The sequence below is a fragment of the Clostridium sp. NkU-1 genome, from assembly GCA_001312405.1.
The window spans coordinates 57672-160868 of sequence record BBDR01000011.1 but is presented as its reverse complement, the minus strand read 5'-3'; the positions used below and the strand labels follow the sequence as shown (position 1 = coordinate 160868).

Sequence of the window (103197 nt, the reverse complement as noted above, 5' to 3'; positions counted from 1 at the left end):
AAATTTTCATTTATTATGTGCAAGCACAACGAATTTATGTTCCGTTTCCCACTGCTCATTGCTTTCGTGAATGTTACATCATATCCATTCCGCCTGGGGCTGGCATTGCAGGTGTTTTTTTCTTTAATATTAGCAACAACGGACTCTGTTGTCAATAAGGTAGACGCAACACTTGTGGCATTTTGAAGCGCGCTTCTGGTAACCTTTGTTGGATCCAGGATGCCTGCTTCTACCATGTCTACGTATTCTTCCTTATATGCGTCAAAGCCGGTTCCTACCTTGGACTCTCTCACCTTATTGATGATTACGCTTCCTTCCAGGCCTGCATTGGCTACAATGTGGTATAACGGAGATTCAAGAGCCTTTAAGATGATCTTTCCTCCGGTCTTCTCATCGCCTTCCAGACCCTTCACAACATCCTCAATCTGATTGATGGCATGAACGTAAGCAGAACCGCCGCCTGCGATAACGCCTTCCTCAACTGCTGCTCTTGCTGCGGATAAAGCATCTTCCATACGAAGCTTTGCTTCCTTCATCTCGGTTTCTGTTGCAGCGCCTACGCGGATCACTGCTACGCCGCCGGATAATTTTGCAAGTCTTTCCTGTAATTTTTCTCTGTCAAAATCAGAAGTGGTTTCTTCGATCTGGCCTTTGATCTGGCCAATTCTTGCAGCGATTGCTTCCTTATCGCCGCAGCCGTCTACGATTACGGTATTTTCCTTCTGAACCTTAATGGATTTTGCACGTCCTAAAAGATCAAGGGTCGCATTCTTAAGCTCATAGCCCAGTTCGTCGGAGATTACGGTACCGCCTGTTAAAACTGCGATATCCTGTAACATCTCTTTTCTTCTGTCGCCATAGCCCGGAGCCTTCACAGCGATTACATTGAAGGTTCCTCTTAATTTATTAACGATTAAGGTTGTTAAAGCCTCACCTTCCACATCTTCTGCGATGATAAGAAGTCTTGCGCCAGACTGAACTACCTGCTCTAATAAAGGAAGGATCTCCTGAATGTTTGAAATCTTCTTATCGGTAATTAGAATGTATGGATCGTCTAAATTTGCTTCCATCTTTTCCATGTCGGTGCACATATAAGCAGAAATATAACCTCTGTCAAACTGCATACCTTCAACCAGATCCAGCTCTGTCTTCATGGTCTTGGATTCTTCAATGGTGATAACGCCATTATTGGAAACCTTCTCCATAGCGTCAGCTACCATCTCGCCGACCTCATCATCTGCTGCGGAAATAGCTGCAACTCTTGCGATGGATGCCTTGCCCTTGATCGGCTCGCTCATCTTTGCAATTGCTTCTACTGCTGCTTCTGTTGCTTTTCTCATACCTTTTCTTAAAACGATGGGGTTAGCGCCTGCTGCCAGGTTCTTCATTCCTTCGTTGATCATAGCCTGAGCTAAAACGGTAGCTGTGGTAGTACCGTCACCGGCTACGTCATTGGTCTTTGTAGCAACTTCTTTTACAAGCTGAGCGCCCATATTCTCAAATGCATCTTCCAGCTCGATTTCCTTTGCAATGGTAACACCATCATTTGTGATGAGCGGTGAGCCAAAAGATTTATCCAGTACAACGTTTCTGCCCTTGGGCCCTAATGTTACACGTACAGTATCTGCTAACTGATTCACTCCAGATTCAAGTGCTTTTCTGGCATCTACGCCATATTTGATCTGCTTTGCCATGATTCATTCCTCCAGTTTTCTGTTAAAATAAAGATACGTATTATCTAAAATCTGACCTTATGACTGCGATATCGCTTTCTTAATTATTCGATCACTGCTAATATGTCATTCTGCTTTACAATCACATATTTCTCGTTCTCTTCTCCGGTCTCTATTTCTGTTCCTGAATACTTGGAGAAGATTACTTTATCGCCCACTTTAACCTGCATGGTAACTTCCTTGCCGTCTACCAGACCGCCAGGACCCACTGCGATGACTTCCGCCTGCTGTGGCTTCTCTTTTGCCTGCCCCGGCAGAACAATACCGGACTTTGTTGTCTCCTCTGCAACCAATGGTTTTAACACAACTTTGTCAAATAATGGTACTAATTTCATTGCAATTCCTCCTCATAACTTTCTTCTAATTATTTCTTTCTTTGGCCTTCCGAAAGAAGTTTTATTTTATTCACATACTAAGTTATATCACTCATTATTAGCACTGTCAATAGTTGAGTGCTAACTTTATATTTTTTTTACATTTTTACCATATTTGTGCGTTTTTCTCCTTTACTTACATAGTTTATAGAAATTTTCTTATTATATACCTTTATTTTTTTCAATGAACGTATTACAATAACTAAGAGAATAAAGCGCCTTACAAGCGCACCATTATGCCCATAAAGCATAAGCCGTGAAAAGCAAGCGCCTTGCAGGCATACCTCTATGCTTAGAATACATGGACGGCAATAAGGAAAGGAGTGTTTCAAATGGCAAAAAAATGGTAATGGGTTTGGGAAATTCGTGGCACTCGCCACTGTGGCCGGTGTAATTGCTGCCGGTATCTCTTATTTTACAAAGTACAAATCCTTCCACAAAGAACTGGAGGAAAATTTCCATGATTTTGAGGATGAAGGAAATGACGACATTTCTAAAATTGACAGCACGATGAACCGCAACTATGTTTCTTTGCATGCCAATAAGGATGAATTTAAGGTCGCAGCTGACCATATGGCAGACGCTGCCAAGGATGCGGTGAGTGCGGCAAAAAACCTGGTAAAGGATGCGGCAAGCATTGTCTCTGACACGGCAAAGGAAGCGGCTTCTGCCGTTGCATATACGGCAAAAGACATGTTTGAAACCGCAAAAGAACAGACTGATACGTTTTTAGATGACGAAGATACTACAGAGGATGGCGGCCTGGATTATGCTGCCGGAGCCGCAGACCATCTGGCAGAAAAAGCCAAAGAAACGGCAGACTCTATAAAGGAAACAGCAGAAACAGCTGCCGATGCAGTAAAAGAAGCGGCAGAGGATGGGTTTGATGCAGCAAAGGAAGCGGTACAGGATGGGTTTGATGCGGCAAAAGAAGCAGCACAATCCACTGGGGCGGCTCTTAAGGAACTGGCCGATGAAACTACTACCATTGTGGAAGAAGAAATGGATTGATCATAATCTGGAAGCAGAAATTAAGCATAGCCACTGGAAAGCATACGCTCTCCAGTGGCTTTTTTCACAGGTTATTTATCATACAAAAATTCTTCCGGCAGGCTCACTTTAAAATCAACCGCCAGATCGCGGAAGTTCTGGGGCGTGATGGTCTGAAGCTTATCCGGTCGGATGGAAAGCACTTTAACAAGAATTTCCGCAGACTTTTCCACCGTATGCATAAGGCCAAAGGTCAGGTCAAAATCCTCTCCGGAAACAAATAAGCCGTGATGAGCCCAGACAGCTACATCGTACTTCTTCATCAGCTCACTGGTCGCCACTGCAATATCACGTCCGCCCGGCACCATCCAGCCGACCACACCAACACCGTCGGGGAAAACCACCGGACATTCTGTAGCCATCTCCCATAATTCCCTGGTGAAAACTTTATCCTCTAAAGGAAGAACAAAGGTAAGAGCAATCACATTGGCAGGATGGGCATGGTAAATCACCCTGTGCGTTCCGGCTGCAGCCTTCTTTTTCACTTCATGATTCATGAGATGGGAGGGAAGCTCACTGGTGGGACGGCCGCCGTTTACCAGGCCCCAGCGGATCCTGTAATTCTCACCGCTTTCATCCACCTCAATGATGCAGGTATTTGCTTCCGGATCCAGAATCACGTTGCGGAAAAATTTCCCGCTTCCGGTCACCATGAAATACTCTCCTGCCAGCCCTTTTACACAGGTCCCGATGGGCTGCCAGGGATTCTTATCCGTAAAGCCTTCTTTCACTGATTCCACCTCTGAGGCCTTGATGCGGTAGCTTAAATTACCGCCGTTTCTCTCATGCCAGTTCTGGCGGAAACCATCATCACACAAGCGGATAAAGCCTTTTACAAACTCAGTTTCTAAAATCTTCATATTTTTCTCCTCATTTCCGTTTAAGCAGCACTTCTTTTTCATAGCTGCGGATTTCTTCAAACCAGTCTTCCTTTGCCGGAACACCGTTTATCTTGCAAAAGTAATTCCATACATCACCCATGGGGTAAAGCTTAAGCTCCTCCTGAAGCATCATCTGTTCTGTGAAATTGCGTTCCTCCTGTAATTTTGAAAGCATTACATTAGGAAGAAGAAGGGCATTTAACAAAGCCTTCTGCATATTGCGCATTCCCACGATCCAGGCGCTTAAACGGTTGATACCGGCATCAAAGAAATCAAGGGCCAAAAGAACCCGGCCTGCTCCGCCCCGTATAATTTCCTTTGCGATCTCCTTTGTCTCGTCATCAAACAATACTACATGGTCACTGTCCCACCGAACCGGCCTTGTCACATGAAGGGCCACCTTGTCAAAGAACAGGAGCATGGAAGAAATCTTATCAGACACCATTTCCGTGGGATGATAATGGCCGCTGTCCAGCAGGCAGAGAATATCATTCTTGGAAGCGTAATTCATATAAAATTCATGGGAACCAACCGTACAACTTTCCATGCCGATCCCAAATACCTTGGATTCTACGGCCACATATACCTTGGTCTTATCGTAATCCGCGGAAAGGATCTGGTCAAGGGAATCCTTTAACCGCGCCCTTGGGGAGGTACGGTCCGCCGGAATATCCTTAAACCCGTCAGATCCAGATGTTCATGGTACAGGGAGTCCCCTGCTCTTTTGCAAAATATTCCGAGATGCGGATACATGCCTGTACGTGTCTGATCCAAAAGCTGCGGATTTCCTCGTTTTCACTGGATAGGGTGGCATTCTCCGCCTTTGGATGGGAAAACAGGGTAGGATTAAAATCAATGCCGATTCCTCTTTCCTTTGCAAATTCCACCCATTTCGCAAAGTGTCTGGGTTCCAGTTGATCACGGTCAGCCCATTCCCCCTCATCAAATATGGCGTAGCTTGCATGAAGGTTGATTCTGTGCTTTCCCGGAATCAGGCTCAGCGCCTTATCCATGTCACACATCAGCTCCTGAGGATTTCTTGCCCGGCCCGGATAATTGCCTGTGGTCTGTATACCGCCTGACAGCCCGCCTGCCCCGTCAAATCCAATTACGTCATCTCCCTGCCAGCAGTGCATGGAAATAGGAATCCTCTTCAAAGCCTCCACTGCCTCATCTGTGTTTACGCCAACAGCCCTGTATGCTTCCTTTGCTGCTTCATATCTTTCTTTTATTGTCATGGCTCTCTTCTTCCTTTCTTATGATCTCTTTCAGTCCAAATGAAATACTGGCTTTAAACCAACAGAAACCGGGCTGTTGTCCGGGTTGGTTTTCATGATGTCAGCCATGTAATCCCACCATTTCCGGTTGATTGGCGTGTCTGCCGATTTTTCCCATTTCTCTTCAACCTCGATTTCAATGTATCCGTAAAGGACATTGGTTTCCTCATCTAAGAAAATAGAGTAATTATGTCCCCCGTGCTGGCTGATCATATCCTTCATTTCATCACATTTTATTGCCTGGCTTATACTTCTTTATGGCAAAGGACCGGTATACTGCTTCCCTTGCTTGTTTTAAGCCTTCAAATTCTCCGGCAGCCAGCATCTGGGCCAAAAGGTTTCCAATGGCAGTGGCTTCTCCCGGCCCGGCATAAACGGTCCGGCCTGTGCGGTCTGCCGTCAGTTGGTTTAAGTACTCTGCATTTGAGCCTCCTCCTACCACATGGATGTCCGGATAAGCTTTTCCAGTAATAGATTCCAGTTCCTTTACCGTATTACCGTAGCAGGCTGCAAGGCTGTTGTATATGACTGCCGCAAACTGTCCCGGAGTCATTGGCACTTCCAGCCCTGACCTCCCGCAGAAATCCTGCACCTCCCGGATCATGCTGCCTGGAGCCAGGAACACAGGGTCATTGCAGTCCACAATGGAAGGAATCCCTTCTTCAGAGCCATCCGGCAAAGCTCTGCAAAAGAGTATATCTCTCCCTTTTCTTCCAGCTCCTTTTTCACAGACTGGATCATCCAAAGGCCCATGATGTTTTTTTAAATACCGGAAACGGTGGTCATAACCGCCCTCATTGGTGAAATTTGCTTCCATACTCTTAACGGAGCAATCCGCCTTGGGAAGCTCCGTTCCCATCAGGGACCAGGTTCCGGAGCTGATGTAAAGAAGATCGCCCATGGAGTCCTCTCCGTCTGGAACCAAGGGAACCGCCATAACGGCAGAACCGGTATCATGGGTTGCCGGAAGGATCACCTGGCAGGAAAACCCTACTTCCTCTTCAATGGCCTTTGTCAGTGGTCCCACCGGTGTTCCCGGCATGGACAGTTCTCCAAACAAACCTTCTGGCAGGCCCAGGTTCCGGATCACCTCATAATCCCAGGTTCCGGTTTTCCCATTGACCAGCTGGGTGGTGGTTGCATTGGTATATTCCTGTTTTTTTACCCCAGTCAGCAAATAGTGGAAATAATCGGGTATCATAAGGAAGGTTTCCCCTTTTTCCAGATATTCTGGAGTTTCCTCCCTGACAGCCATGAGCTGGTAAATGGTGTTAAAGATCTGCTTCTGGATGCCGGTTCTTCCATATAAATCTTTTAGGGAAATGATCTCATATAATTTTTTATCCATTCCCTTTGTTCTGTTATCCCGGTATCCTACCGCATTTCCCAGCATCCGGTTCTCTCCGTCCAAAAGGACAAAATCCACAGCCCAGGTATCGATTCCCATGGCTGCCGGGATCTTCCCCAGTTTGCTGCACTGCTTCATGCCCTCTTTGATTTCGGAAAATAAGGACTCCACATCCCAGCACAAATGGCCGCCCCTCCGTTTCATGCCATTGTCAAACCGGTAAATTTCCTGAAGGACCAGCTTTCCTTCCCTTACGGTCCCAAGAATATGGCGGCCGCTGGATGCGCCGATATCTACAGCAAGATAATACCTCTCCATGTAAACCACTCTCCCATTGTTTTCTTCTTTTCTGCCCATGCTTTCTGGGCATAAAGGTATGCCCGAAGGGTATTTCTTCTTTTCTGCCCACGCCTTTTGGGCAGAGCCCACCTCGCTTTACCGGGCGTAAAGGCATACCCGCAGGGTATTTCTTCATCTATCATAACGGATTTCTACAACAAAAATAAGGACGCTATTTAATTAAAACTGCGTCCTTATTTGCATTATTACTTAAATGTTTATCATCGCAATTATTCTATTTGACTTTCGCGTCTTTGGACTTTTGATAAATGACCGTCTAATTATCCTTTTTTTATTTTGCCGTCTTTAAATGAACCATCAACTTGATTATATTTTCTTACTCTGGCACCTTTTCTCAATATAGAGAAAACATTTACTTTTTTTACTCATGCCTCCCATGAAACAGTTGTTTCATTCTCCTTTTTACTGCTTCGGGAATTTCTCACATCTCTCCTCAACTAAATAACATGTTATTAAGGTGTCTTATTGGGGTAATGTCAGGCGGGAATATATCTTTTTAAAAGAATATAGCACCAAAGGAATTATATAAAACAAAGAATAGGAATAATTCAGTACTATATGATACAATTTGTTGATATTGGATGTATAAAAGGAACTATTGAAGCAGTTTAGCATCTTATCAAAATATATTATTCCTAAATATTGTACAATAATAAAAGTTCCTCCCAATGTAAGATATTTTTGATAGGTAATCTTCTCCCTGAATAAAGCAATTCCGCCAGCACATATGGTTCCATATATTAAGATTGGGAAAAAAAAGATCTATATAGGTGTTCCTCAACATTAATTGATTCATAATCCTTTCGGCTATATCCACCTTTTCAGAATATTGCATATCTTCCGCGAAAATGGTCCTTGTTATTATGGTTAGCACTTTACTCCTCACCCCTCAATAACATCTCTAAAGATATATAGATTTATACTTCGTAAAATAGTGGGCAATAACAACAGGAATAAAACCATTATATCAACCTTGGCTAAACCATTCTTTTTTTCTTATCATACTTCTTTCATAATTCATAAGCGCCCCCTCTATTAATATATGGTAGTGCATTGTTTTTACTATTCAAATCACCTTAAGTTACTGGAATTTTATCCCTGAAAAACCTGTACCCTCTTTTTCCCTCCTGATGACCAGTTCTTTTGCTTCCTTCTCTTTCAAGTTCAGTTGGAAACCCGATAATTTCAGGCTTTGCTATCGTTTACGAAGCATAAATATATATTCTACCTCCCTCCCCTACACAAAAAATATGCCAAACACCCGATGAGGATATTCGGCATATAAACTATTCTTTGTTGGTAAGCATATCTTTTAATTCTGATAACGACATGTCTCTCTTTTCGAGAATAGATGATATTTCCTTGAATTCTTCCAATTTAATTTCTTCCTGTATTTGTTTCACTCTTTCTTCCTGAGTCTTAATAGAAGTCTTATATTGCTCTATCGCATCTTGAATATTTTTTTTAGTTCTTCCCGTAGTTTTTCAAGCGATGATTTACGTACACCTCTTGGCATAATAGCGCCCTCCTTATTTGCAAATCCTTTCTCCAGTCATCTAAGCATGTTATTCTGCCTTTGATGAAATAAGCAACTCCTTTAAATCCATAATTGACATTTCATGCTCGTCCAATATTGTTGATACTTCCTTAAATTGTTCCAGCTTAATCTTCTCCTGAATCTCTTTCTCTTTTTCGCCCAAAGTTACCAGATTGTTCTTATATTGCTGAATTGTTTCCTGGACCTCTTGTAATTCTTGCTGAAGTTTTTCAAGTGGTGTCTTCCTTACTCCTCTTGGCATACTGGTTCTCTCCTTTACAGAAATATTTTTATCAACCATATATTACCAAGTATATGCCAAATTCCTTTTGTTTATTACTTTATAGTTTTCATTGTTGAAAATTTTCCGGGATTACTTTTGATAGAAACGTTCCGATTTTAAAGGTCCTTTTATGGCTTAATCAAAAGAAAAGGAAAGCAGATATGATCCGCTTTCCTTTCCCTGTTTCAAATAACTATTTTCACATTCTATAAAACCTTTGGGTACCGGTTCTTTACCCTTTTACTCCCGTATGGGCCACTCCTTCTATAAACTGTTTCTGGAAAACAAAAAACAAAACAATCATTGGAATGACAGCCAGAACAGCACCTGCCATCTGTGCCGGATAATCATTAAGATGCTGTCCCGACAGGGTGGAAAGAGCCGGAGCCAGGGTCATTTTTGTTGTGCTGGTATTGACGATCAAAGGCCACATAAAATCATTCCAGGCAAACTTTGCCGTGAAAATCATAAGGGCCACGACCCCTGATTTCACCAGAGGCATCATGATCTTAATTAAAATCTGGAATCTGCCGCACCCGTCAAGTATAGCTGCTTCCTCCAGCTCATCGGGAAGAGATAAGAAAAACTGCCTCATCATAAAGGTACCGAAGGCGCTGAATAAGTTGGGCAGAAAAAGGGCCGGCATGGTATCTAAAAGCCCCACCTTCTGTATAATAAGATACTGAGGCACCAGAAAGATCTGTCCCGGAACCATCAGAACGGAAAGTACCACCAAAAACAGGATATCTCTTCCCGGAAACTTAATCCTGGCAAAGGAATAAGCAGCCAGGGTGCAGATCATTACCTGCCCTGCAACCGTTATGACCGTGGAAAATACGGTGTTCATATAGATTCTTCCGAAAGGAAGTGCGGTCAGAACGTTATAATAGGCCTCTGTAACAAACCGTTCAGGCAGAATCGTGGGCGGAATCGCCATGGACTCTCCCTTTGTTTTAAATGAGGTGCATAGCATCCAAAGAAACGGAAACACGGTTATACCGATTCCTGCAATCAGAATCAGGTGGGTCAATAGCTTTTTATGACTGCTTGTTCTTTTCATCCTGCACCTCCTTTAGTCGTAATTGACCCATTTTCTCTGTCCTATCATCTGAATCACCGTTACCAGCATGATAATAGAAAAGATTAAAATGGATATGGCTGCTGCATAACCCTTGTGGCCATAATCAAACGCATTGCGGTAGAATATCATGACCAGGGTCTGGGTACTCCGATAGGCCGTATTTGCTTTACCAACCATCATATAAATGGTGTCAAACACCTGAAAGCCGCTGATAACAGAAGTAATCAAAACGAAAAATATGGTCGGGGACAGCATGGGAACTGTGATCTTGAAAAACTGGCGGATACCGCTTGCGCCATCCACAGCCGCCGCCTCATAATAGGACCTTGATATCCCCTGCATACCGGCTAAAAGAATGATCATGTTATAGCCTACGGTTCCCCATATCCCAACGATCATAACCATGAACAGAGCTGTCCCCGGATCCGTGATCCAGCCGTGGGGAGAAAAACCCAAAGCCTTTACAGCCGCATTTAAAAGGCCGTACTGCTCATTATAAATCCATCTCCAGACCATTGCCACTGCAGCCGACATGGTTACAGAAGGCAGAAAATAAATAGTCCGGTAAAAGGAAGTTCCCCTGATTTTAGTATTGAGCAGGGCCGCTACAAACAGGGATAGCGCAAGGCCTAAAGGCACGGTGATCCCCACGTAGAGAAGTGTATTGCCAAGAGCCCTCCACAGTTCTTTATCCTTACACATTTCTATATAGTTGTTAAGACCATAAAAGGTGGCTACATTGAATTTATTCACTTCATTAAAGCTGAACCAGAAATTCTGAATGAAGGGGAAAATGTAAAATATGAAGATTCCAAGCAACAGAGGTGTTATAAATAAATATCCCTCTCCCCATTCTTTCCATTGCCGCTTTGCTATTTTCTTTTTTTGTCGTACCCTGCATTCCATACACCTACTTCTTATTTTTTTGCCAGAATCGCATCTGCATCCGTCTTAAGCTGTGCGCATACATCTGCCAAAGGCTTCTCTCCGGAATAAGCTGCCTTTAATGCCTCTAATTCCACATCATAGATCTCTGCCACGGATTTGCACACAGGAAGAGGGTTTGCTTCACCGGAATGATTGGTGTAAGCAGCCAGGTTTAAATCCTTGTTGGAATCGGCAAAATACTTCTGGGCATCATTCCGTGCGGAAATGACAACACCGCTTTCGCCCTGGATCTTCATAGCCTCTTCACTTCCCAGCCACAATGCAAAATCTGCTGCAGCATCCTTATTTTTACTTCCTGCAAACACCGCATAGCCAAGTCCGTTGATGACATTTGGCTCTTTCCCGTTAAATTCCGGGAATTCTACCAGGTTGATCTTGGTGTTAATGGCATCATTTGAAGTATACTCCGGCGTCATATAGGAACCTGCCAGAACCATAGCCAGAGAGCCGCCCTCAAACATGGCATCAGGAAGAGTTTCCGATAATGCAGCTGCTGTCGGCGAATAGCCTTCCTCAAGCAAATCGATCCAGCACTGGATTCCTCCCTGGGTCTTGGGATCTGTATAACCGGTCTCAGTTTTATCGGCATTTAAAATCCAGCCGCCGTTCGCATATACGGTGGGGTAATACCATGTCTGGAAGTCAATGGGGCAGGCAAAAGGATACACTCCTTCGTCAAGTCCAGCAGCCTTTAAGTCCTTGCAGGCAGCTACAAGATCATCATAAGTCCAGTCGTCGGTAGGATATGCAACTCCTGCCTTATCAAAGATCTCCTTGTTATACCACAGGGCGTTGGTATCAAAATCCTTTGGTATAGCGATCTGCTTATCCTCAAAGTTATAAGATTTTACAAGAGCTTCCGGGAAATTCTTTTCTAAATCCAGATCTGATTTTTTCAAGTAATCGTTTAAATCAAGGAGAATTCCTCCGTCATAATAATCCTCTGCATGGAGTACATTGAGCCAGAACACATCCGGTGCTGTTCCACCTGTTGCCGCAGCCTCCAGCTTGGTCCAGTATTCTCCTCCCTTATAAGGTGTAAGCTGGATATCAATCTTTACATTTTCATGGGTTTTCTCGTATGCCTGAATCATGGCTTCCATGACCGGACGCTGCTTTTCATCCCAAATTCCGAAGCTTAAGTTCGTAGCTCCTCCCTTGGAAGCTCCGCCTCCTCCTCCACATGCGGTAAGGCTCATTGCCGCCATGCAAATGCCATTCCCATTGCCAGCACTTTGAATCCTCTCGTTTTCTTCATAAATTACTCTCTCCTTTTTTATTGATATTTTAAAAGGTATTTTTCTTTCAACCTTTCATTTAACGAATATCCTCTAAATGAATCAGCTTTCCTCCCGAAAGTCTGGACTGTTCCGCCGCCAGGGCAATATAATGGCTTTCCATGGATTTTTCCAATGTGGTCATGGAGCGGCTTGGCTCGGTTCCTTCCCTGACCATATCAAGAAACTGCTCCACCATCCGGTTGTCGCCACCGGCATGGCCGGAAAAGTCATCGGATAATTTGGAAATGTCTATGGTTTCCTTTTCTTTTCCAAAAGGCCTTACGAATATGAGATTGGAATGAAGGCTGGCCTCAATTTCTCCCTTTGTTCCCATAAATCTGGCGAACCGGGAATTTTGTTCCGTACAGCCTGTCATGGTAAAGCTGATGGTAGATCCGTCTGTCATATCCAGATTTACTACCTGATGGTCTACCACATTGTTGTCGCAATGGTACACACATCTTCCATAAGGTCCGGTCTTTATGGCTTCCATAACCGATTCTTCCGTAGGGTGAAGGGTAAGCACGTTGCATGGCCAGTCAGATTTGCCATGGGCGATGCCTGTCTTTTCATTGGTTATGTAAATCTTTTCTGCATCAAAGGGACATTCTGCCTTGGCAGCGCATCCATCAAGACAGCGTTTTGCCGCACCCTCCGGCGCTTTTTCCTCCTTGAATAAATAGGTGCTTCCAAAGGAGGTCACGGACTTACAGGTCTTTCCTGTGAGCCACAATAAAAGGTCCATATCATGACAGCATTTTTGAAGAATCATGGGGCTGGTTTCCTCTGAATTTCTCCAGTTTCCCCTGACAAAGCTGTGGGCCTGATGCCAGTAGCCTACATTTTCAATGCCCATAACAGTGACCACATCCCCGATCACACGGTCATCAATGAGCTCTTTTACCTTTGTGTAAAAAGGCGTATAGCGCAGAACATGGCAGACTACCACCTTCCGCCCTCTCTCACTGGCAGTTTTTAAAAGCTCCCTGCATTCGTCTAAATCCGGTGAAACAGGCTTTTCCAGCAAAAGATCATATCCCTTTTTAAGGGCCGGAATCGCATGGCCCACATGCTGTCTGTCCTGTGTGGCAATAAACATCACATCAGCAAGCCTTTCCTGTTTTAACATCTCCTCTGCACTGGAATAGCACCGTTCCTTTGGGACCCCGTATTCCTTGGAAACCTCTTCCACCTTTGCCTCATCAATATCCGCTATGGCAGTGATCTCCATTTTTTCAGGAAGCAGCTTTGCAACCGGTGCATAGGTATCCTTTCCTCTGCTTCCCAAGCCCGCAAGGGCAACTGTAATCCTTTTCATGTTATCTTCCCCTTCCTATATCATGAACCGGCGTTTCATGACCGGCATTTAACCTTTGCGCCGATGAGCAGGCTCATCTTCGCTCTCTTGCTCTCATTATCTATTGATTCTGCTTTCATTATATAATGAACCGGAATGATATGCTTATACTATTATCCAAACTCATTGCCAAATTCCTTATTTTTTCCGTTATTATGCACAAATCCCATCAGAAAGTATTCCCTCATTACAGTAATTTCAACAGAATCTTTCTAAAAATACAAAAAGAGGCATCCATACGAATCGATGAATGCCCCCATTGGCCGGATAAATATTTTTCTCTATTATACACTCATACTATAGTTTTGAATTACAGGATTGTCCTGTCTTGTTATCAAATTAACCAATCTTGCCAGCAGCAGCATTTCGTGCTACCATAAATGCCAAAGGAGGTATTTCAAATGGCATACTGCAGCACAGCGCTAACCATAGAATTTGAAATCCATGAGATCATAACCGTCCACTATTTTGAATACATGAAGGATTTTGTATTTTCAGGGGAATCCCACGATTTCTGGGAGTTTCTTTACGTGGACAAGGGCGAGATCACCGTACAGGCAAACCAGTCTATCTACCATTTAGAGGCTGGGGATGTGATTTTTCACAAGCCAAATGAATTCCACGCCTTAAATGCGTCCGGAAACAAGGCTCCCAATCTGGTAGCCATTTCCTTCCGCTGCTCCAGCGAAAGCATGAAGTTTTTTTGAAGAGAAATCCTGTTCCTTAAATCAGGAGGAACGTTTCCTTATTTCCATGATCATTGCAGAAGCAAGGCAGGCTTTTTCCACTCCGCTTCACATCCCTTCTGTGGAAAAGGTGGAACTGGCCCCTTCCCCGCCCTTTGGAGCTGCCCAGCTCATCCTTTTATATCTGCAGATTTTCCTGATCCATGTGAAACGGAATCATTTTGGAGAAGACAGCACGCCCATTCAAGGGGTTCCAACAGAGCCCATGGCCCTATCATCCAATTCCAGCCATTTGGATCAGATCATTCAGTATATGGAGTTTCACATTTGCGAACACCTTTCCATAAAAACCATTTGCGACGAATTCTGCATAAGCCGTTCCACCCTTCACTCCCTGTTTCACAAAGAAAAAAACTGCGGGGCAATCGATTATTTCAATTTTATGAAAATCGAGCGTTCCAAGGAGATCATGCGGGATGGCAACATGAATTTTACGGAAATCGCGTATTTCCTTTCCTACAGCTCCCTGCAGTATTTTTCCAAGCAGTTCAAAAAAACAACTGGAATGTCTCCTCTGGAATATTTTAAATCCGTCAAAAAATATTCCAATGAAGTCACAAACGCAAGTAAGAAACGAAGAGAGAATAATAGGATGATTTGACAAGCTTCCGTGATGATTCCGTAAGGTTTTTTTCCTGAAAAAGTGCTATATTAGAACCATCAATTCAGTGGAGGATCGACAATGCAGGATATTATATTCAATCAAACCGCTTTGAGCTTTGAGGAGAGCTCCCTCCTTTTTTCCATAAAGCATGGGATGGCACTTTGGAAATGGGATGCAGAATACAAACCACGCCTTATGGCCGGCGGACAGACCGTTTATTTTCACGATGCCGCTTCCATTACCCATAATAAATGGAAGACAGGAGTCGGAGAAGGGATCATCAGCCACTATCAGGGTTTCCTGTTAAACGGCATGGATTTAGGACTGGCCTTTGAAACGGTTTCATGGATCGAGTATGCCACGGAGGACGTTCATTTTGAATGGATCCCTCTGACAGAAAGCAGCATCCCGGTTTCAGAAATATACTGGCCGGGCTGCATGGAATTTGAAAAAGAAAGTGACCGCTGGTATACCCTTTTGAACATCCAGCAGGGGCTTCTCATCCCAAACACCTGGGAAACGGCTCTGGAAAAGCTGCCCTTTGACGGCATGATGTGTACAGCCGGCTCTTATATGCCCTGGTTTGGGCAGGTAAAGGAGCGAGAAGGTTACTTAGCCATCTGTGAACAGCCCTGGGATGCCGCTTATTATGCGGAGCATCCGGCAAATGGCCCTTATACCCGCACCGGCATCAAATGGCTTCCAAGCCTTGGCAGGATGAACAGCCGAAGAACCATGCGGTATTCCTTTCTGTCTGACTGTGATTACAATGACATCTGCAAGCATTACAGAAGCTACGTAAAGGAGCAGGGCACCTTCTGTTCCCTGAAAGAAAAAGCTGCCAGGGCACCTGTTCATAAGCTGGTTGGCGCTTCCTTCATCCATAAGGGGATCAAAACCCAGGTCATGCCGGATTCCCGCTTTTTGACCCGGAAAAACCGGACAAAACAACCATGTATACAGCTTTGAGAAAAGAACCGGTGAGATCCGTCACTTCCACAAGGATCTGGGCCTTAAAAAGCTGTATCTCCATCTGGATGGCTGGGCGGAGCCAGGCTATGATAACCAGCATCCCGACTATCTTCCTGCCTGCGAAGAAGCAGGAGGCTGGGAAAAGATGAAGGAGCTGGCAGATACCATGCACGAATATGGATATTCCTTTGGCATCCATGACCAGTACCGGGATTATTACCGCAGGGCCAAAACCTTTGACCAGAATTTTGCAGCCCTAAAGCCTGATGGGACCCTTACGGAGCATGCCAACTGGGCAGGCGGGCCCCAGACCTATCTGTGCGCCACCCAGGCTCCCTATTATGTTAAAAGGAATTTTACTGAAATCAAGAAAAACGGAGTGGAATTAGACTGTGCCTACTTAGATGTATTCACCTGCAACGAGCCTGACGAATGCGACCACCCCTGGCACCGGATCAACCGGAAGGAATGCCTGGACTACCGGAGCCTTTGCTTTGAATACCTGCTTTCCCAGGGGATCCTTCCAAGCTCTGAGGAAGTGACGGACTGGTCTGTAAAAAGCCTTGTGTTCTGCCACTATGCCCCCTATTCCTTTATGATGCACGAGCCGGGAGCTGAACGCCAGGGTATTGCCGTACCTCTCTTTAACCTGGTATACCATGACTGCCTGATCATCCCCTGGATGATGGAAAAATACGAAAAAGAAGATTTCATGCTTTACGCCCTTTTAAACGGCGGAGCGCCGTATTTTATCCGGGATGGGGCTTACGAGAACATTGACGGCTCCTTTGGCGGCCATCTAATCCTTTCAGAAGAAGAAATGGTGGCCCGCTGCAGAGTTGTTGCTTCTCTTCACGAAAGGGTCGCCATGTGTGAAATGCTTTCCCATGAATTGATTGACGGAGATCCGTTCCGGCAGCGCACCACCTTTGCAGACGGTACTTCCGTGGAAGCCGACCTCCTTCACGGAACCTATGAGATCAAAACAGGACAGGAAAGGGCCTAAGAATTTAACGCCCTGTATTCCTTTGGTGACATTCCGTAATAATTCCGGAAGATCCTGTGGAAATAGCTGGTATTATCATACCCTACCGCTATGGAAATGTCAGTCACGGAAAGCCTGGTATTTAAAAGAAGAACAGAAGCCTGATTCAGCCGCTTTACCTGCAAAAGCTCCTTATAGGTCCGCCCGGTCAATCTCTTTATGGCCCGGCTCAGCCAGTAAATGTTATAATTAAGGAGGGCCGCAAGCTCAGTCAGCTCTCCCTCCTTATAATTTTCATCAATGTAGGTAAGCACCTGAAATATAAGTTTCTGTTCAAAGCTCTCCAGGGTATGGCTGATCTTATCCGTATGATGCATGAGCTGAAGGAACAAAAGCCCCATGGTGATCTGATTGATGCTCTTTTTACCTCGCTGGCCGCTTAAAAGGGTCCACACCATGTTTTCCACCAGATTCTGTACGGTCAGCACATCTGCCACCTGAAAATGAAGGTAGCTGGCATAACGGGGATCAGAGCAGAGGCATCCTACCAGGAAATCCCGCAGCAGGTTTTCTTCTTCTCCCATCATTTCAAAGGCAGTATCAAAAAATTCCGGCAGGATGATAAAGTTTATTCCTATGTCCTCCTCTCCTGCCGGAAGGATCTCCTGGGTGGCATGCTGGTTTAAAAACAGCAGCTCCCCTGTCTTTAAAACCACCTTTTCCCCATCAATAAAATGGACTGTTTCTCCCTTACACATATAGATCACTTCAATGTAATTATGCTTGTGCCTGGGGAAATGGACGAACCGGGTGTGAGGCCTGATGCTGATCATTTTCCCGTGTTCCAGCATCTTTTTGCTGTCAATGACCAGCTCCTGCCCCTCGGTATACCGGTTACGGTCAATTTCCGTCCGTCCGTTCATGATTTCCCGTTCCTCGTCTGTAATAACTCCCAGACGGTCTAAGATTTCCTGATTCACCCGTCAAGGCCTCCTTTTTTTAAACATAGGGAAACAGGATCAGATTTTTCCACCTGACCTCTCCCATGGCGTTTTCTCCTAAGGTATAGGCATGAACATCATCATCTTTTGCCATCAGCTTGTAAATAACGGCCCCGGAGCTGTCCGTATTCTGAATCCATCGTTCATCCTTTACGATCACGCCATCAGAAACCTGAAACTGCCAGACAGAAGTTCCTCCTTCTGCATTGGTGCTGGTATAGGTAATCTCTCCCTGCATCAGATCATCCTTAAAAACAGCCCTTTTTACATTGAGCTTTGTAACGTCCTCTGCTACTCCGTCATAATAATTGTAACCGCACTCTCCATTTCCGTTCATCTTTCCGCTCTCCCATGTTCCATAGGAGTAATCGTAGCGTTTCCCCTCCTCCAGTTCAAGAATCTGCAGGGCCGCACATTCCCCCTCCGGTTTCCCGTATTCAAAATTTCCATAAAAACCGTGGAGGCCTTTACAAATACCAGGCCTTTGCCAGAGGATATCTTCCCCCTCATGGCCGCTCCATCATACATGCAGGGAAACTCCTTCCAGGGGATGTCATAACTGTTTAACAGCCTGGCCGCTCCTTCTAAGTCCCCCTGGTCAAATAACCAGGTGAGCTGGGTTAAAAACTCCTTATCCCCGGGAGAAAGGATTATCTCATCTGATAAGGTCTCATTTAAAGGCACAGCCATGGCCCTTGGTTCCGCCTTCTCTGCCTCTGTAATATCCCGGCTTGGTTCTTCCCCATTCCTTATGCTGCCTGCCACGCTAAGAAGAAGCAAAAGCACCGTAATAAGTCCGATCCAAAGGAGGATGTGAAGATTTTCCCTCTTTCCCTGATCCGTCCATTTCTCAAACACAAAATCCCTCCTTCCCGTCATATACGGACCACGCCTGGCAAAGAAGCGCAAGTCCTGTCCTTATCTCTTCTTCCGTAAGGCTTGCAAACCCAAGGACAATGGTGGACGGATAGGCACCAGGCTGTTCATGGATAAAGTATCCCGACATACCATAGACCTTAACCCCGTATTTTGCCGCCATGGTTATGAGCAGGCTTTCCGCCCGTCCCTTACGGTCCGTTAAAAGCAGATGGAGTCCGGCATGCTCACCTCTGATCTGGAACTGGCTTTCAAAAGGTTTAAGCCCTGCCGCCAGTGTATCGTGCTTTGCCTTATAGACCGCCCTCATCCGGTTCAAATGGCGTTCGTAATGCCTTCTGCCATGAACTGATAAAGGATGTTCTGGTCAATACGGGATACCGTGGAAGCATAGAAATTCATCCGGTCCCGGTAAACAGCCAAAAGAGGGCCGGGCAGGACCATATAGCTTACACGGATGGCCGGGGCAATGGATTTGGAAAAGGTTCCGTAATAAATCACCCGGTTTCTTCCGTCCATTCCCTGTAACGCAGGAATCGGCTTTCCCTTGTATCGGAATTCACTGTCATAATCATCTTCAATGAGATAACGTCCTTCCTTTTCATAAGCCCAGACAAGAAGCTCCTGTCTCCGTTTTACCGGCATAACGATGCCCGTGGGATACTGGTGGGAAGGCATGACATAGGCGATATCTGCACCGCTTTTTTTCCAAAAGCTCTACATCCATGCCGGAACGGTCCATGGCAACGGGAACCACCTGGTACTTTAAGCTGTCAAATACCCGGTATGCCTGCTTATATGTGGGGTTTTCCATGGCAATTACCCGGTCTGTTCCAAGGATCTGGGACAGCAGCATCAAAAGGTATTCGCTTCCGGCACCTACGATGATCTGCTCTGCCTGACAGTTTACCCCGCGGGCGGAATGGAGATAGGAACGGATGGCCTCCCTGAGGGCCGGTTCTCCCTGGGGATCTCCCGGCATGAACATCTCCCGGTTATCATCGACAAGGGTATTTTTTGATATCTTCCTCCATGTATTAAAAGGGAATGCACAAAGATCAATACCCCTTGGAGAAAAATCCACCTTCCAGTCCGGGACATTTTCCCTGCCAAAGGCAGAGGGGCCAAGAAGGGAGGGAATCTTATCCCTTTGCTCCTGCCCGGTATGCACCAGATTCTCGATCCTGCATACAAAATACCCCTTACAGGGAACAGCCTCAATATATCCTTCCGATAAAAGCTGTTCATAGGCCATCTGGGTGGTGCTGCGGCTGACCTTTAAATTCTCCGCCAGCCTCCTTGTGGACGGAAGGCGGATGGCCGGCCTTATATTCCCTTTTTTTATTTCCTCTTTGATGTAGCTGTAAATCTGGCTGTAATAAGGTGACCCCGACTGGTTTTTTAAGGGTATCATTAACTCCATGGAAAAACTCCCCCTTTCCTCTTTACCGGATATGAAGAAATGCCGCACGTCCCCTGTTCTCCCGGCCATGCAGCATTCTCCTCATTTAACCGGCCCTTCGGCCTGTCAAAGGTTATTTTGTTATTTTAAATGAACTCTTTAATGAAACGATACGGTTGAATACCAGATGGTCCGCCCCGCTGTCCTTGCAGTCAACGCAGAAAAATCCGTTTCTCACAAACTGGAAGCTGTCATAAGCTTTTGCACTTAAAAGGCCTGGTTCCACATAACAATTCTTTAAGATTGTCAAAGAATTTGGATTTAAGTTTAAGCTGCCGTCTTCATTAAGCTTTCCTTTTTCTTCATCCACGATGTTTTCATACAGTCGGACCTCCGCCTGTACTGCGGTGGAGGAAGCTACCCAATGAATCGTTCCCTTTACCTTTCTGCCTTCAAAGCCTGAGCCGCTCTTTGTTTCCGGGTCATAGGTACAGTGAACCACTGTGACATTGCCGTCTTCATCCTTTTCACAGCCTGTGCAGGTCACAAAATAGGCATTCATCAGGCGGACTTCATTGCCTGGGAAAAGGCGGAAATATTTTTTTAATGGGTTCTTCCATAAAATCTTCCCGTTCAATGTAAAGCTCTTTCCCAAAGGGAACCTTTCTCTCTCCTAATTCAGGATTTTCCATGTTATTTGCAACATCCAGATACTCTACGGTATCCTCAGGATAGTTGTCGATGACCAGCTTAATGGGATCCAGGATCGCCATCATTCTCGGTCTTTTCAGCTTTAAATCCTCACGGATACAGTATTCAAGCATGGCATAATCCACGGAGCTGTTGGCCTTTGATACGCCTACCAGATCCACGAACATGCGCAGGGCCTCCGGCGTATAGCCTCTTCTTCTTAAAGCTGCAATGGATACCAGGCGGGGATCATCCCAGCCGTCAACGATGCCGTCCTCGACCAGCTTCTTGATATAGCGTTTTCCCGTTATCACATTGGTAAGATACAGCTTTGCAAATTCAATCTGGCGGGGAGGAGCCACGAATTCACACTCCTTGACCACCCAGTCATAAAGCGGCCTATGATCCTCAAATTCCAGGGTACAGATGGAGTGGGTGATGTGCTCAATGGCGTCCTCAATGGGGTGGGCAAAATCATACATGGGATAAATGCACCACTGGTCGCCGGTGTTATGATGAGTCATGCGGGCCACCCGGTAAATGACCGGATCACGCATGTTGATGTTGGGAGATGCCATATCAATCTTGGCACGGAGAACCTTTTCCCCATCCTGAAACTTTCCTTCCTTCATCTCTTCAAACAGCTTTAAGTTCTCTTCCACGCTGCGGTTCCGGTAGGGGCTTTCTTTACCAGGGGTCTTAAAATCGCCACGGTATTCCCTGATCTCCTCCGCAGTCAAATCACAGACAAATGCCTTTCCCTTCTTTATTAAAAGGACAGCACAATCATACATCTCCTGAAAATAATTGGAAGCAAAGAAAAGGCGGTCCTCAAAATCAGCTCCCAGCCACTTCACATCTTCCATGATGGATTCTACAAATTCTGTCTTCTCTTTTGTCGGGTTTGTATCGTCAAAACGGAGGTTGAACTTTCCACCATACTTCTGAGCCAGGCCATAGTTAAGTAAAATTGATTTTGCATGTCCGATATGCAGATAACCGTTAGGCTCAGGTGGAAATCTGGTCTGGACGTGATCATAAACACCTTCTGCAAGATCCTTATCTATCTCCTGTTCAATAAAGTTTTTAGAAACCACTTCTTCTTTATTCTCTTCCATTTCTCTTCCTCCATGTCAGTAATCCCAATATTACACTATCATACCATACTTCATCCATTTAGAAAAGGGGGAAAATACAGCGAAAAGCCGGGCTTTTTGTAACGGTCCTGCCGCACCATTCATAATTTTCCGGATAGAAAACTCATTTTCCTGCGGCCTTTTCCCAGGCCGGCCGTTTTTCTTCATACTGCTCATTGATCCAGTCCACCACCTGCCCCCTTCCCTCTTCCGTAAAGGGAAAGACTGCTCTTATTTTCTGCTCCTCAGGAGTCGCTTCATAGCAATAGGGCTCCGGATATACCGCAGCAGAAAACTCCTCTTCCTCCTTTTTCACCCGGTAACGCATTCCCTTCATGCTCCCGGTGTAAGCCTCTTTTTTTTAAAAAACTGCATGGGTACGAAGGTATCTTTATTAAGCATTTTATTCTCCTCCTTACATATTGCCTGATCTATTGAAACCCTATACCAGTATGATGCCATTGTCAAGAAAATCCTTTGTTTCCATACTAAGAGTCTGCCTTTGCAGCCACTTTCCTATGATATAAAAACAAAAAGCCGCGGCACCGGCTCATATAAATAGCCGGTACCGCAGCCCAGGGGCTTTGCATTACTTATGCGCGCCAGGCCCTGTTTTCTTCTCTGAGCGGGTGGAAACTCCAGGCCCGACCTCGCCTTCTTTGGAAGGAGCGCTTGTTGAAATCTCTGTCTCCGGTTCCTTGGTTGCAGGAGGAGCCGCTGTTGTGGGCGCCGCTGTTGCAGGCGGAGCCGTTGTCGGTGCTTCCGTAGGCTTTGCTGCGGTGGTCGGCTCTGTGGCCGGCTTTGTCTCTCCTGGTTTGGAAGTTCCGTTAGAGGCTGTCTGGGATTCTGTTCCAGGCAAATGATAGCAAAGAACAGGAACCCCTGCTGCAATATTCTCAAATATGGTCTTTGCCACTGCCGGGGGCAGATTGACACAGCCGTGGGAACCGCCGTTCTTATAGATGGTGCCTCCAAAGGTACTGCGCCAGGTGGCATCATGGAGGCCGATATTTCCGTTAAATGGCATCCAGTAAGACACGGGAGTCCTGTAAGTTTCTCCCTTTAGCGTGGCATCCCTTTGCTTATAGGTAAGAGGGAACACACCGGCAGGAGTGGCCCACCCCTTTGCCTCATTGCCGGATACAAAATCCGATTCCACCAAAAGCTTTCCGTCTTTATAAAAAAACAGGTGCTGGGCCGTTAAGTTGATTTCCACATAAGTGTTTCCGAAATCGGTGTCCCCATGGCTGGCTGCCTTTTGTTTGTAGACAGGCTCTCTCACCAGGCTTTGACCGGAACGGATCAGCTCCGCCAGCTCATCCGCCTCGGCGCTTTGATCGATTTTCCAGCCATAGCTTCCTCCCGTGATCCTTACATTCTGTCCATAGGAGGTCTTTAAGTTTTTAGCCCTTGTGGACGTATCATACTTGGAAGCCAGTTCTTTCACATATGCGGTAACTGAGGAGCTGTTTAAATAAACCTTGCCATCCTCTCCGATCCCGATCCATTTGGAGATCGTATCACCGTTTAATACCTTTTTTTTCATTTCCAAAGCTGTATGTAATTGTGGCATTGGCATATTTGTTCAATGTCTGCACCTGAGCAATCAGCTGCGGATCGTCAGCCGGAATCTGAGGCTTCACATAAGCGTCAAGCTCTTCTAAGGAAATTTCCGGCTTTAAATTTATGATAGCCTCGGAAATTACCGACTTCACCTCTTCCGGGTCAAGCTGGTTTCCTTCCCTGGCAGGCACTATTGTGTAACCCTGTCCCGATGCATAATCGGACACATGTGCATTCTCCGGCTTTTCCACAAGCTCATCCTTTAAACAGGCCAGGCTGGAAACAGCCGATTCATATTTGTCCTGGTCATACTGTATCATAGTCCCTATATCAAATTCCTGGGGCGTCTTCCTATGTTTCAGCCATTCATAAGTCTTCTGGTCTGCCAGAAGCTTTTCAAGGCTTCCGTCAAAAACTGACTCAAGGCCGATATCCCTTCCCTTTATTTCTTCTGTGCTTCCTCCTCTTTCCCCGATTGACAACACATAGTTCTCTATACCGGAAGCAATTGACTTCTTTACTTCTTCTACGGATTTTTTTTGAAGCATCCACTCCATTGATCGTGGTGTTGGGGAAAAACACCTTCTCATACTGCCTGCCCATCTGAAGATAGGTCAGAGCGGCAATCAGCGCCGCTGCAGCTACCGTCCCGCTTCCAATTGCTGCCCAGCCCTTTAATCCAAGGGGCTTTTTCTTCCTGCTGCGCGGTTTTACATTTTCCATTAATTTCCTACCTCTTTACCAGCCTATTCGTTCAGAATCCATTATACCTTAAAACCGCGAAATTTGTCTAAATTTTATTGGTATATTTCTTGACATTTTTATTACGATTTCCTCTTTGGGAATCTGAAAATTCCAGCTTTCCATGGTGACAAAATATTTCATAATGCACCCGCGGTCTTCATAAGATAAAATTAAGAATGATAAAAAAGGATTCCTTTATGGCACGCTATACCCCTGTTTACGGATCAGTAATGTCCGTCAATCCTTTAAGGACCTCCTCTACCGATAAAAGCTGTACCATGATCATTTCCGTAATGAGCGAGAGCCTGGGACAGACCAACTTTATTGTCACTCCCCAAACCTATGTCGTTGACCAGCATACCTTTAACCCTGGTGATACCATTGTCGCCTTCTATGATACAAAAGCGCCTGTTCCCCTCATTTATCCGCCTCAGTACACGGCAGTCATCCTTGCGGAAAACATAGATGGGTATGAGGTTGTTTTTGATTATTTTGATGAAAACCTGTTAAATTCATCACAAACCCTGAAACTGAACTTAAACGACTTAAGCGAGACAACGATCCTCCTTTCCAACGGCCAGACCTTCTTTTACAATCCGGGCGGCCATTTTCTTCTTGTCTTTTATGCGTTTACCACCCGCAGCATTCCGGCACTCACCACTCCCCAGATGATTGTGGTCTTCTGTGCTCCAGAGAGGAAAATCCAGGAAAGCCCCTGATTCCGGTATAAAACAAAGAGTCTGCTAAAAAACACCTGGCTTCAAAGGAATTCCTCTGAGCCAGGCGTTTCTTGCCTTAACATATTAACGAAAAAGCCTGTAGGCTACCTGCCTGCAGCTTTCATATCTTCTGCCGTCATAAATGCACCCTCATAGCCCAGGAATTCACATAGCCTGGCCATATGGGGCTGCTCCAGCCGGGCCTTTACAAGGCTTTCTTTCTCATAAAAAACCTTTTCTCCAGGTCCGTCTGAAAGCACCTTTCCATGGGCCATAATAATGACCCGTTCAAAGTACTCCGCAACAAAGTCCATGTCATGAAGGATCGCCAGTACAAATTTTCCCTTTTCGCTTAAGGTACGGACAATCCTTCCAAGCATTGCCCGGCCGTTTGCATCCTGGGCAATGGTCGGTTCATCCAAAATAAGCACCTTGGGATCCATGGCCACCACCGATGCAATGGCTACCATTTTCCGTTCCGATAAATCCAGATCATAGGGATTTTCCTCTGCTGCCTCCATAAGCCCTACCATCTCAAGGGCCTCTGCTGCCAGCTTTTTTTTGCTTCTTCCCGGCTCTTCCCCAAGTTTAAGGGGCCCACCATGACCTCTTCCATTACCCGGTTTTTGAATATCTGGTCATCCGGATTCTGGAACACATATCCAACCTTTCCGGCAAGCTGTGCCACGGTTCTTATGGAAATATCCTCGCCTTCAAAGAAAATACTACCTGAATCCGGCTTTAAAAGTCCTTTTAACAGCTTGACCAGAGTGGTCTTTCCCGCACCGTTCTGGCCGATGATGGCGGTAGGCCTTTCATCAAGGCAGAGATCCAGGTGTTCGATCACCGGAGTGTCAGGCTGATAATGAAACACAAGATCCTGAATCCGGAACACTTCCTGACCATGCTTCTCCTCCTGGCCTTTTACAAAAGACCTGCCAAAAAGCTTTGGAGGAAACTGTTCCCTTAAACGCTCCATCTGCGCCAATGTGACCGGATAAAGCCTGTCCTCTCCCTCTTTCCTGCACACCCCAAGGGCTTTGCACACCTGGGTATAAACCGGAGTCTTAACGCCCAGTTCCTCCAGATCATCCCTGGAAAAAATCCGTTCCGGCGTATCATAGGCGATCTGCTTTCCTTTATGGAGAAGGAGGATCTTATCACAGTAGAAGGCCAGCTTTTCCATCTTCTGCTCCACCATGATAATGGTTATGCCTGTTTTGGCCAGCTTGTCAACCACCCGGAATACCTCTTCGCTTCCCTGAGGATCTAATTGGGAGGTAGGCTCATCAAGCACAATGACTTTAGGCTCCATGGCAAGGATGCTGGCAATGGCCACCCGCTGGGTCTGTCCTCCGGATAGATCAAAGGGATTCCTGTCCCTGTATTCCTCAATATCCAGAAGCTTTAAATTCTCTTCCACCCTCTTAAAAATCTCTTCCCTGGGAATCCCCAGATTCTGAAGCCCAAAGGCTATTTCCTCAAAGACCGTATCCTTTGCTCCGGAAAGCTGGTTAAAAGGATTCTGGAACACCAGACCAACCTTCTGGCACAGCTCGGCAATAGGCGTTTTTGCCGCTTCCACTCCGTCAATGAGGAGCTTGCCGCCATAAGCCCCGCGGAACATGGTGGGAACCAGACCGGCAAAGGCCTGGCACAACGTGCTCTTTCCTGCCTTGTTCTCACCGGCGATTCCGATAAACTGCCCCTTTTCCACCTGAAAATCAATCCCGTCAAGAGCCAGGCTTTCTGTATGGGGATACCGGTATTTTAAATTATTAACTTCAATCAAAGCCATGTAAGCACCCTCCATACAACAGATAACCCAATGAGCAGAGCCATCAATGCCATGAATGCCTTGTCCCTGCCCGTAAGCTTTCGTTCCCTTAAAAATGTCTTTTTACTTTTTGAATCAAATCCCCGCACTTCCAGGGCAATGGCCCTTTCCCTTGTGTTGATCAGGGAGCTGCTGACCACAGGAGAGATCAGCGGGATAAATGCCCTGGCTCTTACAAGGAGGCTGCCTTCTGTTTCCATGCCCCGGCTTCTCTGGGCATCCATGATGGTATTCATGGTTCCCATCATCTGGGAATGATCTGAAAAACAGAACTGATCATATACCCGAACCTGGGAGAAAAGCCTGCCTGCTCCAGATCGTCAACCAGATCTGCAGGCTTGGTGGTCAGTACAAAGGTGGCAAAGGCCAAAAGCATGTTTAAGATATTAAGCCCGATCCTGGCGGCATAGAGAAGTCCTTCCTGATAAAAGACAAGAGGCCCTAAATGAAACAGAACCTTCTCATTTTCCTGATTAAAAAGGCCGTGGATCAAAAAAATGGTGATTATGATGGTAAAAGAAAAAGCAATCAGGGGGAAAACCTTCCTTATAATTTTCCCGCTGATCAAAAGACATAGGCTGATGGCCAGAAACAGGCCGTATATCCACAGCGCACCCCCGATCAGGGGTGCGCTGACTGCTGCCAGAATATAAAACATCTTGGCAAATGGATGCAGCCTGGTTAAGCAGGTATCTTTATCCACGTAAAGACTGATACTTTTCATATGATTCTGCCTTTCCTGCTTTAATCCAGACTTGCCACTTCATCATCAAGTTCGTAAAGGGAAGTCAGTTTCTTTGGAAGACCCTTGATGATGGCGTACACGATCAAAGGGTGATGAGTTTATCCGGCACATCCACGATGACCTCATCAAGGAAGGAGCCAAAGGCAACGGGAAGCCCTGATGCCTGTGACCAGGCAAAAACAGCGTCTCCCCAGATATTGCCTGTGGTTCCGCCCCAGAAAATGATATTTAAGGGAGTGGAGATTACAACAGCCGTAAGGCTGCCACACAGGCGGTTAAAATGGCTCCGGAAAGCTTTTCCATACGGCCAAGCCTTGCCATGATTCCTACCGCCACACCGATTCCCAGGCTGGTTAAGGCATATACCAGGGTAATGGAATCACCGGTGGTAAAGCCGTAAATCAAGTTGTTTGCCGCACCGCAGATTCCCCCGATCACGGGTCCCCCAAGAATACCGCCGATGCAGGTACCGGTCGAATCCAGCCAAAGTGGAAGCTTTAAAACAGACGCAAAAAGCTTTCCTAAATAATTGATTCCAATACAGGCCGGAATCAGCACAAAGCAGGCCGCATTCAATTTGGTTTTAAATAAATTTTTCATCTCATATTCCTCCATTCATGTTTTCCTTCAACCCTGATCCATATGGACAAATGCCTCTAACGCCGTAAGGATCTCCAAATGCTCTCCCCTCATCATGGCGGACTCTCCGCCGGTGTAGCTGTTGATGTTGTCTTCTATGGACTCCTCACTCTCCACTACCACGTTTAAAATGGAGGCGGTTTTCACTCCCCGCAGTCCGCCCACCACAAATAATGCCGCGGTTTCCATATCAGAGCCCATTACGCCTTTTCCTGCCCAGTAAGCACAGACCTCTTTTTCCTCATCAATGTAAAAGCTGTCATGGCTTCTGACTATTCCCACGTGAGATCTTGCTCCCAATTCCCCGGCCTTTTCCATGCAGGCCAGCAAAAGCTTTGTATCCGGTATCGCCGGATAGATGGAGTCTGCATAAGAGGACGAGGCTCCATCATCCCGGACAGCTCCATTTACCAGAATCAAATCCCCAAGGCAGATCCCCTTTTGAAGCGCTCCACAGCTTCCGATCCGGATCATGGCCTTAACCCCGATCCTTGCCAGTTCCTCCACTGCAATCGCTGCAGACGCACCACCGATTCCTGTAGACACCGCCATAACGGGCACTCCCCTGTATTTCCCCTTAAGACTTCGGAATTCCCTGTTATAGGCCAGTTCCTCCGTATCCGTCAGACAGGCTGCAATCCGGTCCAGGCGTTTTGGATCTCCCGGCAAAAGCACATAGGGAACAGCCTGTTCTTCCGACAACTTGATATGAGGCATGATCTCAGCCACAATCATCATCTCCTTTCACCCTTTTTATGTCCTGAATGTAGCACAAAGAGGCCATCCTGTCAATCTGTTGAAGCAAACTATAACCTGATAATAACCCCCTTTTCACGAAGGAGTCCGTCTATTTCCCGCCGCCTGCATTGACTTATTAAGTATTCGTGATAAAATGGACTGAGAGATTTACAAGGAGGTTTCCCATGGTCACACTTCATCTGGATGACGCCGTTATAAAAAGCCTGAGCAACAATGAACTGAATGTCCTGAAATTTGTTTATGAACACATTGATGAGGTTTTGGATATGAGCATACAGACACTGGCCGCCAGAACCTCCTATTCTTCTGCCACAATTCTGCGTTTCTGCAAAAAGCTTGGGTATTCCGGGTTTGCAGAATTAAAATATGCCTCCGTGCCGAGGGAAGAAAAGAAAATCCCGGTAAAGCGGCTTCAAAAGTCCAGGATTTTGGTACCCGGATCATGATTGACAGCCTGTGTTCCAACGTGGAAGGGACCTCCAATCTCATATCCGAGGATCAGCTCAGCCTTACGTTCCGGTATTTTGACAGTAACTGTCCCATCTACTTATGGGCCCCGGGAGGAATCACTTCTATTCTTAGCGACTATTTTGAGAAGCTTCTTTTTTCCATCGGACGCCAGAATGTATACAAAATCGAATCCAGCAAAATGGGGGAACACATTTTAAAAAATATCCGCACGGAATCCCTGCTGATCTTAATCAGCACTACCGGCGATTTCGGTCCGACCGTCCGTCTTGGAAAATCGCCAGGATGAACAACGTTCCGATTCTATCCATCACCCCATATACCAACAATGAAGTTGCCAGCTTAGCCACTGTCAACTTCCGCTTCTTCACCAACCAGCGCGAGAACCGGGGAGCGGAGTTCACCTCCAGGCTTCCGGTGTTTTATATGATCGACGTGATTATACGCTGTTACCTTCAGTACAAGCTGTCCGGCCAGGATCAGAGAAAACAGGGGGAAAACCATGATTCCTTTATTTGAAAAAGCACATCAGCTTCACCTTACTGATACAGAGGAAGAAATCCTCCGGTATTTTGAAACCAATCTTCCCTCATCCGTATATACCAGTTTAAATGACTTAAGTGCCAGCCTGTACACCTCCAATGCTACCATCGTCCGTTTCTGCCAGAAGCTGGGACTAAAGGGCTATAACGAATTCAAATACCAGGTGCGCAAGGAATTAAAACAGCTTCATCCCCAGAACTTCCCTACCGATGATCTGGTCCATCATTCCCTCGCCCTGTTTAAGGATAATCTGGAACAGATTGATGAAGAGAAGCTGGAAGAGATCGCCGGGCTTTTAACCAGCGACCGTCCCATCTATATTTATGGCTCCAATTTAAGCTCCCTGGCCGCCAAATATCTCCAGACCGTCTTAAATACACTGGACTATCCCTGTATTCTGGTTGAGTGGCAGCGCCTGTTAAATGGTCTTGTGCATGAAATCAGCAGCGATGCCGTTCTTTTCATCATCACGGCCCATGGAGATGCCAGGCGGTATCTGTCTGCATTCCGGAAAGCCAAGCCCGCGGCACCATCACGATTCTGCTCACCTGTGAGAAGGACAGCCCTCTGATTCCCTACAGCACCATTGCACTCTGCACCAATGACCGGAATGAGGAATACCGCCATGTAGATATCAATCCCAGACTGGGAATCTTCACCATTGTCCAGATTCTCATTGAACTGGCCGCCAGGATCAAACAGAATTCCCAGGCAGACGGTGACACCTTTGGTTCAATGCCCTAATGAAAATAAAAGAGCTGCCCGGTTCCATGTTTCCCATGGCCGGGCAGCTTTCGCTTTGTTTCTTTAATATTTTAATACTTCCCTCACATTTGATGCAATTCCTTCAACTTTCGGCCCATAAATCACCTGGATATGTGTATCACTGGTTCGGACAATTCCCATGGAACCTGTTTTCTTTAAAAGTTCGTCACTCACCATTGCCATATCCTTTATATCCACCCGGAGTCTGGTCAGGCAGTTATTCACTGCCGTGATATTATGAAATCCTCCAAGTCCTTCTATGATCTTCGATGCAAGGACTTTCTGTTTCTCCTCCATGGTACTCCCCCTGCTGTCAGCCTCCTGCTCTTCGTCAGATACATCGATGGAAAGCTGTTTTCTTGTCAGATAGCTTTTAAATACATAATAGTAAATGACAGAGAAGAACGGCCCTGTAATGATTACCCAGTACCAGCGGGACCCCGGCTGGAATACGCCCCAGATCAGGAAATCGATTAAGCCGCCGCCTGTATTGCCGATAATGACCTTAAATGCAGCCATCAGCAAAAAGGACAGACCGCCCATTACCGCGTGGAACAAAAACAGCGGCGGAGCTATAAACATAAATGAGAATTCCAATGGTTCCGTAATGCCGGACACAATGCTGGCTGCAACGCCTGCAATCATGAGAGCCTTTACCTTGTTCTTTTTCTCCGGAGGAGAGGTCCTGTATATAGCCAGAGCTGCTGCCGGAAGACCAAACATCATCATCGGCATTTTACCCTGTCCTAAAAATACAGTAAACGGCTTCAGCTCTGAGATGTCTACCTTATCGACAAATTGAAGGAAGATATTCAGGCATCCTTCCACTCCTTCATAGGTTCCTCCAATGGAGGTGGTACGGAAAATGCCGTTTAAAACATGGTGCAGTCCGGTAGGAATCAGCAGCCGCTCCAGGAATCCATAGCCAAATACTCCCACCAGTCCTGTGGCAGATATCAGGCTCCCAGCCCGTCAATGACCATGGATACGGGTGACCAAAGGATCGGTGCGGCAAGACCGACAACAGCCATAGCCATGATAACGACAATGGCAACAAAACGTTTTCCTCCGTAAAAGGAGATTGCCACCGGAAATGTAATTTTATGATACCGGTTATGGAGTGAGGCGGTTATGATACCTGCAACAATACCTGCGACTGCCCCATATCCAGGGTCTCTACACCCAGAATCGTGGATATCTTTAAAGCACCGAAATTCATAAAGCCGGAATTGATCATACATGCCGATGCCACCAGAAACGTATAATACCCGATAAAGCCAGCAAATGCTGCTATTTCCTTTTCCTCTCTTGCCATGCCAAAAGAAATGGAAATGGAGAACAGAACCGGAATCAATGTAAATACAACACCTGATATTTTATTTAAAGTAGATATAATGAAATAGATAAGCCCCTGTTGTAAAAATGGAACAGCCGCCTGTACCTGCGCTTTCATAAGCGCGGAGGTCAACCCCAAAACGATACCGCATGCGGCCAAAGCGGCAATCGGCATCAGCAAACTACGTCCGAGAGCCGAGAAAAAATCCATTGCCCTGTTTTTTTTCATGATAATATCCTCTCCCGTCACAGGCATCCCTGCTCTGCAACGTTACATCCTGTTTTCTTATGTTTCTCCATAGGAGCACATTTCATTTCACTCCCACCAAGTTTTTGCTTTCCCCTATTTTAACTCCGGCCACATACCTTTATTAGCCTCAATCAAGGCATCCAGTACCTTTCTAGCTTTCTTTGCGTCGCCTATCAGCCTGTTTAAGGTAAATGCTTCCAGAGCTTTCTGATAGGAATTCTCAAAATAAGCATCTACAATCAGCTTTTCACAGGATACCTGATTAACCAGAAGTCCAGATAGAACTGGGGTATGTTTCCTACCCTCATGGGGCGGGGACCATTTGCTCCAAGTTCGCATACAACCTCTACCATGGCATCGTCCTGCATATTGGCTATTGCACCGTTATTTTCAACAATTAAGATATGCCTGTCATTTTTATTAAAGGCAATGGATTCCGCAACCTTAATCATCATTTCAGCATGGGCATCGGAGATCTCATCAAACTTGTCTCCCAGCTTTCCTTCTTTGATCACCTGGCACACTCGTGAAAGACCCGCTTTTCTCTCCCCGCCATAACCTCATCCGCACGGGTAAAACCAGCATCCAGATGGCTGGCCTTGTATTCGGGATATAAGTAATACTGGTCATAGGTGTTAGGCAGAAAATCCGGGAAATCTTCCATGATTGTCTGTACCATTCCATAGGTATCCAGCCAGGACTTATCTCTCTGTTCCGCATCCTGGGGAAGGAAGCCGTTCTGGGCAACCATTTCCCTGATCTTTGGAAGCAGGTCTTCTCCTGTATGGACGTCATACATATGGGTAAACCAGCCATAATGGTTCAGTCCAAAGTAAACCGGGTCTAAATCCTCCCAGCTGCATTTTAAAAGCCTGCTGCAGGAGCGTACCACATTCTCCGGCTGGTCGCAGATATTTAAGATTCTCCTGTCATCCGGAAATTCTCTGCGAAGCGCTTCCGCAACGATTGCAGCGGGATTGGAATAGTTTAATATCCATGCATCAGGCGCAAAGGTACGGATATCGTGTACGGCCTTTATCATATCCACACAGGATCTTAAGCCATAGGCCATTCCTCCTGCCCCGCAGGTTTCCTGTCCGATGATTCCCATGCTTAACGGAATGTGCTCATCCTTTGCACGCATGGGAAGTCCTCCTGAACGCATCTGCATAAATATGAAATCCATTCCCTCATAAGCTTCCCTGATATCGGTAGTGTAAGAGAATTCCAGCTCCGGGAATCTTTCCTTAAATAGAATCTCACCATACTTTCCAATGGGTTCCTGGCGGTCGTTGTCAATGTCAAACAGCACCAGCTTCTTTAAGGGAAATTCCTCTTTGAGTCTGACAAATGACTTTAAGAATCCAAGTGTAAAAGTACTTCCTCCTCCAACGATGCATACATTAAATGTTCTCATTGTTTTTCTCCTTTTCCGTTGCTTATCTTCATCTGATGGCCTTATGATACTTCATTTTATTTGATGTGTAAATAGTTTCACTTGCATACGGATACCATCCCATATTTTAATATTTATTACTCTTATAGTAATTTTTTTCATTCTTTACAAACGGCTTTTTTTATTAAAAGCCAATGACTGTAAAAGTGATAAAACGGCAGGGAGGTTAAGGGCAACGATATAGCTGCTACAAAAGACCAGATACTTAAAAGGTGAGGGTAAATACAGGCTTGTTAAGGTATCTTTGAACCGTGTTGAAATTGCAAATAAAAAGGGTAAAAAAAACTTATTAAGCAGGCAAATGATGTCATGAACAGATATATGCAATATGAAAGTGACACTTATCAGAATGTTGCCAAAAACCGTTCCGGAACATTTGAATTAAATGCATCAAATCATTTTGGAATAATCAGGGGTTCAAAAGATTTCCAGGGCTTAATTGAAAATTATCCGAATTTAAAAGCCAATACCGGTATCCAGCAATTACTTGATGAAATCAGTAATAACGAAAATTCCATCTCGGAAGCAAAGATATTATACAATGACATGGTTGCAGATTATAATTCCTCTATACATAGTTTTCCATTAAATATAATGTGCAAATTTATGAAATTAACAGATTTTGACTACTATTCTGAACCTGAAGAAGATATTGAAATAGTATTTTAATTCAGGAACATGGTAAGCAGAGCGGGAATATGACAAATTCCATAGTTTATTGAACGTTTCATGCTGATACCCTGAATTTCCTGATAAACTCTGCCAGAACTGTAATAGCTCTTACAAAAAAAGCAGCTGCAAAAATAAGTGATTACTTACTTATTTTGCAGCTGCCTTCTTCTTTTTTATTATCCCCAACGAAAAGGTGCCATAGCCTTTATTCCATGAACTTAACTTAATTGTGACAGATTACGGGGATCCCGGAATAAACAAGACCATATAAAGCCTTTGCCTTATCCGGCGGAAGATTGATACAACCATGGCTTCCCTTTGTCTGATAGATATCTCCGCCGAACCTGGCTCTCCAGTTTGCGTCATGAAGGCCGATCCCTCCGTTAAACGGCATCCAGTAATTCACATGGCTTTCATATTCGTAGGTGCCATCTGCTTTTCTCTCTCCCCGCAGGACCCGGTCTGTCTCTTTATAGTAAAGGTTGAAAATTCCCTCCGGAGTTGTGTACTTTTTGGAAACATTTCCTGTCACGCACGGAGAATCCCATACCAGACTACCTTTTTTTAAACATGTAAACATGCTGGGCCGCCATATCTATCTCCACATAGGTCCCGCCCCAGGCATTGCTCCGTTCAGCTACTGTCTGAATATACTTGGGTTCCCTTTTCTGGCTTTTCCCGGACTGAATGAGAGCAGTCAGGGCAGCGGTTTCCCCTGCCTGATCAATCTTCCTGCCATAGGAACCAGGAAGAAGGCGGGCTTTTCCATCTGTGACACGAAATGCCCGTTCCGTTCCTGCTGTATCATACTTATCGGCCAGAGCCTTTATGTAAGCCGAAGTCTTATCTCCTCTTAGGTTTATTACCTCTCCTGTCATTCCCGATATCCAGGAACAGATTTCCTCTCCTTTTAAGACCTCTGACTGGTCCCCAAAGGCATAGGTGATTTCCATTTCCCTTACACGGTTGAGGGCATCCCGCTGGGCAATCAATCCGGCATCCTCTGAGGTGACGGTTACGGTGTCATAACAGCCTGATTCCTCCATGTTTATTTGAGGAAGTTCTTCATTTAACGCTGCCTTGACCGCTGCTTCCAGCTTTTCTAAGTTCACGCTGTTTCCCTGTACTTCCGGAAGGATGGCAAAGGGACTTCCCTGCTGCCAGTCGGAAATCCGGGCATTCCTCGTAACTGTAATATCCTTTCCGTTTATGCAGGGGAGGGAATTCAGTTTTTCTTTTAACCTTCCTTCATCATAGCTGACCACTCCCTTTTGGTTATGGGTATTGTCGACGCAGGCCCTGCCACCCGTCCCGTGGCATTCTGTTCCTCCAGGATGGTCTGAAGCCCTTCCGTAAGGACCACCTGATAGTTGATTTCAGGGCCGCTTATCACCTCAGTTACGCCAGCCTTGTCCTTAATGGAGAGCTGATATTCCCTGCCATAAAAGCCTTCTATCTGTATCTTCGCTTCTTCAACTGTCATTCCTCCCACAAGGACGCCGTTGATCCTGGTCCCAGAAACAAATTTTGAAGCGTCATCTGCCAGTGCAACTGTCGTCCCTGCCAGCATAAATAGAACTGCCAGGAGAACGCTCTTTCCCATCGTACCCGCATGATTTCTTTTCCTGATCATTATTTAAATCCTTTTCTAAATATTATGGAAGTAATTCCACGTTTTCTAGGGTAACACGATTTCAAGGGAATCTCAAGAAAAATCATTCCCCATTTTTCTCCACTTTGGAATACAGAAACACGCCGCCTATGGTGATCAGGCCTCCTGCAACCTGTAAAAGAGCCGGAAGCTCGGCAAAAAGGAAAACGGCAAATATGGCCGCAACCACAGGCTCACAGAGCTTGGACGCCGATACAAAAGAGGGAGACAGGAATTTTAAGCACCAGCTGAAAATACTGTGTCCAAGAAGAGTGGAGAATACAGCCAGTAAAAGCCCCACTACCACAGAACTAATCCCATATCCATGGAAAGGAATTCCGGCGGCTGCCGTAAATATGCAAAGCACCAATGCACAGAAAAAAATACACGATATAAGTGTAGGATGTTGTCGACATTCCTTTTCTCACTTCCCGGCCGATCAGAGTATAGACAGCTGAAAATATTGCCGCTGCCAGGGCAAGCCCGTCTCCGGACAGATGGTCTCCTCCTGCCGAATAATCGGATAAGGCAATAAGCAGGCTGCCCAATACGGTAATGGCAATGCTCATAAGAGCAGCTTTTCCAATCCTCCCTTTTAAGAACACTACAAATCCCAAAGCCACCCATATGACCTCCGTGCAGACGATTGCCGTTGAGCTTGCCACAGAAGTCTGTTTTAAAGATTCAAACCATGCCGTAAAATGAAGAGCCAGAAATATTCCGCTTACTGCACATAATGCAATCGTCTTTCCATCCGTCTGTTTCAGCTCCTCCCGGATCCGGGCTTTTCCAAATACCACCGGAGTCATAAGCCCCACCGTCCACAAGAGCCGGTACGCCGCAGTCACTACGGAAGGCGCATCAGAATATTTGACAAAAATTGCAGAAAGGGAAATTCCTATGACACCGATTACGATCATGACCATGGGATGCTTTTCAAGAACTTTCATTTTTTTTCTCCTTTGTTATCCTTGTCTCAATATATGCCTCCTGATTATAGCATCACTTCCGGTATTGTCAAAGCTTTATGAGGAAAGAAAGAAAATCCTTGTTTGCTGATCCATATCATTTCTATCATGCTTTTTCCGTTGTTCATTAGGGTTTACTGTTGCATTCTGTCGGTTTTAGGGCTGTTTTCCTCTTTTTATGCACAATTACTTATATATCTACATTTATTTATTACAAATCGCTTATCATTCGTCATTCTTCGGCCTTACTCAATCTTCCGTTTGAATATTGAGATGATCCATCTTGTACTCCCATAGCTTTAAGTGGCAGGAACCGTGTGCTGAAGTTATATATCCGAGAGCAGAATAAATTCGCTTAGTATTATAATATAATTCAATGTATTTAAAAAATATCATTTTGAGCATATTTAGGAGTCTCATAACGAGTATCTTGAATAAGTTCTCTTTTTAGTGGGCACATAGGTAATATCCCCTATCCATATCTGATTTTTAGTACTGGACCTGAATACTTGATTTAATAAATTTGGATGTTCTGTTATGTTGGTTTGATTATATTTTTTTGTAACGATAACGTGAGCTTTTTTTGGCAAAGGCCCATAAACCGCATAAGTCTGGAAAGATTTTGCAAGTCTTCTAGATGTTTAAAGAATCTTAATATTTTTTTGATATAATGAAATCTTATGTATTCTTTTTCTTCAAGAAAGCCTGGATTTTTTAATAGTTCGAGTTCTTTACGAAGTTCCAGATTTTCTTGCTTTCGTTTTTTTGATTTCATACTGATACGAATAAAGCACGGTCCCATGTCCTGGAAACGTACTTTATTCGTATTCCTACTATTAACTTATCCAACGATATAAAGAGTTATATTAAATGGAAAGTTCTTTTGACACTTCTGAAAACTGGCATGCTTTTCTTGTGGTGATTCCTGTATGCATCATATAAAGCAAAGAATCAAATATCTCATGGACATCTTTTACTTTGCAGGCTACATTGGGATTGGCATTTTACTCAACGGTATCTCTATCTTCCCTCATTTTGCGGTATTCTATTTCCGTTATTTACCGATTATAATATTAACATAGAATACTGATAAAAGGAGAAAACCAATATGCAAATGGTACCTATTAATTCTATGGATATTTTAAGCTTTGGATACAAGGACTTAACACTACATATCCGCTTTAGCTCAGGCGAACTGTACGCTTACTATAATGTACCCGCGAGTATTTACAATGGTTTTAAAAGTGCCAGCTCCCACAGTAAATACTTCCATACAAATATCAAAGGGCGGTATGCCGACACCAGGATAGGCTAATCAGTCATCACAAGCATAACTGCGGGACTCTATTCACACTAACCTTCTAACTTTTATATAGTTCCGCCATATGTGCTTCTGCGACTTCTATCTTTTCAGTTCCTCTACCAACTCACAGGTTTATAATCATTAATTTCTATCACTTTCTCTCTTTAATGCGCAAGATTTATGAAAACTATGAAAAGACCTCTGATTGGTTTTTCACACACATGGCATACCTTTGTGACTTAAAGAAATATTATACCATATCCACTTTGGATATTTTTTTAATTGTCTACTTGACGGGAGGCGGTTCGTTCTCTCTGCGGATTCTTGGTTCTCACCTATTCTTCTGAAATCTTAACTTTCCAGGTATAAATGCATTGGATAAGACATGTATTGAACATCGTCAAGCTTTTCTACTGTTACAAACCCTGCCGGAGCATTCAGTATGGTTGGAATGCGGTTTACAACGGTTGCGCAGGTATGCTCTACTGTAGCCGGCTTCTGAACGAAGAAGGTGGTGTCCGGCTCTCCGATGATCTTCCAGTCGCACATGTCTCCGTCATCAGGGCCGTAAACCTTGCCGATGCACTGGGTCTCAATGACTGGTCCCTGGAAGGTTTCCGTGGTTACAACTGCGCTCATGCCGATGCAGTTGCCCTTTGGGATCGTAGCTCCCAGAGTTTCGGAATATAAGTCTTTATCATAGAAATAAGGAACGCATTTCTGTGTCTGGGATTTGATGGTCCAGCCCATTTTATTGCACAGCGCTTCATTGGAGTTCCATACATAAGAAGGCTCTAAAGTAGTTGGGTGGGCGATCTTTTCCTCGAATTCCTCAGGGGTCATGCCTGCGCCGTGAGCCTCTGCAAGGGCCAGGCCGTAGTCTTCCACATTATAGCTGACTGCCCCTTCAATGCGGTCGATCCGATGGACGCCGCCTGCCACACAGCCGATCATGTTGATCCAGTAAATATCCTGCATTCCTGCACCAACAATGGTACAGCCGTTTTCCTTTGCCAGAAGGTCCAGACGGTTGGTAATTGCGGAAGCAGTTGTCCATGGATAAATAGCTTCCTCACAGGTCGTCACCACATTGATTCCTCTGGAAACACATTTCTCGAAATGAGGATACACGTCATCCATGAAGCTGAACAGGGTCACAATGGCGATGTCTGCATCGCATTCATCTAATACCGCATCTGCGTCACTACGGATGGGAACACCGATTTTAAATCCAAGGCCGGCAAATTCGCCCACATCCATGCCTACCACATCAGGGTTCACGTCAATGGCACCTACAATTTCCGCACCCTTTTCATACAAATATCTTAAAATATACTTTGCCATCTTTCCGCAGCCATACTGTACCACACGGATTTTTTCGTTATTCATCATATCGTCATCCTTTCCATATAAGAACTTGTTTTGGAGCAAAGCTCCTGATGCATTCATTATAAAGGTTATAGATGGTATCAGGTCAATGGAGCAAAATCACCAAATATCAGGACATGCGGACCGGCACCTGAAGGCGCAGGAACATCCCCCTTTCCTTATAATCCAGAGGCATCTCAACGATGACTTCGCAGATGTAATCTCCGATCACCGTGTAATGATTCTCTTCTATGGTTGCCAGCAGGCGGTCTATGTATTCTTTTTCTTTGGAAAAGCGGTCACAATAGATGCAAAGATAGGAATTGGCCGGTATGATGGTAATCAGCTCTTTCTCAACGTATTCCTGGTCTACAAACACAAATACCTGGGTGGAATACAGGTTTCGTTTCATAAAATTTTCCCGCGTTAAAATCGTTCCGGCATTGGCAAAGTAAAATGGGGATATCTTTCTGGCCCCCATATCCTCCTTTAAGCTTCGCAGAAGGCGTTCATATTCATCGATTTCATAGTCATAAAAATTGGTTTTCGTCTCTTTTACATACATCCTGCGTTTTGGAATGTACTCCAGAACAATGGCCCCATCGGGAGGAGCCGCCTCATAGCGCTCATAGCTGTCAAGGGTCCGTTCAATGGCACGTTTTTGCAGATTAAGTTCTACAATCTTCTGGTCAATGGCATCCCTGTTTTCCCTTAGAAGCTGCTTTACCCGCCCCATATCCCATTTTTTCATGTGAATCCGGATCTCCTTTAAGGGCATTCCCAGGGCTTTCATGTACCGGATCATATCAAGCTGGGCGCTTTGGCGAATGTCATAGTAGCGGTATCCGGTTTTCTCATCCCGGTATAGGGAGAAAACAGCCCTTCCCTGTCGTAAAGTCTTAAGGTCTGCTCTGATATGTGATTGATTTTAGCCATTTCACCAATCGTCATTTTTTTAACATTGAAATTTGTCAATTTTATCATATCCATCAATCTCCGCAGTAAATCATGGTGGTTTCTCTCTTTATTATACAAAATAAACCTGATACTTACAATAAGGTTTTTGATATTTTCTTCACATAATCCAGACAAAAACAGCGGGCTTTTCAAAAGCCCGCTTACTATCATATTCCTTCCAGATGCTTTAAAATCTCTCTTTTATATTCCAGAAATTCTTTTGAAATGTTGAAATCCTTTTCCCTGGGTTTTGGTTCCTTTATGACGATTTCCTTTGTAATCCGGCCGGGAGATCCGGTCAGAATGCAGATACGGTCTGATAAAAGAATGGCTTCGTCAATATCATGGGTAATAAAAAGGGTGGAAAGATGAATGTCATCCATCACCTTTAAATACCACTCATGTACCCCCGTTTTGTCATCATGTCAAGAGCGGAAAAGCTCATCAAGAAGGGCGATTCGATTAGAGAAAAGGTAGGTCCTTAAAAGGGCCGCCCTCTGTCTCATGCCGCCGGATAGCTGGGAAGGATACTGTTTTTCCGTTCCCTCCAGGCCAAACAGCTTAAAATATTCTCCCGCTTTTTTCCTGGCCTCTGCTTTCTTCATGCCCTTAATAAGAAGGGGAAGGGCCACGTTGTCCACAATGGTGCGGTAAGGCAGCAAAAGGTCCTTTTGCAGCATATAGCTGACAAACCCAGGTTTTCCTGTGATTTCTTCTCCATTCAGATACACATGTCCCTCATCCGGCAGAGAAAGGCCTGCAATAATATGAAACAATGTGGTCTTTCCACCTCCGCTGACTCCAAGAAGAGATACCAGTTCCCCTTCCTTAAGCTCTAAGGACACTCCTTTTAAGACCGTCTTTCCATCAAAGGATTTTGTAATGCCTTCCACCTTTAAGTGTGTCATGGTTTCCTCCTATATTTCTGCAGGCAATGAGCTTTCCCATATCTTACTTTGTAGAATTTTGCTGAGGCAGATAATCATTTGAAAATCCGGCGTTTTCCGGAATCTCAGAACTGGAAAGGCCGTTCTCATTCAGCCAGCCATAAAACCGGTTCCACCGCACAGGATCTATATATCCCCATGCATCCACTTCAGCCTTATACTGATCTGCCAGATATTTCTGGCTTTCCATCACCAGCTTCTCATCAAGCTCCGGTGCTGCCTTAAGTAATATGCGGGCCGCTCCTTCCGGGTCTTTTACGGCATCCTCATACCCCCTGCCCACAGCCCTTAAAAAGGCTTTGGCTGTCTCAGGATCCTGCTTTAAGAATTCATTTCCCGCAATAATGACCGGAGTATAATAATCAAACACAGGATTCAAATCTGCAAATGCAAAGTAATCCGTATCAAGGCCTTCTGCTTCCATCTTAATACCTGCCCATGCATAAAAGATCCAGATGGCATCTACTGATTTTGACTTTAATGCGGAGACTTCATCCGTTACCGTACTGGGGACCAGCTGAACTTTGGAAAAGTCGCCTCCATCGGCTTCTACTACATCTTTGACCATGGCCTTTTCCACGGGAATATCCCAGGTGGCATATTTCTTTCCTTCCATTCCCTTTGGAGACGCCATCCCCTCACCTTTCCTGGATATGATTCCGGAGGTGTTATGCTGGATGACCGCTGCCACTGCCGTGATCGGAAGGGCGTTTTCCCCTGCCAGGGCCGGAGCCATGGAGTCCTGAAAGGACATACCAAACTGGGCTTTCCCGGAAGCTACTAAAACCGCCGCCCCATCTTCGGGGGGCTGAACGATTTCCACCTGAAGCCCTTCGTCTTTGAAATACCCCTTTTCCTCTGCAACGTAAAGTCCGGTATGATTGGTATTAGGCGTCCAGTCCAGAACAAATGTTACCTTTTTCAAATCCGATGGATCCGTACTTGCCGCCTGTTTCCCACTTCCTCCGCAGGCAGTTAAAAATGCGGCAGCCACTGCAGCCGTAAGAATTGCCAAACCTGTTTTTTTCATTTTTTTCCTCCAATTCTATCCTATCACTGATTATTCCATGGCATGCATTTCTTAGACAGCATGTCCACACCTTTCATAAGAAGAAGACTGATGGCCGATATGAGAAAAATGACCGCAAACATCTTATCAAAGGCAAAGGATTTTTTTCACCCGGGTCATGTAAACGCCCAGCCCGCCAAAGCCTCCCAGCCATTCGGAAATGACAGCTCCAACCACTGCATAGGAAACCGAAATCCGAAGGCTTGCAAAAAACTGCCCCATGGCTCCGGGAAGCTTGATATAGCGGAATATTTTTACTTTTCCGGCTCCCATGGACTTTAAAAGGTTCACTGCATCCGGATTTACTGACTGAAAGCCTGTAAGCATGCCCACGGTTATGGGAAAGAAGGTGGTCAATACAATGAGAATCACCTTGGGAGCCATTCCATAACCAAACCACAATACTAAAAGAGGGGCAATGGCTACCGTTGGAACGGTCTGGGTCAGGACGATAAGCGGATAAAAGGCCCGGTAAAGACCTTCAAAATGATCCATGATCACAGCGATCACAAAACCGGTCGCCACCCCCAGAAACAGCCCGGTAAATGCCTCGGTAAGGGTGATTCCTGCATTGACCGCCAATACAGGGAATTCCGTTACAAATGCCCTTCCAACGCTGATGGGCGATGGAAGCATAAACCGGTCCACAAGGCCAAAAGTACTGATTCCCTGCCACAAGATTAAAAGCCAGGCAACCGCCGAGCAGGACCAAAGCTTACTTGTGATGCTTTGTGACTTTTTTATCAATGGTAAGTACCTCCCCTTCCGGCCGGTAGGTGACTTTAATATAAGCGGCAACAGAAGGGGCGCCTGCCTTAATGGCAATGTGCTGGCATTCCTTAACAATATCCATCAGCTGGTCATAATCCCCTTCAATGGCGGTTTCAAAAGGCCCTACATAATAATTTAGTCCGGTGCTTTTGATATAATCAATTACCTGGTCAACGATACGGATCAGTTCCTCATCATTTTTTGCCTCCGGCAATGTCTGGATCGCTACGCTTGCATTCATGTCTCATCTCTCCTTTTATCTATTAGAAAACAAAAAAACCGCCCGGATATCCGGGCGGGTGAACAGGCTTAGCCTGAAAGCTTCCTACGCTGGCATTATCCAGATCAGGTTACAGGGTTTAAGACAATACTGTCTAATCTCAGCCGGACTTTCTCCAGCACCCCTTTTAATTTTCAATGCAAGTATACATCAGGGAGACGGGATTGTCAATCCCGGCTTCCTAGGACAGCAGATTCTGCATGCTGCTTAAGCTGATCCCCAGGGTGGACGTATTATGAAGCAGAGCCGATACAGTGGGAGACATGACCCCTCCCACTCCCAGAAGGATAAGACCCGTATTAAAGCCAACAATGCTTCTGTAATTTTTATGGATCCGCTTCATCAGGCTGTCGCTTAGCAGCTTCAGCGTAACGATTTCATAAAGATTGTCCGCCGCAATGGTGATATCCGCAATTTCCCTGGCGATCTCAGCGCCGTCGCTGATGGCGATCCCCACATCCGCTGCGGAAAGGGCAGGCGAATCGTTGATCCCGTCTCCCACCATGATGACCACATTTCCTGATGCCTTTTCCTGTTCTATAAAACGGGCCTTTTCCTCAGGGAGTACCTCTGAATAATATTCATCTACCCCTACTCTGGCTGCAACAGCTGCTGCGGTCCGCTCACTGTCTCCTGTCATCATGACCGTTTTGCATATCCCTGCCTTTTTTTAAGGAATTTACAACTGCCGCAGCCTCCTCCCGAAGGGGATCTTCAATGCAGATCACTGCCGAAAGCTTTTGGTCAATGGCAAGATAAAGGTGGGAACAATCCCCGGGCAGGCTTTCAAATTTCTCCCGGTCAGCCTCATCCACCCTGCAGCCTTCATCCTCAAAGATAAAATGATAACTGCCAATGACCACCTTTCTGCCGTTTATGGACGAAGCAATGCCGTGAGCCACGATATATTCCACCTTGGAATGCATTTCCTCATGCTCCAGCCCCTGGTTTCTGGCAGCCGTCACCACTGCCTTTGCCATGGAGTGAGGGAAATGCTCCTCCAGGCAGGCGGCGATCCGAAGCATTTCTTCCTGCCTCTCTTCTCCAAAGGTCACCACGTCCTTCACTGTTGGCCTTGCCTTTGTGAGAGTTCCGGTCTTGTCAAAGACAATGGTCACTGCCTCTGCCACTGTCTCCAGATATTTACCTCCCTTAACGGTTATGTGGTACATGCCTGCCTCCCGGATGGCCGAAAGCACGGAAATGGGCATGGCTAGCTTTAACGCACAGGAAAAGTCCACCATCAGCACGGAAAGTGCCCTTGTCACATTGCCCGTAAGCAGCCAGGTAAGGCCCGTGCCCATAAGAGTATAGGGCACCAGCTTATCAGCCAGATGACCGGCCTTGCTTTCCATGGAAGATTTCAGCTTTTCCGATTCTTCGATCATGGTAACGATCTTTTCAAACCGGGTGGAGCCGGAAACTTCCCGGACCTTGATGGTCAATTCTCCTTCCTCCACCACGGTTCCGGCATACACATATCCGTCCGCCTCCTTTTTCACGGGAAGGGCTTCCCCTGTCAGGGAAGCCTGATTGACCATACCTTCTCCGGAGATCACGGCTCCGTCAAAGGGAATGACATTTCCCATGTGCACCACTACCTCGTCTCCGGGTACAATGAAGGACGCTTCCACCAGCACTTCCTGTCCGCCGCTTAAGAGCCAGACCCTGCTGACATTTAAGGACATGCTTCTGGCCAGGTCCCCAACGGATTTTTTATGGGTCCACTCCTCTAAAAGCTCTCCGATCCCAAGTAAAAACATGACGGAACCTGCTGTCTCCAGTTCCCCGCGCAGCACGGATACGCCAATGGCCACAGCATCCAGGACCGCCACCTCAAGCTTTCCTCTAAGAAGAGACTTGATCCCCCTGACAAGATATTTCACAGACTGAAGCCCGATATGGAAAGTCCTTATGGGACCGGGAAGGAAAAGCTTCCTCACTGCCCGTATCATCACCCTGCCCACAAGCTTCTCCTGGTACATGGCATTCAGTTCACGCCCGGAATGCTCGATCACCCCGGCAGGCACTTCAACAGAATCATACCTAAAACGTTTCAGGGCTTCCAGGATTTCCTCCCTGATGCCAACGTAAGTGATCACCGCATCGCCGGTGCGCTCATAGACCTTAACCCCGGTCACATTTTTCAAACTGTGAAGGTAATACAACAACGTGTCGGCTTCCCGGCAGGTCATCCGCGGCTGGGAAAGACGGACCCGGAGCCTTCCTGACATTTCATGTTTGATGATAAATCTCACGTCTGATCCTCCCTACAGAAAACGGGGCCCTTCTCTCTTTTGGCCCCGCTCTCTCCTTTTCTTTTGTCGTCTATTGATCCTTACCGCTGCCGTCTTCAACCGTTTCCGGTTCCTCCAAAACCTCAGCTTCCTTTGCTGCCCGCTCTTCATTGATCTGCTTTGCTTCCGCAAGGATATCCTCTGCGTTCTCCTGAACCAGGGTAGCCGTCTTCATCACGCAATCCTTTGCCCGTAAAGCGGCTGCTGTGCAATTGGTGTAGACCTTCTTCGCATCCTTACTGGAAAGAAGCTTGACTCCCGCTGTTCCAAAGAGCACGCCTCCCGCAAAGATTCCTGCCTTTTTAAGCTTTAAAATATCCCACATCTCTTGTATCCTCCTCTGTACCTCCAGATTTTTCCTTTTGTAGTGCAATCATATCAAGCATATTTTTACCAGTCAAATACAATTCTGTTTATTGATAAATTTTATCATTTTCCGGCCGTTTTGGTCACCTTGTCCCAATGCTTTAATGCCATTGCACCGATCACCGGATCATACATCATTCCCAGATTCTTTTCGATTTCTTCATAGCAGTGTTCCATGGAATAAGCCTCCGGTACCCCCGGTCCGATGTCATGGCATCGATGGAATCGCAGATGGCTATGATCCTGGCACCCAGAGGAATCTCTTCCCCCTTTAAGCCTTCCGGATACCCTTTTCCATCAAAGCGTTCATGGTGATGCAGGACAATATCCTTCAGTTCCTTTAGATGACGGGACTTGCTTAAAATATCAGCCCCTATCCTGGGATGCTTTTTCATGGCCGCCCATTCTTCCTCAGAAAGCTTTTCCGGCTTATTTAAAATAGAATCAGGAATCCCGATTTTTCCAATGTCATGAAGGTGAGCGGCTATATGTATCTTCTCTATTTCCTTTTTATCAAGCCCTAAAAACTCCGAAAGGGCCAGCGCCATATCGCTGACCCTTTGGGAATGCCCCGCAGTATAGGGGTCTTTGGCATCCAATGCGCTCACAATGCATTCGATGATTTCATGATAATCCACACTGCCTGAACATAATTCTAATTCTGGTCCCCTATTCATAAATTTCTATACTCATTCCTCCAGTTAGTTAATACTAACCACATATTAAATGCAATCAGCATTCTCACATTCACAGGGCTTTACTATAATAGAAGATATTTTCTGGCCATCCAGATAACCGCAGGCGCTAAGCCCTGCCTGGACCACCTGATTCCAGTTCTTGGCTGAAAGCTGATAAGTAGTCTCATCGTCTAAAACCACTGTACATGCCTCTTCCATGGGGCAGGTATCCGAATAAACAACTTTATACATGTTCTTCCGGCTGATGGCCCCGATTTCTTCCAGGATATTGACCATCCGGTAGACGGTCGCAGCGCCGATGGTCTCATCCACGCCTGATGCCTTATAATAAATCTCCTTGCAGCTGGAACACTCATGCTCCAGTATGACATCTAGCAGCGTACAGCGCTGCTTTGTGATCCTGCAGCCTCTTGCCTTCAGCTTCTCAATGATCAGTTCTTTCTGCATTTTTGTCCTGCGATAGCTTCTGGAGTCAGGCATTTTTCTTTTTTTCATTGATGTTCGTTTGTCTCTCCACTTGCACGCCTCCGTTTACAGGTTTTTAAGGCTAAAACAGTGTTTCCTTATTATTACCCACGCTTTTGGGGCATAAAGGGATACCCGAAGGGTGTTTCCCTCTGCCGCCCAGTTTAATGGCAATGTCCTCCGCAGTTTTTGCATTCTCCGCCGCACTGAATGGATTTCCCGTTCTTTTTATCACGAATCATGCTCTTTACCGCCAAAGCCACTGCTCCGGCAACAACGACTAAAACAACCAGTGTTCCCATAAAGTACCTCCTTAAATTTTGAGCCTGCAGGTAAGTGCAGGCTTCCAGCCGTGGCCGGAGCTTATTTCGCTCCTGCCACGCTGTTTAAATGAATGTTTGATGTTTTTTCTTCCTTTGACGGCCTTACCATCAGGTAAATGAATCCTGCGATCAGGGCAAAGGCAACGATAGTAAAGATTCCAAAAGTTCCTGTGAGCACCAGGTTTCCAATCTGGAAAACGCAAAGGGATACTACATAAGCCAGAAGGGTCTGATATCCAATGGCAAACCAGAACCATTTGATATTGTTCATCTCTCTTTTGATGGCTCCCATAGCAGCAAAGCATGGGGCGCAGAGAAGATTGAATATCAGGAAGGAATATGCTGCTAAAGGAGTCATGCTGCTTGCAAGTGTTCCCCAGATTTCAGATCCATCTTCGGCAACTTCCGCAAAACCGAACAGAATACCAAACGTACCTACTACGTTTTCTTTTGCAACCAGTCCGGTGATAGCTGCAACCGCAGATTTCCAGTCACCCCAGCCAAGAGGTGCGAAGATCCAGCTGACCGTGCTTCCAACTGCTGCAAGGATGCTGTGGTCAAGTTCCAAATCGTCTAACATCCTGAACTGGCCGTCAACCCATCCAAAGAAGGATGTAAACCAAACAAAGATAGTTGCCAGAAGAATGATGGTACCTGCTTTTTTTAATAAAGGACCAGCCGCGTTCCCACATGCTTCTTAAAATATTTCCAACTGTAGGCATATGGTAAGCCGGGAGTTCCATAACAAATGGAGCCGGATCTCCTGCAAACATTTTTGTCTTCTTTAAAATGATTCCTGAGCAAATGATCGCTGCGATTCCTACGAAATAAGCACTTGGAGCCACCCAGGATGCTCCGCCAAACAATGCACCTGCAATCAAAGCGATGATGGGAAGCTTTGCTCCGCAGGGAATGAATGTAGTTGTCATAATAGTCATCTTACGGTCACGGTCATTTTCAATGGTACGGGAAGCCATGATTCCAGGTACACCGCAGCCGGTTCCGATTAACATCGGGATAAATGATTTGCCGGAAAGACCAAACCGGCGGAAAATACGGTCCATGATAAATGCAACTCTCGCCATGTAGCCGCAGGCCTCCAAAAATGCCAGGAAGATGAAAAGCACCAGCATCTGGGGCACGAAACCAAGAACAGCGCCCACACCTGCTACGATTCCGTCAAGAATCAGGCCCTGGAGCCAATCCGCACAGCCTACAGCAGTTAAAACGCCTTCAATAACAACCGGCACACCAGGAACCTCCAGACCAAAGAAGCTGAAGCCTTCACCGAATAAGCCATCATTGGCCCAGTCAGTTGCCCAGGTTCCAACGGTTGTTACAGAAACATAATAAACAATATACATAACCAGTGCAAAGATAGGCAGTGCCAGGAAACGGTTTGTTACGATCCTGTCAATCTTATCAGAAATGGTCAGTTTTTCTACCTTGTTGCGCGTAAAACACTCATGGATGATGGATGAAATATATACGTAACGCTCATTGGTGATGATGCTTTCCGTATCGTCATCCATTTCCTTCTCGATCCGGCTGATCTCTTCTGAAACATCCGGTACATGCTTCATCTGGGTCTGGATCTTATTATCCTTTTCCAGAAGCTTGATGGCAAAGAAGCGCTTCTGATCTTCCGGGATCTCATTTCCCAGCTTATCTTCAATGGAATCCAGAACAGATTCCACTTCCAGTGCAAATTTATGGACCGGGACAGTACTGTTCTTCTGATTTGCCAGAGCTACGGCCTTTTTCGCCGCCTCCTGGATTCCGGTTCCCTTTAATGCGGAAATCTCCACTACTTCACAGCCCAGTTTCTGGCTCAGCTTTTGGATATGTATCTTGTCTCCGTTTTTCTCAACAATATCCATCATGTTGACTGCCATGATCACCGGGATACCCAGTTCCATAAGCTGGGTGGACAAGTATAAGTTACGCTCAATATTGGTTCCATCCACAATGTTCAAAATCACATCCGGACGGTCTGTGATCAGATAATTTCTGGCCACCACTTCTTCCAGGGTATAGGGAGAAAGTGAATAAATGCCGGGAAGGTCCATGATGATCACATCCTTATGGCCTTTCAGCTTTCCTTCTTTTTTTCTCTACTGTTACGCCCGGCCAGTTCCCCACAAACTGATTTGATCCCGTAAGCGCATTAAACAGCGTTGTCTTTCCGCAGTTCGGATTACCTGCTAATGCAATCTTAATTGACATACTCTACCTCTTTCTGCCTGTCAGCACCTAATTATCCGGTATTAGTCATACCTAACTCATCTGTAAAAAAAATTACTCCACAAGAATCATTTCCGCATCCGCTTTCCGCAGAGACAATTCATATCCTCTTACGGTCACTTCAATCGGATCCCCAAGGGGAGCTACCTTTCTTACAAAAACATCCACGCCTTTTGTAATTCCCATATCCATGATACGTCTCTTGACCGGGCCTTCCCCGGTGAGCTTTGTTACCTTAACTGTTTTTCCGCATGGAATTTCCTTTAATGTCATTGTCTGCCTCCCTCTCTATTCTACCAGGATCTTATTGGCCATATCTTTCCCAATCGCCACTCTGGAATCCTTAACATTTACAATCATATTTCCGCCTATTTCAGAAACAACAGTTACAACTCCTCCGGAGACAAAACCCAGATTCTCTAAAAAGCGTCTTGTTTCTTCCTTGCCGCCTACCTTGCGGATCACATTAGGTTCACCCGTCTTCACCATTGTCAGAGGCATCATCCATCATCTTCTTTCTTTTCATATTGCCCTTGCATCTTAAGCAGGGGCCAGCCCGCACAGCGGGACGTTTCAATGCGCCAATAAAATATTTTTCAATAATATTAATGAGAATCATTCCCATCACGCAATAGTTAGTATACACTAACCCTTAAATATTGTCAAGATTTTTATGAAATCTTTTTGTCGATAATAAAAATCATGCCATGTGGAAAACCTTCCGGACATGGCATGATTTTTCCGTGCTTTTACCAGATCTTCACACGTTTTTGAGGTGCCACGTACATGGCATCTCCCTCCTTTATTTCCGGATAAGCCTTATAAAAGGCATTGGCAGCGCTGAGAACTGCATTGACCTCACCTTTGCCGGGGAATGGACATCAACGTTCAGCCTTCTGATCATGCTCTCCGGCGTATATTTCGACGCCCATATGGTTGCATACTGCTTAAAGAGCAGTTTTAAGCTTTCCGCATCATCTCCCACAATGGAAGTGATGGCGGCCATGGAACCTAAATCCGCGATATTCTCATTTAAGGTCTGGGCACCGTTTACGTGACGTCCCTTATAGCCATCCTGTTCGTCATAGTAAGCCACCACCCGGTCTGCCAGCTGTTTGAATCTGGCCCTGTCCTCATTGGTCCACCATACATGGTAATTACCCTTTTCGTCATAAAGAGAGCCGGAGGAATCAAAGGCATGGCTGACCTCATGGGCAATGACAGATCCAATCCCGCCCAGATTTGACGCATAATCCTGGTCAGGATCATAGAAAGGAGCCTGTAAAATGCCGGCCGGGAATACGATTTCGTTTCCGGTTGGGTTATAATAGGCATTTACAGTCTGGGGCGTCATGCCCCATTCCGTCTTATCCACCGGTTTGCGGACTTTTTCCTTGTTCACAGTATTTTGTGCCTTCATAAGGGAAAGGACGTTATCAATCAGGTTTCCCCCTTTTTCAGTCGGCGTGATGGTGGCCCCTGCGTAATCATCGGGCCACTTGTCAGGATATCCGATCTTAAGAGTCATGTTGTCCAGCTTCTTTATGGCTGCCGTCTTAGTCTCTTCTCCCATCCAGTCAAGAGCCATGATCTGCTTTTTGTAAGCCTCAAGGATATGGCGGACCATCTTTTCAATGGCCGTCTTTTCATCTTTTGAAAAACATTTTTCCACATAAAGCCTGCCGAATTCAAACCCAAGCATGTCCTGGGTCCTTTCACTGGCCAGCTTTTTGTCCGTCTTTCTCTCCTTAATGCCGTTCTGGGTATTATGCCAGTCCAGATTATTATCTCTTATCTCCGGGGTGAGATAAGGTGCGAAATCACTTACCAGGCTGAATATGGAATAATTTTTTTAAAACAGGGAGATGATCCTCTGTCAGATACCGGCCGATTTTTTCCATCTGAGCCTTCTGGGTCACAACTACGGAATCAACATCTGACAGCCCGGCTGACGCAAGATAAGAATCTGCAGCGCCTTCCGGGAGCAGGGCTTTTATTTCCTTCATGGAATAAGGGTTGTATATGATATCAGGGTCACCCTGCTGGCTCAAGGGAAGGGCACTTTTAGCCAGATCCTTTTGGAATGCCAGGATTTCAGAGGCGGCTTTTTTTGCTTCCTCACGGCTCTGTCCCGTATATTCCAAAGTCCGCCCGATATAGTCTTCATACTGCTCCATGAGCTTTGCCTGTGTCTTATCCTCCAGTGTTTCCTTTCCCGGCCCCAGATCCGCCCCATCCACATACAGGGCATACTGGCTGGAGTCCTTCATGTCTTCCATCCACTGTGTCATGAGAATGCTGCTGACTCCCAGATCCCCATAAATACTTCCTACAGCCTTTAAATACTCATTGATGTCAGAGGCATTTCTCACCTGGTCCAAATAGGACTGAAGCTGTCCAAAACCTGCTTTTTTACGCCCTTCCATATCAATGGCCGATAAATACAGATCCGCAATTTTCTGCTCCAGAGAACCTGGTTTTGCCTCTTTCCGGTTCTTTACTGCCTCCTCAAGCACTCCCTCAAGAACTTCATAGGAATCCTTTTCTAACTGATAAAAATAGCTCCAGCCGCCGGAATCCCTTGGTATCTCCACCTGATCCAGAGTATCCTGGTTCATATAATCATAATAATCGTCCTCCAGCCTCACCCCATCTGAATTTTCCGCTGCAGCGCTTCCTGCTTCCCCCTGAACGTTAACCGGCTGGGCCGCTGTCTGCTCTGGCTCTGGCTGTGTCTCCATCTTCTTCCCGCACCCGGATAGGAGAAAAGACAGCATTACAATGGCTGCCAGACAGAACTTGATCCTGTTTTTCATTTTATCCCTCTCTTCTTTTACAGGTTTTTCAAACTAAAAAGGAAGTGGATCTCTCCACTTCCTTATCAGTTAGTTCTGTCTATTATTATGCTTAAACTTCGTCAGAATATACTGTCCCATCTTCTGATAAAGACTCATCCTGTGACTGAAGTGCTTTGATGCTTAAGCTGATCTTCTTTTCGCCTTCGTTGAAATCAACCACTCTGGCTTCGATCTCCTGGCCGATAGCCAGAACGTCAGCAGGTTTATCCACATGCTCCTTGGAGATCTGGGATACGTGAAGCAGTGCATCCACGCCTGGTTCCAGCTCAACAAATGCGCCGAAATCGGTCATACGTGCAACTCTTCCGCTTACTACGTTGCCTACTGCATATTTTGAAGAAGCGTCCTTCCACGGATTTGTCTCCGGGAACTTTAAGCTAAGGGCGATCTTATCACCGTTGATATCCTTAATCAGGACTTTAATTTTCTCTCCAGCCTTGAAAGCTTTCTTTGGGCTCTCTACTCTGCCCCAGCTCATCTCAGAAATATGAAGCAGACCGTCAGCACCGCCAAGGTCAATGAATGCGCCGAAATCGGTTACATTCTTGATGGTACCTTCTACTACATCGCCTGCATGGATTCTTTCAAATAATTCCTTCTGAAGCTCGGCTCTTCTGGCAACCATGATCTGCTTTCTGTCGCCGATGATCCTTCTTCTCTTAGGATTGAATTCAGTAATAATGAACTCAATCTCCTTATCTGCATATCTGGATAAATCCTTCTCATAAGTATCAGAAACCAGACTTGCAGGAATGAAGACTCTTGCTCCCTCTACAACCACACTTAAACCACCGTCAAGTACCTGTGCAACTTTTGCAATAAGTACCTCGTGGTTTTCAAATGCTTCTTCTAATCTCTTATTGCCTCTGTCTGCTGCCAATCTCTTGTAAGACAGGGCTACCTGCCTCGCCATCGTTTACCTTGATGACTTTGGCTTCCATCTCTTCTCCAACCTGTACAACAGTTGTAAGATCTAAATTCTGGTCATCCGTGTACTCACTACGCGGAATGATGCCGTCGGACTTGTAACCTATATTCAAGACGATTTCATCTTCCTTTACGTCGATGACTTTACCAGTGACGATCTCTCCTGTACGTATAGTTTTCAATGATTCTTCTAACATTTGTTCAAAACTTAATTCTGACATTAGTATGAACCTCCTCGATAATATAATTCGGGGTTGAAGCCCCGGCTGTAATACCTACGCTGCGCACAGAATTTCCACAATCAGGATCTAAATCACCTAGTGTCTGGATATAGTAAGTATTCTTACATTCCCTTCGGCATATGTCGTACAGCTTCTGGGTATTGGAACTACTTTTTCCGCCTATAACAATCATGGCATCCACTTCTGAAGCTATCCGCTTTGCTTCCACTTGTCTTTCCTGTGTTGCATTGCAAATCGTATTTAAAACAAGTATATCATACCGCGTTTCAGAAATTTTTTCAACTAAATCTTGAAATTTATTGTAATTAAATGTCGTCTGTGATACAATACACAGCTTTTCCCCTTCCGATAGAGGTAATCCTTCCACTTGCTCGGGTGTTTCCACCACTAAAGTATTGTCATTTCCCCAGCCTTTAATACCTTCTACTTCCGGATGGTTTTCATTGCCGATAATAATAAGCCGTCTGCCGGCCTGATTCTGCTCCTCGGCGATCCTGTGGATCTTCTTCACATAAGCAGGTGGCGTCTACGATCTCGATCCCGTTTCGTTCCATGATCTCATAAATATGTTTCCCTACTCCATGGGATCTTATGACAACGACTCCAGCCTGATCGTCTCAAGCTCCTCCTCCGAATGAATGACCCTTACTCCCTTTTCCTCCAGATCACGTACCACTTCCTCGTTATGGATGATGGGGCCATAGGTATAAATAGGCTTGTCATCTCTTTTTAGCTGTTCATAAACCTGTTCCACCGCCCGCTTTACTCCAAAGCAGAATCCGGCGGTTTTGGCAACAATCACTTCCACAGGCTGCCTCCTTCCATTTTTCTCTCATGAAAAAGTTCAAGGATCCGGTCCACCACTTCAGGAACGGTCATGGCAGAAGAATCTACAAGGACCGCATCCTCCGCCTGCTTAAGGGGAGAATTCTCCCGGTTCATGTCCCGGTAATCCCGTTCAATGATATCCTTTTCAATGTCCTCCAGGCTGCATTCCTCTCCCTTTGCCCTAAGCTCCTCATACCGCCTCTTTGCCCGGACCAGGCTGCTGGCCGTTAAATATATCTTTAGGTCAGCCCCTGGAAGCACGCAGGTTCCGATATCACGGCCATCCATGATGACATTTTCTTTTAAGGCCAGGTTCTTTTGAAGCTCCACCAGCTTATTTCGCACCGGCATATAGACGGAAACCGAAGAAGCCATGGCGCTGACTTCTTCTGTACGGATCAGTCCGGAAACATTTTCCCCGTTTAAAATCACCTGCTGCACTCCATTTTCGTAGGAAATGGTCACATTCACCTCTTTCGCTGACCGGGAAATCCCTTCCTCATCGCCTGCCGGTATCCCATTTCTTGAAAAATGCAGTGCCATGGCACGGTACATGGCTCCCGTGTCCACATAAACAAAGTTGAGTTTTTCTGCAACAGACCTGGCAATGGTGCTTTTTCCTGCCCCGGCCGGTCCGTCGATCGCTATATTATAAACCTTTTTCATCCTTTGAATTTCTCCTCTCCGGCCGCACTTCCGGCCGCCCAGCCGGTAGACCAGGCAATTTGTAAATTAAAGCCTCCGGTCACTGCATCAAGATCCAGCACTTCTCCTGCAAAGTAAAGACCTGGAAGTAGCTTGGATTCCAGGGTGGAGGGATTTACCTCCTTAACGGAAACACCGCCCTGGGTGATAATGGCCTCATTGTAGCCCCGAAGTCCTGTAAGCGTCAGAACAAAGCCTTTGGTTGCCCGGACAAGACGCTGACGTTCTTCCCTGGTGATTTCATTGACTTTCTTTTCCGGCGGAATTTTGCTTACATCCACCATGACAGGCACCAGCTTGGAAGGATACAAATGCTCCAGGGAATTCTTAAACTGCTTATTTGCAGCCTCTTCAAAATCCCGTAAGATCCTGGCATCAAGCTGTTCGTCGGAAAGAGCCGGTTTTAAATCAATGGAAAGGGTCAGGGACCCCTTCTTCAGTTCCTTTACCGCATAGCTGCTGGCGCTTAAAAGTACCGGACCGCTGACCCCGTAATGGGTGAACAGCATTTCCCCGAATTCCTTATAAACCACCTTTTTCCCATTTAAAATGGAAGCCTCCACATTGCGAAGAGACAGGCCCTGAAGCTCCTTTACCAGCGGTTCCTCTGCCACAAAGGGCACCAGGGCAGGAGAAAGAGAGGTGACCGTATGGCCGGCTTCCTTTGCCAGCTCATAGCCGTCTCCTGTGGAACCGGTTGCCTGATAGGACAATCCGCCGCATGCCACGATTACAGCATCTCCGTATACCTTTGTTTTTTTTCCACCGTCTTTTAAAACCAGTCCTGAAAGTCTGCCGTCTTCCATCAAAAGCTTCTCCGCCTGGGCGCGGTAATGGATGGAAACCCCAAGCTCCAAAAGCCTTTTTGTAAGAGCCTTTATTACGTCCGAAGACTTGTCGGATGCCGGAAATACCCGGTTGCCCCGCTCTGTCTTTAAAGGACAGCCAAGCTCTTCTAAAAGGTCCATCATATCAAAATTGGTAAAGCCATAAAAGCTGCTGTAAAGGAATTTAGCATTGGTCACTACGTTTCCAAACAGCTCCTCAGTATCACAGGCATTGGTCACATTGCAGCGCCCCTTGCCGGTGATATAGACTTTTTTTTCCAAGTTTTTCATTTTTCTCAAAAATGTGGACGGTACTGCCCTTCATGGCTGCTGCTATTCCAGCCAGCATCCCTGCAGCGCCACCGCCCACGATCAAAACCGTATTCATGCAATTTCCTCTTTTCCGCCCATGCTACTTGGGCATAAAGGTATCCCTGCAGAGGTTTTCCCTCCTGCCTTTGTTCACCATTTTTCTACTTTACACGAAAAAGAGCGAAAAAAACAAGCGGTCATGAATTTTTCTTTTCATTTTTTTGCCTGCTTCCCAGGCCATACATACAGGAATGCCCGCTGAGCGTTCTTTCTTTTATCTTTGCTTCCAAAGCCTCCACAACGGTTTTTAACACCTTGATCCTGGCATAATATTTGCAGTTTCCCTCCACGACCACCCAGGGAGCATAGGTAGTGGAAGTCCGCACCAGCATCTCATTGACCGCAGATTCATACTGATCCCATTTCTCCCGGTTTCTCCAGTCCTCTTCCGTGATCTTCCACTGCTTTGACGGATTTTCCTGCCGCTCCTTAAAGCGCTTTTCCTGTTCCTCTTTATCGATATGGAGCCAGAATTTAATGACTACGGCTCCGGCATTTGCCATGTGGTTTTCCATTTCATTTATTTCCTGGTAAGCCTGCTTCCACTGGTTCTCGCTGCAAAAGCCCTCGATCCGCTCCACCAGGACCCGGCCGTACCAGGTGCGGTCAAAGATGGCGATATGGCCTGCTTTTGGCACATGGTTCCAGAAACGCCACAGATAATGATGGACCCGTTCTAGGTCATTGGGAGCCGCTGTGGGGTACACCTTATAGCCCCTGGGGTCTAAATGGCTGGTAAGGCGTTTGATTGCCCCGCCCTTTCCTGCCGCATCCCAGCCCTCAAAGCCTAAGACTACCGGAATTCTTAACCGGTATATCTGGCTGTGAAGAGCTTCCAGCTTTTCCCATAGCCGGTCCATCTCCTTTTTATAGTCTTCCTTTGTTATGGTCTTTGTCAAATCCACGCCGGATAAGACTCCGTTCTGGTATTTCTCAGAGCGGACCGGTACTTCCTTTTCCTTTCTCTCTCCCCTTAATTCCCGCTGCCTTAGGGCATCCTCCAAGCAGTCCGCCACCTGGGTCACGATCTTGGCAGAGGCAAAATCCTTGTCCGTTGCTTCGATGATGGTCCACGGGGCGTAGTCCATATCTGTCCTTTCAAGCAATTCCTCGCAGATTGCCAGATAACGGCCATACTCCTTATTCCTCCGCCAGTCTTCCTTTGTCACCCGCCAGTCTGTCTCCCTGGAACTTTCCAGTTTGTTAAACCGCTTTTTTTGTTCCTCCCTTGAAATATAGAGGAACAGCTTTATGATGACCATACCGTCATCGGTCAGCTGCCGCTCAAAGGACTGAATGTCATGAAAGGCCTCCGGCATGGCTGTTTCCGGGATCTTTCCTTCAAACCGTTCAATGGTCACCTGCCGGTACCAGCTTCTGTCAAAGAGAGCGATTCTGCCCTGAGCCGGAAGCTTGGTCCAGAAGCGCCATAAAAACGGGCGCATCCGTTCCTCTTCCGTTGATTTATTATTGGCATATACATCAAAGCCTCTGGGATCCAGCGCCTGAATCAGGCGGTTGATCTGGGTTCCTTTTCCTGATGCTCCCATGCCTTCGAACACGATCATGACAGGAATTCCTGCCTCCCTGCACTCCCGCTGCAAAAGGCCCAGCCTTTCGCTCTGCTCCTTTATTGTGTTTTTATAGGTTGCCTTGTCCATTTTTTTTGATAAATCAAGTTTCTCCAGCATAAACCGTCCCTCCTTTGTCTAAACCGTTAAGCCTAAAGCTTTGCAAACACGTTAGCCACCTCTGGCATGACCTCACTGATCTTGATCATCTGCGGACATTCCTTTTCGCAGTGATGACATGCCTTACAGCCTTCCGCCTTTACCCCCATGGCCTCGTATCCGGCCTTTGCCTCGCTCTCTTTATGGGCGGCAGTCATGTTATAATAAGAGAAAATCTCCGGGATCTCTAAGCCAAAGGGGCAGGGGAGGCAATAACGGCATCCGGTGCAGCTACCAGGGCCATGGAATCAAAGATTTCCTTTGCCTTTTTATAGACCTGTTTTTCATCATCCGTAACCATTCCGATATGGCTGCGGTCTGCAAATTCCAGATTTTCCTCAAGCTGCTTTTCGTCGCTCATTCCGCTTAAGAGAAGGCTCACCTCTGGCTGGTCCCATAAAAAATCAAGGGCATATTCCACAGCCCCTTTTTCCTCAGGGAATACCTTTTTAACATGATCCGCAGGATCAGCCAGCTTTCCTCCAAGAAGCGGTTCCATGACCACCACGGCAAGTCCCTTGTCCGCTGCAGCCTTTAGTCCCTTAACTCCGGCCTGATGCTCTAAGTCCACGTAGTTATACTGAATCTGGCAAAAATCCCATCCGTCATAATAATCTAGGATATCCTGAAACACATCGTATGAATCATGGAAGGAAAATCCAATATATTTTATTTTTCCTTCATCCCTGGCCTTTTCCATTCGTTTTATAAGATCGAATTTTTTTGACCTTATCTTCAAAGCGGTCCCTGCTTAAAGCATGAAGCAGATAAAAATCAATGTGGTCTGTCTGAAGCCTTTTAAGCTGTTCCTCTAACACCTCATCAAAATCACCGGGGTTTTCAAGCTTCCATACCGGACATTTGGTAGCCAGATATGTTTTCTCCCGGTAGCCATCCCTTAAAGCGTCTCCCACGATCCTTTCGCTTTCTCCCTGGTGGTAAGGATATGCCGTATCAATGTAGTTGACCCCTTCATCAATGGCATGGCGGATCATGGATACCGCCCGTTTTTCATCCACCTGTTCTTCCTGAAGGATCGGAAGCCTCATGCTCCAAACCCAAGAGCCGATACCTTAATTCCTGTTTTTCCAAAATCACGATACTGCATAATCTTCCTCCGGATAATATGTATTGCAGCTTTTTCTGCCAGCCTGCTTATCCTTATTTTATCATACTTCAATCCTGCACCAAAGACTTTTTTTCTTAATTCGGCCGACAAATCACCGGCTTATGCGGAAAATCTCATTGCCGCTGTTATGATGCCCGTGAGTGCGGTCTGTGGCTCATAGACAAAATACAAAAGCGCCGCGGCAATACTGAATTTCAGTATACCGCGGCGCACTGCAGACTCCCCTCGTCTTAAATATCAGAATCAGATTGTCATGATATTTTATCTTATTTTAACTCTGGCCAGTAATCCTTATTCGCTTCAATCATTTCATCCAGAATCTGTTTTGCCACCATCGCTGATGGTATGGTCTTATTTAACGTAAATGCTGCTAATGCTTTATCATAGCTTCCTTCAATTGCCGCCTCTACGATCAGCTTTTCACTGGCCTCCTGCTGTTCAATCATACCTTTATAGAAAGTCGGAATTTCCCCTACTCTGGTGGCTTCCGGTCCTTCCTTGGTAATATAGCAGGGAATTTCTACCATGCATCGTCTGGTAAATTTTTAACGGCACCATTGTTCATGACCATGACCAGATGGCGTTTCTTTAAATTATATGCTAGGCTCATAGCCACTTCCACAATAAATTCTCCATGAACGCCGGTAAAAAAATGGAGTCATATCAATTTCTCCAGTTGCTTCGAACTGTTCCACTGCCTGGAAGATCCGTTTTTCTCTTCCATCCATAACTTCATTGGCTCTTGTATAGTTCTTATCCGCATGTTTTACAATCTCATCACCTAACAGATAGTATTGCATATAGGTATTTGGGAGATAGTCCGGGAACATTCTCATTAAGTTCTTTGCATTGTCAAAGGTATGTTTCCAGGATGCATCATTATGGCGTACCTCACTTCTTTCATCTGGCGGCATATAACCATGTTCTCTTACATAAGCCTTTAACTCTTCGGTACGGTCCTCTTCTCCCACACGGATTTTTGTAAACCAGCCAAAATGATTTAATCCAAAGTAATCCGGCACAATGTCTTTTCTGTCACAATCCAAAATGTTCGCCATGTTTCTCATGATCGCTACCGGCATATCGCAGATATTTAAGATTCTGGCATTTGGCCGCAGCTTATGCATTGCTTTTGCAACGATGGCTGCCGGGTTAGAATAGTTTACGATCCAGTATTCCTTACTTGCATACTTTTCACAATAATCGATCATCTCTACCATGGGATAGATGGTTCTAAGGCCATATGCAAGACCGCCTGGCCCGCATGTTTCCTGGCCGACCACATCATATTTTAAGGGGATCTTTTCATCAAGCTCTCTCATATGATATAAGCCTACCCGCATCTGGGCAAAGATAAAATCTGCATCCGTAAATGCTTCTTTGGGATCCGTTGTAAGAACCAGCTTTACATCCGGATCAAACATCTCAATAACCTTTTTTACCAGAACTCCTACTTTGTCCTGACGTTCTTTGAAATTATCATAAAGCCTTAATTCTGAAAGCTTAAACTGATCCTTCTGATCCAGCAGGCTCTTTACAATTCCCGGTGTATAAGTACTGCCTCCGCCTACGATGACTAATTTAAATGTTTTGTTCATAGCTTTACCTCCTTATTTATGTGAATCCATCTGTTCCAATGCATCATCTACCAGGGTTCTCATTTTGGAAACGGTGAGCCCATATACTACCTGGACATTATTTCCCTTTTTCATGATACCGGCTGCTCCGGTGCCCTTTAATGCTTCTTCATCAATCCTTGAACTGTCTGTAACTTCCACTCTTAACCTGGAAAAACAGTTTTCCAGACTTACAATGTTTTCTTTTCCGCCTAAGGCTTCCACGATGATCCTGCCCTGGTTCAATCTGTCTTCCGCAGTCTCTCCGCTGGCGGACTGCTTTGCTTTTAATTCTTTTTTCACTGCTGCTGCATTGGCGTTTAAATTCAAGGCCGCATTCGTATCGTCATCTTCACGTCCCGGAGTCTTTAAGTTGAACTTTTCAATCATAAACTTAAAGACCACGAAAATCACAAGGATCTCCACAAGGCCAACCAGCACATACAAAGGCCATAAGGTTCTGCTGATTCCTGCCGGAAGATTTAACACAAGGAAATCCAGGATCCCATTGGTGGCGCAGACGCGGACACCGATCAAATAGACTACCATCTGAAAAAAATCCATCCAGAACAGAATATACCAGCCATAATAACGGAGCTGCAAAAATAAAAGTAAATTCCAGGGGTTCTGTAATTCCGGCGATCACTGCAGTTAAAGTAGCCGGAATCATCTGGGCCTTTAAGTTCGCTTTTTTCACTTTCCTGGCAGTCACGTAGAAAGCCAATGCCACACCAATGATACCAAATGTTTTCATAAGGCCATAGGTTAAGAAGCGGCTGGTATCCGGCATCATTCCGGCTGTCGGATCACTTAATAACGCCAGGAAGATGGGTTTTGCACCAACAACATTTTCCCCGCCAATCACCGCCTGTCCGCCGACTGCTGAGTAAAGAAACGGTGACCAGATTAAGTGGTGCAATCCGGTTGGGATCAAAAACCGGTTTAAGAATCCGTATACAAATACGCCGGCTGCCCCTGCCGTACTCATAAAACCGGTCAATGCGGATATTCCGTTTGCAACGCCCGGCCACACATAAGTCACGCCAATGCTTAATACTGCAATGACCGGAATCATGATCATGTAAACAAGCTTGCTGTTGCCATAAGGTGCGAATCCACCCTTAAACTCGGTATCGCAGTATTTGTTGTGAACCAGAGCCACAAGAACACCGATGATCATACCAAGAAACACGCCCATATCTGTTACATGGAATCCCAACTGAATGGTTTGGCCCGTACCATATAAGGCGCCGGCAGTGGCCCCTTCCACCATCTTTCCTGACAGCTCCAGCCACTTGCTGTTAGAGCCTAAAAACATGATATATGACATCAAAGCTACGAATGATGCATCTGCTTTTTTTCTTTTTTGCCATACCATTTGCGATTCCCACACAGAATAAAATGCTTAAATTCCCCATAATCGAATTCAGCATGCTGTTAAAAAAATTTCCCCACAGTCCACATCAGCCCGCCTTCAGAAACAAAAGCGGTATTGGTCATGATCGCCGTTAAGGCAATCAACATACCTACGACAGGTAAAAATAATACTGGTCCAATCATCGCTTTCGAAAAGCTTTGCATGGCTTTTACTACTTTATCCTTCATCTCATATTCCTCCATACATATTTGTTTTCACTGGTAATTACCTGTGGTGAGATTCTATCATACTTGAATTCAAATCAAAATATATTCTGCATCATTCCCAACATGTTGACCATATAGTGAACAAATTTACTCATGTTCATAATATATTTTGGTGCCAGATCGGGTAAAAGGTATAAAAAAAGCGTTGATACTCAATTCTTATAATGAAATGAGTGTCAACGCTCTTCTCTTCTGCTGCCCTTTATTCACGTTGTCAAGCGGATATCCGCAATGACCAATGGGCCACTGCGCGGCCCTGCCGGATTCGGTTAAAAAGTGATCAAATTTCCATTACAAGGAACTGCCAGCCCTTTAAATGTATCCTGGCCCCATCAAATGACACTTCCTGGCAGTTATTGATCAAAACTGTCTTTGGCATCCGGGGAAGAGTAACTTCCTTTGCATCTTTTTGAAAATTTCCAATGATAAGGAGTGTTTTTGGCCCTTTCCGACAGTAAGCCATAATATTCTTTTCATCCTCAAGAACAGGTTCCAGAGTTCCATAGACTATGGTTTCCTTCCATTCGGGATGTTTCCTTAACTGAATCAGCTTTTTATAGAACATGAAAACCGAATTATCATCAGAAATCTGATCAGCCACATTAATATCCTTATAATTAGGGTTCGCCTTTAGCCAGGGTGTTCCTTCTGTAAAGCCTGAATTGGCCGATGCATCCCACTGCATGGGAGTTCTTGCATTATCCCTGCTGTAGCGGCTTACAATGCCAAGGGCCTCTTCTGGTGTATACCCTGCCTCCAGGGCGGTCTGGTATTGATCAAGGGTGGCAATGTCATCTACTTCGTCAATGCTGGAAAAAACAGTATTTTCCATTCCGATTTCCTGTCCCTGATAAATAAAGGGGATCCCCCGGAGCATAAAATTCAGTCCGCCAAGCATCTTTTTGGCTTCCAGGGTACAGTCTCCTGCCGGAAGGTAATGGCTGACCCCTCTCGGCTCATCGTGGTTTTCAATGATGTTGGATAAAAATCCTGCAGTGCCCACATGCCTTTGGGCTGCAAAGCAGCAATGCTTATAATCTTCCGGAGTAATCCCTTGGCAATCGTACCAGCCTTTTCACTTCCGCCGAATATGGTCTCATTAAAATCAAATTTACTGGAAAAGTAACCATTTTCGCCGATAAAGGATTCTAATTCTTCCGGCTTTTCATCAAATACCTCTCCAACAGTAAAGGCATCATGGGGGACAAAGCAGCGGTCCCGCATCTCACCCAAAAACTCACCCACTCCATTGGCATTGGACAGCATTTCCTGGATGCTGCATAAACCATCTGCCTGTCTGGTTCGTAGTCCTGAAAGGGAAAGGCCTTTTTTATATTAATGATTGCATCAATCCGGAAACCGCCCAGGCCTTTATCCAGCCACCAATTAATATTTTTATAGATTTCCTCCCGGACTGCTTCATTTTCCCAGTTTAAGTCCGGCTGCTTTTTATGGAACGAGTGGAGATACTGCTTATTGGTACCGGGAATATCGCTCCACACAGAATTCCCAAAGTAAGAACGCCAGTTGGTAGGTGACTTTCCGTCTTTTTTTCTCACGGATATAAAAGTAGTTTCCATATTCGCCATCCGGATCGGCACACGCCTTTTTAAACCATTCATGCTCGTCAGAGCAATGGTTGACAACCAGATCCATGACGATATACATCTCCCTTTCTTTCGCTTTTTCAATGAGTTCTTCCATATCCTCCATAGTCCCGAACCTTGGGTCTATGTTGTAATAATCAGCGATGTCATATCCCTGATCCGCAAAAGGGGAAACGTAGATTGGGGAAAGCCACAGGATATCCACACCCAAATCCTTCAAATAATCCAATTTACGGATAATCCCTTTTAAGTCTCCAATGCCGTCCCCATTGGTATCCAGAAAGCTTTTCGGATAAATCTGATAAGCGGTTTTATCATGCCACCATTTCTTAGTCATCGTATGTCAACCTCTCTTTTTTTGTAGTAGCCTTATTCTACTGCTCAAAACAGGTTTTGTCTTACGATTCTATGATTAAAAAAATACACTATTTTGACTTTTCTTTCCGATATCGAAGGGGCGTGGTGCCGGTATACCTTCGGAATATTTTCAAAAAGTTCCCAAGGTTAAAAAAACCGGAATCCAGGCATATGTTCATGACCGGAAGGTCGGTGGTCTCAAGCAGGGAAATCGCCTTCCGGATCCGGTAATCATTGATGTATTCGGTGGGAGTCCTTCCAAGGGCCTTTTTAAAAAAAGCGGCAGAAGTACTGTTCATTCATATTGACAAGGGAAGCAAGGTCGCGGATATAAATCTTTTCCCTGTAATGATTTCTTATAAAAGTAATGGAGGTCTTGATCAGTTCCACCCGTGTGTCTGTATCCCGGTAAGAATCAGAAAAAAGGCGGAATTTGTACAAAACAGCAAGCATTTTAATTAGCGATGACTTTATCTGAAGCTGGGAGATAACGGTTCTTCCAACCTCTCCCTGCATCTCTAAGCCCTCCTCTCTTTCAAAGGAATCAGTCACATTGGTAAAACAATCCAGAACGGAAGCATAAGCCGGATGATCTGGATAAAGACATCTTGGAAAGGAAAGCTCATTATTTTTTTAAAGGATTGAGCAGGTACATCTGAGCGGAGTCATAAGCCTCAAAGCTAAGAAGCCCAGGCTGGAACACAATGGCATGCTCCTCATTGAAGCTTTTGGATTCACTGATGATTCCATGAAGCTCCCCTGGATTGACAAAAAAAATACATTCTTCCTTGATTTCATAGGACTCCATATTCACTAACAGGCGAAAATCCCCCTTAATAAAGTGGATGATCTCAATTTCTTCATGCCAGTGATGCTTAACTATAATTCCCTTTTGAGCCGACTGTGTCCGATATATCCCGCAGGGGAAGGAACTGGTGCCATGGGGACGCCCCTCTTTTAATTTGGATTTTATCTCTGGATTCATGATTATCCTCATTTCCCGGCCGCTTTTACGCATGATTTAAACAGATGTATTTTACGTGTATCATAACACAGGAAGGGAAACGGATTCAAGTAAAAGCATACTGTTCAAGAGGTAATGTTTATAGTACACTTAATAGCATAACAAAAGCCAGATTACCAGGAGGAATATTATGATCAGACGATTCCGCAGATTATCTTTTCAATCCAAGATACTGCTTACCTATTTGCTCTTACTGCTGTTTACCGTGATTACTTTTGCCATCTGCTATATTCAAGGGGTTTCTTCGGCCCTTACCTATAACATCGAATACATGAAACAGTCTAACCAGCAGAAAAACATGAACTTAGATATTGTCATGGGAAATAACAGCTCCCTAAATCTTCTGCATCTGATCGATCCCAAGGTCAATGTCATACTCCATGAAAAAGTCAGCAAAATGTCTCCCGAAGACCGTTATGAAAGAGAGTATTATATGCAGAACGTTCTTAAAATGCTCACGGTCATCAATCCCCATGTGCAAAGAACAACCATCCTGACATCTGCAGGCGACACCTATTGCAGCATAAATAATATATCAGAGGATTATATAAAAACGCATGGAGGACCATCGAAGGTGTGGACTGGAAAACAAAGAGCCAGAAATGCTATACAATCCCTTACCCACAGAAAATAGGGAATACCGGTTATTCCCTGGTAACGGTATACTACCAGCTTTCGGATATCGGCGAGTATAAAACCTATGGATATCTGCTGGCAGACTTGGATTTTGGTTCCATTGCAGAAGATTTTAATTCCATTGATGCAGCTGACGGGCTGGCATCCTCCTTTGCCATTATACACAAAAACCAGGTCATCTATAATTCCAGAAACGCCTACATCAACCTGGAGACCGACCTTTTAGAAAAGGAAAAACAGGAAACCTTTCCCCAGCTGGAGCAGATAGACGCCTCGGGAAAGGGATCAGGGGAGCTTTATCTAAATAATACTCTCTGTATTGCCGCTGTTTTAAAAAAAATGAATCCACCGGCTGGTATTTGGTGCAGTATATCCCAAAACACCTGCTGATCAACACCAGTATGGAAAGTATGTTAAATGTCATGGCATGGGTGATGCTTATCCTGACTGCAGCCGGAATCTTAAGCCTCATATTATCCAAGCAGGTCAGCCGGCCTATTAAGGCACTGGCAGAAACCATGAACCAGGCAAGGCAGGGAGAAGTAAAGCTTTTAAAAGGATTAGAGTCCAGGGAGGATGAAATCGGCAACTTAATTGAAAGCTATAATGAAATGGGAAAGAGGATCAATGACAGCATTACCAAGCTGTATATTATGCAGTTAAATCAAAAGCAGGCAGAGCTTAAAATGCTACAGTTCCAGATCAATCCCCATTTTTTATATAACGCGCTGAACACAGTTACAGCCATTGCAAGGCTGGAAGAAATTGAAGAAATCCCTGCAATTACTGAAAGCCTGTCGGATATGTTCCGCTATAACATAAAGGGAACTGATTTTGTAACCCTAAAGGATGAAGTGATTCAGTTAAAGAACTATATTCGAATCCAGTCCATCCGTTTCCCCGGGCGCTTTGCCGTAAAGTATGATATCCCCGTGGAATACGAAAATAACGGAGTTATTAAATTCATCCTGCAGCCCATTGTGGAAAACTCCATTCAGCATGCGTTTAAGGCAAAACGGGACCAGGATTATTTAAAGATCTCCGTATCAGCGGATTCAGAAGATTACCTTTTGATCTCCATATACGATGACGGGTGCGGTATGCCAAAAGAGAAGGTGGATGAATTAAACCATGCATTATGCAATACCAAAGCCAACACCCTGTTGGGAGAAGATGGAACAGGCATCGGGCTTGCCAATGTAAATGCAAGGCTTAAAAACTTTTATGGAGAAGATTGCGGAATTGTGGTGGAAAGCCAGTACGGAAGCTTTACCTGCATTCATATGCAGATAAAGAGAAATAAGGAGGGATAGAATGAAGATCATCATTGCAGAGGATGAATATTATGCAAAAAAAATGCTCGTTAAGCTTTTAACTAACATCAATATGGATATAACCATATGCCTGGAAGCCGAAACCGGGAAACAGGCGGCAGATTATCTTGCAGGCAAGGACGCAGATCTTGTCATAACCGATATCCGTATGCCGGAGATGGACGGGCTGTCCCTTGCAAAATATGTGGAAGAACACTGTCCCTTAACCGATGTAATGATTGTAAGCGGCTACTCGGATTTTAACTACGCCAGGGAAGCGATGAAGTATGGAGTTAGGTATTACCTTACCAAACCGGTAAAGCCGGAGGAACTGGAAAAGGCCATATGGGATATTACAAAAGCCAGGGAAGAAAAGAAAATGCAGCTTGAAAAGCAGGTGGACCGGAGGCTTTTGCAGGAATCCCTCCAATATGTGAATATCTCCGGCATTCTGGCAAACCGGGCTTTGATGGATACCTTCCGTAATTTGTGCGGCGGCCAGCTAAAGGAACACTCCTACCAGATGCTCTTATTACAAGGGAAACAGCGTATGAGCCGGGAAGACGCAAAAGGGCTGTCAGATTTTCTGGAGGCCGCTTCCGATCATACCAATATCCAGGTCTTTTATTTCCAGCAGCCGGACGAGGTGATTGCCATGAGGTTTGGCAGTCAGGAGGTGCTGTGGGATAAAAAGCTTTTACTCCGGCTGAAGCAGAAACTGCCCCAATGGGACATGGAGATCACCTGCGGAATCAGCAGGATTTACAAAGGGGAAGAACTGCTTGGGGACGCTTACCGGGACTGCGTTTATGCCATCAATGGAAGACTGCTTGATGAAAAAACCAGGGTGTTTGAATATGAACCGGAACTTTCCGTGGAACAGATCCTGACCCAGCAGGAGGAGCTTGCTGTTTACGAAAGTGTGATGAAGGGAAGCTACCAGCAGGCAGAGGCTGCTCTCCGTCAGTTTTTTTGAAAAATGCGGGAAGGGAAGCTGGAATGTATATTCCTTATACAGCGGTATCATGCAGATCTTTTCTGTTATCAGCAGAGCCTATTGCAGCAGAGAGGCTCCTTCTGAATCAGAAGATGTAAACCGGTATCTTTTATTTTCCTTTAAATCAGACCTTTACCAGTTCCGGACCAGACAGGAGCTTGAGCGGTATATATTTAAAATCCTGGAAAACACCTGCGGCTCCCAGGTGGAAAAAGGAGGCATCATCGAGGATATCAAAAATTACGTATCCTTAAACTTCCGGTACGAGATTTCTTTAAATGAATTGGCAGCCCACAAGTATTTTATGAATTCCAGTTATTTAAGCCGTCTGTTTAAATCGGAAACAGGGATGAATTTTTCCAAATACTTAATCGCCTACCGCATGGAACGGGCAAAGGAGCTTTTAAAGAATACGGTCTTTAAAATAAATGAAATTGCCGATTATGTAGTATAATGATACCTCTTATTTTATCCACACCTTTAAACGCCTTTACCAGATGACCCCTGAGCAATATCGCGCCCAGGAAGAAAAAAGGTAAAAAATGTTTTACGAAACATCTCAGATACCTTATATATGGAAACACGATTTTTTTTGTATACTGGTGTTACCAAATAATCAGGAAACAGAAAGGGAGAGATGATGTATATGAAAACGAAAAAAATGTTGGCAGTTGGTTTGAGCTGTTCCATGGCAGTGATGCTGGCTGCAGGATGCAGCGGAGCAGGCAATAACTCAGGCAAGAGCGCTGATTCCGGAGTTACACAACTGGAATTTTTCTCTTCAAAAATGGAAAATGTATCCACCATGCAAAAGCTCGTGGACAAATTTAACACACAGAATACTGATGTCCAGGTCACCCTCAATTCCCCGGCAGATGCTGGAACCGTATTAAAAACCAGGATGACCAAGGATGATTTACCGGATATCATCGCCTATGGTGGTGATAACATCTATACGGAACTTACAGAAGCAGGGATCTTACTGGATTTAAGTGACCAGGAGGTTTTAAAGACCATAAACAGTTCTTATATGCAGATGGTCTACGATATCAATGGGGACAAAGCGGAAAAGGCATACGGTATCCCATTTGCTTCCAATGCTTCCGGAATTATCTATAATGTGGATCTGTTTCAAAAAGCAGGGGTTGAAATTCCAGAAACCTGGGATGAATTAATTGAGGTATGCGAAAAGCTGACCGCAGCAGGCATCCAGCCCTTTGAGTTAAGCTTTAAGGATAGCTGGACCATCCTTCCATCCTGGAACTCCCTGGCACCGGCAACACAGCCTGAAGGATTTTTAAATGCAAAAAAAGAAGGAACGGCAACCTTTTTAGGCACCCATGAAGAAGTTTTGGAAAAGTACAGCAAGCTGGTGAATTATGCCCAGACAGATTTTATGGGAACTTCCTATGATGACGGCAACCGCAGCTTTGCCAATGGCGAAGCCGCAATGTTGATTAACGGCGTGTGGACCGTACCGGAAATCAAAAAGACCAATGAATCCATCAATCTTGATATGTTTGCTTATCCGGCAACCAATGATAAGAGTAAAAACAAGGTTGTATCCGGCATCGATGTCATGCTTATGGTGACAAACCAATGCAAAAACCCGGAAGCTGCCAAGCGTTTTGTGGCCTTTATGCTGGAACCGGAAAACAGCCAGCTTTATATAAATGAGCAGTTTGCATTTTCACCGGTAGAAGGCGTTGTGCAGGAAGATGCTTCGGTGGCTGGCCTGGCAAAGGATATTGCAGATGGAAAGGTTACGGATTTTGTAGATCATTATTATCCAAACGGCTATAATCTGTCCTCAATTTTATCCGAATTCTTTTTAAACAGGGGAAATGGTATGGATGAAAGCGAAAATATAGCCGCAACACTGAAAAAAATGCGATGAACAATATGATATCCTCAATACCCAGTAAGCCTGGAAAAAGGAGGATAACGCGTTGAAAAAAAACATAGAAATAACCATATCAGTACAGCGTTCTATCTTATGGTAGTTCCCATGGCAGCACTATTCTTTTTATTCCATACGGTCCCCTTTTTAAAGGGTATCTTTTACAGCTTTACCAACTGGAAGGGCTATGGGAACTGGGAATTTATCGGGCTTAAAAATTTTCTTCAGTTTTTTTAAGGATCCTTCCATCAAGCAGGCCTATGGCTTTACCTTTCAGTTTGCACTTTCCGCCACTGTCCTTGTCAACGTGTTAAGCCTGGCGCTGGCATGCGGGCTCAACGGAAGGATTCTGGGGAAGAACCTTTTAAAGGCGCTGTATTTCCTGCCATATATGCTGGGAACGCTGATCATCGGTTTTGTATTTAATTTTATCTTTGGCAATATCATTCCAGGGTTCGGAAGATCGGCGGGCATCCATGGGCTGAGCGTAAATATCCTTGGTACCAGCAAAGCATGGCTGGGGGTTTTGTTTGTAACCGTCTGGCAATCCATGGCCTTTAACATCATGATATATCTCTCCGGCCTTCAGACGGTGGATAAGGATATCTATGACGCAGCCGACCTTGACGGCGCCGTTGGCTTCCAGCGGTTTATCAAGATCACCTTCCCGTTAATTGCCCCTTTTTTTACCATCAATATGGTATTAAGTGTCAAGGGCTTTCTTATGGCGTTTGACCAGATTATGGCAATGACAGGGGGAGGGCCTGGAACCGCAACCACTACGATCTCCATGTTGATCTATAAGAGAGGATTTGACGGCGGGCAGTTTGCCTATCAGTCAGCCAATGCCGTTATTTTATTCCTGGTCGTGGCGGCAATTTCCGTATTACAGTTGAAGATATTAGAAAAAAAGGGAGGCGAAAATGAACTAATGGAAGGAAAAGAAAAGACCAACTGGCTCCTGACAATCCTTTTGGCAGCAATCGCTGTTTTAGTTATTCTTGGCCCTCTTTATATTACTGTGGTAATTGCCTTGAAATCACCGTCAGATATGGAAAATATATTAGCCCTTCCGGCTTCCCTGCACTTTGAGAATTTTTCCAATGCCTGGAAGCTTACCGACTACCCCAGGAAGTTCCTTAATACATTTTTTATCACAAGCATCAATCTGGTGTTTACCATCCTGACCAATTCCATGGCGCTTATGCCATTGTACGAAATAAGGATAAAAGCAGGTTTTTCAATCTCATGTATTATTATTTTATCAGCGCCATGTTTATCCCTTTTAATGTGATTATGCTTCCCCTGGTAAAACAGGCCTCCTCCTTTCATTTGGATAACATCTATGGCATCACATTAATTTATATTGTTTTTGGACTTCCCATGAATACATTTCTTTATTCAGGATACATCAAATCCCTGCCTGTGGCTTTAGAGGAGGCGGCAAGGATTGACGGGGCAAATACGATCCAGACCTTTTGGCGCATTATATTTCCGCTTCTTAAGCCAATGAGCGCCACGGTAGCGATCCTGTCCTTTATGTGGACCTGGAATGACTTTTTGATGCCCCTGGTTTTGTTAAGCGATGCAAGCCAGCAAACCCTGCAGCTGGCACAGTATGTGTTTAAAGGCCAGTTCTCTACACAGTATAATCTTGCCTTTGCATCGTATATAATGGTGCTGCTGCCAGTTTTAGCTGTATATGTTTTTTTGTCAGAAATGGATCATCGCAGGAGTTACAAGCGGTTCTGTAAAAGCTTAAGGGAAGGAAGAAAAAAATGGACAGAAAATGGTGGAAACAAGCGGTTGTATATCAGATTTATCCCAGAAGCTTTCAAGACAGCAACGGTGATGGGATCGGAGACCTTCAAGGGATTATCTCCAGGCTTGATTATCTGGAAGAACTGGGAGTCGATGCTCTCTGGCTCTCCCCAGTCTATTGTTCCCCTCAGGATGACAATGGTTATGATATATCCGATTACCAGGATATTGATCCCATGTTCGGGAACCTAAAAGACATGGAAGAGCTGATTAAAAAAGCAGACAGGCGGGGCATCCGCATTATCATGGACCTGGTTTTAAACCATTCTTCCGATGAGCATCCATGGTTTATGGAGGCGAAAAAAAAGTAAGGATAATCCCTATCATGATTATTATGTGTGGAGGGATGGTGTGGAAGGAATTGCTCCAAATGGACTAAGAGCTGCTTTTGGAGGCTCGGCCTGGGAGTGGGTTCCGGAACTGGGGCAATACTATTTCCATCAGTTTTCAGTAAAGCAGCCGGATCTTAACTGGGATAACCCAAAGGTGCGCCAGGAAATCCGGGACATGATCCTTTGGTGGATGGAAAAAGGAGTTGGCGGATTCCGGCTGGATGTCATTGATTGTGTTGCCAAGGAACCGGACCGGATGATCACAGCAGATGGTCCAAAGCTCCATGAATATATACAGGAGTTAAGCAGGGAGACCTTTCAGAAAGGAGATCTTGTTACGGTAGGGGAAGCATGGAGTGCAAATACAGAAAATGCCGTACTTTACAGCAATCCGGATGGCAGTGAGCTTTCCATGGTATTCCAGTTTGAGCACATCTGCCTTGACCAGATAAAGGGCGGAGAAAAATGGGACTTAGCTCCTCTTCCATTCCTGGAATTAAAGCGTGCCTTATCCACCTGGCAGGAATCCCTTTACTGCAAAGGCTGGAACAGCCTGTTCTGGAACAACCATGATCTGCCGAGAATTGTATCCCGCTGGGGAAATGATAAGGAATATCGAATAGAATCTGCCAAAATGCTGGCAATACTCCTTCATGGAATGCAAGGTACTCCCTATATATACCAGGGCGAAGAACTTGGGATGACCAATGTAAGATATGATATGGAAGACTACCGGGATATCGAAACTTTAAATATATATAAAGAACGGACCGAAGCCGGATATAAAAAAGCAGATGTCATGAAGTCTATCTATGCAAAAGGCCGGGATAATGCGAGAACACCGATGCAGTGGAATAACGGCAGAGAGGCTGGGTTTACAGATGGAGCCCCCTGGATTAAGGTAAATCCAAACTATTCAGAAATTAATGCAGAGGCCGCAATGGCAGATGAAAGCTCTATTTTTTTACCTTTACCAGAAGCTGATCCGGTTAAGAAAAACCTATGATGTATTCGTAGATGGGAAATACCAGCTCCTGATGCCGGAGGATCCCGACCTATTTGCCTATACCCGTACGCTGGAAGGAACTACTTTACTTGTAATATGTAACTTTTTCGATAAAACGATTCATCTGCACCTGCCTGAAGAGCTTGACCGTGAGAAAAAGCAGTTGATCAGCTCTTATACGGATGAAGCCTGGCAGATGTGCTCAGGCCGTATGAAGCCAGAATGTATCTGATCAGGAATTAAAAATAAGAGCGTGCTGCAAAACTATTAAAAAAATGGTTTTGCAGCACGCTCTTATTTCTTTCCACGCCTGGGCTTCTCCAGCGCACACTAGTTCAGTTCTTCTAACACCTGGCTCATTAAATATTCAAATACCACAATCACCCTTGCATAAAAATAATTGGACTGCAGATTCCGGTCATCCAGGGTCTTGTCATCCAGAATCGGAATATTCACTGTAGAGGAACGCCCAATATAATTGCTCTGTTCTCCTGTAAAGGAAATGATATCCACCTGGCTTTCATTTGCATAGTTAACAAGTTTTGCAATGGTATCTGTCTCCCCGCTTTTAGAAACCACGATAACAAGTGATGCACCAAGACGGTTCTTATCATATACTGCATAAGCATTGGTCTTTATAACCCGAAAACCGGTCACCAAAAGCTTGCGCTCCACATATTCCGCCAATGGAGAGGAAAATCCGGTAGCTGATACTAAAATTATATCATTTCTGTGCATTTTCAGCTGGTACATAAAATCATTTAATATTCCATCTGGTATATCGTTGATAAAGCTGGTGATGTCCGACAGCCTTTCTTTACTTTTCCTATGACTTGTCATCATGAAATTAAGACGGTATATCATATCCGTATATCCGGTAAATCCCATCTTTTTTTGACAATTTAATGATCGTTGCAGCAGATACAAAATTTTGATTTGCAACTTCACGCACTGCCATATGAAGTACCTGCTGATTATTTTCCAAAATATAATTCAGTATCTGGGTTTCCGTATCTGTCAGCTTGTATTTATCCGCCAGTTTATAAACGTCAAATTTCATATAATCCCCTCACCTTATTCCCTTCCGCCTTTATGATATCCCCTGCTGTCAATATCATTCATTCCATTCTTCCATGGACAGGAAATCACAGACTGCACCCCAGCCTCAGGCTACACACTTGCACACTTTAAGTACACAGGAAAAAAGACAGGCTGTCAGGTACTTCCTTTCAGCCTGTCTTTCTGACTTAAACCTCTGTCGAGATAAATATATCATAAATTGCCTTGATCGCTTCCTCAAAATCACTGTTCTTCACGCCAATGATGATGTTGAGTTCACTGGACCCCTGGTCGATCATTTTAACGTTTACCCTGGCATGGGCAAGGGCCGAAAAGATTCTTCCGGCAGTCCCTCTGGTCGCCTTCATGCCACGGCCTACCACAGCGACCAGCGCAAGGTCTGATTCCATCTCAAGGAAATCAGGCTCTACCGCCCTGTGGATCCCTGCGATAACGGACTGCTCATATTCTTCAAATTCCGACTGATGGACAAAAATCGTCATGGTATCGATTCCAGACGGCATATGCTCAAAGGAAATGCCGTACTTTTCAAATACCTCCAGCACCTTTCTCCCAAAACCAACTTCAGCGTTCATCATGGCCTTTTCAATGTTAATGGAGCAGAAGCCCTTCTTACCCGCAATTCCCGTAATAGTATAATGAGGCTTTCTGCAGGTGCTCTCCACGATCAGAGTCCCCTGGTCCTCCGGCTTATTGGTGTTCCTGATGTTGATGGGAATTCCTTCTTTTCTCACCGGGAAAATGGCATCCTCATGAAGGACGCTGGCTCCCATATAGGCAAGCTCTCTTAACTCCCGGTATGTAATGGTCTCAATGACCTCCGGATTTTTAATGATCCTTGGATCCGCAACCAGGAAACCGGAAACATCCGTCCAATTTTCATACATGTCCGCATGAATGGCCTTTGCAACAATGGAGCCTGTTATATCGGAACCGCCTCTTGAAAAGGTCTTTATGGTTCCGTCCGGCTTTGATCCGTAAAAGCCGGGGATCACCGCTCTCTCCACATGCTCCAGGCGCTCACCAAGCTCTGTATTGGTAAGCTCCGCATTAAAACTGCCATCTGCATCAAAGAAGATTACTTCAGCCGCGTCAATGAATTCGTAGCCTAAAAATTCTGCCATCACCATTCCATTTAAGTATTCTCCTCTGGAAGCCGCATAATCACGTCCGGCCTTTTTAAGGAAATTTTCTTCTATGGTTTCAAACTCATGATCCAGATTCAAATTCAGATTAAGTCCGTCAATTATTTCCATATAGCGTTCCTTGATTTTTTCCAGAATCTTTTTATAGCTTTTTCCATCTGCTGCCCCGTCATAGCAATGGTATAACAGATCAGTCACCTTTTCATCCTTGTCATGCCGTTTGCCTGGCGCGGATGGCACCACAAACCGTCTGCTCTTGTCCCCGCGGATGATATTGCCAACCTTTTTAAACTGCTTTGCGCTGGCTAAAGAGCTTCCTCCGAATTTCACAACTTTTTTTCATACGCATTTCTCCTCTGATACAGGTTATTATTACATATTTAACGGAAATAATATCCTAATTGCTATCAGCTGTCAAGTATTTTTCTTAATTCATGTATAATTTTCCATTATTTTGCATAAACTTACTCTTCCATTTCCCGGTTGATCTCATCCTCACAGGAACGCATTGCCAGGATGGTTTTCTCAAACAGCTCTTCCAGCGTCCAGCCCAGGTTTTCTGCGCCTGATGCGATCACTTCCCTGGAACAGCCTGCTGCAAACCGCTTGTCCTTGAATTTTTTTCTTAAGGCTGGAGACTTCTAAATCCATAACGCTTTTTGAAGGACGCATCCTGGCCGCCGCTCCGATGAGCCCGGTCAGTTCATCCGCTGCAAACATGATCTTTTCCATCACATGTTCCGGCTTTACCTGGGAACAGATGCCGTAGCCATGGCTGCATATGGCATGGATCAGTTCTTCCTCCGCTCCGATTTCTGCCAGAAGCTCCGGAGCCTTTGTACAGTGTTCTTCCGGGAATTGTTCAAAATCCACATCATGAAGCAGTCCTGCGATTCCCCAGAATTCTTCCTCTGGCCCAAATCCCATTTCTCCTGCATACCAGCGCATCACCCCTTCCACGGTCAGACCGTGAAGCAGATGAAACGGTTCCTTATTATATTTCTTAAGTAACTCCAGTGCCTGTTGTCTTGTGATTGCTGTTTTCATAGCCTCTCTTTTCTCCTTTCCTATTTGCTGCCCATGGACCCTAGGCCGCTTTCTCCTGATACCAGGATTCCATTTTCTTCCAAAAGCCTGGCGGTCACACCGCTTCCCGGAACCTTTGTCCCTGAAAACGTCCCATCATAAATGGACCCATGACCGCAGGACGGACTACGCTCCTTTAAAATCGCCCGCTTACAGCCATAAAGCCTGGCAAGCTTCAAGGTTTCTTCTGCTCCCTTTAAAAAGCTGTCCGTCACATCTTTTCCTGACCGGTCCATCACACGGATCTTATGATGATTCCCGTTTTCACCGCAAACAAGCTGCTCTGCAGGCTCTCTGGGCGTTCCCAGGCCCCCAAGCTGCTCCGGGCAGACTGGTATGAAATTATATTTATCCATAAGCCCGATCAGGCTTTCCTGCCTGCCGTTTCCGCCGTCATAGCGGCAGTTAATTCCAAGCAGACAGGCGCTTACCAATATGTTTTCTTTTTCTCCGCTCATTTTCCGCCTCCTTTTAGATCCTGTGTATCAAAATGAATTACCGCACCATATAGAAACGATTCCTGTTTATTTCTCTAAAAATATTAAAGGTTTTTACACCTTTGTGTAAAAAAACATCCTCCAGGTAAAAACCCAGAGGACCTCTTTTCTTATTCTATTTATTATATCATATGAAACAAAATTTGCAATAATTTTAAGGCCTGAAATGTTTTTTTCAGTATATATAAAAAAAAGGTTGATAACAGTAAAAATTGCCTTATTTTCCCGGCTTTACTTATAGATATTTTCTATAAATGAAATGGATGAAACCTCCTATTTAAGCGAAAAAGCGGCTGTTCTAACTTTTTTTTGTATATAACTAAAAATTTTTTATATTTTCATGGAATATGAATTGTTTTTATATTATTTATATGTTAAAATGTCTGTGGAAGCAGAAATAAAAACGCCATTTTTTGATAAAATTATATAAAATAGTATTGTTAAAAAAAATGTGCGGAATTATATAATATCAACCAAGTATTTTAGAGAGAGAGGTATTGTCATGTATGTAGTAAATGTCAACGGTAAAGATTACCAGTCAGAAGAAGATTTAACATTAATGGATTTTCTCAGAAACAAGCTTGGTATCACTTCCGTTAAAAACGGATGTAAGGAAGGTGCCTGCGGGACATGTACGGTAATTGTGGATGGTAAGACCATCCGCGCCTGCATACAGAAGCTGTCCAAACTGGAAGGCAAAAAGATTCAGACCATAGAAGGGTTTACACAGAGGGAACGGGATGTATTTGTTTATGCTTTTGCGGCAGCAGGAGCCGTACAGTGCGGCTTTTGCATTCCTGGCATGGTAATCAGCGGCAAATGCTTAATTGACCAGAATCCCAATCCAACCAGAGATGATGTAAAGCAGGCGATCCGCACAAATATCTGCCGTTGTACAGGCTACACCAAAATAGAAGACGGTATTTTGCTGGCAGCAAAAATGTTCAATGAAACTTAGAGGTTCCTGAACTTAAGCAGACCGGTACAGTAGGCGAAAGAACCTGCCGTGTGGATGCAGAGTCAAAAACACTGGGTACCGCCAAATATGCAGATGATTATTATCTGGAAGGCATGCTTTATGGAAAGAACGTGTTCAGCAAATATGCACGTGCTAAAATTAACGGAATCGATACCAGCAAGGCTCTTGCAATGCCAGGCGTAGTCGCTGTTTATACGGCAAAGGACATACCCGGAGACAGGTATATCGGTCATCTGGCACATGACTGGCCAGGCATGATCGATGTAGGCGAAGAGACAAAGTGCTGCGGCGACACCCTTGCCATGGTGGTGGCTGAAACGCTGGAACAGGCAACAGCGGCAGTAAAAGCCGTAGAAATAGATTGTGAAGAATTAGAGCCCATCCGCTCCCCAAGAGAAGCCATGGTTCCAGGCGCCCATCAGGTTCATGGCGAAGGCTTTATGCAATTTGGCAAATTCAGAATTCCGGAAAATAACCTTCTTGACCATGAAGAGGTAAAACGTGGCGATGCGGAGAAAGCTCTTGCAAATTCCAAGTATATCGCAGAAGGCACCTTCTATGTTCCGCCCACAGAGCACGCTTTCATGGAACCGGAAACTGCTATTGGTATTCCTGAGGTTGATGGGGTAAAGGTAATTACCGGTTCACAGGGTATTTATGATGAACATCACGAATTAAGTGCATATCTTGGCCTCCCTATGGAGAAAGTAAGAATACAGAGCGCATTTGTCGGCGGCGGCTTCGGCGGAAAGGAAGATATGAGCGTACAGCATCAGGCTGCTCTTTGTGCTTATTTATCAAAGAGACCTGTAAAAGTATCCTTCTCCCGACAGGAAAGCATAAATTATCATCCAAAGCGTCACGCCATGGAAATCTACTGTAAGATCGGCTGTGATGAAAACGGTATTATACAGGGAATGAAGGCGAAGCTTCTCTCAGATACAGGAGCCTATGCTTCTCTGGGCGGACCGGTACTTCAAAGAGCCTGCACTCATGCGGGCGGACCGTATAATTACCAGAACGTGGACATTGAAGGCGATGCTTATTATACCAACAATCCGCCTGCTGGCGCATTCCGGGGATTCGGCGTGACCCAGTCCTGTATGTCAACGGAAGTTTGATCAACCAGTTAGCAGAGAAGGTAGGAATTTCCGGCTGGGAGATCCGTTACCGCAATGCCATCAGACCAGGCCAGTCCCTGCCTAACGGACAGATCGCTGATGAAGGCACCGGTATGGTGGAAACCCTGGAAGCAGTAAAAGAGGATTTTGAAAAATATGAGGCAGATCCTAATTATTTCGTAGGTATTGCATCTGCCATGAAGAACGCAGGAATCGGTGTGGGCCTTGCTGATGTAGGCCGTTGTATCTTAAGAATACGTGATGGAAAGGTTATTACAGGCTCTTCCGCTGCTGCTATCGGCCAGGGACTTCAGACCATAACCTTACAGATGGTCTGTCAGACCACAGGCCTTGCACCGGAACAGATAGTGGTTGGACATCCGGATACAAAATACACACCAGACTCCGGAACTACCACCGCCTCCCGCCAAACCGTATTTACAGGCGAAGCAATCCACATTGCCGCCATGAAACTGAAAGAGGATCTGGATGCAGGGCATTCTTTAAATGATTTGGAAGGCAAAGAATACTACGGCGAATTTGACTATAAAACTGATCCTATCGGCAGTGACAAGCCAAATCCAGTCAGCCATATTGCTTATGGATATGGTACACAGCTTTTTGTTATTGACCAGGAAGGAAAGGTTGTAAAGGTAATCGCAGCTCATGACATAGGCAGAGCCATCAATCCTCTTGCCGCAGAAGGACAGGTAGAAGGCGGCGTTGCAATGGGTCTTGGTTATGGACTGACAGAGGACTTCCCCTTAAAGAACGGCATTCCTCAGGCCAAGTTAGGTACTTTAGGTCTCTTTAAAGCACCTCAGATGCCTCCGATCGACGTACGGTTCATTGAAAAGAATCCATCTGAAGTTGCATTTGGAGCAAAGGGTGTAGGCGAGATCGTGTGCGTTATGGGAGCGCCTGCGCTGCAGAATGCTTACTATAAAAAGGATGGCGTATTCCGTTACAAACTTCCTCTGGAAGATACATTCTACCGTAAGCCAAAGCCTGCAAAATAAAAGGAAACCAGAATACCCGAAAAAGGGCGGAATGTATACCGCCCTTTTTTATTATAAAAGCATGAGACAACAAAAGGGAGCAATCATATGACAGCAGGATTTTATGAAGAATTAAAAAAATGCCGATAAAAGCACCACCTTAGTCAGCCTGACAATCATCGAAGGGCAGGGGCTTGGAGCCAAAGCCCTGTGGTCAGGCGGAGAAATCATCTGCAGGCAGGGAGATGAAAAAGCTTTTGATGCTTTTTCAGAGGATTTAAAGACCATTGACAAAACCCAGACCATTAATTCTCAGAAAAGCACTCTGTTCTGCGAATTTATAACAGGGGAAAAATATATGGTGGTGTGCGGAGCCGGACATATCTCCATTCCCATTATCAGAATCGGAAAAATGCTGGGATTTCATGTTACGGTTATTGATGACCGGTTATCCTTTGCCAATACCGCAAGAAAAGAGGAGGCTGACACCGTTATCTGCAAGCCCTTTAGGGAAGCTCTGGAAGAGATAGAGGGAAGCACAGGCCATTATTTTATCATCGTCACCAGAGGGCACCGGTATGATCAGGACTGCTTATCCCAGATCATAGGCAAAAAAAATGCCTATATCGGCATGATCGGCAGCAGAGCCAGGGTAAAGCTTGTAAAGGATTATTTAGAAGACCAGGGAATAGACAAAGAGCTTCTTGAACAGGTTTACACTCCCATCGGACTAAAGATCAATGCCCAGACCCCGGAGGAAATCGCCGTAGCCATTATGGCGGAGATCATTCAGGTGAAAAACGGAAGCAAAAAAAAGCTTTGGCTATCCAAAGGAAATCCTTGACGGACTCACTTCCGGGGAACTGTCAGACATGCCAAAAGCCCTTGTGACCATCGTATCCAGAAAAGGCTCCGCCCCCCGGGATGTTGGAACAAAAATGGTTGTCATGCTTGACGGAAGCACCATCGGAACCATCGGAGGCGGCTGTGTGGAGTCCGAGGTATGTGTTGCAGCAAGAGATGTTGCCAGGGATAAAAAGCCGTTATTAATGAAGGTTGATATGACTCCAGGCAACGCAGAGGACGAAGGCATGGTATGCGGAGGCATCGTAGAAGTATATATTGAGCCGGTTTTTAATTGACCGGACAAATTGGACCTTAAAAAAACACAATGACATTTTCCTGAAAATATAGTATACTTCTAGGGATGGAATAGAACGAAAGAAAGGAAGGCAGCACCATGTATTGTGTAAAAACTATTAAAGATGACTTGTTCTGGGTTGGAGGAAGTGACCGCCGTCTCGCCCTGTTCGAAAACGCCTACCCCATTCCGAAAGGGATTTCCTATAACTCCTATGTCCTGCTAGATGAAAAAAACCGTTCTTTTTGATACCGTTGACCGGGCCATCACCGGACAGTTTTTGGAAAATGTGGAAGCAGTTCTTGGCGGCCGGGATCTGGATTATATCGTTGTAAACCATATGGAACCGGACCACTGTGCCACCTTAGGGGAAATAGTCAGAAGATATCCGGAGGTTCAGGTGATCTGCAATGCCAAAACAGTCCCTATCATCAACCAGTTTTACGAATTCGGCGTTGATTCCAGAGCTGTTATTGTAAAAGAAGGGGATACCTTCTGCTCCGGCAAACATACCTTTACATTTTATATGGCTCCCATGGTTCACTGGCCGGAAGTAATGGTTACCTACGACACTACGGACAAGGTTCTTTTTTTCAGCCGATGCCTTTGGCACCTTTGGCGCAATGAACGGAAATCTGTTTGCCGATGAAGTGAATTTTGAACGGGAATGGCTTGATGATGCCAGAAGATACTATTCCAATATTGTAGGAAAATACGGACCGTCTACCCAGACCCTTTTAAAGAAAATTGCTGATCTGGACATTCAGATCCTTTGTCCGCTTCACGGGCCTGTATGGCGTTCCAACATTTGCTGGTATATGGACAAGTATCTCGCGTGGAGCAGCTATACACCGGAAGAAAATGCCATAATGATCGCCTATGGCTCCATTTACGGGAATACGGAGAATGCCGCCAACATTCTGGCATGCCGCCTGGCAGAACGTGGGGTCCGCAATATTGTTATGTATGACGTATCCAATACTCATCCGTCTGTGATCATTTCAGAAGCATTCCGCTGCAGCCATCTGGTATTTGCTTCGGCCACCTATAACGGAGGAATTTTCAGCAGCATGGAGCACTTACTTCTGGATATGAAAGCCCATAACGTGCAAAACCGCACCGTGGCCCTTATGGAAAACGGTTCCTGGGGTATCATGGCAGGCAAAAAGATGACTGAGATTCTTTCAGGGATGAAAAATATGACCTTGCTGGATCAGACCATTACTATCAAATCTTCTGTAAAAGAGGATCAGCTGGCTGAGATCGGTGCTTTGGCCAATGCCATTGCAGAATCAATAAAATAAAACAAGTAAGAGCAAGGGGAATGGCCGGGAGATGCCAGGTACCTTGCTCTTTCCGTTTTCTATATAACTGCTTTTTTATATTCTTTGCAGCATACTGATCGTTGTAGATGGAGAGGCCAATCCGAATCGGCCAATTAAAAACAGGTATAAATATAGTACAGGTTAAAACTGGTGCCATAGGCACCTATTTAGGCTTTACTTTCATATGTTTTTTAAGGTCACTATACTTAATTTCAAATTCAGCATGATCCCCGATTGAATGACTAACAGGAATTGAGATTCCCAACCCATCAGATGTAAAATAGCTGAATACATCTGATTGATTTTCCGAACCAATATTATCTAATGAATCAGCATCTTTAAGATATTTTAACATTTCATTTCTAGAATAATAACTAATGTACTCGCCTTGTTCAGGCCACAATGCTTTAAAATCCCCATTATATAACTTATCGACAAAATCTGAATCTATCTCTACTATATCATTTAGTCTTAATTTTGTTCCTTCCTGAATGTCAATATTCACAGTGTAAAACAGATTGTTCGGATGCGCTGCATTATCTACATTCCCGGTCCCTGAAAACTGGATGCTAAGAATGCTTTTGTTTGAGAGAGTGATTTGATATCCAATTGTTAATTCAGTGAAACCAAAAGAGTCTGTATAGTAGTTTAATACTTTTAAAGCTTCATTTTCCAATATAGTATTAATCTTTATTTGATTTTCTTGATCATTAAGTCCAGATATTGAAGGATACTCAACATTACAATAATTTTTTTTCATTATTTTCTTCATAATTATTCTTATTTACATCATAAATATCGCCCGAGTTACAGGCAATAAGGCTAATAGCAATCATAACTATAGCAATGGTAAATATAAGGCTTCTTTTCATGTTACAACTCCTTTTTATAAACAATTATTACTCTGATATAGCAGAATATAAACATGATATCAGAGTAATAATTGCAAAGTATATAAATCCACTATTACCTATTTAATTCATTTATAACTCCATCACAAATAGCAATGCGCTCACCTAATCCATTTGTTCCACCATTTACTCGCTTACTAACATCAGCTATTGTTGCTCCATTATCAATATATTTGTTCATGCCATTACTTTTCCACCACCAGCCGGTTGCTTCCCAAGCACAATTTTCAGCAACATAGAAAATGCCTTGATTATAAATTTTTTTCATTTTGCATAGCATCAGAAAATGCTTTGTAGTTACTTTTTCCGGTCAACATAATGTATCCTCCACCACAGTACCGCCTCAACCCATTCGATATGTCTACAATATCTCCAAATTTCTCTTCACTTTTATAAGTTCGATAAAAGTAAGTTTTATCTCCGTAGTCACTTTCCATTGTTTTTTCTTCCAAATTCAGACTCTACACTTATTTGAGCTATAAACTTTGCAATTCTTTCATTATTTACTGACCTATCTAAACTTCGGTCTATAATGAATGTTTTTAGTGTATTATCAAGACCTATTAAAAATTCATCAGTAAGTTTTTCGCTGCTGAATCCAATCTTAATAAGTAACTGCTTTGATATGATGTTCCCCTGCCCCTCAACATCAGAAGTTTTATTTTTGCCGTAACTGGAAGCTTTAGAAGCTCCAATCATACCAGCAACCGCTTGTTTGGGCATCCCAGGTGTGGCAGCTATTCCAGCCGCGGCAGCCCCATAGATGCCGATTCCGCATTACCTCCCGGAGATCCTGACAGTGGGACGGAATGGGGGCTGATTTCTACCTGTGACATATCTCCTGCTTCCGGTTGTCCTGAATCAATGATTTCTATTTCTTCACCATATAAACAATGAACCTTTGCGCCTGCAAGTAAGGGAACTTCCCCATTCACTTCTACAGTATTGCCTCCATTGTCCCATTCTGCTGACAGAATTTTAGGGTTGCAAAGGCCGACCACCTGTAATGGAGCATCGGAACTTTCTTTCTGACCTTTTTTTTGTAAAAAAATTCATCACGGTATCTGTAAAAGTATTCGGGCAATCTTTTTCTACAGCCATTTGTATTTTTTGAGCCTCTGCTGCAGTGTCAGGATTTTCCATGCTGTAACAGCCGCCAAAGCAAATGATATTTTCAGGTTTACAGTCATTAACCGTCATTTGTGCCCTGTCCTTTAGAAAAGCTCCATGGCTTTTTTCCAGTACAGTTCTGCTTTTTCTCATACCACAGGTACACGTAGTCCATGCTCCATGGACGACATAAGTATCTTTTAAATCTGCCATCTGTACTCCCCCTGTCTCTTAAGATATTTTTATTATAATAAAAATATCTATTAAATCTAGTACATATGTAAAACTAACGGTTTATATGTAATTTTTAGCAGAGGAAAGCCTGCTTTATTCTATGACCATGGACTTATATTTTCATGTTCATCCAATGACCAAAGAGTAAGAAAGGAAACTTTTAATAATTCCTGTCATGTTGAAACATACCTGCATATAAAAAAAATTTGTTTTTAAATACCGCCCTCAGTTCCGGTACAGATCTCTCCTTATAATCATCGTCCCATATGATTCTATTTCACCCTTCCCCGAAATCTCCCCAAGCAGCACGGTTCCCTCTAAAAGGCAGTCTAAAAGCTTCTGTTCCAGCGCAAGGGGTTTTTGACTGAAATTCTGCAAAAACAGATACTCATGCTGTCCCGATTCCCTGGAAGTTACCTCAAGCGCTTCCGGTATCCTCCCTTCCACAAGAGGTTGGATTCCGGCTTCACAAGTCATCTTCCAAAATAAATCATCATAAAAATCCTGCGCTGCATCGGCGCATACATAAAAGGCAGTTCCATTTCCATAGTGATTTTTTTGTAAGGGCCGGATATCCCTTATAAAAATCATTTTCATATACCATAAGAGCCTCTGCCCCTTCCAGCCTTACCAGATCGCAGAGACTGCGGCACTCATACCGATCCCCTTTTTCCCCGGAGGCAGAAACCATATAATTACTCTCCCAATCATAAAGGCCGTCGATTTCCGTGCTGCGAAGCCCTACCACCTCCCGGAGTCCATGGGGAACTCCTCCAGGAAAGCACCTATCTGATTCATCCACAATTCCAGACCAATAGGTAGTTACCAGTAGTCCGCCATTGCGGACAAATTGTTCTATTTTCTCCTCAATTCCGCTGCGGTATAAATAAAGCATGGGAGCCGCCACTAGACGGTAATCTTCCAGGCTGTCATCCATGGTAACCACATCAACATTAAAGCCCAGTCTTTTTATTGCACTGTAAACCTTTACACAGGTTTCATGATAATAAAGCCCCTTGTTTCTGGGCCCCTGGGCATCTTCCATTGCCCAGCGGTTTTCCACATCATAAATCAGGGCTGCTTTAGAACGCATTTCTGTCCCAGCCAACTCCGACAAAAGGGCAAGTTCTTCTCCAATGCGGCTGACCTCCTCAAATACCCTGGTGTCTGCCTTTCCATAATGATCAATGACAGCCCCATGAAACTTTTCAGAGCTTCCCGGGCTCTGACGGATCTGGAAATACATCACGCTGTCCGATCCATGGGCAACTGCCTGCCAGGAAGCCAGCCTTAAAAGGCCCGGCTTTTTTAAGCTTACTGACTCCCTGCCAGTTTGTGCTGCCTGGACAGGATTCCATGAGCAGGAAAGGTTTCTTCTTTAAGCTTCTCATGAAATCATGCTGCATGCCGTTGTCCCTGGCAGTAAGGATTTCCTTTTCCTTATGCCATAAGGGATAGGTATCCCAGGATACCACGTCCACTGCCTGGGAAAGCTTCCGGTAATCAAGCCCCTGGTAATCATACATAAAATTGGTCGTCACAGGCTGCATTGCGCCTGCCTCCCGTATAGAGGCAGTTTCCCACCGGACAAAATCCGCGGTCTGTTCCGTCACAAACCGCTTCCAGTTCAGATTCAAACCATGAACCATGGTTTCTCCTATGGAGGAAGGGCTTTCCACCTGGTCAAAGGACTGATAGATGTGGCTCCAAAAGGCCGTACACCAGCTTTTATTCAGACGGTCGATGAAGCCATATCTCTTTTCCAGCCATATCCGGAAAGCGTCCTGGCACAATGGGCAGTGGCATTCACCGCCGTACTCATTGGAAAGATGCCAGAGAAGTACCCCTGGATGGGAGCCAAACTCCTTTGCCAGCCTTCCATTGATCTGCTTCACCTTTTCCCTGTATACAGGGGAGGTATAACAATGGTTATGACGTCCCCCAAAACCCTGGCGCTGCCCTGTATCATCGACCCGCAGCACCTCCGGATATTTGTCTGCCAGCCATTTGGGACGTGCGCCGGAGGGAGTACCAAGAATGGTAAAAATCCCATTTTCATACAGCTGATCCACCCGGTCCCTTAACCAGGAAAGATGAAACTTCCCCTCCTCCGGCTCCAGAATGGACCAGGCAAACATCCCCATAGTGACCGTATTGATCCCAGCCTTTTTCATAAATTCCAGATCCTTTTTAAGAATCTCTGGCTCATCCAGCCATTGTTCCGGGCTATAATCCCTCCGTGCCATATTCCAAGATTTTTCATATATTCTTACTCCTTTCCTTATTTCTGTCCATGCTTTTGGACGTAAAGGAATACCCATAGGGTGTTTCCTTATTACCGTCCACGTTTTGGGGACAGGGCCTCCCCCCGCTTTATCGGGTGTAAAGAGATAACCGCAGGGCATTTCCAAAAAAATACCGCAGCCGATTCCATATCCGGAAACCGGCCGCAGCATCTAATGTGATTTTTTTTATTTTACTGCTCCTGTGATACCCTCTGCAAAACTTCTCTGCAGCAGAAAGAAAACAATAACCGTGGGAATGGTGCAGACAAATACGGCCAGCATAAGGATTCCATAATCGGTCACGTATCCTTCCGTTAAGTTTGCCACAAGCATTGGCATGGTAATGCTGCTTGCATCGGACATGATCACCTTGGGCCAAAGGTAGCTGTTCCAGGCGCTCATAAAGGTAATGGTCATGGCTGCCGCATAGGTGGAACGCATGGTAGGCAGAAACATCCGGTAGAAAATCTGGAACTCACTTAACCCGTCAAGCCTTGCCGCCTCCATGATATCCGATGGAAAGGATCTTGCGCTCTGGCGGAACATCATGATCAGAAACGGGGTTGAAATGGTGGGAAGAATAAATCCCAAGGTACTGTTTAACAGCCTTGCACTTGAAAACATCCGGTAAAGTGGGATCATGGTCGCCGCAAAAGGAACCATCATAGCCAGCAGGATCACGCTCATAACCCGGTCCTTTGCCTTGTCATGAAAGACCTCAAACCCGTATCCTGCAATGGAACAGACCAACAGAGAGATAAGCGTCATGATAATGGAATATTTAAAGGAATTTCCAAGGGCTGTGGCAACATTCTGGGAAGCGAACAGCTTCTTTACATTGTCAAAAAGCGCTGTGCCGAATACCAGGGTCCCTCTGGTCACATCCACACTTTTATTGGTGGCCGCAACCATCATCCAATACAGAGGAAACACCGAGATGACAGAGACAATGGTCAAAAATACATATGCAAAAAACTTTTTTTCCCTTAGTCACGCTTATCACCTACCTTCAGCTGTATAAATGCAAGAACTGCCACCAAAATCAGGATTAAGTAGGACATGGAGGCCGCATACCCGAAGTTTGGTACATACTTGAATGATACATTGTAAATATAGTGGGACATGGTAATGGTGGAATTGGCAGGTCCGCCGTTGGTTAAGTTCACGGACTCGTCAAACAGCTGCAGCGTGCCGTTGGTGGACATGATGGCAGTCAGCAGTATGGTTGGCTTTAAAAGCGGGATCGTGATCCGGAAGAAGGACTGGAACGGAGAGGCTCCGTCAATCTTTGCCGCCTCATACACGGAATACTCGATGTTCTGCAAGCCGGAAAGATAAAATACCATGTTATAGCCCGTCCACCTCCAGATCAGGGCCAGGATGATCACAATCCTGGCAGAGTTTGGGTGACCCAGGAAGTTGTATCCTGTGGTCAATATCCCAAGCTTTATGAGGACGATGTTGACCAGGCCATCCACTGCAAACAGGGAACGGAAAATTACCGCATAGGATACCAGGGAGGTGGCGCAGGGCAGAAAAATCGCGGTACGGAAAAGCCCCTTGAACCGAAGATCCTTATTGTTTAAGAGGGAAGCCAGGACCAGAGCCGATATCAGCATGATGGGAACCTGTATGATCAGGTAGATAAAATTGTTTTTCAGAGCCTGCATGAAAACAGGGTCCTTGAACATTCTTATATAGTTGGTCCCGCCTGTCCATTTCATAGCCGCGCCAATTCCCGTATGAAAGGAAAGGAACAGCGCCTGGATCATGGGCAGAAAGCTCATGACCGCAATCAGGATGACCGCCGGCGTTAAAAATATCCAGCCCGCAAGGCTCTGCTTCTGGCCTAAGGACAGCTTTTTCTTTGAATTTCCCACTAAAAATGCCTCCTCCCTCTTATTCTTATTTTTATTTACCCATGGCAAACTTAACCGTATCTTCTGCAGTCTTAATCTCTGCATCAATGTCTGCTCCTGTAACTACATGGGTAATAGCTGTTGCTACCGCATCACGGGCCTCATAATAATAAACGCCTGTATTATTGGAAGGAACCTTTGATGCAAACTCTGTGATCTGGGCATATACCGGCTTTCCTCCAAAGAATTCCTGAGGCTCACCATAAACCTTACTGTCCGCTGCAGGAAGATAGGTTGCCAGTGCTCCGGATTTTGGAAGAATGGTTTCATAGAAAGGAACGCTTCCGGCAAAGGTCTTTGATAGGAAATCCGCAGCCAGCTCCGGATTCTTGCTGCCAGCAGTTACTGCCCAGCTGGAGCCGCCATTGTTGGAATAATTGGTTGTCCCGTCTACTCCCTCAAGCTTCGGTATATTGGTAATCGCCCAATTACCGGACTGGTCTTCTGCGGTCTGAATGCTCGCCATGATCCAGCAGCCGTTAATTGTTCCCGCCACAGTGCTGTTTGTCATGGTTCCAACATACTGATCCCAGTCATTGACTTCCACAAGTACACCGCTCTTAACAAGGGAAACATAGGTTTCAATAACCTTTTTTTAGCTTGTCATTCCCAACCATGCTGGGATTCCCGTCCTTATCAAAGAGGCTTCCGCCTGCAGACTGGAGCATGATCATGATCAGATCCGACTCTCCGGCTGTACAGGATAACAGAGGCTTTCCTGTCTTTGCCAAGATATCCTCGCCCATAGTCTGATACTGGCTCCAGGTAATGTCTGTAAAATCTGCTTCCGTATAACCGGCTTCTTTCAGCACATCGGTACGATAGGCTGCAATCGCAGCTCCATTGTCAAAGGGAACTCCGTAATTTTTTTCCTTCCACAACTGAGTAGGCAGTTTTAGCATTTGGGAACTTGGAGAAATCGATTCCGCTTCCGGTCAGATCCTTAAAGGCATCGGGATAGCTGATTACATTCTTCTGAAATGCATTGTCCTGCATCAACAGGATATCAGGAAGTGTATCCAGGTTTTTGGAGGTGGCCGCCGTTGTCAGCTTGGTCTGGACATCAGCCCAGGGTGTCTCCACTACATTCAGCTTGAAATCCGGGTGATCCTTCTGGTACACCTTGGCCGCTTCCTCCATGGCATAAATGTTAAATGCCGGATCCCAGCACCAGACAGTCAGTTCGTTTGCTGCTTTTGCCCCGTCTCCTGTCTTCTGCCCTGTGGTTCCGGAATTTCCGCAGGCTGTTAGGGAAGCCACCATGGCTCCGGCCAGTAATATGGATGGGATTCTTCTCTTCATAGCAAAACTCCTCCTCTTTCATAAAAAATTGGCTCATATGACTCTGTTTTTCTTTCGAAAGATTTCCAACAACTCCATTATACTGATATTTTTGATTTAAAGCCTTTAGATTCAATTAAAAAGAGCGCATATTCAATCATTTCTCCTTATTACCAGCCTTTTTGAGCGCTGATCTTACAATGCAGCAACCTTCCCTCATAATTTTCTTCCGACTTCTTCCATTGATAAGGAGAGATATTTAATATTTTTCGAAAATTCCGGTTAAATGCAGAAATAGAAGCAAATCCCGATTCCTCTCCAACCTCTTCCATGGATTTATTTGTTTTTTTTCAGCAGCTCACAAGCACTTTGAACCCGGACCAGGTTGATATAATCCAAAGGCTTCATATTCATTTCCTCTTCAAAAACCCGGCGGAAATGGCCTTCGCTCATGCTGCAGGCCTCTGCCAGGCTGTTTATTCTGATCTCCTGACGATAATGTCTGGCAACATAATCCAGGGCACCTGCTAAAACGGAATCACGGTTTCTTCCCCCTGCAATCTGTTCCTCATCATCGGAAAGCCGTAAAAGCTCCACAACAAAGGCATAAAGATACCCCCATAAGCTGTCTTTGTAATAAGGCTTTTTATGGCGGGATTCTTCTATGATCCCCAAAACCAATCTGGACAGGGCTGGCTGATTCTCCTCTGACAAAAGGTATCCGGTCCTGTTTAGTCTCTTTAACAGGCTCCTTTGGAGTACCGGATCATGGCCATATACTTCGGTCACGGTTTTTTCCAGATCAATGTAGATCCACTCCCAATAAGCCTTTGTTCTCTCTGCACTGTCAGTGTTATGAGGAAGCCTTGGAGGTACAATCATTATAGAATGGCCGGAAAAAGGAAGACGTTCCTGACCCAATACCACCTCACCGTCCCCCCAGTGGCAATATCCTATTTCCATAAGATCGTGAAAATGAAGGTACTTAATACCCCTCCCATATTCCCTGATCCAGTCCTCTCCCAATAGAGCCAGTACCACTTCTGACTCTGGAATCGCATAGTAGCGGAATTCTACCTTTTCCCTTTGTTTTCCCATGAATATCTTTCCCCCTTTGTCCAGATCTTTCCTAAAACAGCCGCAGCATTTTACGGCAAAAATGAAAAAAAGCATTCCCCGCCATGATATACTGTTTCTATCATGGCAGAGACTGCTCTTCTTTCGCATTATAGTTATGATCCCATAGAGAGTTAAACGGATATTTGCAACCCGCGGCCTTACTTCATTCGGTTAAATTACAAGAGAGGGCGGTGTATAGACCCTTGCCGCTAACTCCGTATCCAGTAAATACAATCCTTTTGCATCATTTCCAAATAGATCATATCTCTTTATAATCTCATCCGTATTTTTTTCCTCTTCATTCTGTTCTTTTACAAACCAGTCGAGAAACTGCATGGTACGGAAATCTTTTAATTCATAAGCGGCTCCGTAAATATCATGAATGGAAGCCGTTACCTTCACCTCATGTTCATAGGCGGTCATAGCCGGCTGGCGGAAATCCGTGTAAACAAAATCAGGAGCTTTAATATCTTCCAGTACAACCTTTTCGCCATTGTTAAGTAAATAATTCATAAAGAGCATGGCATGATCCCGCTCTTCCTGAGTCTGAATCTTAAACCAGTTCGCAAAACCGTTTAAATTACTATCTGCATAATAGTTGGATATGTCCAGATAGATATATGCCGAATACAGTTCAAAATTAATCTGTTTGTTTATCTTCGCTACAATTTCTTTATTTAACAAAACCTTCGCCCTCCTTTTTCTCTGTTTTTCTATTGATCATTTTCTGTCAGATTGCATTGAATGCATCTTTCTCAAAACCGCAGATCAGGCATGTCCAATCGTCCGGACATCCTTACTTTTGCATTGAACACCTCCATAAAAATGATTTATTATATTCTAACATCTTTTACCATATTATTCAATGGTGTAATAAGAATATTTTATTTCTGATAACGTCTGACAATAGTCCCATCTGGCAAAGGCTCTGATCACTTTCCAAGAAAAAAGCCGCTGCTTTGCCTCTGATTCCCAGTGACAAAGCAACGGCCTTTAAAGGCTTAAAAAAACACCTTTTACTTTTTTTTCCTTTTTCTTTTCCCACATAGCCCAGAGCGTACCTGCCACGCAAATGGAGGAGTAGCATCCGGTCAGGATACCAAAGAACATTGGAAGTGAGAATTCTAAAATAGAGCCGATCTGGAAGTAGACTGAAGCCCCCAGAATAATAAGCACGCAGATTCCCGTCGTACAGGAAGTATTAATGGATCTTCCAAGGGTTTGGGAGGTACTGATATTTACCAGCTCATCCACAGGCATCTTGGAATCCTTCTTCCTGTTCTCACGGATCCGGTCATAGATAACAATGGTATCATTGATAGAATAACCGATAATCGTAAGAACTACTGCCACAAAGGCATCGTTTAACGGAATCTGGAACAGCACGAATGCAAAGAACACCACAATCACATCATGGACCAGTGCGACCATTGCAGTAACTCCTGCCGGAAGGCGGATATAGCGGAAAAACGGATCCAGACATAGACTACAATGAAAAGCAGGGACAGTACAATGGCAACCACTGCGTTCTTTAGCGCCTTTGCTCCGATATAAGGTTCAACCACATAGGTCTCCGACAGCTTTGCATCTACCTTGTCAGAAGTACTGTTGATGGCATCCGTCAGATTCTTCTGGTCTTCCGGAGACATACCCGCATTTCCTGCAAGGGTGACGGAAAGCCTTTTAAGCCCCGTCATGTTATCTTCCTTGATCTGAACCGTAACCGGACGGTTTGTCTGCTTCTCAATAGCAGCCTGGATCTTACCTGTATCCGCCTCGTCTGATACGGAATAGCTTAACACTGCGCCTCCGGTAAACTGGGTATCCAGCTTTACTCCGAAAACAAAGCAGCCAATAATTCCGGAAAGGAAAATCAGTCCGGAGATGATTCCAAAAATATATTTCTTCTGATAGAATGGTATGATTTTTTTATCTTTTCTGATCCGGAACCATTTCTCATCACGCCATGGATCATACTGAACAAGGGATAACAAAAGCTGCTTGGAAACAGAAACGCCCACCAAAAGGTTGACGATCATACCGATCAATAAGGTATAACCAAAGCTGAGCATGGTACCTGAACCTAAAAACATCAGGATCACTGCAACAATGGCTGTAGTAACATTTCCGTCTAAAACAGAGGAAAAAGCATTTTTATATCCGGTGAGTACCGCGCCTTTCACGGAAATGCCCTTTTTCAGCTCGTCCGATATACGTTCTGAAATAATAATATTCGTATCCACCGCCATACCTATGGTCAGGATAATACCGGCGATACCCGGAAGAGTCAGTGTATACTGTGGAATAGAGACGGCAAGCATCTGGAGAACCGTCTGCAGGACCAGGGTGACACATGCAACAGCGCCTGGCAGCTTGTAAAATACCAGCATAAACAAACAGATTACTAAAAACGCAGCCATTCCCGCATATACCATAATCCCCAAAGCATTGTTTCCAAGGGATGGGCTTATGGTGGAGAAATTGGTGGTCTTAAGGGAAAATGGAAGAGAACCTGCATTGATCTTCTCAGCCAGATTCTTTGCATCATCATAATCTTCCATTCCTGTAATAACTGCCTGCCCGCCTGATATCTTGGTCTGTACTGTGGGGCTGGAGATCAGATCCTGATCCATGTAAATGCTCATCCGCTTTCCGATCAGCTTTCCAGTCGCTTCTTCAAACAGCCTGGAGCCTTCTGGGTTAAAGCTAAGAGCTACCTGATAGCTTTTGATTCCGTTGTTATTTGCTGTCTCAGGTGCTGCATTCTGCACGTCTTTTCCCTGAATCAGCACATTTCCATCAGGATCCCGGAACGTAAGCTCAGCCATTTCTCCTAATTCCGCAATGGCCTCTTCCGGGTTAAAATTGGTCTCCCCAGATTTCCATGGGAAACGAACGATGATATATCCTCCGTTTTTATCCACAGTCACCTCACGGTCAACGATATTCTGGTTATCCATACGGGTCTCAATGACCTGTCTGGCTGTCTCAAGCTCCTTTTCCGATGGGCTGCGGTCAAGCCCCTGAGGTTCAAATACTGCCTCCACGCCTCCGCGGATATCGATGCCGTAGCGCATTTCACGTACGCCCTTAATACTGCTTCCGGCCCCAAATGCCCCAACATAAACGAGAGCTGCAATTACCACTAAAATTGCAGCAAACATTTTCTTTCCTGGTTTCATAGGTAATCCTCTTTTCTTGTTAATATTTTAATTATTTTAAAATCCTGCCCTTACTCCTTTCTCACCATCCGAATCATGGATGTACCTGATCAGATACTTTCTGCCGGCATACCCCTCCTTCATCAGCATGGTTCGTTCCGACCATAAAATAAGCGGGACAAACAGGAAAAATTCCCTGGCCGCCAGATACTTTAAGGGCAAGTTTCCGACCACGAGCCTGCTCCAGGTATCAACCAGGGTTTCACTCCCAGCTTCTTCCTCCAAGGCCCCTGGAAATCCGGCCACTGCATCATTCTTTCCCGGATGGGCATATCCCTTTGGCAGGGCCTGTGTTAAAACCAAACATGCCCGGACCGGATTCCAGTCCATGCCCAGCGCATTTAATTCTCCCAAAAGTAAAGCAATGCAACAAAATAATGCCAGTATCCAACTGACAGACCTGGTTTTCTTTACCTGATATCTCAATGGTAATCCTCCTGCGGCAGCCGCATCATAAAAAAACATAATAATCGGATGATATCCTGTTGCATTGTACTACAATTTTTCCCGAAACACAACCCTGCCTTATGGAAATTGCCATATTCACGGCGGAGTTTGTTCACTGCAGGATTTTTTTCAGGATATGTTCAAGAAAACCTTTTTCTTCCTCAGTAAGCGGGGAAAAAAACAGAGTCATGCCCTCTCTTCCAGTCCCCCATATGTTCTTTGGCCGCCTCCAGCCCCTTACCAGTCAAAGACACCTTTTTTTTCTTTTCCTTCGTCCTGCTTCCGGCTGACCCAGCCTTTTTTTTCTCCAGCTTATGTAAAGCCTCTTCCAGTTCCCTGAAATGCAGCCCGGAATTTTCCTTAAGCTCCTTTTGTGTCAGGCCGCCTTTTTCTGCCAATACAGCCATAATATAAAGCCTGACCGCTTTCCCGCCCTGCTTTCCTGCTTTCTGGTCCGGCAGCAGCCGGCAGCCGGTCTGGCAAAGGCGCAGCAGCCTGATTTCAGACTGAATATTAATCCAATCATCTGTTTCCAGCCCTGTGACCGGATCCTTTCTTTCTTCTTTTCCCTTCTTTTCTTCCTTTTTCTTCTTCTCCGCCAATGCTTTTCCCTTTCCGCAATGGGGATCTTTTAAAGAACAATGTCTTTTGCAGTATGGGCAGTGTTCCTTTGCAAGTATCTCATGTTTCATTCCTGCTCCTTCATGTGTGCATTCTTACATTTCCGCTTCAAGTATTGCAACGATTACGATCATCCGTTGATACTGTTATTATATTTTTCTGTACCGGTTATTTCAAGTTATTTTTTTAGATAACCCTTTTATTTTCCATGAATTTGCAGAAAGTTATGTTCCTGATCCTTTGCGGCCGTTTTTAGAACGCAACAAGACTGAGCTGTGCAGGTCCTGATTCAGATTTTAGATTGTCCCCCTCGCTGCACTGAATCAGGAAATAGAAAAAGAAAAAGGCGAAGCCTGAAAAGACTTCGCCATAACCAACTGATTATTCACCAAATACTGCCTTATAATCCGCCTTAAATTTCTCAATTCCCTGATCAGTCAGCGGGTGCTTTACCATCTGCATTAGTACACTGTAAGGTACGGTAGCAATGTCGGCTCCTGCCTTTGCACAGTCAATGACATGGATGGGGCTGCGGACACTGGCTGCAATGATTTCTGTCTCAATTCCGTGTTCATTAAAAATATCCATGATATCACAGATCAAGTCAATACCAGGCATGGAAATGTCATCCAGACGGCCTAAAAACGGTGAAACATAGGTCGCGCCTGCACGGGCAGCCAAAAGTGCCTGAGCGGCAGAAAACACCAGTGTCACATTGGTCCTGATTCCTTCTGCGGTCAATACCTTAACGGCTTTCAGCCTTCCACGGTCATAGGGATTTTTACAACCATATTGGGATGGATCGCTGCGATTTCACGGCCTTCTGCGATCATGTCTTCTGCATCTTCGGTTGTCGCTTTTACTTCTCCGCTGATGGGTCCATCCACGATGGATGCAATTTCTTTAATGACTTCAACAAAATCCCGTCCCTCTTTTGCAATCAGGGAAGGATTCGTGGTAACACCGCAGATAATACCCATGTCGTTTGCTTTCTTTACATCTTCCGTATTTGCTGTATCAATAAAAAAATCTCATAGCACTTCTCCTTATATATTTATTTGTTAATAAGTAACCAGCTTTGAAAATTCATTTTTCTCCCCATTAAAGCTTAAGGTAACTCCTATGCCAGCAGGCTCTTTACATATTCGGCAATGGATTCATCCTTGCAGTTTGCGAAGAACAGCTCTCCAAACTTCTCGCCGCCAACGGCTCCCTTTACCAGCTCCTGGTCAAGTCCCTTTAAGCAGGTCAGGATATCCTTTAAGTTATTTTCTCTTACCACATCTAAGATTTTCTTATTTCTCTGCTCCGGAATGGCTCTCTCTCTTGGGTAGCCCTGTCCGCTTGCTTCAGAGAATAACTTTTCAAATGTATATTCCAAATTCAGCTCTGCACCCCAGCCAAAGCCCTTTGCAAACGGCATGGAGATCGCATTGCCGTCATTGATCTGTGCAAACATGTAGCCGTCACTTGGATCGCACACGTGGCCGCAGATTACGCCTGGGAAGCTGTTTAAGGCCAGCATGGCACCTTCGCCGGTTCCGCATCCGGTAACCACATAATCCGCTGCACCGGAGTTTAAAAGAATGGCTGCAAGGATCCCGTTCTGTACATAGGTCAGGGAATTGCTGTCCTCCGGGGAATACATGCCATAATTATCCACCACATAACCCTTTGAATCTGCAACCTTTTTTTAAGCTGTTGTAAATCAATTCATTCTTAGCCGCCTGGCTGTTCTCATTAATTAAAGCGATTCTCATGCTTCCAACACTCCTTTTATCTGATATATACCTGTTTCCCACTCAGTCCGTATTCACAGGAAGCTCTTCTGGCTTTCCGGACTGGCTGAATCGGTCCTGTACACCGATCTTCGCCAAGCAGATATTCGCAATCTGCTCCGCCACTTGATTCGGTTAAATATTATGTTACACTTAACAGCATATTTTAAAATCCACTCCCTGTCAATAGGCTTAATGGTATACTTATTGACTAATGCAATGAATTTCTCATTCATACGTTTGCTTTTCCCACCACAAGCAGGCCAAAGCAGAGACTTTAAAAAGCCTGCTGCTTCCGCCTGAAAAACAGGATTACCGGAACCTAACCTTCCATGTTTTGATTTCATAAGGTTGAATCACAAAAGCAGCCATACTGTCCTGACAGGTTACTTCTGCCCCGTCCTCTTCCAGCATGTTGCATTCCTTACCGGGATCTGATCTGCCCCATCTATCCATCAGGTCAGCGCCAGGGCTGTTACGGATTTAAAGCAATGCCCTTCTTCTTCAATTTCACTGATCAGGACCTTTACTCCAAATGCCTCTTCCATATGTTCTTTTGTCACCACATCATCCACTTTGCCAAATATGCTTTTTCCGCTGCGGTTCAAAATCAATGCCTGATCGGATATCTTCAATGCGTGTGCCGGATAATGGGTATTAAAAATACAGGATATATTCTTTTCATCAGCCAGACGCCGAATGGTATCCAAAATGATCAGCTGGTTTCTAAAGTCCAGATTGCTCTCCGGCTCGTCCAGCACAAGCATCCGGGGTTTCGCAGTTAAGGCCCGGGCAATTAAGACCATCTGCAGCTCTCCGCCGCTGATCCGGCTCACCAGCTTTCCTCTCAGATAATCAATTCCAACACTCAGGATTGCCTCATCAGCTATTTCCAAATCCGTCTTTTTCGGACGGCTGAAATTTCCGATATGGGCACTGCGTCCCAGTAAAACCATCTCTTCCACCGTATAGGAAAAAAGGGACGCTTTTGCTGGGGGACATAGGCGATGGTCTGCCAGACATCTTTTACAGACATATCTGCCAGACATGTTCCATCCAGATAGCTTCCGCCTGATTTCCATTTCAGCAGTCCCATCATATTGCGAAGCAGTGTGGTTTTTCCCACACCATTAGGTCCCAGAATTGCCAGTACCTCTCCAGCCTGAAGCCGGAATGTGATTTCCTTAAGAATTTCTTCCCCTGCCTTATATCCAAAGCATCCTTCTTTACTTCAAAAATCACAGCCATCCTCCTCCTGTCTTTCTCAGCAATAGAATAAATACCGGCGCTCCGATTACTGCTGTCAGGATTGACAGGGGAATCTCAGCAGTCGTTGCTGCCCTGGCAGTCGTATCCATAATCAGCATAAAGATTGCGCCCAGGCTGATGCTGGCCGGAATGACCCGCTCGTTATTGCTTCCAAACAGCATCCGGACCCCATGGGGAATTAACAGCCCCACCCACTCAATCCGTCCGCACATGGAAGCACAGGAGGCAGTAATCAAGGCTGCTGACAGAATAATGATAATACGAAGTTTTTTCAAGTCAATTCCCATTGATCTTGCTTCATCTTCAGACATCGACAGAATATTTAACCGCCAGCGCAGCAGATAGATCATCAGAATTCCCCCGCAGACCAGAGGACCGCCGATAGCCAGACTCTTATAGGTAATTCCAGCCATGCTTCCTAACAGCCAGTATGTAATGGTCGGCAGCTGAGACTCCGGATCAGCTACATATTTAATCAGGGATACCAGCGAAGTGAAAAGAGAAGAAACCGCAATTCCCGCCAGAATAATCATAAACGTGGAGGACTGTCCTTTTACCTTGCTGATGGAATAGGTGAGCATAATTGCGATCAAACCAAATACCAGGGCCGCCAGCTGAACCCATAAAAGGCTGTCCGAAAACAATAGGGCCAGGGCCGCACCAAAACATGCTCCCTGTGCCACTCCCAAGGTATCGGGAGTCGCCAGTGCATTGGAAAACAAGGCTGAAAGGCTGCTCCTGAGACAGCCAGCCCCGCTCCGCAAAGAACTGCCAGAATGATTCTTGGCAGCCGGATATTGAATACAACGCTATATGCCTGAGGTTCGATCGCATCTTTTCCGGAAACCGCATAGGTATATAACAGTTTGCAGATATCAACCAGGTTAAAGGAATATCGTCCGATGCCCAGACAGATCAGGGCAGTTAATACCGGAGCCAGGATCAGTAAGATCCTGGTTCCGGCTCCATATCGTTTCATCAGCATGTTTATACTCCGTCTGCTGCTTCACGGGGAGGATTGAATATGCCTTCTACCTCCTCATCCGTCAGCTCCACATTATAAAATTTCAGATAGAAGTCTTTAATTGTCTGGTTCAGATCAAGATCTGCAAAAGCTTCCGGATGATTTTTCTGGGCCATCCAGTAAAGGCACAGGGAAGAGTCAGATGACGGCGGGAACCAGCGGTACATTCCCAGGGGGAATTTATAAACTTTCTTTTCCCGTACTGCCTTAACCGGACTCCAGTCAAAGCCTTCGATGCTGTTGTCATAGAAATCCTGAGGCAGGTAAGGACTAAAGTTTGTTACATAGATAATATCCGGATCCCATTCATAAATCTGCTCCATGGTCAAATCCACGCCTGACCCCGGAATATCCTTTGATACACTGACAGCTCCGGTGGCGTCGCACCAGTACTGACCGAAGAACTGGTTGCCCGAGGTCTGGAATACCCCGTCTTTATAATGATAAATAATCATTACTTTCGGTTTATCTTCCTCTTTTACATCTTTTAACCGTTTTTCAATATCAGCAGCCACTTCGCGTCCGTAATCAGTAATACCGGCCACTTTATCCGGCTCATCAAATACTTCCCCCAACAGTTCAACCCATTTGTTTACAGTTTCCACCGTATTAAACCCGGCAATGGAAGTACTGAAGCCAACCACCGGAATACCGGTCTTTAACAGAACTTCCCTTTCTTTTGCATTGTTAGCATTGCAAAAGATCACATCAGGCTTCAGCTTAATAAGTTCTTCCACATTAACCTCGCCGCCCTGAATAAAGGAAGTTTCCACATCCTTTAATTCCGGAGCCACCTTCATTAACAGAGAATGCTCTGCCGCACTTTTAGAAGCCGGATGCATGCCCACCAGTTTGTCGCCTGAGCCCTGATACAATGCATAAACCGACGGCAGCGGCCATAAGGATGCAATCACCACACGATCAATATTAACCGGAATAACCACCTCATTGCCGCCATGGTCAGTGATCGTCTTGGTCTCGCCTGCTGCCGGTGCAGATTCTTCCTTTTTCCCGTCCTCTGTTTTGTCTTCCGCTGATGCTGCCTCTGTACCGGCAGCGTTGGCCGGAGCCTCTGTGGAAGCTGTCTTGGCCGTACAGCCGGATAATAAAGCCAGACACAGAGCCATGCTCAATACACGCGTTACTGTCTTTTTCATCGTTTTATTTCTCCTCTCTTTCGCTCATTATATCATTGGAAGCTAAAAATAAACTTCCGCTCAATCGTTCTCCCATCAGCTGGGGCGCATGATCCCAGCACACCTTGCTGGAAACCGCCACATGGGGCAGCTCGATGAACCGTACATTTTCTTTTTCCCGGATCAGCTGCCGGATCAGCGGATCAGCTATAATCGTATGGTATCTTCCACTGTTCACCAGTTTTCTGATATCACTCTCACTGTTCAGCGCAAGGCTGTCCTGCCGGTACACTCCTTGTGTTCCGCCAAATAAAACCGCCGGCTGAATTCCCCTTATTCCCCTCTCTTCACGAAAATGAAATGCCAGCGACCGGATCAGGACCTCTTCACCGATGACTAAAACCTGACTGGTTTCTTCTGCCTCCGTTTCCAATACCCTTTCCCGTTTATCTGCCATTGTTTCTTTCAGCATTACCGCCAAGCGGTCAGCTGCCAATTCCCCAACCGGTACTCCCACAACGTAAGGAATTTGATACCTTTTTTTTCATATATTCTGCCAGGCCCAGGCCGCTCTTTGATACTACCAGGTTTACACTGGCTGACGGTGCCTGGCAAGCCTTATGGAAATCAGATACCATAGAAAAATCCGCCTGAATTATAAAGCCTCGTTTCTCCATTTCACCGATTAAGTCAACCGCATTGCTGTTGTTGGAAAAATCAAGGGGTGTCAACCCAAGAATATTGATCCTGTCACCAGACGGACAAACTGCCTGGGGCGGCGGAAAGAACTTTTTCGCAAAAGCTATGTAAGCATCCGAAATCCCTTTGTCATAGTAATGCAAACCGGTTGTAGCCAGTCCGATGGAAGGAATTCCGGTACGTTCTTCCAGCTCTGCCGCAATCCCTTCCAGATCTGTACCAATAACCATGGGAACAGGACTTCCCAGAAAGCAGAGGAAATTCGGCTTTAAATCATTTGCGGCTTTTTCTATCTTTTGTATGAATTTTTCATCATTGCCAAGAATCGCATCCATTTCCCTGAGTCCTGAACAGTACACCAGACTGCGGGAATCATACCATCTTGGTTCATCATAGCCGGTATAATTTCCTGTGCAGCCGGAAGCATCATGAATCACCAGCAGGCCGCCAAATGCAAACAGTGCGAGCATACACCGGAATAATCAGGAGCAAACGGAGGCAGTTGTATCGAAAGTTTATGCATTATATCACCAACCCATAATTTTTTTATCAGCGTTTCTAAATCTTCTTCCACTTGAACCGCATGGACGATTCCCTGCATCAGCCGGATTAAACCGTCAAATCCAAAGTTCCCTTCATTATTAACCAGACCATACACATGGCGGGCACGGGTAACATATGCGGCTTCAAAGCCAATGGCAATGCTGTCCTCCGGAAATGCCCCGATCTTTGCAGGAATATCATGGGCGATTGGATTCATAATCTGGATTTCCGGCA

The 103197-nt window shown here is 45.2% G+C and carries 107 protein-coding genes, 23 pseudogenes and 1 riboswitch (1 of these 131 cut by a window edge); of the genes and pseudogenes, 24 read left to right on the top strand and 106 right to left on the bottom strand.

Annotation, left to right across the window (positions count from 1 at the left end):
* Window positions 1–73 precede the first annotated feature (73 nt).
* Together groL and JCM10519_RS16765 are read right to left on the bottom strand one after the other, a co-directional pair.
* A pseudogene (gene groL / locus JCM10519_RS16770) lies at window positions 74–1694 on the bottom strand (chaperonin GroEL).
* 83 nt (window positions 1695–1777) lie between these two features.
* Entirely contained in the window at window positions 1778–2068 is a 291-nt protein-coding gene (locus tag JCM10519_RS16765) for a co-chaperone GroES (protein ID WP_054740574.1), read from the bottom strand.
* A 405-nt stretch (window positions 2069–2473) separates the two neighbouring features.
* Here JCM10519_RS16765 and JCM10519_RS16760 point away from each other — a divergent pair, with 405 nt between their 5' ends.
* Complete coding sequence (locus tag JCM10519_RS16760) at window positions 2474–3118, top strand: hypothetical protein (RefSeq protein WP_054740571.1); 645 nt, start codon at window positions 2474–2476, stop codon at window positions 3116–3118.
* Window positions 3119–3189: 71 nt separating this feature from the next.
* On the opposite strand, the gene rhaD is transcribed toward JCM10519_RS16760, so the two are convergent.
* The 9 genes and pseudogenes from rhaD to JCM10519_RS16715 all read right to left on the bottom strand — a co-directional run bounded on the left by rhaD (window position 3190) and on the right by JCM10519_RS16715 (window position 13470).
* The gene (gene rhaD / locus JCM10519_RS16755; protein WP_054740580.1) at window positions 3190–4017 is read right to left on the bottom strand and encodes a rhamnulose-1-phosphate aldolase; all 828 of its coding nucleotides are present in this window, start codon (window positions 4015–4017) and stop codon (window positions 3190–3192) included.
* A gap of 10 nt (window positions 4018–4027) precedes the next feature.
* Window positions 4028–5276, bottom strand: a pseudogene (locus JCM10519_RS16750) (L-rhamnose isomerase).
* 30 nt (window positions 5277–5306) lie between these two features.
* On the bottom strand, window positions 5307–5537 hold the full coding sequence (gene rhaM / locus JCM10519_RS16745) for an L-rhamnose mutarotase (RefSeq protein WP_347844526.1): 231 nt from the start codon (window positions 5535–5537) through the stop codon (window positions 5307–5309).
* Window positions 5538–5541: 4 nt separating this feature from the next.
* Entirely contained in the window at window positions 5542–6981 is a 1440-nt protein-coding gene (locus JCM10519_RS16740; RefSeq protein WP_347844525.1) for a rhamnulokinase family protein, read from the bottom strand.
* A gap of 1607 nt (window positions 6982–8588) precedes the next feature.
* The gene (locus JCM10519_RS16735; protein ID WP_054740568.1) at window positions 8589–8822 is read right to left on the bottom strand and encodes a hypothetical protein; all 234 of its coding nucleotides are present in this window, start codon (window positions 8820–8822) and stop codon (window positions 8589–8591) included.
* Between the two features lie 253 nt (window positions 8823–9075).
* The gene (locus JCM10519_RS16730; RefSeq protein WP_054740566.1) at window positions 9076–9903 is read right to left on the bottom strand and encodes an ABC transporter permease subunit; all 828 of its coding nucleotides are present in this window, start codon (window positions 9901–9903) and stop codon (window positions 9076–9078) included.
* Window positions 9904–9915: 12 nt separating this feature from the next.
* Window positions 9916–10830 carry an ABC transporter permease subunit gene (locus JCM10519_RS16725; protein ID WP_054740564.1) on the bottom strand — a complete coding sequence of 305 codons (915 nt, stop codon included), beginning with the start codon at window positions 10828–10830 and terminating at the stop codon, window positions 9916–9918.
* A gap of 11 nt (window positions 10831–10841) precedes the next feature.
* Complete coding sequence (locus tag JCM10519_RS16720; protein ID WP_054740579.1) at window positions 10842–12071, bottom strand: extracellular solute-binding protein; 1230 nt, start codon at window positions 12069–12071, stop codon at window positions 10842–10844.
* Window positions 12072–12189: 118 nt separating this feature from the next.
* A complete protein-coding gene (locus tag JCM10519_RS16715; RefSeq protein ID WP_054740562.1) occupies window positions 12190–13470 on the bottom strand; it encodes a Gfo/Idh/MocA family oxidoreductase in 1281 nt (426 codons plus the stop codon).
* A 440-nt stretch (window positions 13471–13910) separates the two neighbouring features.
* On the opposite strand from JCM10519_RS16715, the gene JCM10519_RS31070 reads away from it, so the two are divergent.
* The 4 genes from JCM10519_RS31070 (at window position 13911) to JCM10519_RS31055 (ending at window position 16837) form a co-directional block, all read left to right on the top strand.
* A complete protein-coding gene (locus JCM10519_RS31070) occupies window positions 13911–14216 on the top strand; it encodes an AraC family ligand binding domain-containing protein (RefSeq protein WP_347844524.1) in 306 nt (101 codons plus the stop codon).
* A 46-nt stretch (window positions 14217–14262) separates the two neighbouring features.
* Window positions 14263–14856, top strand: coding sequence for an AraC family transcriptional regulator (locus JCM10519_RS31065; RefSeq protein ID WP_347844523.1), 594 nt, complete (start codon window positions 14263–14265; stop codon window positions 14854–14856).
* Between the two features lie 81 nt (window positions 14857–14937).
* Window positions 14938–15828 carry a hypothetical protein gene (locus JCM10519_RS31060; RefSeq protein WP_347844522.1) on the top strand — a complete coding sequence of 297 codons (891 nt, stop codon included), beginning with the start codon at window positions 14938–14940 and terminating at the stop codon, window positions 15826–15828.
* A 16-nt stretch (window positions 15829–15844) separates the two neighbouring features.
* Window positions 15845–16837 (top strand): endo-alpha-N-acetylgalactosaminidase family protein, encoded by a 993-nt coding sequence (locus JCM10519_RS31055; protein WP_347844538.1) that lies wholly within the window; start codon window positions 15845–15847, stop codon window positions 16835–16837.
* On the opposite strand, the gene JCM10519_RS16700 is transcribed toward JCM10519_RS31055, so the two are convergent.
* The 11 genes and pseudogenes from JCM10519_RS16700 to JCM10519_RS31025 form a co-directional block, all read right to left on the bottom strand.
* Window positions 16834–17796 carry a helix-turn-helix domain-containing protein gene (locus tag JCM10519_RS16700; protein ID WP_054740560.1) on the bottom strand — a complete coding sequence of 321 codons (963 nt, stop codon included), beginning with the start codon at window positions 17794–17796 and terminating at the stop codon, window positions 16834–16836. The genes JCM10519_RS31055 and JCM10519_RS16700 overlap by 4 nt on opposite strands.
* Window positions 17797–17815: 19 nt before the next feature.
* The gene (locus JCM10519_RS16695) at window positions 17816–18154 is read right to left on the bottom strand and encodes a hypothetical protein (RefSeq protein WP_054740557.1); all 339 of its coding nucleotides are present in this window, start codon (window positions 18152–18154) and stop codon (window positions 17816–17818) included.
* Entirely contained in the window at window positions 18151–18675 is a 525-nt protein-coding gene (locus tag JCM10519_RS16690; RefSeq protein ID WP_054740555.1) for a hypothetical protein, read from the bottom strand. Before JCM10519_RS16690 ends, JCM10519_RS16695 begins: the two co-directional genes overlap by 4 nt.
* Window positions 18668–19012, bottom strand: coding sequence for a hypothetical protein (locus tag JCM10519_RS31050; protein WP_347844521.1), 345 nt, complete (start codon window positions 19010–19012; stop codon window positions 18668–18670). Before JCM10519_RS31050 ends, JCM10519_RS16690 begins: the two co-directional genes overlap by 8 nt.
* A complete protein-coding gene (locus JCM10519_RS31045) occupies window positions 19009–19338 on the bottom strand; it encodes a hypothetical protein (protein WP_347844520.1) in 330 nt (109 codons plus the stop codon). The genes JCM10519_RS31050 and JCM10519_RS31045 overlap by 4 nt, the downstream gene beginning before the upstream one ends.
* On the bottom strand, window positions 19295–20185 hold the full coding sequence (locus JCM10519_RS31040) for a PLP-dependent aminotransferase family protein (protein ID WP_347844519.1): 891 nt from the start codon (window positions 20183–20185) through the stop codon (window positions 19295–19297). The genes JCM10519_RS31045 and JCM10519_RS31040 overlap by 44 nt, the downstream gene beginning before the upstream one ends.
* Before the next feature lie 43 nt (window positions 20186–20228).
* A pseudogene (locus JCM10519_RS16680) lies at window positions 20229–21903 on the bottom strand (glutamine--tRNA ligase/YqeY domain fusion protein).
* A gap of 142 nt (window positions 21904–22045) precedes the next feature.
* Window positions 22046–22258: a GNAT family acetyltransferase gene (locus JCM10519_RS16675; protein WP_347844518.1), complete on the bottom strand. Its 213-nt coding sequence runs from the start codon at window positions 22256–22258 to the stop codon at window positions 22046–22048.
* 252 nt (window positions 22259–22510) lie between these two features.
* Window positions 22511–23467: a L,D-transpeptidase family protein gene (locus JCM10519_RS31035; RefSeq protein ID WP_347844517.1), complete on the bottom strand. Its 957-nt coding sequence runs from the start codon at window positions 23465–23467 to the stop codon at window positions 22511–22513.
* Window positions 23442–23966: a hypothetical protein gene (locus JCM10519_RS31030; protein WP_347844516.1), complete on the bottom strand. Its 525-nt coding sequence runs from the start codon at window positions 23964–23966 to the stop codon at window positions 23442–23444. The genes JCM10519_RS31035 and JCM10519_RS31030 overlap by 26 nt, the downstream gene beginning before the upstream one ends.
* Window positions 23905–24207 (bottom strand): hypothetical protein, encoded by a 303-nt coding sequence (locus tag JCM10519_RS31025; RefSeq protein ID WP_347844515.1) that lies wholly within the window; start codon window positions 24205–24207, stop codon window positions 23905–23907. The genes JCM10519_RS31030 and JCM10519_RS31025 overlap by 62 nt, the downstream gene beginning before the upstream one ends.
* Window positions 24208–24425: 218 nt before the next feature.
* On the opposite strand from JCM10519_RS31025, the gene JCM10519_RS16665 reads away from it, so the two are divergent.
* Entirely contained in the window at window positions 24426–24947 is a 522-nt protein-coding gene (locus JCM10519_RS16665; RefSeq protein WP_054740577.1) for a hypothetical protein, read from the top strand.
* 104 nt (window positions 24948–25051) lie between these two features.
* On the opposite strand, the gene JCM10519_RS31020 is transcribed toward JCM10519_RS16665, so the two are convergent.
* From JCM10519_RS31020 to JCM10519_RS16645, 6 genes are all read right to left on the bottom strand, one after another.
* Entirely contained in the window at window positions 25052–25480 is a 429-nt protein-coding gene (locus tag JCM10519_RS31020) for a hypothetical protein (protein ID WP_347844514.1), read from the bottom strand.
* Window positions 25474–26745 (bottom strand): ABC transporter ATP-binding protein, encoded by a 1272-nt coding sequence (locus JCM10519_RS16660; RefSeq protein ID WP_347844513.1) that lies wholly within the window; start codon window positions 26743–26745, stop codon window positions 25474–25476. Before JCM10519_RS16660 ends, JCM10519_RS31020 begins: the two co-directional genes overlap by 7 nt.
* Window positions 26736–27020 carry an energy-coupling factor transporter transmembrane component T gene (locus JCM10519_RS31015; RefSeq protein ID WP_347844512.1) on the bottom strand — a complete coding sequence of 95 codons (285 nt, stop codon included), beginning with the start codon at window positions 27018–27020 and terminating at the stop codon, window positions 26736–26738. The genes JCM10519_RS16660 and JCM10519_RS31015 overlap by 10 nt, the downstream gene beginning before the upstream one ends.
* 8 nt (window positions 27021–27028) lie before the next feature.
* Complete coding sequence (locus JCM10519_RS31010) at window positions 27029–27508, bottom strand: energy-coupling factor transporter transmembrane component T (RefSeq protein ID WP_347844511.1); 480 nt, start codon at window positions 27506–27508, stop codon at window positions 27029–27031.
* A 264-nt stretch (window positions 27509–27772) separates the two neighbouring features.
* Window positions 27773–28129 carry a hypothetical protein gene (locus JCM10519_RS31005; protein WP_347844510.1) on the bottom strand — a complete coding sequence of 119 codons (357 nt, stop codon included), beginning with the start codon at window positions 28127–28129 and terminating at the stop codon, window positions 27773–27775.
* A gap of 27 nt (window positions 28130–28156) precedes the next feature.
* On the bottom strand, window positions 28157–28897 hold the full coding sequence (locus tag JCM10519_RS16645; RefSeq protein ID WP_347844509.1) for a nucleoside phosphorylase: 741 nt from the start codon (window positions 28895–28897) through the stop codon (window positions 28157–28159).
* Between the two features lie 194 nt (window positions 28898–29091).
* Here JCM10519_RS16645 and JCM10519_RS31000 point away from each other — a divergent pair, with 194 nt between their 5' ends.
* The 4 genes from JCM10519_RS31000 to JCM10519_RS16635 are packed head-to-tail and all read left to right on the top strand — an operon-like array spanning window position 29092 to window position 30509.
* Window positions 29092–29373 carry a hypothetical protein gene (locus JCM10519_RS31000; RefSeq protein ID WP_347844508.1) on the top strand — a complete coding sequence of 94 codons (282 nt, stop codon included), beginning with the start codon at window positions 29092–29094 and terminating at the stop codon, window positions 29371–29373.
* Window positions 29370–29684, top strand: coding sequence for a hypothetical protein (locus JCM10519_RS30995; protein WP_347844507.1), 315 nt, complete (start codon window positions 29370–29372; stop codon window positions 29682–29684). The genes JCM10519_RS31000 and JCM10519_RS30995 overlap by 4 nt, the downstream gene beginning before the upstream one ends.
* Window positions 29681–29914 (top strand): hypothetical protein, encoded by a 234-nt coding sequence (locus JCM10519_RS30990; protein ID WP_347844506.1) that lies wholly within the window; start codon window positions 29681–29683, stop codon window positions 29912–29914. Before JCM10519_RS30995 ends, JCM10519_RS30990 begins: the two co-directional genes overlap by 4 nt.
* A complete protein-coding gene (locus JCM10519_RS16635) occupies window positions 29898–30509 on the top strand; it encodes a hypothetical protein (RefSeq protein ID WP_054740551.1) in 612 nt (203 codons plus the stop codon). Before JCM10519_RS30990 ends, JCM10519_RS16635 begins: the two co-directional genes overlap by 17 nt.
* Before the next feature lie 236 nt (window positions 30510–30745).
* Here the strand turns inward: JCM10519_RS16635 and JCM10519_RS30985 are convergent, their stop codons facing one another.
* From JCM10519_RS30985 to JCM10519_RS16625, 3 genes and pseudogenes are all read right to left on the bottom strand, one after another.
* Complete coding sequence (locus JCM10519_RS30985; protein WP_347844505.1) at window positions 30746–31642, bottom strand: PTS transporter subunit EIIC; 897 nt, start codon at window positions 31640–31642, stop codon at window positions 30746–30748.
* Window positions 31643–31659: 17 nt separating this feature from the next.
* Window positions 31660–32213 (bottom strand): annotated as a pseudogene (locus JCM10519_RS30980) (PTS transporter subunit EIIC).
* 168 nt (window positions 32214–32381) lie between these two features.
* A pseudogene (locus JCM10519_RS16625) lies at window positions 32382–33705 on the bottom strand (6-phospho-alpha-glucosidase).
* A gap of 327 nt (window positions 33706–34032) precedes the next feature.
* Between JCM10519_RS16625 and JCM10519_RS16620 the strand changes: the two are divergent.
* On the top strand, window positions 34033–34413 hold the full coding sequence (locus JCM10519_RS16620) for a LemA family protein (RefSeq protein WP_347844537.1): 381 nt from the start codon (window positions 34033–34035) through the stop codon (window positions 34411–34413).
* Between the two features lie 226 nt (window positions 34414–34639).
* Here JCM10519_RS16620 and JCM10519_RS30975 read toward each other — a convergent pair whose 3' ends face one another.
* The 39 genes and pseudogenes from JCM10519_RS30975 to JCM10519_RS30900 form a co-directional block, all read right to left on the bottom strand.
* The gene (locus JCM10519_RS30975) at window positions 34640–34996 is read right to left on the bottom strand and encodes a L,D-transpeptidase (RefSeq protein WP_347844504.1); all 357 of its coding nucleotides are present in this window, start codon (window positions 34994–34996) and stop codon (window positions 34640–34642) included.
* Window positions 34971–35681 (bottom strand): peptidoglycan binding domain-containing protein, encoded by a 711-nt coding sequence (locus JCM10519_RS30970; RefSeq protein ID WP_347844503.1) that lies wholly within the window; start codon window positions 35679–35681, stop codon window positions 34971–34973. The genes JCM10519_RS30975 and JCM10519_RS30970 overlap by 26 nt, the downstream gene beginning before the upstream one ends.
* Complete coding sequence (locus JCM10519_RS30965) at window positions 35654–36049, bottom strand: hypothetical protein (RefSeq protein WP_347844502.1); 396 nt, start codon at window positions 36047–36049, stop codon at window positions 35654–35656. The genes JCM10519_RS30970 and JCM10519_RS30965 overlap by 28 nt, the downstream gene beginning before the upstream one ends.
* An 82-nt stretch (window positions 36050–36131) precedes the next feature.
* Window positions 36132–36434, bottom strand: coding sequence for an EamA family transporter (locus tag JCM10519_RS30960; RefSeq protein WP_347844501.1), 303 nt, complete (start codon window positions 36432–36434; stop codon window positions 36132–36134).
* The gene (locus tag JCM10519_RS16610; RefSeq protein ID WP_347844500.1) at window positions 36379–37017 is read right to left on the bottom strand and encodes a DMT family transporter; all 639 of its coding nucleotides are present in this window, start codon (window positions 37015–37017) and stop codon (window positions 36379–36381) included. The genes JCM10519_RS30960 and JCM10519_RS16610 overlap by 56 nt, the downstream gene beginning before the upstream one ends.
* 1672 nt (window positions 37018–38689) lie before the next feature.
* On the bottom strand, window positions 38690–39727 hold the full coding sequence (locus JCM10519_RS16595) for a dihydrodipicolinate reductase (RefSeq protein ID WP_347844536.1): 1038 nt from the start codon (window positions 39725–39727) through the stop codon (window positions 38690–38692).
* Window positions 39728–39836: 109 nt separating this feature from the next.
* Window positions 39837–40511 carry a MerR family DNA-binding protein gene (locus JCM10519_RS16590; protein ID WP_347844499.1) on the bottom strand — a complete coding sequence of 225 codons (675 nt, stop codon included), beginning with the start codon at window positions 40509–40511 and terminating at the stop codon, window positions 39837–39839.
* On the bottom strand, window positions 40508–40690 hold the full coding sequence (locus JCM10519_RS30955; RefSeq protein WP_347844498.1) for a MerR family DNA-binding transcriptional regulator: 183 nt from the start codon (window positions 40688–40690) through the stop codon (window positions 40508–40510). The genes JCM10519_RS16590 and JCM10519_RS30955 overlap by 4 nt, the downstream gene beginning before the upstream one ends.
* Before the next feature lie 140 nt (window positions 40691–40830).
* On the bottom strand, window positions 40831–41049 hold the full coding sequence (locus JCM10519_RS30950; protein ID WP_347844497.1) for a hypothetical protein: 219 nt from the start codon (window positions 41047–41049) through the stop codon (window positions 40831–40833).
* 39 nt (window positions 41050–41088) lie between these two features.
* Window positions 41089–41571, bottom strand: coding sequence for an ATP-binding cassette domain-containing protein (locus JCM10519_RS16585; RefSeq protein WP_347844496.1), 483 nt, complete (start codon window positions 41569–41571; stop codon window positions 41089–41091).
* Between the two features lie 43 nt (window positions 41572–41614).
* Window positions 41615–42640: an ABC transporter substrate-binding protein gene (locus tag JCM10519_RS16580; protein ID WP_054740541.1), complete on the bottom strand. Its 1026-nt coding sequence runs from the start codon at window positions 42638–42640 to the stop codon at window positions 41615–41617.
* A 23-nt stretch (window positions 42641–42663) separates the two neighbouring features.
* Window positions 42664–43426: pseudogene (locus JCM10519_RS16575) on the bottom strand (ABC transporter permease).
* A complete protein-coding gene (locus JCM10519_RS16570; protein ID WP_054740539.1) occupies window positions 43395–43691 on the bottom strand; it encodes a thiamine-binding protein in 297 nt (98 codons plus the stop codon). Before JCM10519_RS16570 ends, JCM10519_RS16575 begins: the two are co-directional and overlap by 32 nt.
* 63 nt (window positions 43692–43754) lie before the next feature.
* Window positions 43755–43866: riboswitch (TPP riboswitch) on the bottom strand.
* 45 nt (window positions 43867–43911) lie between these two features.
* Window positions 43912–45988, bottom strand: a pseudogene (locus JCM10519_RS16565) (heavy metal translocating P-type ATPase).
* 70 nt (window positions 45989–46058) lie between these two features.
* Complete coding sequence (locus tag JCM10519_RS16560; protein WP_054740537.1) at window positions 46059–46352, bottom strand: DUF6110 family protein; 294 nt, start codon at window positions 46350–46352, stop codon at window positions 46059–46061.
* A gap of 226 nt (window positions 46353–46578) precedes the next feature.
* Window positions 46579–47070: pseudogene (locus JCM10519_RS16555) on the bottom strand (HD-GYP domain-containing protein); the annotation flags it as partial.
* A 45-nt stretch (window positions 47071–47115) separates the two neighbouring features.
* On the bottom strand, window positions 47116–47586 hold the full coding sequence (locus tag JCM10519_RS16550; RefSeq protein ID WP_054740535.1) for a transcriptional repressor: 471 nt from the start codon (window positions 47584–47586) through the stop codon (window positions 47116–47118).
* Window positions 47587–47720: 134 nt separating this feature from the next.
* Window positions 47721–47858: a FeoB-associated Cys-rich membrane protein gene (locus JCM10519_RS16545; RefSeq protein WP_054740533.1), complete on the bottom strand. Its 138-nt coding sequence runs from the start codon at window positions 47856–47858 to the stop codon at window positions 47721–47723.
* Between the two features lie 61 nt (window positions 47859–47919).
* The gene (locus tag JCM10519_RS30945; RefSeq protein WP_347844535.1) at window positions 47920–48510 is read right to left on the bottom strand and encodes a nucleoside recognition domain-containing protein; all 591 of its coding nucleotides are present in this window, start codon (window positions 48508–48510) and stop codon (window positions 47920–47922) included.
* Window positions 48473–49948 (bottom strand): ferrous iron transport protein B, encoded by a 1476-nt coding sequence (gene feoB, locus JCM10519_RS16540; protein ID WP_347844495.1) that lies wholly within the window; start codon window positions 49946–49948, stop codon window positions 48473–48475. Before feoB ends, JCM10519_RS30945 begins: the two co-directional genes overlap by 38 nt.
* A 13-nt stretch (window positions 49949–49961) precedes the next feature.
* Window positions 49962–50105, bottom strand: a complete 144-nt coding sequence (locus JCM10519_RS30940) for a FeoB small GTPase domain-containing protein (protein WP_347844494.1) — start codon at window positions 50103–50105, stop codon at window positions 49962–49964.
* A gap of 72 nt (window positions 50106–50177) precedes the next feature.
* A complete protein-coding gene (locus JCM10519_RS16535; protein ID WP_054740531.1) occupies window positions 50178–50396 on the bottom strand; it encodes a FeoA domain-containing protein in 219 nt (72 codons plus the stop codon).
* A 15-nt stretch (window positions 50397–50411) separates the two neighbouring features.
* A complete protein-coding gene (locus tag JCM10519_RS16530; RefSeq protein WP_054740529.1) occupies window positions 50412–50627 on the bottom strand; it encodes a FeoA family protein in 216 nt (71 codons plus the stop codon).
* Between the two features lie 298 nt (window positions 50628–50925).
* Window positions 50926–51918 carry a M13 family metallopeptidase gene (locus JCM10519_RS30935; RefSeq protein WP_347844534.1) on the bottom strand — a complete coding sequence of 331 codons (993 nt, stop codon included), beginning with the start codon at window positions 51916–51918 and terminating at the stop codon, window positions 50926–50928.
* 25 nt (window positions 51919–51943) lie between these two features.
* Window positions 51944–52939 carry a hypothetical protein gene (locus JCM10519_RS30930; protein WP_347844493.1) on the bottom strand — a complete coding sequence of 332 codons (996 nt, stop codon included), beginning with the start codon at window positions 52937–52939 and terminating at the stop codon, window positions 51944–51946.
* Window positions 52940–53030: 91 nt separating this feature from the next.
* A pseudogene (gene rpsA, locus JCM10519_RS16520) lies at window positions 53031–54129 on the bottom strand (30S ribosomal protein S1).
* Window positions 54110–54958: pseudogene (ispH, locus tag JCM10519_RS16515) on the bottom strand (4-hydroxy-3-methylbut-2-enyl diphosphate reductase). The pseudogenes rpsA and ispH overlap by 20 nt, the downstream one beginning before the upstream one ends.
* Window positions 54949–55644, bottom strand: coding sequence for a (d)CMP kinase (cmk, locus tag JCM10519_RS16510; RefSeq protein ID WP_054740527.1), 696 nt, complete (start codon window positions 55642–55644; stop codon window positions 54949–54951). The pseudogene ispH and the gene cmk overlap by 10 nt, the downstream one beginning before the upstream one ends.
* Window positions 55641–56898, bottom strand: a pseudogene (locus JCM10519_RS16505) (NAD(P)/FAD-dependent oxidoreductase). Before JCM10519_RS16505 ends, cmk begins: the two are co-directional and overlap by 4 nt.
* A gap of 121 nt (window positions 56899–57019) precedes the next feature.
* Window positions 57020–58573, bottom strand: a complete 1554-nt coding sequence (pap, locus tag JCM10519_RS16500) for a polyphosphate:AMP phosphotransferase (protein WP_054740525.1) — start codon at window positions 58571–58573, stop codon at window positions 57020–57022.
* Between the two features lie 32 nt (window positions 58574–58605).
* Window positions 58606–58788 (bottom strand): hypothetical protein, encoded by a 183-nt coding sequence (locus JCM10519_RS30925; RefSeq protein ID WP_347844533.1) that lies wholly within the window; start codon window positions 58786–58788, stop codon window positions 58606–58608.
* 11 nt (window positions 58789–58799) lie between these two features.
* Window positions 58800–59351, bottom strand: a complete 552-nt coding sequence (locus JCM10519_RS30920) for an aldo/keto reductase (protein WP_347844492.1) — start codon at window positions 59349–59351, stop codon at window positions 58800–58802.
* Complete coding sequence (locus JCM10519_RS30915; RefSeq protein WP_347844491.1) at window positions 59293–59631, bottom strand: aldo/keto reductase; 339 nt, start codon at window positions 59629–59631, stop codon at window positions 59293–59295. Before JCM10519_RS30915 ends, JCM10519_RS30920 begins: the two co-directional genes overlap by 59 nt.
* Window positions 59632–59657: 26 nt before the next feature.
* Entirely contained in the window at window positions 59658–59831 is a 174-nt protein-coding gene (locus JCM10519_RS30910) for a hypothetical protein (protein ID WP_347844490.1), read from the bottom strand.
* A 176-nt stretch (window positions 59832–60007) separates the two neighbouring features.
* A pseudogene (locus tag JCM10519_RS16490) lies at window positions 60008–61339 on the bottom strand (6-phospho-alpha-glucosidase).
* A gap of 12 nt (window positions 61340–61351) precedes the next feature.
* Window positions 61352–62962 (bottom strand): annotated as a pseudogene (locus tag JCM10519_RS16485) (PTS transporter subunit EIIC).
* Between the two features lie 319 nt (window positions 62963–63281).
* Window positions 63282–64945 (bottom strand): annotated as a pseudogene (locus tag JCM10519_RS16480) (alpha-glucosidase).
* Between the two features lie 290 nt (window positions 64946–65235).
* Complete coding sequence (locus JCM10519_RS30905; RefSeq protein ID WP_347844489.1) at window positions 65236–65481, bottom strand: hypothetical protein; 246 nt, start codon at window positions 65479–65481, stop codon at window positions 65236–65238.
* Window positions 65482–65590: 109 nt separating this feature from the next.
* Window positions 65591–65950, bottom strand: a complete 360-nt coding sequence (locus JCM10519_RS30900; protein ID WP_347844488.1) for an AraC family ligand binding domain-containing protein — start codon at window positions 65948–65950, stop codon at window positions 65591–65593.
* A 169-nt stretch (window positions 65951–66119) separates the two neighbouring features.
* Between JCM10519_RS30900 and JCM10519_RS16470 the strand changes: the two genes are divergently transcribed.
* The 9 genes and pseudogenes from JCM10519_RS16470 to JCM10519_RS16430 all read left to right on the top strand — a co-directional run bounded on the left by JCM10519_RS16470 (window position 66120) and on the right by JCM10519_RS16430 (window position 74237).
* Window positions 66120–66623: a hypothetical protein gene (locus tag JCM10519_RS16470; protein ID WP_054740523.1), complete on the top strand. Its 504-nt coding sequence runs from the start codon at window positions 66120–66122 to the stop codon at window positions 66621–66623.
* Window positions 66566–67015, top strand: coding sequence for a hypothetical protein (locus JCM10519_RS16465; protein ID WP_054740521.1), 450 nt, complete (start codon window positions 66566–66568; stop codon window positions 67013–67015). The genes JCM10519_RS16470 and JCM10519_RS16465 overlap by 58 nt, the downstream gene beginning before the upstream one ends.
* The gene (locus JCM10519_RS16460; RefSeq protein WP_054740519.1) at window positions 66988–67938 is read left to right on the top strand and encodes a histidine kinase; all 951 of its coding nucleotides are present in this window, start codon (window positions 66988–66990) and stop codon (window positions 67936–67938) included. Before JCM10519_RS16465 ends, JCM10519_RS16460 begins: the two co-directional genes overlap by 28 nt.
* Window position 67939: 1 nt before the next feature.
* Entirely contained in the window at window positions 67940–68914 is a 975-nt protein-coding gene (locus JCM10519_RS16455; protein WP_054740517.1) for a response regulator, read from the top strand.
* A 49-nt stretch (window positions 68915–68963) separates the two neighbouring features.
* Complete coding sequence (locus JCM10519_RS16450; RefSeq protein ID WP_054740516.1) at window positions 68964–69389, top strand: helix-turn-helix domain-containing protein; 426 nt, start codon at window positions 68964–68966, stop codon at window positions 69387–69389.
* Between the two features lie 192 nt (window positions 69390–69581).
* Window positions 69582–70832: an extracellular solute-binding protein gene (locus tag JCM10519_RS16445; protein WP_347844487.1), complete on the top strand. Its 1251-nt coding sequence runs from the start codon at window positions 69582–69584 to the stop codon at window positions 70830–70832.
* Between the two features lie 99 nt (window positions 70833–70931).
* Window positions 70932–71766: pseudogene (locus JCM10519_RS16440) on the top strand (sugar ABC transporter permease); the annotation flags it as partial.
* Window positions 71767–72597, top strand: a pseudogene (locus JCM10519_RS16435) (carbohydrate ABC transporter permease).
* A gap of 16 nt (window positions 72598–72613) precedes the next feature.
* Window positions 72614–74237, top strand: a pseudogene (locus JCM10519_RS16430) (alpha-glucosidase).
* A gap of 87 nt (window positions 74238–74324) precedes the next feature.
* Here the strand turns inward: JCM10519_RS16430 and JCM10519_RS16425 are convergent.
* The 5 genes and pseudogenes from JCM10519_RS16425 to JCM10519_RS16410 form a co-directional block, all read right to left on the bottom strand.
* Window positions 74325–74858, bottom strand: coding sequence for an SIS domain-containing protein (locus tag JCM10519_RS16425; protein WP_347844486.1), 534 nt, complete (start codon window positions 74856–74858; stop codon window positions 74325–74327).
* Entirely contained in the window at window positions 74842–75054 is a 213-nt protein-coding gene (locus JCM10519_RS30895) for a hypothetical protein (RefSeq protein WP_347844485.1), read from the bottom strand. The genes JCM10519_RS16425 and JCM10519_RS30895 overlap by 17 nt, the downstream gene beginning before the upstream one ends.
* A 187-nt stretch (window positions 75055–75241) precedes the next feature.
* Entirely contained in the window at window positions 75242–76549 is a 1308-nt protein-coding gene (locus tag JCM10519_RS16420) for an aspartate kinase (RefSeq protein WP_054740514.1), read from the bottom strand.
* Between the two features lie 134 nt (window positions 76550–76683).
* A pseudogene (locus JCM10519_RS16415) lies at window positions 76684–77266 on the bottom strand (hydrolase).
* A 20-nt stretch (window positions 77267–77286) separates the two neighbouring features.
* Complete coding sequence (locus JCM10519_RS16410; protein ID WP_054740513.1) at window positions 77287–77763, bottom strand: 2-thiouracil desulfurase family protein; 477 nt, start codon at window positions 77761–77763, stop codon at window positions 77287–77289.
* Between the two features lie 541 nt (window positions 77764–78304).
* Here JCM10519_RS16410 and xdh point away from each other — a divergent pair.
* From xdh to JCM10519_RS16390, 4 genes and pseudogenes are all read left to right on the top strand, one after another.
* Window positions 78305–80921: pseudogene (gene xdh, locus JCM10519_RS16405) on the top strand (selenium-dependent xanthine dehydrogenase).
* Between the two features lie 337 nt (window positions 80922–81258).
* Window positions 81259–81744, top strand: a complete 486-nt coding sequence (locus tag JCM10519_RS16400; protein ID WP_054740511.1) for an XdhC family protein — start codon at window positions 81259–81261, stop codon at window positions 81742–81744.
* A gap of 28 nt (window positions 81745–81772) precedes the next feature.
* Window positions 81773–82042: an XdhC family protein gene (locus tag JCM10519_RS16395; protein WP_054740510.1), complete on the top strand. Its 270-nt coding sequence runs from the start codon at window positions 81773–81775 to the stop codon at window positions 82040–82042.
* A 98-nt stretch (window positions 82043–82140) separates the two neighbouring features.
* Window positions 82141–83345: pseudogene (locus JCM10519_RS16390) on the top strand (FprA family A-type flavoprotein).
* Window positions 83346–83529: 184 nt separating this feature from the next.
* On the opposite strand, the gene JCM10519_RS16385 reads toward JCM10519_RS16390, so the two are convergent.
* The 31 genes and pseudogenes from JCM10519_RS16385 to JCM10519_RS16275 all read right to left on the bottom strand — a co-directional run.
* Window positions 83530–84138, bottom strand: coding sequence for a hypothetical protein (locus JCM10519_RS16385; protein ID WP_347844484.1), 609 nt, complete (start codon window positions 84136–84138; stop codon window positions 83530–83532).
* 194 nt (window positions 84139–84332) lie between these two features.
* On the bottom strand, window positions 84333–84545 hold the full coding sequence (locus JCM10519_RS16380) for a hypothetical protein (RefSeq protein ID WP_054740505.1): 213 nt from the start codon (window positions 84543–84545) through the stop codon (window positions 84333–84335).
* Window positions 84529–84714: a hypothetical protein gene (locus tag JCM10519_RS16375; protein ID WP_054740503.1), complete on the bottom strand. Its 186-nt coding sequence runs from the start codon at window positions 84712–84714 to the stop codon at window positions 84529–84531. The genes JCM10519_RS16380 and JCM10519_RS16375 overlap by 17 nt, the downstream gene beginning before the upstream one ends.
* Window positions 84704–84976: a hypothetical protein gene (locus tag JCM10519_RS16370; RefSeq protein ID WP_054740501.1), complete on the bottom strand. Its 273-nt coding sequence runs from the start codon at window positions 84974–84976 to the stop codon at window positions 84704–84706. The genes JCM10519_RS16375 and JCM10519_RS16370 overlap by 11 nt, the downstream gene beginning before the upstream one ends.
* Before the next feature lie 38 nt (window positions 84977–85014).
* The gene (locus JCM10519_RS16365) at window positions 85015–85278 is read right to left on the bottom strand and encodes a PAAR-like protein (protein ID WP_347844483.1); all 264 of its coding nucleotides are present in this window, start codon (window positions 85276–85278) and stop codon (window positions 85015–85017) included.
* Complete coding sequence (locus tag JCM10519_RS16360; protein ID WP_054740497.1) at window positions 85256–85600, bottom strand: PAAR-like protein; 345 nt, start codon at window positions 85598–85600, stop codon at window positions 85256–85258. Before JCM10519_RS16360 ends, JCM10519_RS16365 begins: the two co-directional genes overlap by 23 nt.
* Before the next feature lie 246 nt (window positions 85601–85846).
* Window positions 85847–86098, bottom strand: a complete 252-nt coding sequence (locus tag JCM10519_RS30890; RefSeq protein WP_347844482.1) for a Beta-galactosidase C-terminal domain — start codon at window positions 86096–86098, stop codon at window positions 85847–85849.
* A 16-nt stretch (window positions 86099–86114) separates the two neighbouring features.
* Window positions 86115–86909 carry a beta-galactosidase trimerization domain-containing protein gene (locus JCM10519_RS30885; RefSeq protein WP_347844532.1) on the bottom strand — a complete coding sequence of 265 codons (795 nt, stop codon included), beginning with the start codon at window positions 86907–86909 and terminating at the stop codon, window positions 86115–86117.
* The gene (locus JCM10519_RS30880; RefSeq protein ID WP_347844481.1) at window positions 86830–87867 is read right to left on the bottom strand and encodes a beta-galactosidase; all 1038 of its coding nucleotides are present in this window, start codon (window positions 87865–87867) and stop codon (window positions 86830–86832) included. The genes JCM10519_RS30885 and JCM10519_RS30880 overlap by 80 nt, the downstream gene beginning before the upstream one ends.
* A 225-nt stretch (window positions 87868–88092) precedes the next feature.
* The gene (locus JCM10519_RS16350) at window positions 88093–88821 is read right to left on the bottom strand and encodes a carbohydrate ABC transporter permease (protein ID WP_347844480.1); all 729 of its coding nucleotides are present in this window, start codon (window positions 88819–88821) and stop codon (window positions 88093–88095) included.
* Window positions 88822–88892: 71 nt separating this feature from the next.
* The gene (locus JCM10519_RS16345) at window positions 88893–89786 is read right to left on the bottom strand and encodes an ABC transporter permease subunit (RefSeq protein ID WP_054740494.1); all 894 of its coding nucleotides are present in this window, start codon (window positions 89784–89786) and stop codon (window positions 88893–88895) included.
* A 31-nt stretch (window positions 89787–89817) separates the two neighbouring features.
* Window positions 89818–90372: an extracellular solute-binding protein gene (locus JCM10519_RS30875; protein ID WP_347844479.1), complete on the bottom strand. Its 555-nt coding sequence runs from the start codon at window positions 90370–90372 to the stop codon at window positions 89818–89820.
* A 34-nt stretch (window positions 90373–90406) separates the two neighbouring features.
* On the bottom strand, window positions 90407–90706 hold the full coding sequence (locus JCM10519_RS30870; RefSeq protein ID WP_347844478.1) for a hypothetical protein: 300 nt from the start codon (window positions 90704–90706) through the stop codon (window positions 90407–90409).
* Window positions 90672–91127, bottom strand: a complete 456-nt coding sequence (locus JCM10519_RS30865; protein ID WP_347844477.1) for an ABC transporter substrate-binding protein — start codon at window positions 91125–91127, stop codon at window positions 90672–90674. Before JCM10519_RS30865 ends, JCM10519_RS30870 begins: the two co-directional genes overlap by 35 nt.
* 315 nt (window positions 91128–91442) lie before the next feature.
* Entirely contained in the window at window positions 91443–92204 is a 762-nt protein-coding gene (locus tag JCM10519_RS16335) for an AraC family transcriptional regulator (RefSeq protein ID WP_347844476.1), read from the bottom strand.
* Between the two features lie 192 nt (window positions 92205–92396).
* Complete coding sequence (locus JCM10519_RS16330) at window positions 92397–92909, bottom strand: ferritin-like domain-containing protein (RefSeq protein ID WP_054740490.1); 513 nt, start codon at window positions 92907–92909, stop codon at window positions 92397–92399.
* A 309-nt stretch (window positions 92910–93218) separates the two neighbouring features.
* Entirely contained in the window at window positions 93219–93656 is a 438-nt protein-coding gene (secF, locus tag JCM10519_RS30860) for a protein translocase subunit SecF (protein WP_347844475.1), read from the bottom strand.
* Entirely contained in the window at window positions 93632–95407 is a 1776-nt protein-coding gene (gene secD, locus JCM10519_RS16325; RefSeq protein ID WP_347844474.1) for a protein translocase subunit SecD, read from the bottom strand. The genes secF and secD overlap by 25 nt, the downstream gene beginning before the upstream one ends.
* A gap of 36 nt (window positions 95408–95443) precedes the next feature.
* Window positions 95444–95872, bottom strand: coding sequence for a hypothetical protein (locus JCM10519_RS16320; protein WP_347844473.1), 429 nt, complete (start codon window positions 95870–95872; stop codon window positions 95444–95446).
* A gap of 182 nt (window positions 95873–96054) precedes the next feature.
* A complete protein-coding gene (locus tag JCM10519_RS16315) occupies window positions 96055–96585 on the bottom strand; it encodes a hypothetical protein (RefSeq protein WP_054740486.1) in 531 nt (176 codons plus the stop codon).
* Between the two features lie 310 nt (window positions 96586–96895).
* Window positions 96896–97494 (bottom strand): annotated as a pseudogene (fsa, locus tag JCM10519_RS16310) (fructose-6-phosphate aldolase).
* Between the two features lie 140 nt (window positions 97495–97634).
* Window positions 97635–98274, bottom strand: a pseudogene (locus JCM10519_RS16305) (RpiB/LacA/LacB family sugar-phosphate isomerase).
* Window positions 98275–98604: 330 nt separating this feature from the next.
* Window positions 98605–98748: a hypothetical protein gene (locus tag JCM10519_RS30855; protein WP_347844472.1), complete on the bottom strand. Its 144-nt coding sequence runs from the start codon at window positions 98746–98748 to the stop codon at window positions 98605–98607.
* A complete protein-coding gene (locus JCM10519_RS16300; RefSeq protein WP_347844531.1) occupies window positions 98748–99248 on the bottom strand; it encodes an ABC transporter ATP-binding protein in 501 nt (166 codons plus the stop codon). The genes JCM10519_RS30855 and JCM10519_RS16300 overlap by 1 nt, the downstream gene beginning before the upstream one ends.
* Window positions 99179–99433, bottom strand: a complete 255-nt coding sequence (locus tag JCM10519_RS30850) for an ABC transporter ATP-binding protein (protein ID WP_347844530.1) — start codon at window positions 99431–99433, stop codon at window positions 99179–99181. Before JCM10519_RS30850 ends, JCM10519_RS16300 begins: the two co-directional genes overlap by 70 nt.
* Window positions 99388–99534, bottom strand: a complete 147-nt coding sequence (locus JCM10519_RS30845; RefSeq protein ID WP_347844471.1) for a hypothetical protein — start codon at window positions 99532–99534, stop codon at window positions 99388–99390. The genes JCM10519_RS30850 and JCM10519_RS30845 overlap by 46 nt, the downstream gene beginning before the upstream one ends.
* Window positions 99531–100540, bottom strand: a pseudogene (locus tag JCM10519_RS16295) (iron ABC transporter permease). Before JCM10519_RS16295 ends, JCM10519_RS30845 begins: the two are co-directional and overlap by 4 nt.
* Window positions 100541–100548: 8 nt before the next feature.
* The gene (locus tag JCM10519_RS16290; protein WP_054740484.1) at window positions 100549–101742 is read right to left on the bottom strand and encodes an ABC transporter substrate-binding protein; all 1194 of its coding nucleotides are present in this window, start codon (window positions 101740–101742) and stop codon (window positions 100549–100551) included.
* 4 nt (window positions 101743–101746) lie between these two features.
* Window positions 101747–102193 (bottom strand): hypothetical protein, encoded by a 447-nt coding sequence (locus JCM10519_RS16285; RefSeq protein WP_347844470.1) that lies wholly within the window; start codon window positions 102191–102193, stop codon window positions 101747–101749.
* A 13-nt stretch (window positions 102194–102206) separates the two neighbouring features.
* Entirely contained in the window at window positions 102207–102857 is a 651-nt protein-coding gene (locus tag JCM10519_RS16280) for a nitrogenase component 1 (protein WP_054740480.1), read from the bottom strand.
* On the bottom strand, window positions 102854–103197 hold the 3' end of the coding sequence (locus JCM10519_RS16275) for a nitrogenase component 1 (protein ID WP_054740477.1). The gene runs 1006 nt beyond the window's last position; the window shows 344 of its 1350 coding nt (coding positions 1007–1350); its start codon lies beyond the right edge, outside the window; the stop codon is at window positions 102854–102856. Before JCM10519_RS16275 ends, JCM10519_RS16280 begins: the two co-directional genes overlap by 4 nt.

Excerpts from the sequence above, each read along its gene's own strand:
- JCM10519_RS30955 (WP_347844498.1), bottom strand. The coding sequence starts at position 40,690 with ATGATAAAATTGACAAATTTCAATGTTAAAAAAATGACGATTGGTGAA.
- JCM10519_RS16530 (WP_054740529.1), bottom strand. The coding sequence starts at position 50,627 with ATGATGCCTCTGACAATGGTGAAGACGGGTGAACCTAATGTGATCCGC.
- JCM10519_RS30905 (WP_347844489.1), bottom strand. The coding sequence starts at position 65,481 with ATGCAGGGAGAGGTTGGAAGAACCGTTATCTCCCAGCTTCAGATAAAG.
- JCM10519_RS16735 (WP_054740568.1), bottom strand. The coding sequence starts at position 8,822 with ATGCCAAGAGGAGTAAGGAAGACACCACTTGAAAAACTTCAGCAAGAA.
- JCM10519_RS16380 (WP_054740505.1), bottom strand. The coding sequence starts at position 84,545 with ATGAAAAAAATTTATAATCAAGGCATTTTCTATGTTGCTGAAAATTGT.
- JCM10519_RS31005 (WP_347844510.1), bottom strand. The coding sequence starts at position 28,129 with ATGAAAAATTTATTTAAAACCAAATTGAATGCGGCCTGCTTTGTGCTG.
- JCM10519_RS16665 (WP_054740577.1), top strand. The coding sequence starts at position 24,426 with ATGGCACGCTATACCCCTGTTTACGGATCAGTAATGTCCGTCAATCCT.
- JCM10519_RS16585 (WP_347844496.1), bottom strand. The coding sequence starts at position 41,571 with ATGACACACTTAAAGGTGGAAGGCATTACAAAATCCTTTGATGGAAAG.
- JCM10519_RS30975 (WP_347844504.1), bottom strand. The coding sequence starts at position 34,996 with ATGTTTACATGTTTAAAAAAAGGTAGTCTGGTATGGGATTCTCCGTGC.
- JCM10519_RS16570 (WP_054740539.1), bottom strand. The coding sequence starts at position 43,691 with ATGAATGCAAGCGTAGCGATCCAGACATTGCCGGAGGCAAAAAATGAT.
- JCM10519_RS31070 (WP_347844524.1), top strand. The coding sequence starts at position 13,911 with ATGGCATACTGCAGCACAGCGCTAACCATAGAATTTGAAATCCATGAG.
- JCM10519_RS16400 (WP_054740511.1), top strand. The coding sequence starts at position 81,259 with ATGGTGGTGTGCGGAGCCGGACATATCTCCATTCCCATTATCAGAATC.
- feoB (WP_347844495.1), bottom strand. The coding sequence starts at position 49,948 with ATGGACCTTCCCGGCATTTATTCACTTTCTCCCTATACCCTGGAAGAA.
- cmk (WP_054740527.1), bottom strand. The coding sequence starts at position 55,644 with ATGAAAAAGGTTTATAATATAGCGATCGACGGACCGGCCGGGGCAGGA.
- JCM10519_RS16535 (WP_054740531.1), bottom strand. The coding sequence starts at position 50,396 with ATGACATTAAAGGAAATTCCATGCGGAAAAACAGTTAAGGTAACAAAG.
- JCM10519_RS16470 (WP_054740523.1), top strand. The coding sequence starts at position 66,120 with ATGATCAGACGATTCCGCAGATTATCTTTTCAATCCAAGATACTGCTT.
- JCM10519_RS16550 (WP_054740535.1), bottom strand. The coding sequence starts at position 47,586 with ATGAAAAAAAGAAAAATGCCTGACTCCAGAAGCTATCGCAGGACAAAA.
- JCM10519_RS16560 (WP_054740537.1), bottom strand. The coding sequence starts at position 46,352 with ATGTGGGATATTTTAAAGCTTAAAAAGGCAGGAATCTTTGCGGGAGGC.
- JCM10519_RS30890 (WP_347844482.1), bottom strand. The coding sequence starts at position 86,098 with ATGACTTGTGAAGCCGGAATCCAACCTCTTGTGGAAGGGAGGATACCG.
- JCM10519_RS30995 (WP_347844507.1), top strand. The coding sequence starts at position 29,370 with ATGATTGACAGCCTGTGTTCCAACGTGGAAGGGACCTCCAATCTCATA.
- JCM10519_RS30965 (WP_347844502.1), bottom strand. The coding sequence starts at position 36,049 with ATGATCAGGAAAAGAAATCATGCGGGTACGATGGGAAAGAGCGTTCTC.
- JCM10519_RS16660 (WP_347844513.1), bottom strand. The coding sequence starts at position 26,745 with ATGGCTTTGATTGAAGTTAATAATTTAAAATACCGGTATCCCCATACA.
- JCM10519_RS16580 (WP_054740541.1), bottom strand. The coding sequence starts at position 42,640 with ATGAAAAAAACAGGTTTGGCAATTCTTACGGCTGCAGTGGCTGCCGCA.
- JCM10519_RS16285 (WP_347844470.1), bottom strand. The coding sequence starts at position 102,193 with ATGCTGAAAGAAACAATGGCAGATAAACGGGAAAGGGTATTGGAAACG.
- JCM10519_RS30900 (WP_347844488.1), bottom strand. The coding sequence starts at position 65,950 with ATGAATCCAGAGATAAAATCCAAATTAAAAGAGGGGCGTCCCCATGGC.
- JCM10519_RS16300 (WP_347844531.1), bottom strand. The coding sequence starts at position 99,248 with ATGGTTTTACTGGGACGCAGTGCCCATATCGGAAATTTCAGCCGTCCG.
- JCM10519_RS16595 (WP_347844536.1), bottom strand. The coding sequence starts at position 39,727 with ATGAATAACGAAAAAATCCGTGTGGTACAGTATGGCTGCGGAAAGATG.
- JCM10519_RS31035 (WP_347844517.1), bottom strand. The coding sequence starts at position 23,467 with ATGAAAAAAAAGGTATTAAACGGTGATACGATCTCCAAATGGATCGGG.
- JCM10519_RS30865 (WP_347844477.1), bottom strand. The coding sequence starts at position 91,127 with ATGAAGAGAAGAATCCCATCCATATTACTGGCCGGAGCCATGGTGGCT.
- JCM10519_RS16450 (WP_054740516.1), top strand. The coding sequence starts at position 68,964 with ATGCAGATCTTTTCTGTTATCAGCAGAGCCTATTGCAGCAGAGAGGCT.
- JCM10519_RS16375 (WP_054740503.1), bottom strand. The coding sequence starts at position 84,714 with ATGGAAAGTGACTACGGAGATAAAACTTACTTTTATCGAACTTATAAA.
- JCM10519_RS16765 (WP_054740574.1), bottom strand. The coding sequence starts at position 2,068 with ATGAAATTAGTACCATTATTTGACAAAGTTGTGTTAAAACCATTGGTT.
- JCM10519_RS16675 (WP_347844518.1), bottom strand. The coding sequence starts at position 22,258 with ATGAAGGGAATGCGTTACCGGGTGAAAAAGGAGGAAGAGGAGTTTTCT.
- JCM10519_RS31010 (WP_347844511.1), bottom strand. The coding sequence starts at position 27,508 with ATGAAAAGTATCAGTCTTTACGTGGATAAAGATACCTGCTTAACCAGG.
- pap (WP_054740525.1), bottom strand. The coding sequence starts at position 58,573 with ATGCTGGAGAAACTTGATTTATCAAAAAAAATGGACAAGGCAACCTAT.
- JCM10519_RS16360 (WP_054740497.1), bottom strand. The coding sequence starts at position 85,600 with ATGGCAGATTTAAAAGATACTTATGTCGTCCATGGAGCATGGACTACG.
- JCM10519_RS30880 (WP_347844481.1), bottom strand. The coding sequence starts at position 87,867 with ATGGCACGGAGGGATTATAGCCCGGAACAATGGCTGGATGAGCCAGAG.
- JCM10519_RS31060 (WP_347844522.1), top strand. The coding sequence starts at position 14,938 with ATGCAGGATATTATATTCAATCAAACCGCTTTGAGCTTTGAGGAGAGC.
- rhaD (WP_054740580.1), bottom strand. The coding sequence starts at position 4,017 with ATGAAGATTTTAGAAACTGAGTTTGTAAAAGGCTTTATCCGCTTGTGT.
- JCM10519_RS31020 (WP_347844514.1), bottom strand. The coding sequence starts at position 25,480 with ATGGTAGGGCTTATGGAGGCAGCAGAGGAAAATCCCTATGATCTGGAT.
- secF (WP_347844475.1), bottom strand. The coding sequence starts at position 93,656 with ATGGTCGCACTGGTCCATGATGTGATTGTGGTGTTCTTTGCATTCGTG.
- JCM10519_RS16335 (WP_347844476.1), bottom strand. The coding sequence starts at position 92,204 with ATGGGAAAACAAAGGGAAAAGGTAGAATTCCGCTACTATGCGATTCCA.
- JCM10519_RS16725 (WP_054740564.1), bottom strand. The coding sequence starts at position 10,830 with ATGGAATGCAGGGTACGACAAAAAAAGAAAATAGCAAAGCGGCAATGG.
- secD (WP_347844474.1), bottom strand. The coding sequence starts at position 95,407 with ATGAAACCAGGAAAGAAAATGTTTGCTGCAATTTTAGTGGTAATTGCA.
- JCM10519_RS16290 (WP_054740484.1), bottom strand. The coding sequence starts at position 101,742 with ATGAAAAAGACAGTAACGCGTGTATTGAGCATGGCTCTGTGTCTGGCT.
- JCM10519_RS30940 (WP_347844494.1), bottom strand. The coding sequence starts at position 50,105 with ATGTCAATTAAGATTGCATTAGCAGGTAATCCGAACTGCGGAAAGACA.
- JCM10519_RS30895 (WP_347844485.1), bottom strand. The coding sequence starts at position 75,054 with ATGAAATTTGACGTTTATAAACTGGCGGATAAATACAAGCTGACAGAT.
- JCM10519_RS16410 (WP_054740513.1), bottom strand. The coding sequence starts at position 77,763 with ATGAGCGGAGAAAAAGAAAACATATTGGTAAGCGCCTGTCTGCTTGGA.
- JCM10519_RS16455 (WP_054740517.1), top strand. The coding sequence starts at position 67,940 with ATGAAGATCATCATTGCAGAGGATGAATATTATGCAAAAAAAATGCTC.
- JCM10519_RS16610 (WP_347844500.1), bottom strand. The coding sequence starts at position 37,017 with ATGAAAGTTCTTGAAAAGCATCCCATGGTCATGATCGTAATCGGTGTC.
- JCM10519_RS16315 (WP_054740486.1), bottom strand. The coding sequence starts at position 96,585 with ATGAAACATGAGATACTTGCAAAGGAACACTGCCCATACTGCAAAAGA.
- rhaM (WP_347844526.1), bottom strand. The coding sequence starts at position 5,537 with ATGAAGGATATGATCAGCCAGCACGGGGGACATAATTACTCTATTTTC.
- JCM10519_RS16385 (WP_347844484.1), bottom strand. The coding sequence starts at position 84,138 with ATGAAGAAAATAATGAAAAAAAATTATTGTAATGTTGAGTATCCTTCA.
- JCM10519_RS16695 (WP_054740557.1), bottom strand. The coding sequence starts at position 18,154 with ATGAACGGAAATGGAGAGTGCGGTTACAATTATTATGACGGAGTAGCA.
- JCM10519_RS31025 (WP_347844515.1), bottom strand. The coding sequence starts at position 24,207 with ATGGAAAATGTAAAACCGCGCAGCAGGAAGAAAAAGCCCCTTGGATTA.
- JCM10519_RS30930 (WP_347844493.1), bottom strand. The coding sequence starts at position 52,939 with ATGAAAAACAGGATCAAGTTCTGTCTGGCAGCCATTGTAATGCTGTCT.
- JCM10519_RS16395 (WP_054740510.1), top strand. The coding sequence starts at position 81,773 with ATGCCAAAAGCCCTTGTGACCATCGTATCCAGAAAAGGCTCCGCCCCC.
- JCM10519_RS31000 (WP_347844508.1), top strand. The coding sequence starts at position 29,092 with ATGGTCACACTTCATCTGGATGACGCCGTTATAAAAAGCCTGAGCAAC.
- JCM10519_RS16350 (WP_347844480.1), bottom strand. The coding sequence starts at position 88,821 with ATGATGGTTGCGGCCACCAATAAAAGTGTGGATGTGACCAGAGGGACC.
- JCM10519_RS31045 (WP_347844520.1), bottom strand. The coding sequence starts at position 19,338 with ATGCCGGTAAAACGGAGACAGGAGCTTCTTGTCTGGGCTTATGAAAAG.
- JCM10519_RS30855 (WP_347844472.1), bottom strand. The coding sequence starts at position 98,748 with ATGGATAGATGGGGCAGATCAGATCCCGGTAAGGAATGCAACATGCTG.
- JCM10519_RS16720 (WP_054740579.1), bottom strand. The coding sequence starts at position 12,071 with ATGAGCCTTACCGCATGTGGAGGAGGAGGCGGAGCTTCCAAGGGAGGA.
- JCM10519_RS16740 (WP_347844525.1), bottom strand. The coding sequence starts at position 6,981 with ATGGAGAGGTATTATCTTGCTGTAGATATCGGCGCATCCAGCGGCCGC.
- JCM10519_RS16425 (WP_347844486.1), bottom strand. The coding sequence starts at position 74,858 with ATGATATACCGTCTTAATTTCATGATGACAAGTCATAGGAAAAGTAAA.
- JCM10519_RS16370 (WP_054740501.1), bottom strand. The coding sequence starts at position 84,976 with ATGATTGGAGCTTCTAAAGCTTCCAGTTACGGCAAAAATAAAACTTCT.
- JCM10519_RS30990 (WP_347844506.1), top strand. The coding sequence starts at position 29,681 with ATGAACAACGTTCCGATTCTATCCATCACCCCATATACCAACAATGAA.
- JCM10519_RS16635 (WP_054740551.1), top strand. The coding sequence starts at position 29,898 with ATGATTCCTTTATTTGAAAAAGCACATCAGCTTCACCTTACTGATACA.
- JCM10519_RS16715 (WP_054740562.1), bottom strand. The coding sequence starts at position 13,470 with ATGAAAAGGATTACAGTTGCCCTTGCGGGCTTGGGAAGCAGAGGAAAG.
- JCM10519_RS16730 (WP_054740566.1), bottom strand. The coding sequence starts at position 9,903 with ATGAAAAGAACAAGCAGTCATAAAAAGCTATTGACCCACCTGATTCTG.
- JCM10519_RS16590 (WP_347844499.1), bottom strand. The coding sequence starts at position 40,511 with ATGATCCGGTACATGAAAGCCCTGGGAATGCCCTTAAAGGAGATCCGG.
- JCM10519_RS16445 (WP_347844487.1), top strand. The coding sequence starts at position 69,582 with ATGAAAACGAAAAAAATGTTGGCAGTTGGTTTGAGCTGTTCCATGGCA.
- JCM10519_RS16545 (WP_054740533.1), bottom strand. The coding sequence starts at position 47,858 with ATGGGAACACTGGTTGTTTTAGTCGTTGTTGCCGGAGCAGTGGCTTTG.
- JCM10519_RS31015 (WP_347844512.1), bottom strand. The coding sequence starts at position 27,020 with ATGAATACCATCATGGATGCCCAGAGAAGCCGGGGCATGGAAACAGAA.
- JCM10519_RS31040 (WP_347844519.1), bottom strand. The coding sequence starts at position 20,185 with ATGGCCGGGAGAACAGGGGACGTGCGGCATTTCTTCATATCCGGTAAA.
- JCM10519_RS31065 (WP_347844523.1), top strand. The coding sequence starts at position 14,263 with ATGATCATTGCAGAAGCAAGGCAGGCTTTTTCCACTCCGCTTCACATC.